Raw genomic sequence first — 113,732 nt, 5'->3', positions numbered from 1 at the left:
TGAATTGCGCAACCTGACAGCCAACCAGGCGATTGGTGATAAATGGTTGGTGACCGAAGGATTGAAAGCAGGCGATCGCGTGATCACCGTCGGTCTGCAACGTGCCAAACCCGGTGCGCAGGTAACACCACAAGAAGTATCAGACGACACGAAAGCCGCTGCCGCATCTCAGGCACAGTCTGAAAAATCGTCTTCATAAACAGGAGCCGTTAATACATGGCTAAGTTTTTTATCGATCGCCCCATTTTTGCGTGGGTAATCGCCATCATCATTATGTTGGCGGGTGCGCTATCGATCATCAGTCTGCCTATCGAGCAATATCCTAATGTTGCGCCGCCGGCAGTTGAGATCCAGGCCTCCTACCCGGGTGCTGATGCGAAAACGCTGCAAGACTCGGTGACCCAGGTCATCGAACAAAATATGAATGGTATCGATGGACTGATGTATATGTCCTCGAGCAGTGACTCGTCCGGTACGCTGACCCTGACCCTGACTTTCCAGTCCGGTACGGATGCGGATATTGCCCAGGTTCAGGTGCAGAACAAACTGCAACTGGCGATGCCGTTGCTGCCCCAGGAAGTTCAGTCGCAGGGGATTCAGGTTAAAAAATCCTCCAGCAGCTTCCTGATGGTGGCCGGTTTTGTCAGTGATGATCCGAACATGACGCAGAACGATATCTCGGACTACGTTGCGTCGAACATCAAAGATCCGATCAGCCGTACTCCTGGGGTGGGTGATACCCAGGTATTTGGTGCGCAGTATGCGATGCGTATCTGGCTTGATCCGCACAAACTCAACAACTTCCAGCTGACACCGGTCGATGTGATCAGCGCACTGACAACCCAGAACACCCAGGTGGCCGCCGGTCAGTTAGGTGGTACACCTCCGGTGCCTGGACAGCAGTTGAACGCCTCGATCATTGCTCAGACCCGTCTGACATCGACCGACGAGTTCGGCAACATTCTGCTGAAGGTCAACACCGATGGTTCGCAGGTGCGTCTGCGTGACGTGGCGAAGATTGAGCTGGGCGGGGAAAACTACGACATCATCGCCCGTTACAACGGTAAACCCGCTTCCGGTATCGGTATCAAGCTGGCGACCGGCGCTAACGCCCTGGATACCGCTGATGCGGTAAAAGCCGAGCTGGCGAAGCTACAACCGTTCTTCCCGACCGGCCTGAAAGTGGTTTATCCGTATGACACCACGCCGTTCGTTAAAATCTCCATCTTCGAAGTGGTGAAAACCCTGATGGAAGCGATCGTGCTGGTGTTCCTGGTGATGTATCTGTTCCTACAGAACTTCCGCGCCACACTGATCCCGACCATTGCAGTACCGGTCGTATTGCTCGGAACCTTTGCGATTATCGCCGCCTGCGGCTACTCGATAAACACGCTCACCATGTTCGGGATGGTGCTCGCCATCGGCCTGTTGGTGGATGACGCCATCGTGGTGGTAGAAAACGTTGAGCGTGTGATGGCCGAGGAGGGGCTGCCGCCCAAGGAAGCCACGAAACGATCGATGGAGCAGATTCAGGGTGCGCTGGTGGGTATTGCGCTGGTGCTCTCTGCGGTATTTATTCCGATGGCCTTCTTTGGTGGCTCTACCGGGGTTATTTATCGTCAGTTCTCCATCACCATCGTGTCAGCAATGGCCCTGTCGGTGCTGGTGGCGTTGATTCTGACACCTGCGCTGTGCGCAACCATGCTGAAACCCGTAGAGAAAGGCAGCCACGGCAAAACCACCGGTTTCTTCGGCTGGTTTAACCGCCTGTTCGATAAGAGCACCCATCACTACGTTGATAGCGTTGGTCATATCGTACGCAGCACCGGTCGTTACCTGGTACTTTATCTGATCATCGTTGTCGGCATGGCGTATCTGTTCCTGCGTCTTCCTACCTCGTTCCTGCCGGAAGAGGATCAGGGGCTGCTGCTGGCTCAGGCGCAATTGCCTGCCGGTGCGACTCAGGAACGTACGCAGAAAGTGCTCGACCAGGTGACGGATTACTTCCTGACTAAAGAGAAAGACAGCGTGAACTCGGTGTTTACCGTTAACGGCTTCGGCTTTGCCGGTCGTGGACAGAACACCGGTATCGCCTTCGTCAGCCTCAAGCCGTGGGACGAGCGTAGCAGTGCCGACATGAAAGTGCCTGCCCTTGCCGCTCGTGCGATGCGTGCGCTGGGTTCCATCAAAGATGCGATGGTCATTCCGTTCAACCTGCCGGCGATTATCGAGCTGGGTAACGCCACCGGTTTCGACTTCCAGCTCATTGATCAGGGTAACCTGGGACATGAGAAGCTGACCGAAGCACGTAATCAGCTGTTCGGTATGATCGCTCAGCACCCGGATACGCTGGTGGGCGTGCGTCCTAACGGCCTGGAAGATACTCCGCAGTACAAACTGATTATCGATCAGGAAAAAGCCTCAGCACTGGGTGTTTCGCTGTCTGACATCAACACCACGCTGGGTGCGGCATGGGGTGGTTCCTACGTTAACGACTTCATCGACCGTGGTCGCGTGAAGAAGGTGTACGTTATGGGGCAGCCAGATTCACGTATGCTGCCGGATGACGTCAGCAAATGGTATGTACGTAACAGCGCCGGTGAGATGGTGCCATTCTCTGCCTTCTCCAGTGCGAAGTGGCAGTATGGTTCACCACGTCTGGAACGTTATAACGGCCTGCCGTCGATGGAAATTCTCGGCCAGGCTGCACCGGGTAAAAGCTCCGGTGATGCCATGAACCTGATGGAAGAACTGGCGGCGAAACTGCCAGCCGGTATCGGCTATGACTGGACGGGCATGTCCTACCAGGAACGTCTGTCCGGTAACCAGGCTCCGGCACTGTACGCCATCTCGTTGATTGTGGTGTTCCTGTGTCTGGCTGCGCTGTATGAAAGCTGGTCGATTCCGTTCTCGGTAATGTTGGTGGTTCCGCTCGGCGTGGTGGGTGCGTTGCTGTTCACTACCCTGCGTGGTCTGAGCAACGACGTCTACTTCGTGGTGGGTCTGCTGACTACCATCGGCCTGTCGGCGAAGAACGCCATCCTGATCGTAGAGTTCGCCAAGGACTTGATGGAGAAAGAAGGCAAAGGCCTGGTGGAATCAACGCTTGAGGCATCCCGTATGCGTCTGCGCCCGATTCTGATGACCTCGCTGGCCTTTATCCTCGGCGTGCTGCCGCTGGCGATCAGTACCGGTGCCGGTTCTGGCGCACAGAACGCGGTAGGTACAGGCGTGATGGGCGGCATGGTCACCGCAACCGCGCTGGCAATCTTCTTCGTGCCGGTGTTCTTCGTGGTGGTACGTCGCCGTTTCAGCAAGAATAAAGCTGAACTGGAACAAGGCCATCCGGTTAACCATAGCCACTAAGATTTTCCTTCCTTAAAAGGCCGCTGATGCGGCCTTTTTTTTGCTCTCAGCACAACCCGCGCGATAAATCGCGCCGCTACGGGGCAGGTGCGGCATCGTGGGTGGCGCGATAAATCGTAACGCTACGAGTTGCATTGTGGGACGCTCAGGTTCATACTATTGTTATATTATAACATTACATAAGGCGAGAAATTATGAAACCTGATATCCATCCCCACTACCGCCCGGTGGTGTTCCACGACACTACGGCGAATGAATATTTCAAAGTCGGCTCCACCATCAAAACTGAACGTACTATCGAATTTGAAGGCGAAGTGCTGCCCTATGTCACACTCGATGTTTCTTCAAAATCGCATGTGTACTACACCGGCAAGCAGAAAGATTTTGCTAAAGAAGGTAGTGCGGCACGCTTCAACCAGCGTTTTGGCCGTTTCCTCGGTCGCGGCAAGGCATAACGGAGTTCCACATGCAGGTATTGAGTTCATTGCGTTCAGCAAAGACCCGTCATAAAGATTGCAAAGTCGTGCGTCGTAAAGGTCGTATCTATGTGATCTGTAAAACCAATCCGCGCTTTAAAGCGGTACAGGGAAGAAAGAAGAAAAAACGTTAGGATGGTGTCGTGATAATTGGCCGGGTTGATACCCGGCCTTTTTTATTACTTCATACTTTTCAGCAGCGCATTCACATTATGCTTGAATGCTGCTTCATAAGTCGGAGCAGGACCATTGGCCTCCGACAATGCTTCCGGATAGAGTTCGCCACCCGGTTTCGCACCGGTTGCGTTAGCAATCTGTTTCACCAGACGCGGATCGGTCTGATTCTCCATAAAGTAAGTATTGATGTGCTCAGCCTTGAGCTGTTTGATGATCGAGGCGACATCGCTGGCACTGGCTTCCGCTTCCGTTGAGAAACCGACCGGGGCGAGGAATTCCACGCCATAGCGCTGGCCAAAATAACCAAACGCATCATGGCTGGTCAGCACTTTGCGTTTATTCTGCGGTACAGCGGCAAAGGATGTTTTTGCCCAGCTATCGAGTTTCTGTAATTGCTGGATATAGTTTTCGCCCTGCTTACGAATGGCAGCGGCATCTTCCGGATCGGCTTTGATTAACGCGTTCATGACGTTGGTGGCATAAATCACGCCATTCGCCATGCTGTTCCACGCGTGCGGATCGGTGATGGTTTTACCATCATCTACCATCTCACGACTGTTGACACCGGTTGATGCCACCACCATCGTGCCTTTGTAACCTGATGCGCTCACCAATCGATCCATCCAGCCTTCCAGCCCCAGACCGCTGACAAACACCACATCCGCCTGCGCCAGTGCCTGGCTATCCTGCGGAGTCGGTTCAAAAGTGTGAGGATCGCCATTTGGCCCCACCAGCGATTTCACTTTAACGTGATCGCCACCAACTTGTTTCACGATATCCGCCAGCACGGTAAAACTCGCTACCGCATCCACCGTTTTTGCCAGCGCCAGCGGGCTGATCAACATGGCACCCAACGCCAGGCTAATCGGTAACTTCTTCATACGTATCCCCTCATTAGTTTCGTTATTGGCGGCGCAGTAAACCGCCACAAGGTCCAGTTAAAATAGAAATTAAAAACAGTCCGGCTGCACTCAGAACCACCGCAGGCCCGGCAGGCAGGGAGTAAAGCCACGACAATATCAATCCAATCAACGCCGCCACCACGGCCAACAACATGGCGATGCCCAACATGCAGGCGAGATGACGACTCCAGAAGCGGGCACTGGCGGCGGGCAACATCATTAACCCTACAGACATCAACGTGCCCAGCACCTGAAAACCAGCCACCAGATTGAGCACGACCAGGGTGAGAAAAATGCCGTGCACCAGAGGGGCACTCCATTTACCCTGCGCACGTAGAAAATCCGGATCAAAAGCATCAATGACTAATGGACGATAGATGGCAGCCAGCATCACTAAGGTGAAGGCGGCAATCCCTCCCACCAGCAAAATCGCACCGTTATCAACTGCCAGCAGAGAGCCAAATAACACATGCAGCAGGTCAACGCTTGAACCACGCAAGGAAACCAGGGTGACGCCAAGCGCAAGGGAACCGAGATAAAAGCCGGCAAAGCTGGCATCTTCTTTTAATGGGGTATAACGACTCACCGCGCCCGAGAGTAGCGCCACCGCCAGGCCAGCAATCAACCCACCCACCCCCATAGCCACTAACGACAAGCCAGAGATGAGATAGCCAATAGCCGCACCAGGTAAAACGGCGTGCGAAAGCGCATCACCAATCAGGCTCATACGGCGTAGTGAGAGGAACACGCCGAGTGGCGTGGCGCTCAATGCCAGTGCGACACAGGCCACCAGCGCACGACGCATAAAACCGAATTCAATAAAAGGTTGCAGTAGGGTCACGATGCCAGCCTCCGCAGCAGCGTGCCGTGTTCAGATACAGGTTCATCCAGCGACAAAACATCCTGAAAGTAACGCTCAACTAAAGGACGGTCGTGTAACACCACTAACAAGGTCGTGCCCGCCTCTTGCTGCTGTTGCAGGATTGACATCAATAGCGTGACAGTCTGGCTATCAATGCCATTAAAGGGTTCATCCAGCAGCCATAATTTACTGCGTTGCAACATCAAACGGGCAAACAAAACACGTTGCAATTGCCCACCTGACAGGGTGGCAGGTTGTGCATCAGCAAAATCTCGCATCTGCACCGCATCCAGCGCAGCATCAATTTCTTTGCGCATGGCGCGATTAATGGCTCGGAACCAGCCACTGCGTGGCCAGCACCCCATTGCAACCAATTCATACGCCGTGATGGGAAATCGAGTTTCCAACTCAGTACGCTGTGGAAGCCAACCCAGTTCCTTACGTGAAACATCAAGTTCACAACGTCCAGAGATGGGAACGAGTAAACCAGCAATGGTTTTCAGTAACGTGGATTTACCGCTGCCATTGGCGCCAATCAGCGCAGTCATACTCCCCGTAAACAGTTCCCCATTAATCGTAGGTGTAACACACTGCCCCTGATAGCCAGCCTGCAGATGACGAAAGCGCATCATTTCTGCATCCCCCAAACTATCGCCAGTGCCAGCAGGGCAACCAACAACAACGCCACGAGCAGACGCCCGCCCAGTGACAGAAGTAAACCACTGTGATTCATAAATTACAGCCAATAATGTTATAACATAACGAAATGATATCAGATCATTTGTTCGACGACTGCGAGGGAAAGTGTTTCAAAAGTTAACCAGCAGCGATGCTCACCTCCCTTTTCCCCTTCAGCACAATGCAATCCATCACAACAATAGCTATTTATACTTAAGGTGAGCTTGCAATGTTTGTCAGAAACCCCAATGATAGAAACAACAGCCTTTATACCGGGTTAACCATGCAGGCCATTATTCATTGTGATATTGCGGTCGGTGAGGATAACTGCACAAAGTTGCAGGCATTAATTCAAGGGAATATTCTCAAAATAGCCTCTGCGCTGGCGGGTGATTTACTATGGTATTCACAAAATGCGCGATTAGTTCCCGAGAGTTTTCGCATTATTTCCATCAAGATTATCGCTAATAATCGATTTAAAATGCTTTACGATTTCCAGTGGAATTTATTTAGTCCTTGTCAGGATTTAAATGAAACCTTTACACGTCAGGAAGATGTTCTGTTTCATATCCAGCCGGGCGCACTGGTGTTCGAAGTGATAGACAATACACGCCCTTCACCTGCCGATGAATTGTAATATTTGGTAATGGAGGTGAGCAAAACTAATGAATCTGGATTATATTTGAGGAGTCGCTGAATTCATTTTATTCGTGATCGCTTCCTGGCCGCTTTTCCAAATCTCGCCGCGCTGCGGTAACCGTGCTAGCTATGGAGGGGAAAAAGATGGACGAATACTCACCGAAACGGCATGATATTGCCCAGCTTAAATTTCTGTGTGAGAACCTGTTTGACGAAAGTATGGCAACATTAACTGACAGTCATCATGGCTGGGTTAATGATCCTACTTCTGAAAGCAATTTACAGCTCAACGATTTGATTGAGCATATCGCGTCTTTCACGATGAATTACAAAATTAAGCATGTTGAAGATGAAGCACTGATAACGCAAATCGATGAATATCTTGACGATACCTTTATGTTGTTTAGCAGTTACGGAATCAATACTCAGGATCTTCAACGTTGGCAACGTTCAGCACGACGCTTATTTAACCTGTTTGCCGAAGAGTGCGCTTTTCTACAGCAACCCAGCCATTCCTTTTAGCATCAGAGTGAGAACGATTTATTTATGAGCAATCAAGCCTTAACCAAAACCGATTATTTGATGCGACTGCGCCGCTGTCGCTCAATCGATACCCTTGAGCGGGTGATTGAAAAAAACAAGTATGAATTGTCCGATGACGAGTTAGCGGTATTTTACTCGGCTGCCGATCACCGCCTTGCAGAGCTGACGATGAATAAGCTCTACGATAAAGTGCCCGGGTCTGTCTGGAAGTTCGTCCGCTAAGTTTTTCCCTTCTCTTGCCCAGCCTGTTGCAGCAACCAATTTTCAGGGATTGACCTTTCACTGGCAAAGGAGTGCCAGCAGCACGCTATTGATTGAATTTAAGGGGATTTTTTCGAGGCAGAAATGGTGGAGGCCCTGCCAGCTACATCCCGGCACACGCGTCGCCTGCTGCGGCTGCTTCCTTCCGGACCTGACCGAGTTCACAAGTTAGCATTGCGGGAGAACCAACAGGGCCCCCATTGACTAGCCCTCATTACGAGAGCGCTGGCATTATCAGGTAAGCCCCCGGCAATTGCAAGCAAACGCCGGATGACCGTTGTTTTCTTGAACAGACAGGCGATTATACGTGCCCTGGTTCATGTTAAAGTCTGCCCTTTGCGGTTATTCAGGACGACCCAATGAGTGAACATGATAGCTTTCCGCAGCGCGTGTGGCAGATTGTTGCCGCCATTCCCCCCGGTAAAGTGATGACCTATGGTGATGTCGCCCGTCTGGCTGGCTCCCCGCGTGCGGCACGTCAGGTGGGTGGCGTGCTGAAACGTCTCCCACCAGGCAGCCAGTTACCCTGGCATCGAGTCCTGAATCGTCACGGGCGTATTTCGCTACAGGGTGATGATTTATTTCGTCAGCGCGATGCGCTGGAAGCTGAAGGGATCGAAGTGAGTGATGCGGGAGAAATTGAACTGCCGCGATATCGTTGGGATCAGGATTGATACCCGGTACACATTCGTCCCGGTGCGATAAATCGCGCCGGGACGATATCCGTTTACATACTGGTCGCCGCAGGCACTGAAGACGATGGTGTCACCTGCGTAGGAGAGGTAGACGGCACGGTCGTTGCCGCACCAGGCTGCGTTGGCATCGCCATATTGGTGGTAGGCACCAGCAACAATTCGACCTTGGTTCCGCCCTGATTAATCACCGGTTTTACCGTATCAGTGATAAACGCCAGTCTGCCATCAATGGCTATTGCTGCACTCAACAGAATGCGTGCGTTCGGCTGGATGTCTGCCGGGTTAAAGGGCAGCACAAACTGGAACGGTGCCTGTTTACCCTCGGTACGCACCACATGCTGCGCCAGCACGCGGGATGGCGCATCGGACTGTGAGGCATCTGACAGAGTCACTGTCAGCACCGCATCCGGCGGTAACGCAATACGCTGGCGAATATAAATGGAGCCACTTACATTCGGCTGCGCAATGGCCGTTTGCTGACCGGCAACCGTTGCACCCAACGTTGGCGTTGCCACCGGTTTGCTGTGATCCGCGCACCCTGCGACCGCCACAGCCAATGTCATACCGCTAATGATTTGCCAGAGTTTCATTGATGTCGTCTCCTTATGAACACTATGATTGTCGGCGGGAAAAAATAATGTGCAGCTATTCCACCACCGAATGCCCTTAATTCTGGCACAAAAATCCGCAATGCGCTTAAGACGGGTCTTAGATTGCTGAAACCACGGCAAAAAGATTGACGACAACTGGTCGGATCTTTCACACTTGCCCGACCGGTATCACTGAGGAATCCGTTATGAGCCAGGCACTGCACAACCTGCTTAATTTGTTGAATCTGGAAAAACTGGAAGAGGGATTATTTCGCGGTCAAAGCGAAGACCTCGGCCTGCGTCAGGTGTTTGGTGGTCAGGTGGTTGGCCAGGCGCTTTATGCAGCGAAACAGACAGTGCCGGAAGCACGTATCATTCACTCATTCCATAGTTACTTCCTGCGTCCGGGCGATAGCCAGAAAGCCATTATCTATGATGTCGAAACTCTACGGGATGGCAAAAGCTTTAGCGCGCGCCGCGTCAGCGCTGTACAAAATGGACAACCGATCTTCTACATGACGGCCTCGTTCCAGGCACCGGAAAGCGGATTTGAGCATCAGAACAGCATGCCACAGGTCCCCGCCCCGGATAATTTGCCATCGGAACAGGATCTGGCGCATAAGCTGGCAGCGCATCTGCCGATTAAATTACGGGAAAAATTCCTCTCTGAACGTCCTCTCGATATTCGTCCGGTGCAGATTCACAACCCGCTGAAAGGCCGTGTTGATGAGCCGGTACGTCAGGTGTGGGTGCGTGCTAACGGTCAACTGCCGCAGGATCGTCGGATTCACCAATATCTGCTTGGCTATGCATCAGACCTCAACTTCCTGCCTGTAGCGCTTCAGCCGCACGGCAAAGGCTTCCTTGAGCCCGACATGCAGGTCGCGACTATCGACCACTCAATGTGGTTCCACCGCCCGTTCGACCTGTCAGAATGGCTGCTGTATAGCGTTGTCAGCACCTCAGCATCAGGTGCACGCGGGTTTGTACGCGGGGAGTTTTTTACTCAGGATGGCACGCTGGTGGCAACCACTGTGCAGGAAGGGGTGATGCGCCAACGCAGCGAATAAAAAAAGGGGCGATGACTCGCCCCTTCTGCTTTTTATTATTTTAGCGCACTGCTCTCTTTTTCAGCCCGGCTCTTACTGGTTGTAAGCGTTTTCGCCGTGGCTGTTAACATCCAGACCTTCACGTTCCTGATCTTCCGGAACACGCAGGCCAACAATCATATCGGCCAGTTTGAAGCCAATGAAGGCAACCACACCAGACCAGACGATAGTGACACCCACGCTGAACAGCTGGATCCATACCTGATGGCCCATGGTTACGCCTTCAGCATAACCTACGCCACCCAGTGAAGAGGAAGCGAACACACCAGTCAGGATACAACCCACGATGCCACACACGCCGTGCACACCGAACACATCACACGGGTCATCAACACGCAGCCATTTCTTCAGGGTAGTGACACCCCACAGACCAGCCAAACCACCGACCAGACCGATAATCAGCGCGCCGCCAACACCGACATAACCACACGCCGGAGTGATAGCAACCAGACCTGCGATGAAGCCTGAAGAGGCACCCAGCAGAGAAGGCTTACCACGCAGTGCCCACTCACCGAAGGTCCAGGACAGTACCGCACCCGCCGTCGCAATGACGGTGTTCAGGAATGCCAGGGCAGCGATTTCGTTGGCAGCAGAAGCAGAACCAGCGTTGAAGCCGAACCAGCCCACATACAGGATTGCAGTACCCGTGAACACCATTGGCAGGTTGTGCGGTTTAAATGCTTCTTTACCGAAGCCAGCACGTTTGCCCACCAGATAAGCACCGACCAGACCAGCAACCGCAGCGTTGATGTGAACAACGGTACCGCCCGCGAAGTCCAGCGCGCCATCAGATGCCAGCAGACCGCCAGCCCAGACCATGTGTGCAATCGGCAGATAAGCCAGAGTCAGCCATACCGCAACGAAAATCAGCACCGCAGAGAAACGAATACGTTCCGCAATGGAACCCACAATCAGGCCCACGGTGATACAGGCGAAGGAAGCCTGGAACGCAACGTGAATATATTGATAGAAGGTGCCCATCAGCGCTTTCAGCTCGATATTTTTCAACATCGCCCACTGGAAGCTACCGAAGAAGGCATTGCCTTCGCTGAAAGCCAGCGAGTAACCGTAAATCATCCACAGCACACAAACCAGAGAGAAGGTTACCGCTACCTGAGTCAGCATGGACAATACGTTTTTACCGCGGATCAGACCGCCGTAAAACAGGGCGATGCCCGGAATCGACATGAACAACACCAACGCGGTGCAGATCATCATAAACGCGTTATCGGCTTTATCCGCAACGGCAGGAGCTGCCGCCATGGCCAGAGACGGTAACAGCGCCAGGCTGGTCAGGCCTAACTTCGTCATCATTTTATTCATTTCTTTCCATCCCATCACAATCAAGGCCTAGTTACAGTGCTGCTTCGTCGGTCTCGCCAGTACGAATACGGATAACGCGTTGCAGTTCCGCAACGAAAATTTTGCCGTCGCCAATCTTGCCGGTGTAAGCGGCTTTGCTGATCACATCCACGACTTCGTCCAGTTGATCATCAGCAATGGCGATATCAATTTTTACTTTTGGCAGGAAGTTCACGCTGTACTCGGCACCGCGATAAAGCTCTGCGTGACCTTTCTGGCGACCGAAACCCTTCACTTCGGTAACTGTCAGTCCCTGAATGCCAATAGAGGATAAGGCTTCACGCACGTCCTCCAGCTTAAATGGTTTGATTACCACGGTAACCAGCTTCATACGATCCCCTCCAGGTATTTAATGAGTGAGTCTTACCGGACACGCAGGGATATAAGCAAAGGGTGTGCCATAAATAAAAAAACCGCAGAGTCAGCAGATTAGCCGCGCTGCAGCGCGCTTCGTTCTGTGATGAACAACACAAATACCAGCAGGAAAGGAAGAAAGGAGTGGATTGTTTGCACCTCTTTGGTGCTTGTAGCCTCAAAGAAGTGCATTTCTACAGAATAATCCGATAAAGGTGCGCAAAAAAGGTGCAAGTCACCCTTCAGTCGTTAAGGGAATGCCCGCCGCGAGTTCATCGCCCGCCTGTTGCAGCTGGTACATTTGCCAGTAACGCCCCTGTTGCGCCAGTAACTGGGTATGCGTACCGCGTTCAGCGACCTGACCGCGATGCAGGACCAGAATCTGGTCTGCCTCAGTAATAGTGGAGAGGCGATGCGCGATCACCACCAGCGTGCTGTGCTGACGCAAGGCACGCAGGGCGTGCTGAATCGCCTGCTCAGTGCCGGAATCGATATTGGCGGTGGCTTCATCAAGGATCAAAATTTGCGGCAGCGATACCAGCACCCGCGCCAGCGCTAACAACTGTTTCTGACCGACCGACAGGTTATTGCCCTGCTCGCCCAACCGGGTGTGAATACCCTCCGGCATAGCGCGCACCAGCGCGGCAAGCTGCACCGTCTCCAGCGCCTTCCACACCGCCTGCTCCGGGATATCGCGCCCAAGACGGACATTGGCGAGCAAGGTATCTGCCAGCACCACCGGGTCCTGTTGCACCATCGCTACCCCCTGACGTAACGCCTGATGCGTCAGTTGTGGCAATGGACGACCGTCCAGTTCGATACTGCCGCGCGTCACCGGGTAGTAGCCCATCAGCAGGTTTGCCAGCGTACTTTTGCCACTGCCGGTATGGCCAACCAACGCAATAAAGCCACGGGGCGGCACGTCCAGATCGATCTGGCTTAACACGTCACGATCGGCGCGATAGGCAAAGCTGACATCACGCAGGGAAATACGCCCGGAGGCCAGTGGCCGGTTATCCAGGCCGTAATCCTGCTGAGTCGCATCCATCAACTCAAAAATGCGCTCACCCGACACCACCGCCTGTTGCAGCATCGATTGCTGGGTAGTGAGTTCAATCAACGGCTCATTCAGACGCCCGAGGTAAGTGATAAAGGCATACAGAACGCCCACCTCAAATACGCCAGGGTTAGCAAAGCTGAACAGCATCAGCAGGCCGCACAAAATCAGTGCAGAGAATAAACTCAGCAATGGACGCAGCAAGAAGCCATCCAGTCGTAGCGTCTCCATTCGCGCCAGATAGTGCGAACGGCTGGCCTCCCCCATGCGCTCACCAAAACGCGCCTGCTGGCGGAACTGCTGGATGACACTCATGCCGTTAATCACTTCATTGAAGCCGTTATTGATGTCGGCCAGATAGCTACGCACCCGGCGCGCTATCGGTGTGCTGTAGCGCTGATAGATCAACATCACCGTCAATACCAGCGGGAACATTACAATCGCCACCAGCGCCATACGCCAGTCGAGCGCAAACATCGCCACCAGCATCGCGCCGATCAACGCCGCACTGCGCAACACCGTTGCCACCACCGTGACATACAGATCGCGGATCACCTCGGTATCGTTGGTCACGCGTGAGATGATTTGCCCGACCGGTTGGGTATCGAAGGCGCTTAACGGCTGTCGTAGCGCGGCATTCATCACATCAGAACGTAATTTTTGCACCACGCCGATCGCCGCGCGGTTGAACAGCAACGACTGAAAATAGTGCAGGCCCGCTGCCAGCAATTGCAGCAGAATAAATCCGACTACCAACCCGGCGACAATGCCCCACGGCATCTGGTGTTGCGCCACCAGATGATCAATAAAATAACTGACTAACACCGGGCCGGTGACTTCGGCCGCCGCCGCCAGCCATAACATGCCCACGGCCAGCCATAACGATTTACGCCACGGTTTGCCGTAGGCCAGTAAACGTTTCAAGGTTGGCCACAGACGCACAGATTTAGCCACGACTCGCTCCTTCGCTGATCTCATCCTCGTCCAGCGCCGCTTCCAGTTGCTGATAACGGTACATATCACGATACCAACCGCTTTCTGCCACCAGATCGTCGTGGTCGCCACGCTGCATCACCTGACCCTGCTGCAATACCAGAATTTCGCTGGCTTCGGTCAGCGCCGACAGACGATGCGCACTGATAATCAGCGTACGGCCCCGACCCCATTGCCGCAGGTTGTGCAGAATATCGTGCTCGGTGCGTCCATCCACCGCAGATAATGCATCATCCAGAATCAGGATCTCGGCATTCAGCAACAGCGCACGCGCAATAGCGATGCGCTGCTTCTGACCGCCTGAGAGCATCACGCCACGTTCACCCACCTCGGTTTCATAGCCCTGCGGCAGCCGCAGGATATCCTCATGAACGCAGGCCATCTTCGCCACCTGCTCAATCTCCTGCTGGCTGGCATTGGGTCGACCTAACGCAAGGTTATTGGCGACGGTATCGGAAAACAGAAACGGCGTCTGGCTCACCACCGCCAGGCGGCTGCGCCAGCTATCAATGCGCAACTGCGACAGCGGGGTGTTGTGATAGCGAATATCGCCTTGTTCAAGGTCGAAATGGCGCTGAAGCAAACTTAACAGCGTGCTTTTGCCACAGCCAGTGGGGCCACATAAGCCCAGCATTTGGCCGGGTTTGAGCTGAAAATTGACATGGCTGAGCGCCACACCGGCACTCGCCGGATAGCGAAACTCGCGGATCGCCACCTGCAAATTCCCTGCTTCCGGCGGCAGCATTTGTTGGCCGTCTTCCACTGCCGGAGCTTCCGCCAGCAACGCACGGATACGGCTCCAGGCCGCGCTGCCACGCTCAACGATATTGAACATCCACGCCAGTGCCAGCATCGGCCAAATCATCAGGCCGAGGTACATTACAAAGCTGGTGAGCTGCCCTAACGTCAGGCTGCCATGCCACACCATCCAGCTCCCGCCACCAATCGCCAGCAAATTGGAGAAACCAATCGCGATATAGATGGTGGGATCAAAACGCGCATCTACCCTTGCCACTCGCAGGTTTTTCTCGCCAGTATCGCGCGCGATGGCCGCAAACTGCTGCGATTGATGATCTTCCAGACCAAAGGCTTTGATCATGCGAATGCTGGTCAGGCTTTCCTGAGTTTGATCATTCAGGCTGGAGAATGCCGCCTGTGCCAGTTTGAAACGGTCATGCAGCTGATTGCCGTAACGATGGATAATCAGAGCCATAATCGGCATCGGTACCAACGCCAGTAACGTCAACTGCCAGCTGATTTGTACGCTCATCACCACCAGCACCACACAACCCATCACCAGTGAATCCACCAGCGTCAGCACCCCTTCCCCGGCGGCAAAAACCACGCGGTCAACATCGTTGGTAGCACGGGCAATCAGATCACCGGTGCGATGACGCAGGTAAAATGCCGGATGCTGGCGGCTCAATTGACGGTAAAAATCTTCACGTAATTTCACCGCCAGTTGGTAAGAGGCTCCGAACAGCAGCACGCGCCAGACATAACGCAGCAGATAAACCACCACCGCAGTGACCAGCATCACGCCGATCCACATCATCAGTCGTCCGGTGCTTAAGGTATGTTGGGTAACGCCATCAACAATTACGCCCACCAAATGCGGTGGCAGCAATTGCAGAAGCGCAATGATGATGAGCAGAGTGACCGCGCCCAGATATCGCCGCCACTCGCGCAGAAAATACCAACTTAACTGGCTGAATAATCGCACAAGACTGTCTCTTTCTTTACCCGTCAGGGTGCTACCGGCAATGCGGTTGTGTATTTAATTTCTTCCATCGCGAAACTGGAGGTCACGTCAATCAGACCCGGTACGCCATTCACCAGCCGCTTATAAAAACCATCGTAACTTTTCATATCTGCCACCTGAATACGCAGCAGATAGTCATATTCGCCGGCCATACGATAGAACGCCATTACCTCCGGCATCTGCTGGACCACGCTGACAAATTGCTGATACCAGTCGCTGCTATGCTGCTGGGTTTTGACAAACATGAACGCGGTCAGCGCCAGACCGATTTTATCGCCGTCTAACAGCGCCACGCGCGCACGAATAATGCCATCATCTTCCAGTTTTTTCAGGCGTTTCCAGCACGGGGTGGTGGTGAGATTGACCGCATCTGCCAGCGTCTGGAGTGACAAGGTGCAATCCTGCTGTAATAGCGCCAGCAGTTTACGGTCAGTTTTATCTAGCATTTACCTCTCCGGGAGAAAATTTTTCTCTCATCGAGCCATTATACACCGATTAAAGCAACCTCTTTTTCCTGCCAGTGCCTTACACTGTGGCGATTAAATTTTGCGGAAACTTAGCATGCAAACGCCCTGGATTCGTCACGCTATTAACGAAATTAACGCTGACTTTCAGCGCTCTGCCGACACCCATCTGATTCGCTTTAACCTGGATGATTTTCCCGGCATTGGTTTTTACCTGAAAGATGAAAGCACCCATCCGAGCGGTAGCCTGAAACACCGTCTGGCGCGTTCGCTGTTTTTGTACGGTCTGGCCAATGGTTGGATCCGCCAGGGAACGCCAATTATTGAAGCCTCTTCCGGCAGCACTGCGGTTTCAGAAGCCTATTTTGCGCGTCTGCTGGGGCTGCCATTTATTGCCGTGATGCCCGCCAGCACGGCTAAACGTAAAATCGAGTTGATCCGCTTTTATGGTGGGGAGTGTCATTTCGTGACCGATCCCTGCCAGTTGTATAGTGAATCGGAACGACTGGCGCGTGAGTTGAACGGCCATTTTATGGATCAGTTTACCTATGCTGAGCGTGCCACTGACTGGCGCGGCAATAACAACATCGCCGAGAGCATCTTTCGCCAGATGGCGCATGAACCTTGCCCGGTGCCACATACCCTGATTATGAGTGCGGGTACAGGCGGAACCTCCGCCACCCTCGGGCGTTATATCCGTTATCAAGGCTATGACACCCGACTGCTGGTGGTCGACCCTGAGCACTCGGTGTTTTTTGATTTCTGGCACAGCCGCGAGCACGGACTGAGTAGCGACCGCGGCAGCATGATTGAAGGCATTGGCCGTCCACGCGTTGAACCGTCGTTTTTACCCGATGTGATTGACGAGATGATCAAGGTGCCGGATGCCGCAACCGTTGCTGCCATGCTGAAGCTGGAACAGATTCTCGGCCGCCGTCCGGGAGCCTCTACCGGCACCAATTTCTGGGGTATGTTGCAGGTGGCGAAACGTATGCGTGAACGGGGTGAACAGGGTTCGCTGGTAACGATACTGTGCGACAGCGGCGAACGCTATCCGGATACCTATTACAACGCGGAATGGGTCGCGCAGCACATTGGCGATATCCAGCCGTGGCAGCGAGAGATGCAATAAAAAACCGGACATCCTGTCCGGTTCACTGCAAGCCTCAGCATTCGGGGGAATAATCGAGGTGTGGTGTGGTCATCCAGTGATTTAAATAGTGAGACACAGCCTGTGTCTCGCAATGTCCAATAACCGGCAAATGCGGCAACTCCGCTTTCAATTGAGGCATGGCATTGCCCATGATGAAACCGTTGCCGACACGGTCCAGCATTTCGCGATCGTTCATGGCATCGCCAAACGCCATACAATCGGCAAGCGACAGGGAAAGATGCTGGCATAGTCGCGCCAGAGCCGCCCCTTTGTGACAATCCAGCGGTAATACTTCCAGGCAATCCCAGGCAGAAAAACAGATATTCGCGCGTTCACCTAATGCCGCATCCAGTTCGGTTTTCAGTAAACACAACGTCTCATGCGGGGCAATAAAACAGATCTTGGTGACTTCATGCGCCGACATACGTTGCAGATCACGCAGTTGATAGTGGAAGCCGCTCATTACATGCGCTTCCCGCACCCAGGGCAGCGGTTTGTCGGTAAACCAGCCTTCATCATTGAAAATATGAATGGTCGCAGGTGTTTGCCAGTGGCGATGAATCACCTCTTCGGCGATAGAAGGCGGCAGATCGCAGCCATATAACTGTTTGCCATCCAGGTCGTGTACGCGGGTACCATTGCCGGTAATCAGCCAGGCGGGTAGCGTGATTTGCTCACGTACCACCGGCTGCATATCCAGCAGATGACGTCCGGTAGCAAACGCCAGCGTGACGTCACGTTGATGCAGGGCGTGCAAACTGGCGAGAGTTTCTGTACCCAGGCGATGAGTCGGCAGCAGAAGCGTACCGTCCATATCAAATGCCGCGAGGCGGGCCATGCGAGTTCTCCTGTCGGTGTGATACTCCCACTATCGCCTGGTAATTGCGGAACTAATAGTGAATACTTTTCGAAAACTGTTCCGGGTTTAGGTGATGCGGCAACTTCATCGGGTCAATCAATTCCAGCGGCTCTGGCACCTTAGCCAGGGTGCCCCCCAGCAACTGAGTGTTTCCGCCATGGCACAGCACTGCTTTTGCAGCGAACGCCATATTCGCACCCTGCTGCGCCAGTGGCAGGACGCGGGCTGGCTGCGTTGGCAGGGTGCTGCGGGTCGCGGAAAACAGGGAATCCTGACCTTTTTCACGTCACCGGAACAGCTACGCCAGCAACTTTTGCAGCAGCAACTCGCCGCAGGCGAAGCGGTGCAGGCATTGCAGGTGCTGGATGTGCAACCCGATCATCTGTTGAACATGTTGCGTCCGTTGATGGGCGGTCAGTGGCTTAACCAGGCTCCGGTATTACGCATTCCCTACTATCGTGCCCTTGAACCCTTGCGCCCGCTGAGAATAACCGGACGTGCCGAACAGCACCTGGCGCGCCAGATTTTCTCTGGTCTGACACGCTTCAACGGCGACGATGTCGTGGGTGATTTGGCTCATCACTGGCAACATGACGCCACGGGCTGTGACTGGTTTTTCTGGTTGCGCCCGCAATTATGCTGGCATAACGATGAACCGCTGTATGCCGCGCAACTGGTCACGCAGTTTAACAAGATCCGCCATAGTACTCCGGGGTTGCGGTTGCTTGCCTCGGTGGAAAGTATCACTGCGCCCCATCCACTGGCGCTACGTATTCGACTGCGTCACAGTGACTACTGGCTGCCACAACGGTTGGCGCACCAATACTGCCTGTTGCCACATCCTGAACGTGATGACATCGGTAGCGGTGCATGGAAACTGACGCATTTCGCCGCTGAACTGGTACGACTGGAAAGCCATGCGCGCTGGCATCTGCAACGCCCATTGATTCAGGCGGTTGAATACTGGATCACCCCCCAACTGTTTGATCGCACCCTGGGCACCAGTTGCCGCCATCCGGTACAAATCGCCATTGGCGATCCTGACGAGCTGGATACACTGCGCCCGGTCGATCGCAGCATCAGTCTCGGATTCTGTTATCTGGCTCCCCGTCTCTCAGCACGCCTGGGTACTGCGCAGGCTAAAACCTTAATTGCCCTGATTCAGCGAAGTGGCATGATCCAACAGTTGCCGCTGGATGAAGGCTTGATCACTCCCAGCCAGGAGTTGCTGCCAGGCTGGCCGGTGCCTGCCTCGGAAGAAACGCTGGTTACGCTGCCTGCTGCACTCACCTTGCATTATCATCTGCCAGTGGAATTACATGTGATGGCGGAAGCCCTGAAGCCGCTATTAGCTGCGCAGGGCTGCCAGCTGACTTGCATATTTCATGACGTCAAAAGTTGGCGCGATGAACGTGAACTGGCCGAAGCCGATCTGGTGATGGGCGATCGCCTGATTGGTGATGCGCCGCTGTTTACCCTCATAAGCTGGCTGGAGAACGATCCGCTATGGCAGCCACTCCGGGGAACGCAAAGTGCGATCCATTTACGTCAGCATCTGCGCGAAATTGCGCAACAACAGGACCCGGGGCAGCGTGCTATTCTTAGCCACCAGCTGTTTGAGCAACTGATGCGCGCCGGTTATCTACTGCCGTTATTTAATTATCGCTATCAAATCTCTGCCCCTCCCGGCGTGGAAGGCATTCAACTTAACAGCCTGGGCTGGTTCGACTTTACCCGCGCGTGGATCCCTCCTCCCGCCGCAGTCGATACTGTTCATCACACAGCTGAGCCATTACCATAAGGGCTGGGTTTTATACGGAAGAAAAGATGAAAAGAGCCGTTGTAGTATTCAGTGGCGGACAAGACTCCACCACCTGTTTAATTCAGGCATTGCAGCAGTATGATGAAGTGCATTGCGTCACCTTTGATTATGGCCAGCGTCATCGCGAAGAAATTGAGGTTGCGGCCGAACTGGCAAAGAAACTTGGCGCACGCGCGCACAAGGTGCTGGATGTAACGCTGCTGAACGAATTGGCGGTCAGCAGCCTGACGCGTGATAACATCCCGGTGCCGACCTATGATCCCAATGCCAGCGGCCTGCCGAGTACTTTCGTGCCAGGACGCAACATTCTGTTTTTAACGCTGGCCTCGATTTATGCATACCAGGTGGAAGCCGAAGCCGTCATCACCGGGGTGTGTGAAACCGATTTTTCCGGTTACCCTGACTGTCGTGATGAATTCGTCAAAGCGTTGAATAACGCCGTCAGCCTGGGCATGGCGCGCAATATTCGTTTCGAAACGCCGCTGATGTGGCTCAACAAAGCGGAAACATGGGCACTGGCGGATTACTGGCAACAGTTGCCACTGGTGCGTGCAGAAACCCTGACCTGCTATAACGGCGTCAAAGGTGACGGTTGTGGCGAATGTGCTGCCTGCCATCTGCGCGCCCGTGGTCTGGCAGATTATCAGGCTAATGCCTCAGCCATCATGGCGCAGATGAAACAAAAAAGCGGGCTGGTCTGATCCCGCTTCACCCCGCTGGCGTCGCTGACGCCAGCCTCTCGTCATACCATTAATGCCGCCAGCCGTTCGCGTAACTCCCCTTCCATTGGCACTGCTTTTTGCGTACGCAGGTCAATGCAGACAAAGGTTAATGCCGCATCGGCAACCGGTGAACCATCGCCGGCTAACAACACCCGCTGCGAAATAACGCCACTCTTGCCATTCAACTGCGCTATCTCACTCTCAATCGTCAGCACGTCGCCCAGCACTGCCGGGCGGCGATAGTTAATGTTGATATTCACCACCACAAAAGCGAGCTTCTGCTGTACCAGCCAGTTGAACGCATCGACATCCTCCAGCCATTGCCAGCGCGCCTCCTCCAGAAACTCCAGGTAACGCGCATTGTTTACGTGCTGATAGACGTCAAGATGGTAACCGCGCACTTTGATCGTGGTCTGCATTATTGCTCCTGATTACGCTGTGAATGACAACTGGTTGGACCTGTTGAGCATAGCACAGCGTAAATGCAGGTTGACCTCATCCTTCCTGAGTCGCGAGCTTTCTCACAGTTTCAGGCGGGCACTGTTACGCTCAACCAACGCGCTACCGATACCTGGCACCTCCTTTAATTGCTCAATTGCTGTAAATGGGCCGTATTGTTCGCGATAACTAACGATAGACTGGGCTTTCTTCAGGCCAATACCATTCATTGCAGCTGCAAGTTCTTCTGCGCTTGCCTGATTGATGCTGACCTGTCCTTCCGCTGGCGGTGATACCTGCGTTGCCTGTGTCTCACTGGGGCTTTCTGCCGCTGCCAGACTGGTGGAACACACCGTACCGCCAAGGGCCAGCGAGAAGAATAAGACCTGAAAAGTTTGTTTGATCATGCTGTGTCTCTCCTTGTGTTTAACAGCAGATGCAGAGTGTCACAGCACAGAATCAGGCTCAAAAGCCGAATCTCAGAAATGGAAAAGGCCGCATAAGCGGCCTTTGTCTGTTTCAACCATTCTGATTTTTTTGCGAGGCTTACTGCATTTGTGCGGCTGCGCCGTACTTGATCTTGGCCTCTTTGCGCAGGTTTTCCAGCAGGGCTTCGAAGGCGATTTGCGCGTTATTCTGCGTCACACCTTTCACCATCTGGTCAATCTGCGGTTGTGGCATGCTGCCAGTGCTGACTTTATCCAGTGCCACCAGCACCACATTACCCTGCATGTCTTCGCTCACGCCCCATGACGGTTTGTTGTCAACCGGCTGCGGCAGGTTGAATGCAGATTGTGCTACCGGGTCCTGCGCATTGCGATCGACGGTTTTGCTGGCGCTCAGCGTCAGACCGGCGGCTTGCAGCACATCCTGCTTACCGGCATTGAGATCGGCCAGCAACTTATTCGCCTGCTCTTTCGCCTGCTGGGTTGCTTTATCATGCTTCAGGGTATCGGCGATTTGTGCTTTTACCTGATCCAGCGGTTTGACTGCTTCAGGTTTGTGCTCGCTGATACGCAGGACAAACGCGCGGTCGCCATCCACTGAGATGATGTCGGAGTTATTACCCGGCGCACCATTTTGTCCGACTAAGCCACCGTTGAAAATGGCTTGTTTAACCGCGTCGAAATCCAGGTCCTGCGGCACGCTGTCCTGGCTGAACCAGTCAGTTTCAACCACTTTCAGGCCAGAGGCCTCAGCTGCGCCTGCCAGTGATTCATTGTCATTGCTGGCGGCTTCGCTGACCTTCTGTTGCATTTTATAGAAGGCATCAACGGCTTTTTCCTGCTTCACTTTTTCAGCAACTGCATCGTGCACTTCTGACAGCGGCTTAACCTGCTCCGGCTGGATATCATCCAGACGGGCAATCAGGAAACCAACCGAGGATTTTATCACACCTGAAAGCTGGCCTTTCTCGGTCAGATTGGCATTTTTCAGTTCATCCGGCGTGGTGTTCGGTTCCAGCCAGCCCATGTCGCCGCCTTTACGGGCAGAGATCGGGTCGATGGATTTGCTTTTCGCCAGGGTAGCGAAATCTTCGCCTTTTTTCAGCGCATCCAACACGGCATTGGCATCCGCTTCAGTTTTGGTCTGAATGACACTGTAGCGGTTACGTTGCGGCTGCGAGTAGTCGGCTTTGTGTTGATCAAACCAGCTCTGAATATCCGCTTCGCTCGCGCTTTCCTGCAAGCTCGCTGCATCCATCTTGATATAGCTGACGCGGAACTGCTCCGGTGCCATAAAGCTGCTTTGATGCTGTTGATAGTACTGGCTGATTTCGTCATCGGTGGTTGTTTGTTTCGCCGCCAATGCATTGACATCAATGATGGCCTGACGAATTTCGCGCTGCTGCGCCACCAGATCAACCAGCTTGCTGGTTTCGCCTTTTAGCATAAAGTCGGTGTTTGCTACGGCGTTGATCAGTTGTTGGTTTGCCAGTTGTTTACGCAGCGCTTCAGCGTATTGATCGGCAGTGAAACCCATGCTGGTAATCAGACCGTTGTATTTGGCGTTGTCGAACTTACCATTGGTCTGGAAAGCCTGCTGATTGAAAATCGCATCCCTGACCTGATCGTCACTGATGCCCATGTGCAGATCTTTGATGTACTGATCGAGCAAAGCCTGGTCAATCAGTTGAGAAAGGGCCTGCTGGCGCATCTGCTGCATGTAGCCTTCATTACTGGCCAGCTGCGAGAATTGGTCGCCCAGCATCTGCTGCTGACGATTACGCTCAGTGTTGAACGCCTGCTCCAGCTCTCCACGACTGATCTCATGTCCGTTAACTTTGGCAGCATAATCACTGTTACCGCCGATCAGGTAGTTACCCACCCCAGTCAGAACAAAGGACAGGATAATCAATCCCAGAATGATTTTGAGCACGACGTGATTACCCGCCGCACGTAAATTGTCCATCATGGTATGACAACACTCCGCTGTAGTGTGAATGTAAAGCTCTGACACGATGTCATCATCGCGCAACTGCAATTCAGGCTGGCAGCTGACAACCCTGCGGAGACAACAGCCAAAGGGGCCATTTGCTGCGCATCAGAATAAAAAAAGGCACATCAAAATTGATGTGCCCGTATGTTACATGAGAACGGCTTTTGCGTCCTCAATCCGCTGAAGAAAATGCTTCAACGGATGTGACAGCGGTCATTAATTGACAGCGTCTTTCAGTGCTTTGCCAGCACGGAAGCCCGGCACTTTACCAGCCGGAATGGTGATTTCTTTACCGGTTTGCGGGTTACGGCCTGTGCGAGCAGCACGCTCACGAACAGAGAATGTACCGAAACCAACCAATGCCACTTCATCACCGCCTTTCAGCGCGTCAGAAACGGAACCCATGAATGCATCTAATACACGTCCAGCTGCTGCCTTAGAAATATCCGCATCTGCAGCAATTTTGTCGATCAACTGTGACTTATTCACTCTATTCATCCCCTCTTTTATTATTCACATCGCATCCGCGCTTCCCGCCGGATACGAACGCGCAGCCAGTTATATCAAGCCTGTTGAGCCGAAACAACGGTATTCGTCTTAATCGTTGATCCAGCAGCCCCCTAACTTAGCGGCACAAAAAAAGGCTGGCAAGCACCATTTCGCCTGCCCGCCTCGCTTTTTAACGGTTTTTGCCGTTAATCACTATTTTGCCGTCGCAACCTGCATACCGTAAGGGGCATTTTCCAATGCCAGGTTCAGCACTTCTTCAATGCGTTTCACCGGATGAATGGTCAAATCGGCGATCACGTTCTGCGGAATTTCTTCCAGATCGCGTTTGTTCTCGTCCGGTATCAACACCGTTTTGATGCCACCACGATGCGCTGCCAGCAGTTTTTCTTTCAAACCACCGATTGGCAGCACCTGACCACGCAAAGTGATCTCACCGGTCATTGCCACATCAGAACGCACCGGATTACCCGTCAGGCAGGACACCAGCGCGGTACACATCGCGATACCCGCACTTGGACCATCTTTCGGTGTGGCACCTTCTGGCACATGCACATGGATATCACGTTTCTCATAGAAATCACCGTTGATACCCAATTTCTCTGCACGCGCACGCACGACAGTCAAGGCTGCCTGGATTGACTCCTGCATCACTTCACCCAGCGAACCGGTGTAAGTCAGTTTACCCTTGCCCGGAACACAGGCGGTTTCGATGGTCAGCAAATCACCGCCCACTTCCGTCCACGCCAGACCGGTTACCTGACCAACACGGTTTTCGCTATCCGCGCGACCATAATCAAAGCGCTGAACCCCAAGGAAATCTTTGAGGTTATCACCGTTGATGGTGATGTGTTTTTTCGCTTTGTCCATCAGCAGCGCTTTCACGGCTTTACGGCACAGTTTGGAGAGTTCACGTTCCAGACTACGCACGCCCGCTTCACGGGTGTAGTAGCGAATGATGCCCATAATGGCGCTGTCATCAACGCTGATTTCTTTCTCTTTCAGCGCGTTACGTTCAATCTGTTTCGGCAGCAGGTGCTGTTTGGCGATGTTCAGTTTTTCATCTTCGGTATAACCAGACAGACGAATCACTTCCATACGATCCAGCAGCGGTGCCGGGATGTTCATCGAGTTTGAGGTCGCCACAAACATCACGTCAGACAGATCGTAATCCACTTCCAGATAGTGATCGTTAAACGCAATGTTCTGCTCCGGATCCAGCACTTCAAGCAGTGCCGAAGCCGGATCACCACGCATGTCGGACGACATTTTGTCGATTTCATCCAGCAGGAACAGCGGGTTTTTCACCCCCACTTTCGCCATTTTCTGGATCAATTTGCCCGGCATTGAACCGATGTAAGTACGGCGATGTCCGCGAATCTCTGCTTCATCACGCACCCCACCCAACGCCATACGGACATATTTACGGCCAGTTGCTTTCGCAATCGACTGACCCAGCGAGGTTTTACCTACCCCCGGCGGTCCGACCAGGCACAGAATCGGTCCTTTGATTTTGCTGACACGACTCTGTACTGCAAGATATTCAAGGATGCGGTCTTTGACACGCTCCAGACCGTAATGGTCGGTATCCAGCGTTTCCTGCGCTTTACGCAGGTCTTTTTTCACCTTGCTGCGCGCGTTCCACGGTACCTGCACCATCCAGTCGATGTAGCCACGTACCACGGTCGCTTCTGCTGACATCGGCGACATCATTTTCAGCTTCTGCAATTCCGCTTCGGCTTTTTCACGCGCTTCGGTCGGCATTTTCGCCGCCTCAATTTTGCGTTTCAGCGCTTCATATTCGTCAGGCGCATCATCCATCTCGCCCAACTCTTTCTGAATCGCCTTCATTTGCTCATTGAGGTAATACTCGCGCTGGCTTTTTTCCATCTGCTTTTTCACGCGGTTGCGAATACGCTTCTCAACCTGTAGCAGATCGATTTCTGACTCCATCATCGCCATCAGATATTCCAGACGCTCATTGACGTCGGACATCTCCAGCACCGATTGTTTGTCGGCCAGTTTCAACGGCATATGTGCCGCAACGGTGTCAGCCAGACGGGCTGCATCGTCAATACTGTTAAGTGAGGTCAAAACCTCAGGAGGAATTTTTTTATTAAGCTTGATGTAGCCTTCAAACTGATTGATGGCCGTACGGACCAGCACTTCCTGCTCGCGCTCCTCGATTTCGGGCGAGATCAGATACTCAGCCTGGGCAACGAAGTGGTCGCCATTATCTGCCAGCGTGGTGATATGTGCGCGCTGCAAACCTTCAACCAGCACTTTAACCGTACCATCCGGCAGCTTCAGCATTTGCAATACCGAAGCGACGGTCCCTACAGAGAAGAGATCGTTAATACCAGGTTCATCCGTTGAAGCCTCTTTCTGTGCAACCAGCATGATCTTCTTATCATGATCCATAGCGGCTTCGAGGCACCGAATCGATTTTTCCCGACCCACAAACAACGGAATTACCATGTGCGGATAAACCACTACGTCGCGCAGAGGCAACACAGGGATTTCAATGCGTTCAGAACGCTCAGGATTCATAGAGCTCTCTCTTAGTTTAATGTCCGCCAGGTGATGGGAACCGCCTGATCACAATCAATATGCAGTTAAACCCACAGGATATTGAGTATATGGGGATGCTTATCCGACATTCAATGTCACAGGCGTGAGAAAAACAAAAGGGGAAAGATTTTCCCCTTTTATAAGATAACAACGTGGTTTAATTGTTTATTTATTCGCCAGAGGCTTGAGCTTCATGCTTTCCGTAGATCAACATTGGCTCGGACTGGCCATCAATCACTGACTCATCAATCACCACTTTTTCGACGTCTTCCATTGAAGGCAGGTCGTACATGGTTTCGAGTAAGGCAGCTTCAACAATTGAACGCAGACCACGCGCACCGGTTTTGCGTGACATTGCTTTTTTGGCAATCGCCGTTAACGCTTCGTCACGGAATTCCAGCTCAACGCCTTCCAGGTTAAACAATGCCTGATACTGTTTGGTCAGGGCGTTTTTCGGCTCACGCAGAATCTGGATCAGGGCTTCTTCACTCAGTTCATTCAGCGTTGCCACGACGGGCAGACGGCCAATAAACTCAGGAATCAGACCGAACTTGATCAAATCTTCCGGCTCTACCTGAGACAGCAGTTCGCCTTCGCTCGCTTTTTGCGATTTGCCTTTCACCGTTGCGCCAAAACCAATGCCTGAACCGGTTTCTGTGCGCTGAGAAATCACTTTGTCGAGACCGGCGAAAGCACCACCACAGATAAACAGGATTTTTGAGGTATCAACCTGCAAAAACTCCTGCTGCGGATGCTTACGACCACCCTGCGGCGGCACAGCTGCAACGGTACCTTCGATCAGTTTAAGTAACGCCTGCTGAACGCCCTCGCCCGATACGTCACGGGTGATAGACGGGTTGTCCGACTTACGTGAAATCTTGTCGATTTCATCAATGTAGACAATACCGCGCTGGGCTTTCTGCACATCGTAATCGCATTTTTGCAGCAGCTTCTGAATGATGTTTTCCACATCCTCGCCCACGTAACCCGCTTCGGTCAGCGTGGTGGCGTCGGCCATGGTGAATGGCACATCCAGTAAGCGTGCCAGCGTTTCCGCCAGCAGGGTTTTACCGCTACCGGTTGGACCGATCAGCAGAATGTTACTTTTACCCAGTTCAATGCCATTGCTGGTGTCACCATTGCGCAAGCGTTTGTAGTGGTTATATACCGCTACAGCCAGCACCTTTTTCGCCTTTTCCTGCCCGATAACATAATCATCGAGATGATGGCGGATTTCATGCGGCGTCGGTAGTGCACTGCGCTCGCGATGCGGGGCGACTTCTTTAATCTCTTCGCGAATGATGTCGTTACATAAATCGACACATTCGTCGCAGATATACACTGACGGCCCGGCAATCAGCTTACGCACTTCATGCTGGCTTTTGCCGCAAAAAGAGCAGTACAGCAACTTACCTGAACCGTCTTTGCGCTTATCTGTCATCAGCTAACCTCTTTTCATTCTCGGGCCATACGGGCGTACGGCAATGGCCGCACGTTACGGCCGATATTCATGCAACTCATCTGCCTGTTGTCCAGTTAACTATAGCCCAGGGACCCGGCAGATGTGTCTTATTGGCGATGCGTCAGAATAGAATCGACCAGGCCATACTCTACCGCTTCACTGGCAGAGAGGAAACGGTCACGCTCGGTGTCACGCTCAATCTGCTCCAGCGATTTACCGGTGTGTTCAGCCATCAATTCATTCATACGCTGCTTCACTTTCAGAATCTCACGCGCATGGATCTCAATGTCCGTTGCCTGCCCTTGATAGCCACCCAGCGGCTGGTGGATCATCACGCGTGAGTTAGGCAAGCAAAAGCGTTTGCCTTTGGTGCCTGCCGTCAGCAGGAACGCGCCCATTGAACAGGCCTGGCCCATACAAATGGTGCTAACGTCCGGCTTAATGAATTTCATTGTGTCATAAATTGACATACCGGCGGTAATCACCCCACCCGGCGAGTTAATGTAGAGGTAGATGTCCTTCTCAGGATTCTCCGCTTCCAGAAACAGCATCTGCGCCACGATCAGGTTAGCCATATGATCTTCAACCTGGCCGGTCAGAAAGATCACACGCTCTTTGAGCAGGCGGGAATAGATGTCGTAAGAACGCTCGCCACGCGAGGTTTGTTCGACCACCATTGGCACCAGCGCCATGTGCGGTGCAGTAAATTCACGATCGCCACTGTATGACATTACCGTCTCCTGGATAAATTTCGTTGGCAACATTCTGTACCGATTTTACGTGAGACGCGCGATGAAAACTATGCGCTGCCTCCTCACTCCGACACCAACAGGACGGTTAATCAGCCAGTTTCACTGTCTTCATGCATTCTCCCTGTATCTGGGGATGCTGCCCAGTTATTTCAAGCATAACAACCTTTTCCCTATTCGCTAACACGGAAAAAGAGCTTATCGGATAATTTGCCGGTTAATTAATCAAATAGAAGACAAATCCAGACTTTTCAGCGTGAGAAAATAAAAAAGCCCGCGACTTTTTGTCGCGGGCTTCGCACTTCGTGTTAACTAACGAATCAGGCCGAAGCGGTCTGGTTCATCAGTTCCTGGAAGTTGGTGGCTTTTTCGGTCACTTTCGCTTTTTCCAGCACCGCTTCAACCGCTTGCTCTTCCAGCGCGACGTTGCGCATGTTGTTCATCAGCTCGTTGTTCTTGCTGTAGAACTCGATCACTTCCTGCGGATCTTCGTAGGCAGAAGCCATCTCTTCGATCAGCGCTTTAACGCGGTTTTCATCAGCCTGCAGTTCGTTGGTGCGAATTACTTCGCCCAGCAGCAGACCAACAACAACGCGGCGTTTCGCCTGCTCTTCGAACAGCTCGCGCGGCAGTTCCAGCGCTTGCTTCTCGTTGCCACCGAAACGCTGAGCCGCCTGGCGACGCAGAACATCGATTTCGCTGTCAATCAGTGCAGCCGGTACGTCGATAGCGTTGGCATTAACCAAGCCGTCGATCGCCTGAGATTTCAGACGATTACGGATTGCACCTTTCAGCTCACGTTCCATGTTCTTACGCACTTCAGTACGCAGGCCCGCAACTGAACCATCTTCCACGCCAAAACGCTTGATGAATTCTTCGGTCAGTTCCGGCAGTTCGCGTACTTCAACTTTCTTCAGTACGATTTCGAACTTCGCGTCTTTACCTTTCAGGTTTTCCGCGTGGTAGTCGTCCGGGAATTTCACGTCGATGGTGAAGGTTTCACCCGCTTTGTGACCCACAACGCCATCTTCAAAACCTGGGATCATGCGGCCCTGGCCCATTGCCAGTACGAAGTCAGAGGCTTTACCGCCTTCAAACTCTTCGCCGTCAACAGAACCGGTGAAGTCGATGGTCGCGCGATCTTCAGCACCAGCCGCTGCATCGCTCTCTTTCCAGGTCGCCTGCTGCTTACGCAGGGTTTCCAGCATGGTATCGACGTCAGCGTCGGTCACTTCAACAACCGGCTTCTCAACTTCGATGGCGTCGAGACCTTTCAGCTCAACTTCCGGGTAGACTTCAAATTCTACTGTGTAGGTGAAGTCTTCACCCAGTTTGTACTCGCCTGGCACGTAGTTCGGTGCGCCAGCCGGGTTGATTTTCTCTTTAATGATGGCGTCAACAAAGTTGCGCTGCATCAGATCGCCCAGCACGTCCTGGCGAACAGAAGCACCGTAGCGCTGCGCTACGATCTGCATCGGCACTTTGCCTTTACGGAAACCATCGATACGGACTTTCTTCGCCACATCCACCAGTTCTTTCTTCACTGCGCTTTCGATGCTGTCAGCTGCAACAGTAATCGTAATGCGACGGCCCAGACCCTGAGTGGTTTCTACTGAAACTGTCATCTTGCTACCTCAAAAAATCGCGTGCTCGGTCAACTTCAGACACCACACATATGAAATGCGCCGTATCCAACTAGCGGGAGGGCATCTGCTGACAGAACCTGTTCCCTGTTGTCAGAAGCTCCCGAAGACATTCCGGAAAAATAGACGCCGCATTATAGCGGCATCATACAGGCTAGTCGAGGCTGCAAAGTCACCACTTTTGAACGACTTTGCTGCTTTTTTGCGCCGCAGATCGCGTTTAAGCGTAAATAAGGAAGTGAAAACGGCCCGCAGGCCGTTTTTTAGGCAGGTGAAGTGAGAAGAATCAGGCGAGCGTACCCGCACCACGGCAATTGGGGGAAGCCAGTACCGTATCCTGTAAACCATCCCACTCTTTTTGTGTGTAAGTATGCAGTGCCAGCGCATGCACTCCTCCGGCAAACTCTGCCGTCAGCTCGCTATAGATGGAGCGATGGCGAGCCAGGAAACGCTGGCCGGTAAAGCGGTCACTGACGATCACCACTTTGAAGTGACTTTCAGAACCAGCAGGCACGTTATGACGGTAGCTCTCATCATGCACTTCGAGGTGTGCAGGTTCGAACGCCTTACGCAGCTTTTCTTCTATTTCTTCGCGAATCATTGGTAACACTCCTCTACGGCGAGCGCTGTGCCTCATCTGTTTAAATATTAGTAGGTTTTTCGCCATTTCCGCAGGGAAGCAGGAAAAAATAATACCGGGTGTGCATCTTAAACATACTGTCACCCAGGTCAACGCCGGTTTATCTCCATCCATCTGAAAAAACCCTTTACAATCAATTTCCACTGGCATAGGGCTTTTTTCACACTCACGCAATGCTATGATGGCCGCAGTTTTGCAAACCAACCCATATACCGCTAATGAGAATGAGTATGTTGAAAAAACTGTTATTTCCTCTGCTGGCTGCCTTAATTTTGGCCGGCTGTGCCAGCAATAATACAACGCTGAATATTCAACCTAAAATTCAGCTGCCGCAGCAGGACCCAAGCCTGATGGGCGTGACTGTCAGTATCAATGGTGCCGATCAGCGTAGCGACCAGGCGCTGGCTAAAGTCAACCGCGATGGTCAGTTGGTCACCCTGACGCCGTCGCGTGATATGCGTTTCCTGTTACAGGAAGTGCTGGAGAAACAGATGACCGCACGAGGCTATATGGTTGGCCCGAACGGTGCGGTTGATCTGCAAATCGTAGTCAATGGCCTGTATGCCGATGTTACCCAGGGTAACGTGCGTTACAGCATCACCACTAAAGCGGATATTTCTATTATTGCTACCGCAAAAAATGGTAACAAGCAGGTCAAAAACTACCGCCAGACCTATAGTGTAGAAGGCGCCTTCACTGCAACGAATGACAAAATTACTAACGCGGTTAACTCTACGTTAAGTGACGTAATCTCTGATATGGCGCAAGATACGAGCGTCCACAATTTCATTAAACAGAACGCCCGCTAATTCCGTCGCTCTTCGCCCGGTCATTGCTGGCCGGGTTTCACTTCAGGTTCGTTATGACTTCTCACTATCTGCGCATTTTTACCCAACGTAATGCTGCCGTTTTGCTGTTACTGGGCTTCGCCTCCGGACTTCCGCTGGCGTTAACCGCTGGCACGTTGCAGGCGTGGATGACCGTTGAGAACATCGACCTGAAAACCATTGGTTTCTTCTCCCTTGTTGGCCAGGCCTACGTCTTTAAGTTCCTGTGGTCACCCATGATGGACCGATATACGCCGCCGTTCCTCGGTCGGCGTCGCGGCTGGTTGCTGGTCACGCAGTTGTTGTTGATCGGCGGCATCGTGGCAATGGGCTTTATGCAGCCCGCCCGGGATTTAACGCTGCTGGCCGCAGTAGCAGTGCTGGTTGCGTTCTGTTCTGCCTCGCAAGATATTGTGTTTGATGCCTGGAAAACCGACATCTTACCGCCCGAAGAACGCGGCAGCGGTGCAGCCATTACCGTTTTAGGCTACCGCCTCGCGATGCTGATCTCCGGCGGTCTTGCGTTGTGGCTGGCCGATCGTTATCTCGGCTGGCAGGCCACTTACTGGTTGATGGCCATACTGATGTTGCCAGGTCTGATCGCGACCTTGCTGGCTAAAGAACCTGAAGTTCCGGCGAATGAGCCTCGTAATTTGCGCCAGGCCGTCTCGTTGCCGCTGAAAGATTTCTTCCAGCGCAATAATGCCTGGCTACTGATTACGCTTATCATCCTTTATAAGCTGGGCGATGCTTTTGCCGCCTCACTCACCACGACCTTTCTGATCCGTGGCGTTGGCTTTAATCCGGGCGATGTTGGCCTGGTCAATAAAACGCTTGGTCTGCTGGCAACCATCATTGGTGCTTTGTATGGCGGTGTGCTGATGCAACGCCTGAGTCTGTTCCGGGCGCTGATGATCTTTGGCCTGTTGCAGGCGGTATCGAATTTTGCGTACTGGCTACTGGCGGTAACACCGCCTCATTTATGGAGCATGGCAGGGGCGGTATTTATTGAGAACCTGTGCGGCGGCATGGGGACAGCCGCCTTTGTCGCGCTGCTGATGACACTGTGCAACAAATCATTCTCTGCGACACAGTTTGCCCTGCTTTCCGCACTTTCCGCTGTGGGTCGAGTGTATGTCGGGCCAGCCGCAGGCTGGTTAGTGGAACTCTGGGGATGGCCAACATTCTATGCCTTTACCGTCGTTGCAGGTTTGCCTGGTCTGCTGCTGCTGTGGGTGTGCCGTAACACGCTGAATGCAATCCAGCAAAGCGGCGAATTTCTCCCCCGTAGCCAGTGGCAACAAGGGTATCGCTGGACGGTGCGTTTGTTTAGTCTTGGCTGCGCCATGCTGGCGGTCTGGCTGCTGGCGCTGGCGCTGAGCGCCGCAGGATTCTGGCAACCCGGTAATTTACTGGCTCACCTGTTTGAAGTGGGAATGGGCCTGGCGTTGATCGCAGTGGCATTCGGGGTGACTCTTGATTGCCTCGCATTGCGAAAACACCCTCAGGTAAAAACCTATCAGGTTTAGCCGCTATATTCTTGTCGTCGAATTAATTGACTAAAAAATATCAGCGACTAAATTTTATCGGATAGCATTTTTTTACAACGTAAAAAAGAAACATTAAATTAACAATTGGCGTGAATATTAAAAACCGGTGAGCAATTATTTTGTAGATTTATTATCGCAAAAATGATGCAAAATTGTTAAATAAATGGGTATTAAAAGTACGGTTTATGCTTTCCCTGATTTTACTGCGGTTTCTATCATTTGATTTTGTTATAATAATGCCAACTGCTTGTCTGCGTTAATAATTTGTCACCCTGCGCAACATCTGTGACACCCTTAGCAAAAGGTGTCAACAGCCTTCTGACACATCCTTAAGCTGGTTTACACTGCATAAACCTTCCCGTAAAATGCGCGCACACTTAAACGACAATAGAGCCCTTTGTCATTGAGGTCGTTAAATGAGACTCAGGAAATACAATAAAAGTTTGGGGATTTTGTCATTAATTGCAGGCGCTGTATTACTCAGTGGCTGCGATAGTGCGTTGTTAAATCCCAAAGGACAGATTGCACTGGAGCAACGTTCGTTGATTCTGACAGCTTTTGGCTTGATGTTGATCGTCGTAATCCCGGCAGTCTTTATGGCGGTGTTTTTTGCCTGGAAATATCGGGCAACCAATACCAATGCGAAGTATAGCCCCAACTGGTCACACTCTAACAAAGTGGAAGCCGTGGTCTGGACCATTCCGATCCTGATCATTCTCTTCCTCGGCGTTCTGACCTGGAAATCAACCCACGCGCTGGAGCCGAGCAAACCGCTGGCCTCTGACGTCAAACCGGTTGAGATCGACGTTGTCGCGCTGGACTGGAAATGGCTGTTTATTTACCCGGAACAGGGTATTGCAACCGTTAACCAGATTGCCTTCCCGGCAAATACTCCGGTCAGCTTCAAGATCACCTCCAACTCCGTCATGAACTCCTTCTTTATTCCTACGCTGGGTAGTCAGATCTACGCGATGGCGGGCATGCAGACCAAACTGCACCTGATCGCCAACGAGCCGGGAATTTTCGACGGTATGTCTGCGAACTTCAGTGGTCGCGGTTTCTCTGGCATGAAGTTCAAAGCCATTGCCACCAAAGACGACGCGGAATTCCAGCAGTGGGTAGCCAAAGTTAAAGCGGCTCCAAACACGCTGACCACCATGGATGATTTCGAGAAACTGGCTGCGCCAAGCGAAAATCACCCGGTGGAATATTTCTCTACGGCCAACCCTGAACTGTTCAAACAAGTTATTGATAAGTTCATGATGAGCCACGGGAAGATGGACATGCCAGAGCACAAAGGCATGGACATGAGTCACGCCGCTTCCGCGGGAGCCGAGGAATAATACGATGTTCGGAAAATTAACACTGGATGCAGTGCCGTACCATGAGCCGATTATCATGGTCACGGTTGCCGGTATCATCATAGGTGGTCTGGCTATCATTGCCGCCATCACCTACTTTGGTAAATGGCAATATCTCTGGTCTGAATGGCTGACGTCAATCGACCACAAAAAACTGGGTATCATGTACATCATCATGGCATTCGTCATGCTGCTGCGTGGCTTTGCTGATGCAGTCATGATGCGTACCCAACAGGTGATGGCTTCCGCCGGGGAAGCAGGCATACTACCACCGCACCACTACGACCAGATCTTCACCGCCCACGGCGTGATTATGATCTTCTTCGTGGCGATGCCTTTCGTGGTAGGTCTGATGAACGTTGCGGTTCCGCTGCAAATTGGTGCACGCGACGTTGCCTTCCCGTTCCTGAACAACCTGAGCTTCTGGTTCACTGCGATCGGTGTGATCCTGGTTAACCTGTCTCTGGGTGTGGGCGAGTTCGCGCAGACTGGCTGGCTGGCCTATCCGCCGCTTTCGGGTGCGGAGTACAGTCCTGGCGTCGGGGTCGATTACTGGATCTGGAGTCTCCAGCTATCCGGTATCGGGACCACGTTAACCGGTATCAACTTCTTCGTGACCATTCTGAAGATGCGTGCACCGGGCATGGACCTGTTCAAAATGCCGGTATTCACCTGGGCTGCTCTGTGTACTAACGTCCTGATCATCGCTGCGTTCCCGGTACTGACCGTAACGCTGGCACTGTTGACCCTCGACCGTTACCTCGACTTCCATTTCTTCACTAACGAAATGGGCGGTAACATGATGATGTACGTCAACCTGATTTGGGTCTGGGGTCACCCGGAAGTATACATCCTTGTCCTGCCGGTGTTTGGTGTCTTCGCTGAAGTCACTGCCACCTTCTCGAAAAAGCGTCTGTTTGGTTACACCTCTCTGGTGTGGGCGACCATCGCCATTACCGTACTGTCGTTCATCGTTTGGCTGCACCACTTCTTCACCATGGGTGCCGGTGCCAACGTTAACGCCTTCTTCGGTATCATGACGATGATCATCGCGATTCCGACCGGCGTGAAAATCTTCAACTGGCTGTTCACCATGTATCAGGGGCGTATCGAGTTCCACTCAGCAATGCTGTGGACCATCGGCTTCCTGGTAACCTTCTCCATTGGTGGTATGACGGGTGTTCTGCTGGCGGTACCGGGTGCGGACTTCGTTCTGCATAACAGCCTGTTCCTGATCGCGCACTTCCACAACGTAATCATCGGTGGTGTGGTGTTCGGTTGTATGGCTGGTGTGACTTACTGGTTCCCGAAAGCCTTCGGCTTTACCCTGAACGAAACCTGGGGCAAACGTGCCTTCTGGTTCTGGATCATCGGCTTCTTCGTAGCGTTTATGCCGCTGTATGCGCTGGGCTTCATGGGTATGACCCGTCGTGTTAGCCAGGACATCGACCCGCAGTTCCACTCACTGCTAGTGGTTGCGGCTTGCGGTGCTGCGCTGATTGCCTGTGGCATCCTGTGTCAGCTGATCATGTTCTACGTTTCTGTGCGTGACCGCGACCAGAACCGTGATCTGACCGGTGACCCGTGGGGTGGTCGTACGCTGGAGTGGGCAACCTCTTCACCGCCGCCGTTCTACAACTTTGCTGTAATCCCGCACGTTCACGAGCGCGATGCTTTCTGGGAAATGAAAGAGAAAGGCGAAGCGTATCAGCAGCCGGCTAAATATGAAGAAATTCATATGCCGAAAAACAGTGGTGCTGCCATTGTTATCGCTGCCTTCGGTACGATTTTCGGCTTCGCGGCTATCTGGCACATCTGGTGGCTGGTGGTTGTTTCCTTCCTGGGCATGATCATCTCCTGGATTGTGAAGAGCTTCGATGAAGACGTGGATTACTACGTACCGGTTGCGGAAATCGAGCAGATCGAGAAGAAGCACTTTGACGAAATCAGCAAAGCAGGTCTGAAATAATGTCAACTCAAACTGTGACGACACACCACCACGACGCCCATGCGGAGCATGGGCATCACGATGCAGGAGCCAATAAGATCTTTGGCTTCTGGATCTACCTGATGAGTGACTGCATTATCTTCGCAACGCTGTTTGCGACCTATGCAGTTATGGTCAACAACACTGCCGGTGGCCCGGCAGGTAAAGACATCTTCGAACTGCCGTTTGTACTGGTAGAAACCGCGCTGCTGCTGCTCAGCTCCATTACCTATGGTATGGCAGTGATCGCGATGAACAACCAGAACAAGGGCGCGGTCATCAGCTGGTTAGCGTTGACCTTCCTGTTCGGTGCCGGATTTATCGGGATGGAAATCTATGAATTCCATCACCTGATCATGGAAGGCTTCGGTCCAAACCGTAGCGGCTTCCTGTCCGGATTCTTTACGCTGGTTGGTACACACGGTCTGCATGTGACCTCTGGTCTGATCTGGATGGCAGTGCTGATGTTCCAGATCTCCAAGCGTGGTCTGAGCGCCACTAACCGCACCCGTATCATGTGCCTGAGCCTGTTCTGGCACTTCCTGGATGTGGTGTGGATCTGCGTATTTACCATTGTTTACCTGATGGGGGCCATGTAATGAGTCATTCAGCAACCGAACATGGTGCATCACACGGTAGCGTGAAGTCCTACATGATCGGCTTCATCCTGTCGATCATCCTGACGGCGATCCCGTTCTGGATGGTGATGGATGGCGGCGCCTCTAAAGGCACCATTCTGGCTGTCGTTCTGGTGTGTGCGGTGGTTCAGGTGCTGGTGCACCTGGTCTACTTCCTTCACCTTGATAGCAAATCTGAGGGTGGCTGGAACATGGTGGCCATTGTCTTTGCGGCCGTCATTATTTTGATTGTCGTAGTAGGCTCACTGTGGATTATGTGGAACCTCAACTACAACATGATGGTCCACTAAGAGTCGCCCATGATGATTAAGCAATACCTGCAAGTAACAAAACCAGGAATTATTTTCGGCAATTTAATTTCTGTGATCGGTGGATTCCTGCTGGCTTCGAAAGGCAGCATTGATTACACCTTGTTCGTCATCTCACTGGTGGGTGTATCGCTGGTTGTCGCATCAGGTTGTGTTTTCAACAACGTGATTGACCGCGATATCGATATCAAGATGGAGAGAACGCGGAATCGAGTGCTGGTTAAAGGCCTTATCTCGGCGAAAGTGAGCCTGGTTTATGCAACCGCATTAGGTATTGCTGGCTTTGCGTTGCTTTATTTCGGTGCTAACCCGCTGGCCATGTGGCTGGCGGTGCTGGGCTTCGTAGTCTACGTCGGCATTTACAGCCTCTATATGAAGCGTAATTCGGTCTACGGTACGCTGATTGGTAGCCTCTCTGGCGCAATGCCGCCAGTGATTGGTTACTGCGCGGTGACTAACGAGTTTGATGCTGGCGCGCTGATTTTGCTGGCGATCTTTAGCCTGTGGCAGATGCCGCACTCCTATGCGATTGCCATCTTCCGCTTTAAAGATTACCAGGCAGCGAACATCCCGGTTCTGCCGGTGGTGAAAGGTATCTCCGTGGCGAAAAACCATATTACGCTGTATATCCTGGCGTTTATGATTGCCACGCTGATGCTGTCGCTGGGCGGCTACGCTGGCTACAAATATCTGGTCGTTGCTGCGGCAGTGAGTGTCTGGTGGCTCGGGATGGCGCTTTCAGGTTACAAAACCTCAAACGATAAAGTTTGGGCGCGTAAACTGTTTGTCTTCTCCATTGTTGCTGTCACTGCTTTGAGCGTAATGATGTCGGTGGATTTTATGACCCCAGCGTCAAAAGATCTGCTGACTTACGTCTGGTAATTTAGCTCCGCAAATCCATGAAAGGGCGCGATTTTCGCGCCCTTTCTTTTTGTTACCATCGCTTAAAAACAATTGTTTTACCCGCCCTGCCCTGCTCCCTAGAATAAGTGCAGCAAATTAACAGAGGTTGCAATGAAAGATAATAAAATGACTCCGGTAGAGCTGCGTGCTACATGGGGTTTGGGTACGGTTTTTTCCCTGCGTATGCTGGGAATGTTTATGGTGCTGCCGGTGCTCACCACCTATGGCATGGCGCTACAGGGTGCCAGTGAAACATTAATTGGCCTGGCGATAGGTATCTATGGCCTGGCACAGGCGATCTTTCAGATTCCCTTTGGTTTACTCTCGGACCGTATCGGTCGTAAACCGCTGATTGTCGGTGGCCTGCTGCTGTTTGTTTTAGGTAGCGTAATTGCGGCTACCACCACCTCTATCTGGGGTGTCATTCTTGGTCGTGCCTTACAAGGCTCCGGCGCTATCGCCGCCGCAGTGATGGCCTTATTGTCCGATTTAACCCGTGAGCAGAACCGTACCAAAGCAATGGCTTTTATCGGCATCAGCTTCGGGGTCACTTTCGCTATTGCGATGGTTCTCGGTCCAATTGTCACCCATGCACTCGGCCTGCATGCATTGTTCTGGATGATTGCGATTCTGGCAAGCTGTGGCATTGTGATTACGCTGCTGGTGGTGCCCAATGCCCCAAACCATGTGCTGAACCGTGAGTCCGGCATGGTGAAAGGCAGCATCCGCGCGGTACTGACCAATTCACGCCTGGTGAAACTGAATATTGGTATCCTGTGTCTGCACATCCTGCTGATGTCGAGCTTCGTGGCGCTCCCCGGCCAGTTTGAACAAGCTGGATTCCCGGCCTCCGAGCACTGGAAAGTGTATCTGGTGACCATGCTGGTTTCCTTTGTCAGCGTCATCCCGTTCATTATTTATGCCGAAGTCAAACGCCGCATGAAACGGGTGTTTGTCAGTTGTGTCGGATTGATTGTGGTGGCGGAAATCGTACTGTGGGGAGCAGGCAGCCACTTCTGGACGCTGGTGATTGGCGTGCAGCTGTTCTTCCTGGCCTTCAACCTGATGGAAGCGATTCTGCCATCCTTGATCAGTAAAGAATCTCCGCCGGGTTATAAAGGCACGGCGATGGGCATCTACTCCACCAGCCAATTCCTCGGCGTCGCCATTGGCGGCAGCATGGGCGGTTGGGTATTTGGTCATTTTGATGCACAAACGGTGTTTTTGGTGGGTGCGGTAGTCGCGGCGATTTGGCTGTTTATCAGCATGTCGATGCAGGAACCCCCTTATGTCAGCAGCCTGCGTATTGTCCTGAGCGATGCGGTGCTGGCAGTTCCCAATCTGGAGAAACGTCTGAAAGCCCAGCCCGGTGTTGCGTCGGTGTTTATCGTGCCGGAAGAGAAAAGCGCCTACATCAAGATAGACAGTAAAGTGACGAGCCGCGTTGAACTGGAAGCGCTGCTCGCCAGCAGTTAAAACCAAGCCCGGCCATTGCGCCGGGCTTTTGTTTACAGCGACATATCAACAACAATACGGCCTTCAATTTTACCGGCATGCATGCGGGCAAAGATATCGTTGATGTTGACCAACGGCTCCACCGCTACATTGGCTTTCACTTTGTGACGACCAGCGAAGTCGAGCGCCTCCTGCAAATCCTTACGGGTGCCGACAATTGAACCGCGCACCGTAATACCGTCCAACACCATGTCAAAAATCGACAGGTCAAATTTGCCCGGCGGCAGGCCATTCAGCACCATCGTACCGCCACGACGCATGGTTCCCAACGCTTGCTCAAAGGCTTTCGGTGAAACCGCTGTCACCAGCACACCGTGCGCGCCGCCGAAGCTTTCGTGGAAGAATTTCGCCGGATCGACATTTTTCGCGTTAGCCACCACGCTGGCACCCAGACGTTTAGCAAACTCCAGCTTCTCGTCATCAATATCGACAGCAGCCACGTTCAGCCCCATCGCAACCGCGTACTGCACCGCCATATGTCCCAAACCACCGATACCAGAGATCACCACCCAATCACCCGGCTTGGTATCGGTCATTTTCAGCCCTTTGTACACCGTCACCCCGGCACACAGGATAGGGGCGATTTCATTGAACTCGATGTTATCCGGTAGCACGCCGACGTAATTAGCATCGGCAAGGCAATATTCCGCAAAGCTGCCATTGACCGAATAACCCGCATTCTGCTGTGACAGACAGAGTGTTTCCCAGCTATCGAGACAATACTCACAGTGACCACAGGCCGAGTAGAGCCAAGGCACACCAACGCGATCGCCCAACTTGAGATGTTTCACTCCCTCACCCAGTGCCACGATCTGCCCCACCCCCTCATGACCAGGAATAAACGGCGGGGTCGGCTTGATTGGCCAGTCACCTTCCGCAGCATGCAGGTCGGTATGACAAACCCCGGTCGCAGCGATTTTCACCAGAATCTGGCCCGGTCCTACCGACGGAACCGGAACGTCCTCAATCACTAATGGCTCACCGAATGATTTCACAACTGCCGCTTTCATTGTGGTTTTGATCTTCATAGTCATCAATTCACTCTCCAAAAGGATTTTTGGGCTTAAAACAGGCCCAGTGGTGCGATGTCGTAACTAACCAGCAGGTTTTTGGTTTGTTGATAGGCGTTCAGCGCCATCTTATGGGTTTCGCGTCCCACGCCAGATTGCTTGTAACCGCCGAAGGCCGCATGCGCCGGATAGATGTGATAACAGTTGGTCCACACGCGACCCGCTTTAATACTACGCCCCATGCGATACGCCAGATTAGTGTTTCGTGTCCAGACACCGGCACCAAGGCCAAACTGCGTCTGGTTGGCGATATCCAGTGCTTCGGCTTCATCTTTAAAGGTGGTAACACCAATCACCGGTCCAAAAATCTCTTCCTGGAAGCAGCGCATCTGGTTGTCACCTTTGATCAGCGTCGGCTGGATGTAGAAGCCGTTGTCGAATGCTGGCGCAATGCTGGCGCGTTCACCTCCGGTCAGGATCTGGCCGCCTTCCTGTCGTGCAATGTCGATATAAGAGAGGATTTTATCGAACTGCTGACGGGAAGCCTGGGCACCGATCATAGTTTCGGTATCCAGTGGATCGCCGCGACGGATAGTGGCGATCTTCGCCATCACCCGCTCCATAAATGGGGCATAGATCGATTCATGGATCAGCGCGCGTGACGGGCAGGTACAGACTTCGCCCTGATTGAAGAAGCCCAGCACCAGCCCTTCCACCGCTTTTTCAATAAACTCCGGCTCACCGTCCATCACATCGGCAAAATAGATGTTGGGGGATTTACCGCCCAGCTCGACGGTACAGGGAATAATATTCTCCGCCGCACAGGCCATAATGTGACGACCTACGGGGGTCGAACCGGTGAAGGCAATTTTGGCGATACGTTTACTGGTCGCCAGCGCTTCCCCCGCCTCACGGCCAAAGCCCTGAACCACATTGAGCACACCAGCCGGGAACAGATCACCGATCAACTCCAGCAGCAGGGTAATGCCCAGCGGCGTCTGCTCAGCGGGTTTCAACACCACACAGTTACCCGCAGCCAGCGCCGGAGCCAATTTCCAGGCCGCCATCAATAACGGGAAGTTCCACGGGATAATCTGCCCCACCACGCCCAACGGCTCGTGGAAGTGGTAGGCGACGGTGTTTTCATCGATCTCTGCCGTACTGCCTTCCTGCGCGCGCAGGCAGCCCGCGAAGTAACGGAAGTGGTCAACCGCCAATGGCAGATCCGCATTCAGCGTTTCACGGATCGGCTTACCGTTGTCCCAGCTCTCGGCTACGGCCAACATTTCCAGATTGGCTTCGATACGATCCGCCACCTGTAACAGCAGATTGGCACGGTGTTGCACACTGGTTTTTCCCCAGGCGTCAGCGGCCTGATGAGCAGCATCCAGTGCTAAGTCGATATCACGCGCGTCCGATCGAGGGAACTGCGCAATGTCGCTGCCATCAACTGGCGAGGTGTTAGTAAAGTACTGGCCGCTGAGCGGCTCTGTGAATTTGCCCGCAATGTAGTTGCCGTAAGTCGCTTTGAAAGAAACCAAAGCGCCGGGCGTGCCGGGATGTGCATAACGCATCGCAAACTCCTTAATGTAGGGTCAGATGTTCTGGAGCTGGCAGCGGCAACCTGAGGGTCGCCAGGTTGAACAGCCCGCTGCCAACATGACTATTGCAGCGCGCGTGCCAGTTTTTTTCAGCTTGCGATGGATTAAAAAATAGTGATACTCAACATAGAGTTACATAAAAAATAACCTTAATAACTTAATGGAATGGTGCGGTAAAAATCACCATCTGTGTTGCATATCGCAACACCACAAAAACCAAATAGCTACAATGTCGCAACACTTTGCCAGGGCATGAGGTTACCAATGCAGGGAAATTCATCCGCCGCGATCAACGCAACTCCGCTTCTTAGCGATTCCTGGTTTCGTAGCCAGCTATATGGACTTGATCGCACCGCTGATGACTTTCCCCGGGTACGTCAGGGTGAACTGGCGGATTTGCTCGCCAGCAACAGCGGATTGCAGCAGTTTGCCCAGCCGGTGATCAACCAGCTGGCGCAAAAGATGGCGGAGAAGCAATCGGTGGTGATCCTCTCGGATGCCAGCGGCATGGTGCTACATACCTTTGGCGATATGCAGTCGATGGAGAAAGCGCAGCGCTACGCATTGGCCCCCGGCAATTTATGGAGCGAGTGTGGCCGTGGCACCAACGCCATTGGCACCGCGCTGGCAATTGACGATGGCTGCGAGATAGACGGACAGCAACATTTTCTCACGCGTAATCAGGGGTTGTACTGCGCAGCCATGCCGCTCCAGATGCCCAACGGTCAGATTGCCGGGGTGCTGGATATCTCGGGTCCGGCGCATTTCCCGCATCCACAAACCTTCAGTTGGGTGAAAGCCGCAGCCAAACAAATTGAGTATCTGTGGGTTAAGCAGAGCCTGCACCCGCAGCAGTGGCTGATGAGCCTGCATGCGCAACCACAGGGTATCGATACCAGCGACGAGTTGCTGCTGGTGTTCTCCGATAATGTGCTGATGGCAGCGAATCGCCTCGCAATGCGCGAACTGGCTCTCAGCGCGGAGCAACTCGGTTCCCTGACGTTCCAGCAACTGTTCCCCCACCAGGAGCAGGCCGCCAACACCATCCCGGTGCCGTTAAATTACTGCGCGCAAACTTTTTATTTCCGCCTGCGCGCACCCCACCGTACCCACTTCGCCACACCCGCCGCCAGCCATACGGAGCTGCCCTTCTCGTTACGACGTGATGGCGAGAAAATGGTACGTCTGCTGAACGCCGGCGTTTCATTGTGTATTCATGGTGAAACCGGCAGCGGAAAAGAGTTTGTCAGCCGTGCGTTGCATCAACAAAGCCGCTGGCGGGAAGGCAAATTTGTCGCCATCAATTGCGCCGCCATCCCGGAATCACTGATTGAATCTGAGTTATTTGGCTATCAGCCTGGTGCCTTTACCGGTGCGGGTAAAAACGGCTATATCGGTAAAATCCGTGAAGCCGACGGTGGCGTGTTGTTCCTGGATGAAATTGGCGATATGCCGCTGGCGTTGCAAACCCGCCTGCTGCGCGTGTTGCAGGAAAAAGAAGTGTCGCCGCTGGGTTCCAGCCGCAGTTGGTCAGTCAACTTTGCGGTAATTTGCGCCACGCATCGCGATCTGGCGCAACGCGTGGCTGATGGCGAGTTCCGCGAGGATTTACTTTATCGCTTACAGGAATTTTCCATGACTATCCCCCCGCTGCGCGAGTGGCCAGATTTAGCGGGCTTTATTCAGCGTTTGTGGCTGGAGTTGGGAGGTGGCGATCGCGATATTCAGTTGTCGCCCTCGTTGCTGACCTCGTTGGCTCAGCTCTCGTGGCCAGGCAATGTGCGTCAGTTGCGCAGCCTGTTGCGCGTATTGCTGGCGCTGGCGGATGAAGGGGAAGAAGTAAGCGAAGTGCATTTGCCCGCCGAATACCGTCGTGCCGCCGCTCCGGTGGTGGTCGAGAATTTGCAAAGTCATGATGAACGGCTGATTGCCGAAACGCTGCAACGCTTTAATGGCAATATCAGTAAAACTGCGCAGGCATTGGGTATCGCGCGCAGCACGCTGTATCGCCGTGCCGCACGCGACAAAGGCGATTAATCGCGGAAGTTTTTGAACTGGAATGGCTGACCGAGATTGCCGCCACGCACCAGCGCCATCGCGCCTTGCAAATCGTCACGCGATTTACCGGTGACGCGCAGTTCATCACCCTGAATCTGCGTCTGAACTTTCAGCTTGCTGTCTTTGATCAGCTTCACCAGTTTCTTCGCCACGTCGCTTTCGATGCCTTTTTTCAGTTTGGCTTCGACGCTCCAGCTTTTACCGCTGTGCTCGATCTCTTCCGGGACTTCAATTGCTGCCCCTTCAATTCCGCGCTTCAGCAGCTTTTCTCTTAAAATATCCACCAGCTGCTTGACCTGAAAATCAGACTCCGTGGTGATTTTGATGGTCTCATTCTTTTCGTTCAGCTCAATGCTGGCGCTCACGTTACGGAAATCAAAACGGGTAGACAGTTCACGGCTCGCATTTTCCACCGCATTACGGACTTCCTGTAGTTCGACTTCGGAAACGATATCGAAAGATGGCATCTTGTCTTCTCCTGACACTAAAGTGACATGCATAATACGCGTCTTGTCGCGCTAATAAAACACGATACACCGAAAGCTATACTGATAGTGTGTAGTGAAAACGATAACCCGTCAGCGGGAGGCACAATGAAAATTACCGTGTTGGGTTGCGGCGCCCTGGGTCAGGTTTGGCTCGCCGCCCTCGCACGCCAGGGACATGATGTTCAGGGCTGGCTGCGCGTACCGCAGCCCTATTGTTCGGTCAATGTGATCGATCCTGAAGGCAACGTCAGCAACCACACTTTTATTGCCAACGATCCGCTGTTTCTGGCGGAGAGCCAATTGTTGTTGGTGACGCTAAAAGCCCCACAGGTTTCTCCCGCCGTGAAGAACCTGCAAAGCGTATTACCGGCACATGCGCCGATTCTGTTGTTACACAATGGGATGGGCACCCTGGAAGAGCTGAAAGATGTCCAGCAGCCTCTGCTGCGCGGGATTACGACGCACGCGGCGATGCGTGATGGCACGGTGATTAAACATGTGGCGCAGGGCATCACCCATATTGGCCCGGCCAGTCGCGAGAGTGAAGCGATGAGTGATATCGCGGATATCCTGCATCAAGCCTTGCCCGATGTTGCCTGGCATAACAATATCGCCTCTGCCTGCTGGCGTAAGCTGGCGGTCAACTGTGTGATCAACCCGATGACCGTCGAGCATGATTGCCAGAACGGTGCGCTGCGTGCCTGGCCTGAGCAAATCGCCAAACTGTGCGAGGAGATTACCTGGGTGATGGAGCGCGAAGGCCAACACATTGCCGTCGATAATCTGCGTGACATCATCTATGACGTCATCGACACCACGGCAGCCAACGTCTCATCGATGTTGCAGGATGTTCGGGCGCAGCGCCAGACCGAAATTGATTACATCACCGGTTACCTGCTGCGCCGCGCACGCGCGCAGGGCATTGCATTGCCGGAGAACACCCGTTTGTATGATTTGATTAAACGCAAGGAGTCCCAATATGAGCACGAACGCATCGGTTCTGGTTTGCCTGGCACATGGCAGTGAAGAGACCGAAGCGGTCACCACCATCGATTTGTTGGTGCGTGGCGGTTTGCAGGTCACTACCGCCAGTGTCGAAAGCGATGGCAGCCGGGAGATCGTCTGCTCGCGTGGCGTGCGCCTGCTGGCTGATGCGCCGCTGGTTGAGGTGGCAGATAACGATTATGCCGCCATTGTGTTGCCCGGCGGTCTGAAAGGCGCACAAACCTTCCGCGACAGTCCTTTGCTGGTGGAAACCGTGCGCCAGTTTCATCTTTCTGGTCGCATTGTCGCGGCGATTTGCGCCGCACCCGGTACGGTCCTGGTGCCGCACGATCTGTTCCCGGTCGGGAACATGACCGGTTTTCCCGGCCTGAAAGAAACCATCCCGGAAGCGAAATGGATGGAACGCCGTGTCGTGTGGGATCCCCGCGTCAATCTGCTGACCAGCCAGGGGCCGGGCACTTCGATGGATTTTGCGCTGAAACTGATTGATCTGCTGGTGAACAAAGAGAAAGCACGCGAAGTGGCATCGCAACTGGTGCTGGCGGCAGGAATCTATAACTACCAGGAATTCGAAGAACGCTGAAAAACGTAGCGGCGCGATAAATCGCGCCGCTACGGAGGTGTATCGACCGTTACGGGCGATACACCTTCACATTGGTAAAACCCTGCTCATGCAGGTACAGCGCCTGCAAACGGCTCATCACGCCACGGTCGCAATACAACAACCAGGTTTTACTCTGGTCGAGATCGCCAAATTGGGTGCTGAGTTTGTAGAACGGCAGCGATTTAACCTCAACCCCTTCCAGCGCCAGTGGCGTGTCATCCTGCTCATCAATCGAGCGAATATCCAGTACCACATCATTGGCAGTGAACGACGCAACCGTCTCAACTTCCACGACTTCTTCTTCAGTTTTCTCGGCGATTTCACGGATATCAACGTTGCTGGCTTCCTGTACCACGCGATCCAGAATAGCAAAATCGAAATTCGTCTCTTCCGCTTCGATCTTCGCCTTCACCGCTTTCACCGTCGGGCTTTTCGAGATCACGCCGCAATATTCCGGCATAGTGCGGGCAAAATCTTCCGTACCAATCTCACGCGCCAGCTTGATGATGTGCTCTTTGTCATGGGAAATCAGCGGACGCAGAATCAGCGTGTCGGAGGCGTTATCGATTAAACGCAGGTTGGTCAGCGTCTGGCTGGAAACCTGGCCCAGCGCTTCACCGGTCACCAACGCCTGTACGCCGTAACGCTCCGCGACCATCGACGCCGCGCGCACCATCATACGCTTCAGCACCACACCCATCTGGCCGTCATCCACTTTTTCGAGGATCTCGCCCACCACCGGTTCAAAATTGATGGCGACGAAACGCACACGATGCGAACGACCAAAACGATTCCACAAATAATGCGCTACCTGGCGTACGCCGATTTCATGCGCGGCACCGCCAAGATTGAAGAAACAGTAATGCACGCGGCAGCCACGGCGCATCAACATATAACTGGAGACACCGGAGTCAAAACCGCCGGAAATCAGTGACAGCACATCTTCCTGGGTACCAATCGGGAAGCCGCCCAGTCCTTCATAACGTCCGGTGATCAGCAGCAGGCGATCGTTTTCAATCTCCAGGTTGACCGTCTCATCCGGATTATTCAGTTGCACGCGAGCGCTTTCGATATGCTGGTTCAGACCGCCGCCTACGTAGCGTTCCACGTCCTGCGAGCTAAACTCATGCTTGCCGCGACGCTTCACGCGCACGCAAAAGCTTTTACCTTCGAGACGTTCACGATACAGCGCCAGCGTCTGTTCGAAGATGTTATGCATATCGGTGTATTCATGATCTTCCACCGCCAGTACGTGATGGATACCCGGAATACGCGTCAGTTCGGCAATCACCGCTGCGCGCAACGTTTCCTTCTTCGCCCGAACCACAATGTGGTCCCAGTGACGCACAACCGCGATCTCATCATCCAGAGTGCGCAGAATGTTACGAATGTTTCCGGTCAGAATCTTGATAAAGCGCAGTCGCACCGACTGACTCTTGATGGTGATTTCGGGGAAGAGCTTGATAATAAACTTCATGGCGACACAGCTTCGTTGGGCAAATAAGTGCTAAAAGCATCGGCACTTAGCTGGTAAAATCATATAATTGCGGGCTAAGCAGGAGCGTCCGCATCCGAGGCGCGAGAGTATATCACCTTTGTCTGGTGACTTCTTCTGCAACCGCAGTCACATTCATTATTTTGCTAATTAATCCTCGTCAGATACCATGACCGACTGCAAGATGATGTCCCAACCTGTGAGTCGACACTGATTATGCCGAAAAAAGCCGAAGCGCCCGCCAGTTTTGAAAGCGCTCTACAGCAACTGGAACAGATCGTCAGCCGCCTGGAAAGTGGTGAGCTGCCGCTGGAAGAGGCGCTAAAAGAATTTGAACGCGGTGTTCAGTTGGCACGTAGCGGCCAGCAAACCCTGCAACAGGCGGAACAGCGCGTGCAGATTTTGCTGAGCGATGATAAAGACGCCGCGCTCACCCCTTTTACGCCGGAAGATAATTGATGGATTTCGCCAAACTGCTAAGCGCCTATCACGAAAGGGTAAACCTCGCGCTGACGCGCTTGTTAGATCCACTTCCTTTTCAGAGTTCTCCTCTGGTGAATGCCATGCAATATGGGGCACTATTAGGCGGTAAGCGTCTGCGCCCTTTTCTGGTTTACGCTACGGGTGAAATGTTAAAGGCCGATCCGGCCAGCCTGGATGCGCCCGCTGCGGCGGTAGAATGTATCCATGCGTACTCTTTGATTCATGACGATCTGCCTGCGATGGACGACGATGCATTGCGTCGTGGGCAGCCAACCTGCCATATCAAATATGGTGAAGACACGGCGATTCTCGCAGGCGATGCCCTGCAAACGCTGGCGTTTTCTATTTTGGCCGACCAGCCGATGCCTGGCGTAAGTGCAGAAGCCCGTATTACCATGATCTCCGAACTGGCGCAGGCCAGTGGTGTCGCGGGTATGTGCGGCGGCCAGGCACTGGACCTCGCCGCCGAGGGTAAAAGCATCGACCTGGCGCAACTGGAACAGATTCACCGTCATAAAACCGGTGCATTGATCCGCGTTGCCGTACGACTCGGCGCGTTGGCGGCGGGTGAGCAAGGCCGTGCCGCCCTGCCCGTTCTGGATGTCTATGCCAATGCCATTGGTTTGGCGTTTCAGGTGCAGGATGACATCCTGGATGTGGTCGGCGACACCGCGATATTGGGCAAAACCCAGGGGGCCGATCAGGCACTGGGCAAAAGCACATATCCGGCGCTGATGGGGCTGGATAATGCCCGTCAAAAAGCCTGGGATCTCTATCAGGAGGCACTGGGCGCGTTGGATATTCTGGCCGCGCAATCCTTTAACACCACAGCATTACAAGCGTTGGCTAGCTTCATAATTGAACGCGATAAATAACTTTCATAATGAGTCTCTGATGAGTTTTGATATTGCAAAATACCCGACACTGGCGCTGGCAAGCACGGTACAGGAATTACGTTTACTGCCAAAAGAGAAGCTTCCGGCACTCTGTGACGAGCTACGTCAGTATCTGCTGGACAGCGTCAGCCGCTCCAGTGGTCACTTCGCTTCGGGTCTGGGCGTCGTCGAGCTAACAGTGGCGCTGCATTATGTTTACAACACCCCGTTTGACCATCTGGTGTGGGACGTTGGCCATCAGGCCTACCCGCATAAAATTCTGACCGGTCGCCGTGATCGCATCGGCACCATCCGTCAGAAAAATGGTCTGCATCCCTTCCCGTGGCGTGAAGAGAGCGAATACGACGTACTGAGCGTCGGTCACTCGTCAACCTCCATCAGCGCCGCCCTCGGTATGGCCGTCGCCGCCGAGCGTGAAGGTAAAGGGCGTCGTACTGCGGCCATCATTGGTGATGGTGCCATCACGGCGGGCATGGCATTTGAAGCCATGAACCACGCGGGCGATATCAAACCGGATATGCTGGTGATCCTCAACGACAACGAGATGTCGATCTCCGAGAACGTGGGTGCGCTGAACAATCGTCTGGCGCAGATCCTCTCCGGTAAAACCTATTCACGCCTGCGCGAAGGTGGCAAACGGGTGCTGGACAACCTGCCACCGATCAAAGAGCTGGTCAAACGCACTGAAGAACATCTGAAAGGCATGGTGGTACCGGGTACGCTGTTTGAAGAACTCGGTTTTAACTACATCGGCCCGGTGGATGGTCACGATGTCCTCGCGTTGGTCAGTACGCTGAAGAACATGCGTAGCCTGAAAGGCCCGCAGTTCCTGCATATCATGACCAAAAAAGGCAAAGGCTATGCGCCGGCGGAAGAAGATCCCATCACCTGGCATGCCGTACCGAAATTCGATCCGGCCAGCGGTTCGCTGCCGAAAAGCGCAGGTGGTTTGCCGAGCTACTCCAAAGTATTTGGTAACTGGTTGAGCGAAATCGCGGCTGATGACGCACGCCTGATGGCCATCACTCCGGCGATGCGCGAAGGATCCGGCATGGTGAGTTTTTCCCGTGACTATCCGCAGCAATATTTCGACGTGGCGATCGCTGAACAGCACGCGGTAACCTTCGCGGCAGGGATGGCGATTGGGGGCTACAAACCGATTGTGGCGATCTACTCCACCTTCCTGCAACGCGCATACGATCAGGTGATCCACGATGTGGCGATCCAGAAGCTGCCAGTGTTGTTTGCTATCGATCGTGGCGGCATTGTCGGTGCCGACGGACAAACCCATCAGGGTGCGTTCGATCTGGCTTATCTGCGCTGTATCCCTGGCATGGTGATCATGACGCCAAGCGACGAGAACGAATGCCGCCTGATGTTGTACACCGGTTACCACTATCAGGATGGCCCAAGTGCAGTGCGTTACCCGCGCGGTACCGGCACCGGGGCAGCGCTGGAACCCCTGACCAGCCTGCCGTTGGGCAAAGGCGTGATAAAACGTCAGGGCGAGAAGCTGGCGATTCTCAACTTCGGCACCTTGCTGCCGGAAGCCACTGCGGCCGCTGAAGCGTTGAATGCCACCCTGGTGGATATGCGTTTTGTCAAACCGCTGGATGAGGCGTTGATTACGGAACTGGCGGGCAGCCACGACGCCCTGATCACCCTGGAAGAAGGGGCTATCATGGGCGGCGCGGGTAGCGGCGTGAACGAATTTGTGATGGCAAAACGCCTGCGTATTCCGGTGCTGAACCTCGGTCTGCCTGATGAGTTCATCCCGCAGGGTACCCAGGAAGAAGTGCGCCATGACTACCAACTGGATGCCGCCGGTATTCAGCAACAAATCACCCGCTGGCTGGCCCAGTAATCCCCTGCTCGCTCGCCGCCCGGCGAGCGAGCCTGCTGCTATGCTTAAGGGATTTCCCTGATGCGAGAGCAGACGTCCCAATGAAAAAAATTCCTTTAGGTAAGACTGAATTACAGGTTTCCCGTCTCTGCCTGGGCTGTATGACCTATGGCGATCCGCTGCGCGGCAATCACGCCTGGACGTTACCGGAAGAGAGCAGCCGCCCGTTAATCAAGCAAGCGCTGGAAGCAGGCATCAACTTTTTTGATACCGCCAACTCCTATTCCGATGGCAGCAGCGAAGAGATTGTCGGGCGCGCCCTGAAAGATTTTGCTCGTCGCGACGAAGTCGTGGTCGCCACCAAGGTCTATTTCCCATTAAGTAATCTGACCCAGGGGCTGTCGCGCAACAATATCCTGCAATCAATTGATGACAGCCTGACACGGCTGGGCATGGATCATGTTGACCTGCTCCAGATTCACCGCTGGGATTACGACACGCCGATTGAGGAGACGCTGGAAGCGCTGCACGATGTGGTGCAGGCCGGTAAAGCGCGTTATATCGGCGCATCCTCAATGCATGCGGCGCAATTTGAGCAGGCGCTTCAGCTCCAGACTCGCGAAGGATGGGCGCGCTTTGTCAGCATGCAGGATCAGTACAACCTGATTCAACGGGAAGAAGAGAACGCCATGCATCCGCTGTGTCTGCGCGAAGGCATCGCCGTCCTGCCCTGGAGTCCATTGGCTCGCGGTAAGCTGACGCGCCCGTGGGGGGAAGCCACCGCCCGCTCCGTGTCAGATGAGGTGATGGCTAAACTTTACCGCGACACCGAAGAGAACGATGCCGCTATCGCGGAACGTATCGCCACCCTGGCAGCGGATAAAGGCGTCACGCGTGCACAGATTGCGCTGGCCTGGTTGCTGCATAAGCCGGTGGTGACGGCACCCATTATCGGGGCATCACGCGCAGAGCAGTTTGCTGAGCTGGTCAAAGCGGTGGACGTGGAGTTGAGTACAACAGATATTGCCGAGCTGGAGACGGTGTATCAACCGCATCCAGTTGTGGGTTTTGAGTAAAATTTTCATCCGTCGCGGCGCGATAAATCGCGCCGCGACGGGATAGACATCAAAGCATCGCATGCCCTAAAGCATACAAAATCACCGCTGAAATCACCCCGGCGATAATATCATCGACCATAATCCCCATGCCGCCATGCACGTTCTGATCGAACCAGCGAATCGGCCAGGGTTTCCACATATCAAAAATGCGGAAAATGACAAAGCCCGCCAGGACCCATTTCCAGCTCATCAGCGGAATCGCCATCAGGGTGATCCACATACCGATAAACTCGTCCCAGACAATGCTGCCGTGATCGTGGACACCCATGTCTTTGGCCGTGCGATGGCACAGATAGACGCCGACGCTGATACCGATCAGCACCACCAGCGAATAGATCTGCAATGGCAAAAAGGTCATCAACCACCAGAACGGGATCGCCGCCAGCGATCCCGCGGTACCCGGTACGATCGGACTTAACCCACTACCAAAGCCGGTCGCCAGCAGATGCCACGGATTGGACATACGCAGGCGGCTCTTTGCCACATCTTTATTTAACGTCAAAGTGATCAAATCCTTTGTGATTGAAGCTCAGCGGCTTGCCATTTTCCAGCAACGTGAGTCCATCGGCTTCCGGTGCTATCTGACCAATGCAGGTATAAGGCACGCCGAGATGACCGAGCGCCACGTCCAGCGCACCACGGTTCACTTCCGGCACCGTGAAGCACAGCTCGTAGTCTTCCCCTCCTGCCAGCGCCCAGCGTTGCACCTGGTCTGCGTCGAAATGGTCGTGCAGTGCTGCCGACAGCGGCAGTGCATCAACATTCAAGCGCGCGCCGACACGGCTGGCCTGCAAAATATGGCCGAGATCGGAGAGCAATCCATCCGACACATCGATCGCTGACGTGGCCAGGCTACGCAGCGCCTGCCCCTGCAAGACGCGCGGCATCGGGCGTAAATGACGTTTGATCAGCGTTTCGTGCACTGCCGGGTCCGACAGACGGTAACGATGCTGCAACAACGCCAGACCGGCAGCACTATCGCCCAGCGTGCCGGTGACGAAAATCCAGTCACCCGGCTTCGCACCGGAGCGTTTTAATGCACGCCCTACCGGAACTAAACCGTGGATGCCCAACGTCATGCTCAGTGGGCCGCGCGTAGTATCGCCGCCAATCAGCTGCATATCGTAGTAATCCAGCAGCTCAAACAGGCTGTCACTGAAGGCCGCCAGCCAGCTCTCGTTCACTTCCGGCAGCGTCAGCGCCAGCGTTAGCCATGCCGGATCGGCGCCCATAGCAGCCAGATCGCTCAGGTTGACCGCAACCGCTTTATAACCGAGATCGGCTGGATGGATATCACGCAGGAAATGCACGCCTTCTACCAGCGTATCGGTGCTGATAGCCAGCGTCTGTTTTTCTGGCACGTTAAGCAATGCGCAGTCGTCACCAATTCCCTTCTCGACATCGCGGCGGGAGCTGGTGACGCGGTTAAAATAACGTGCGATCAGTTCGAATTCACCACAGGGCATAGTCAGGTCTCAATGAAAAAAGGCCGGATGACCGGCCTTTTGCACTATTTTCTGTTGGGGCGAATTTGTGGAGCGGCTTTATCCAGCACGCCGTTGACAAATTTGTGGCTGTCTTCTGCGCCAAATACTTTAGCCAACTCGATACCTTCGTTGATCGCCACTTTATAGGGCACATCATCACGTTTGCTCAGCTCATACAGCGAAATACGCAGGATGGCTTTTTCTACCTGGCCCAGCTCTTCCAGCTGACGCGACAGGTAAGGTTTCATCAGACCATCCAGGTATGCGCTGTTGGTCGCCACACCGGCCAGCAGTTCGCGGAAGTAACTGATATCGACGTCTTTGACGTCTTGTTCCGCCAGAAACTGGTATTCCACATCGGCAATGTCGTTGTTGGACAACTGCCAGGAGTAAAGCGCCTGGACAGCGCACTCACGGGCGCGACGACGAGCAGCAGGTTTCACAAAATTCCCCTTACAAAAATCAGGCTTTGATGGCTTTCAATACGTTAATCATTTCGAGGGCAGTCAGGGCCGCTTCGGCACCCTTGTTACCCGCTTTCGTGCCGGCGCGTTCAATCGCCTGCTCGATGTTTTCAGTGGTCAGCACGCCGAAAGTCACCGGGATATCGCTGGTCATTGCCACGTTGGCAATACCTGAGCTGGCTTCACCGGCCACATATTCGAAGTGCGCCGTGCCGCCACGGATCACGGTACCCAGCGCCACGATGGCATCATGTTTACCGGATTTTGCCAGCGCACGCGCCGCCAGCGGCAGTTCATAGGCACCTGGTACCCAGACGATGGTGATGTTTTCGTCTTTCACCTGACCAATACGCTTCAGCGCATCAACCGCACCATCCAGCAGGCTGTCATTAATGAAGTTGTTAAAACGCGCAATTACGATGGCGATGTTAGCATCAGGCGTGGCAACAGGAGCTTCGATAACTTTCATACATATCCTTTGGGTGTTGTATTGTAGCCCCGCAGAAGGGGGCGGATTCTATCATACTCTTTGACGACGCGCTCAGGCTTTTCAGCGCGGGGTGAGCGTCAGACGCAAGTCTTCGCCCACCAGGCGCACGTCACTAAAATTCAGGGCTGGCGCATCGGCCAGATGTTCCAAACCCGGTAATTCACACAAGCCACGAGCGGCATTACCCAGCAGTTTCGGTGCCATATAGACAATCAGCTCATCCACCAGTCCCGCCTGCAACAACGCACCGGCAAGCGATGCACCCGCTTCGACCCACACGCTGTTAATCTGCCGCTGACCGAGCAACATCATCATCGCCACCAGGTCCAGTTGGCTCTCACGCTGCGGCACCACAATCTGCGACACCGTCTCCGGCCAGGCTTGTTGATCGGCTTCACTGCGCATCAGCCAGGTTTCGCCCGCCTGGTTGACCAAACGATGCTGCGGAGTCACGCGCTGCTGGCTGTCAATCACCACACGCACAGGCTGACGCAGTTGCTGCTCGTCCAGTTGCTGGCGAACCTCATCATTCAGTTCACTCCAGCGCACCGTCAGTGCAGGGTTATCCGCCAGCACCGTGGCACTGGTGGTAAGAATAGCCGAACTCTGGGCACGAAAACGTTGCACATCGCGCCTTGCGGCTGCCGAGGTGATCCACTGGCTTTCGCCACTCGCCATAGCGGTACGGCCATCGAGTGACGCACCCAATTTAAGTTGGATCCACGGGAAACCGGTACGCATCCGTTTCAGGAAACCGCGATTGATCGCCTCAGCCTCGTTCATCATCAAACCGTGGCTCACCGCAATACCCGCCTGTTGCAGACGATACAGGCCACGACCGGCGACCTGCGGATTGGGGTCTTGCATCGCCGCGACCACCCGGCTGACGCCGGCGGCGATCAACGCATCGCAGCAGGGTGGCGTGCGACCATGATGGCTACAGGGTTCAAGCGTGACATAGGCGGTTGCGCCCCTGGCTTTCTCTCCCGCCATGCGCAGCGCATGCACTTCCGCATGCGGTTCGCCCGCGCGATGATGCCAGCCTTCGCCGACGATTTCGCCGTCCCGCACAATCACACAGCCAACATTCGGGTTTGGCGTGGTGGTAAAACATCCGCGACGCGCCAGTTCCAGCGCGCGCGCCATATAACGTTCGTCGATCATGGATTAATCCTGCAAGCGGGCGATCTCTTCGCCAAAATCACGGATATCTTCAAAACTGCGATAAACCGACGCGAAGCGAATGTAGGCCACTTTGTCGAGTTTCTTTAGCTCGTCCATCACCAGATTGCCAATCAGCTTGCTGGGGATTTCGCGCTCGCCGGTGGCACGAAGTTGCGTTTTGATATGGTTGACGGCGCTCTCCACCGCATCGGCACTCACCGGACGCTTCTCCAGTGCCTTCATCATGCCGCTACTGAGTTTATCTTCGTTAAAGGGTTCACGCACATCGTTGCTTTTCACCACGCGCGGCATCACCAGTTCAGCCACTTCAAAGGTGGTAAAACGCTCATGACACACCAGACACTGGCGACGGCGACGCACCGAAGAGCCTTCACTGACCAGGCGCGAATCTATCACTTTGGTGTCCACAGCGGAGCAGAATGGGCAATGCATGACGTTTCCTGTCGCGAGAATTTGGGCCACACAGTGTAGCGCGATCTCGGTTTCAACAAAATGTGTTGAGATGAAAAGGGCGGCAATGGTTAAAACGGCGTGATAAATCACACCGCTACGATACTGTTCACGGGTTGTCGCGGCGCGATTTATCGCGCAACATTAGCCCTCCCCCACAATGGAAAGGACATTGCATGACGATCAGGATGTTATGGGCGCCAGCAGCGCTTTCTTTGCTGGTACTTAGCGGTTGCAGCTCAACACCCGGCACCAAACAGGTTACTCAGTTACATCAGGAAGTGGGGCAGCTGAATCAGCAAATGCGCCAGTTAACGAATCAGGCCGCTGCACTGGAAATTCAGGGCCAGCTAAACAGCCAATCCAATCAGGGTGCCTGGCTGTTACCTCAGTCCAATACGCCGGTGGAACTGCAAACCCAACTGGGTAAATTACGCCTGTCGCTGAGCCAGGTCGAAGGTGAAGCGACTGGCAGTCACGCCAATCTGACGATCCGCTCGACCGATGGCAAACCGGTTCCGGCGCTGAGTGCGACTGTCGTCTGGGGAGAAATGGACCCGGCCAGCGGTAAACCGTTAAATGCCGGCAGTCTCAGTCAGACCATCACTGCGCCCGGCAGTCTGACGCCACGCAGTTCCGTGGTGGTACCACTGCGCCTGAGCGGCCTTTCACCGGATCAACTTGGCTATGTTCGTGTGCATGATGTGACCGGCGCAACCCCGCCGTGATGCGCAGTTTCTGTAGCGGCGCGATTTATCGCGCGGTTTACGGCAAAAAAAAGGGCTGCCATCTGGCAGCCCTTGATCTTTCTGGTCAGCAGTTACGGCATGATTGAAGGCTGATCAGCGCCCTCTTTCTCCACTTTCTGCACCAGCATATGTTCACGCTTCATGCCCAGCTTCAGCGCCAGCGCCGAAGAGACATAGATTGATGAGATGGTACCAATGGTCACACCAATCAGCATGGTCAGCGAGAAGCCTTTCAGCAGCGCACCACCAAAGATGAACAGAATCAGGATCATCGCCAGCGTTGTCAGCGAGGTGATCAGGGTACGGCTCAGCGTCTGGGTCAACGACACGTTAGTGATATCGTATGAAGAACCGCGACGGATCTTGCGGAAGTTCTCACGAATACGGTCGGAAACCACGATCTTATCGTTAAGCGAGTAACCAATCACCGACATCAGGGATGCCACGATGGTCAGATCGATTTCGATGTGGGTCAACGCCAGGATGCCGCAGGTGATGATCACGTCATGGGCCAGCGCCAGTACGGTACCCAGTGCCAGACGCCACTCAAAGCGGAAACCGATGTAGATCAGAATCGCGATCAGCGCCGACAACAGCGCCATCGCCCCCGCCTGCGCCAGATCGCTGCCCACGCTCGGACCCACGAACTCGATACGCTTCACGGTGGCATTCTGCTGCGCGGTTTCGTTAATCACCGACACCACTTTGTTGCCCAGTTCCTGGCCTGCCGGACCTTGCACCGGAGCCATACGCACCATCACGTCACGGCTGCTGCCAAAGTTCTGTACCAACGGCTCATCAAAACCCGCTTTCACCAGCGCAACGCGCAGAGTATCCAGATCGGTCGGTTTTTCCAGGTTGATCTCAATCACCGTTCCGCCGGTAAAGTCGAGGCCCCAGTTGAAGCCACGCACACCAACGATGGCGACAGACGCCACAATCAGCAAGGCGGAGATGATAAAGGCAAGCGTGTCCCAGCGCATAAAGTCAATGACTTTACGCCCGTGGTTCAGCTGCTCAATATTGTATTCCTGTGCCACAACGCACTCCTTAGATAGACAGCTTGTTGATGCGTTTGCCGCCGTACACCAGGTTAACGATGGCACGGGTGCCGACGATAGCGGTAAACATGGAGGTCGCGATACCGATAGCGGTGGTAATCGCAAAACCTTTGATTGAACCGGTACCGACCGCATAAAGAATGATGACTTTAATCAGCGTCGTAACGTTAGCGTCGACGATACTGGAGAAGGCACCTTTGTAGCCTTCATGAATCGCCTGCTGCACGGAACGACCGTTGCGCAACTCTTCTTTAATACGTTCGTTAATCAGTACGTTCGCATCCACCGCCACCGCCAGCGTCAACACGATACCGGCAATACCCGGCATGGTGAGTGTCGCACCTGGCAGCAGTGACATGATGCCGACGATCAACACCAGGTTGCACAGCAGTGCGCTGGTCGCGATCAGACCAAATTTCTTATAGAACACCACCATAAAGATGATGGAAGCGATCAGACCCCACAGACAGGCTTCGAGACCCTGCGTGATGTTCTGCTGACCCATAGTTGGGCCGATGGTACGCTCTTCCACAATCTGAATTGGCGCAATCAACGCACCGGCACGCAGCAGCAGCGACAGCTGACGGGCTTCGTTCGGGTTGCTGATACCGGTGATACGGAAGCTGTTGCCGAGGCGCGACTGAATGTTCGCCACGTTAATCACTTCTTCCTGTTTCACCAGAATCGCACGGCCATTGGCATCTTTCTTGCCGCTGTCCTTGTACTCCACAAACAGGGTCGCCATCGGTTTACCGATATTGTCCTTGGTGAAGTTAGACATGATGTTACCGCCCGCGCCATCCAGTGAAATGTTCACCTGCGGCTGGTTGTACTCATCCATGCTGGACGTGGAATCGGTGATATGGTCACCGGTCAGAATCACGCGCTTGTACAGCACCACCGGCTGGCCTTCACGCGTCATTTTCACTTCAGAATCACCCGGCACACGACCACTGGCCGCCGCACTCGGATCAACCGTGGTGTTCACCAGACGGAATTCGAGGGTTGCCGTAGCACCCAGAATCTCTTTGGCGCGAGCAGTATCCTGAATACCTGGCAGTTCAACCACGATGCGGTCAGAACCCTGACGCTGTACCAGCGGTTCAGCGACGCCAAGCTGGTTAACACGGTTACGCAGGATATTGATGTTCTGCTGCACCGCATATTCGCGTGCTTCACTCAGGCGTGCATCGGTCATCACCGCGCGCAGGGTATCGCTGCCCTGGCTGGAGATCACCAGATCCTGATGACGTGGAGACAGATAGCTGATGGCCGCATCACGGCTGGTGCCGTCACGGAAACGGATTTCCACGCCATAGTTAGCGATTTTATTCACGTTAACGTAGGGAATGCCTTTGTCGCGCAGGTCGCTGCGCAGACCATCTGCATTCTGTTCCTGCAATTTGCTCAGCGCGGTATCCATGTCGACTTCCATCAGGAAGTGAACACCGCCACGCAGGTCAAGGCCGAGCTTCATCGGTTCTGCGGCCAGCATACTCAACCAGCGCGGCGTAGCCGGTGCCAGGTTAAGTGCTACAACGTAGTTCTCGCCAAGGACATTCGTAATCGCTTCACGGGCGCGCAGCTGCACATCCGTGTTCGCAAAGCGCGCAAGAATCGCGCCATTTTCCAGAACGAGGGATTTGCTCTGGATATTATCTTTTTGTAAAACAGACTGGATCTGATCCAACGTTTGCTCACTGGCGGCGCCACCGCGCGCACCAGTGATTTGAACGGCCGGATCCTCACCATAAAGGTTGGGAAGCGCATAGAGCAGGCCGACGAGAATCACGACGACCAGCATGATGTACTTCCACAAAGGATAACGGTTTAACACGGCAGTTTCCTTCGGGAAGAAAAAATTACAGCGCCTTCATGGTGCCTTTCGGCAGAACGGCAGCCACGAAATCACGTTTAATCACTACTTCAGTGGTGTCGTTCAGGGCGATAGCGATGTAGCCGGTTTCAGCAACTTTAGTCACGCGACCTACCAGACCACCATTGGTCAGCACTTCATCTCCTTTGGAGATGGAATCCATCAACTTCTTGTGCTCTTTGGAACGCTTCTGCTGCGGACGCAGAATCATGAAGTAAAAGATCAGACCAAAGACCACCAGCATGATCACCAGAGAATAAGGACTTCCCTGCGACGGTGCGCCTGCTGCAGCCACAGCGTCAGAAATGAAAAAGCTCATTAAATTTCCCTCATTGATGAATTATCAGACGTTTAACGGCGGAACCGCTTTGCCCGTCCGTTGGTAGAACTCGCTAACAAAGTGCTCTAATTTACCCTCTTCGATGGCCTGGCGTAAACCCGCCATCAGACGCTGGTAATAGCGCAGATTGTGGATGGTATTGAGACGCGCGCCCAGTATTTCGTTACAGCGGTCGAGATGATGCAAGTAGGCACGGCTGTAATTGCGACAGGTGTAACAATCACACTCTGCATCCAGTGGCGAGGTGTCATCTTTATGCTTCGCATTACGGATTTTCACCACACCATCGGTGACAAACAGGTGACCGTTACGCGCGTTGCGCGTCGGCATAACGCAGTCAAACATATCGATACCGCGACGGACGCCTTCCACCAGATCTTCCGGCTTGCCAACGCCCATCAAATAACGCGGTTTGTCGTGCGGAATTTGCGGACAGACGTGCTCCAGGATGCGGTGCATGTCCTCTTTCGGTTCACCCACCGCCAGGCCGCCCACAGCGTACCCATCAAAGCCAATCTCTACCAGACCTTTCACGGAGACATCACGTAAATCTTCGTAAACACTGCCCTGAATGATGCCAAACAGCGCATTTTTGTTACCGAGTGAATCAAAACGGTCACGGCTACGTTTCGCCCAGCGCAACGACATTTCCATTGAACGCTTCGCGTAGTCCCAGTCCGCCGGATAAGGCGTACATTCGTCGAAAATCATCACGATGTCGGAGCCAAGATCGAACTGAATTTCCATCGATTTTTCCGGATCGAGGAAAATCGGATCGCCATTGATCGGGTTACGGAAATGCACACCCGATTCGGTGATCTTACGGATATCACCGAGGCTAAACACCTGGAAACCTCCCGAATCGGTCAGGATTGGTCCTTTCCACTGCATGAAATCATGCAGATCGCCATGCAACTTCATGATCTCCTGGCCCGGACGCAGCCACAGATGGAAAGTGTTGCCGAGGATGATTTGTGCACCGGTATCCTGCACTTCTTCCGGCGTCATGCCTTTGACGGTGCCGTAGGTGCCCACAGGCATAAATGCCGGGGTTTCCACCACGCCGCGATCAAAAATCAGACGGCCACGGCGTGCGCGCCCGTCAGTTGTGTCTAACTCAAATTTCACATTGACCTCATCAGAGAAACAGTCTGACGTTTAAGACCCAACGCTCTCGTCAGGTGCATTCACATTACGGGTAATGAACATGGCATCCCCGTAGCTAAAGAAACGGTACTGCTCAGCCACCGCCGCCTGATAGGCCGCCATAGTGTGCTGATAACCGGCAAACGCCGACACCAACATAATCAGGGTCGATTCCGGCAGGTGGAAATTGGTGATCAAGGCATCGATCACCTGATACTGATAGCCGGGATAGATAAAAATCTGGGTATCATCGAAGAACGGTGCAATCAGCGCGTCTTTACTTGCCTGCGCGGCGCTCTCCAGCGAGCGTACCGAGGTCGTCCCTACCGCCACCACTTTATTGCCGCGTGCTTTACAGGCCAGCACCGCATCCACCACCTCTTGCGGCACTTCGGCGTATTCGGAGTGCATGGTGTGATCTTCAATACTCTCCACACGCACCGGCTGGAAGGTCCCGGCCCCTACGTGCAGCGTGACAAAGGCCATCTCGACGCCTTTCACCTTTAACGCCTGCAACAGCGGAGCGTCGAAGTGCAAACCGGCCGTCGGCGCAGCAACCGCGCCGGGGCGAGCGCTGTACACCGTCTGGTACAACTCGCGGTCAGCTTCTTCGTCCGGGCGATCGATGTACGGCGGCAATGGCATATGGCCGACGCTGTTAAGAATATCCAGCACCGCACGGTCATCTTCGAACGCAATTTCAAACAACGTATCGTGACGCGCCACCATCGTCGCTTTGACACTTTCGTCATCGCCCAGCAGCAATTCTGCACCCGGCTTCGGTGCTTTTGACGCCCGAACATGCGCCAGCACACGTTTGTCGTCCAGCATGCGCTCCACCAGCATCTCGATTTTACCGCCACTGGCTTTACGGCCATAAACGCGCGCCGGGATAACGCGGGTATTATTGAATACCAGCAGGTCGCCCGGATTGAGCTTCTCCAGCACATCGGTAAACACGCCGTGACTCAGCGCACCGCTTGGGCCATCCAGCGACAACAGACGGCAACCACTTCGCTGCGCCTGGGGGTAATGGGCGATCAAAGATTCCGGCAATTCAAAAGAAAAATCCGCTACACGCATGCTCAACTTCTTCAGGACTAAAAACAGGCGGCATAGTTTAGCGGAAAAGCGACCAATTCTGAACAACTGGCTGCGCCTCGTTGATTCTGCCTATAATGCGGCATGAACTTTCTCGCTCACCTCCATCTGGCCCAGTTGGCTGACAGCTCGCTGCTTGGCAACTTAATGGCCGACTTTGTACGCGGCAACCCCCATCAGCAATGGTCAACTCCGATTGCCGACGGCATTTTGCTGCATCGACGTCTCGATAGCCTGACTGATAGCCTGCCGGAAGTACGCGAAGCACGGCAATGGTTCCGCGCCGAAACCCGCCGCGTGGCACCAATCACCCTCGATGTCATCTGGGACCATTTCCTTGCACGGCACTGGGATCAGTTCCATCCTGCCCAGTCACTGGCCGCTTTTTCCGCGGCGGCAGAGCGGGAAATTACGCCGCAGTTGTCGGGTACACCGGAAGGCTTTGTCGAGTTGAACGCGATAATGTGGCGCGAGCGCTGGCTGGAACATTACGCTGAACCCACCCGTCTGGCGCGCGTGCTGAATGGCATGGCGATGCGTCGTCCACGTCTCGCCGCGTTACGCGATTCGTATCAGGATTTCGTCGAAAATTATGCCGCACTCGAGCAACAATTCTTCCAGCTTTATCCGCGACTGATGGAACTGGCACGTACGCAGCAGCTGTAACATATTCTGAATCCTCTCCCCTCTTGCCAGCCGCAAACATCTGCGGCTTAATGAAGCCTTTCTTATATTTCGTTACCTGGATCACACAGTCATTTCGCCTGTCACCCTTCCCTATCCCCTGAATGGGGCTTGAAACAAGAAGGGTATAAATCATAAGAGGGAAAGATGTCATCAGCATCACTTACTGAACTTGACGCGCGTTACCACTTTGCTCGTGATGTCGCCACCGCCGCTGCCAGCCGCGCCTTCTCCTGGTATCAGCAACGTCAGCAACTGGTGGTCGAACACAAGAAGGACCCACAGGATGTGGTCAGCGAAGCTGATCGTAATGTCGAACAACTGATTAAGTACATGATCACCGAGCGTTTTCCGGATGATGCGGTGTTGGGTGAGGAGAGTGGCGGCGATACCCAGGGTGCCCGTTTTGTCTGGGTGGTTGATCCGATTGACGGCACCAGCAGCTTCATTAACGGTCTGCATAACTGGTGCGTATCGCTGGCTATCGTGTGTGAAGATGAGGCGGTAATTGGCGTGGTGTGCGATCCCAATCATCACGAGCTGTTCCACGCCTGCCGTGGCAAAGGTGCCTGGGTTAACGACAAACGGATTCAGGCCCACAGCGCCCAACAGCTTAATCAGGGCGTACTGGGCATCAGCAGCTCTAACAGCCAGCCCGCTGAACCGCTCACCAGCTTTATCTCCGCACTGCTGCACCAGGGTGGCATGTTCATACGCACCGGTTCGGGCGCATTGATGAGCGCCTGGGCAGCCGCCGGGCGTTTGATTGGCTATTACGAAGCGCATATGAATCCGTGGGATGGCCTGCCCGGCATCGTGCTAATGCGTGAAGCGGGTGGCGTCACCAATGATTATCTGCACAATGACGGGCTGAAGAACGGTAATCCGGTACTGCTCGCCAATGCGACGCTTTATCCACAATTAAAAGCGATGCTGCCTGCCTCTTTCCCCTTGTAATAAAAGGATGCGCGGATGTCCGTTCGATGCTCTCTGTCAGTACGCCTGCTGCTGGCAAGTTTTCTGTGGTTGTTGTTCGGCAATAGCCAGGCGGCGGAACACTATCAACTGGAAAAGGTGGTCGAAATCAGCCGACACGGCGTGCGGCCACCGACCCCAGGTAACCGCAAAGAGATCGAAGCCGCCACACAACGCCCCTGGACCCAATGGACCACCCACGATGGTGAGCTGACCGGTCACGGCTACGCCGCGGTGGTTAACAAAGGTCGTTGGGAAGGTGAGCATTACCGTCAACTGGGCCTGCTCACCCCTGGATGCCCGACTGGTGCGGATATTTACGTACGCGCCAGTCCATTGCAACGCACGCGCGCCACCGCTGAAGCGTTGGTGGATGGTGCCTTTCCTGGCTGTGGCGTGGCAATTCATCATGTGGATGGCGATATCGATCCGCTGTTCCAGAGCGAAAAGGAGCCATTTGCCCAGCTTGACCCGACCAAAGAACGCACCGCACTGGTCGCCAAAGCCGGTGATTTAGCCGCGCTGCAACAGCAACTCCAGCCCGCCATCCAACAACTCAGGCAGGCAGTATGCGCCCCCGGTAGCGACTGCACGGCATTCACCCGTCCGTGGCAATTAAAAGAAACCAAATCAGGCCATACCTGGGTACAAGGGCTGAGCGTGCTGGCCAGCATGGTCGAAACGCTGCGCCTTGGCTGGAGCGAAAACCTGCCGTTAAACCAACTGGCCTGGGGCAATATCACCTCTTCCGCTCAGATCAGCGCCTTGTTGCCGATTCTGACCGCCAGCTATGACCTCAGCAACGATGTCCCCTACATGGCGCAACGCCGTGGTTCGATCTTGCTGGATGCGGTGATAAAAGGGCTGGAACAAGGCATCAACCGCGACGGCAATAGCTCACCGGATACCCGCTGGTTACTGCTGGTGGCGCACGATACCAATATCGCGCGGGTGCGCACCCTGATGAACTTCAGTTGGCAGCTCCCGGGATATTCGCGCGGCAATGTCCCGCCCGGCAGCAGCCTGGTGTTTGAACGCTGGCGCGATACACAAAGCGGACAACGTTTCGTGCGTATCTATTTCCAGGCACAAAGCCTCGATGACCTGCGACATTTAACGCCGGTGGATGATCGTCATCCGTTACTGCGTCAGGAGTGGCATGAGAAAAACTGTAGAGTGACGGAAGTCGGCACCTTATGTCCTTATCAATCCACCCTGGATTCCTTCCGCCAGGCGCTGGATAAGCAGGCCATTATTCCCGTCAATTATCCGTAGCGGTCCGATTTATCGCGCGGTTTTTCACGGATTAGTGGTGACCTAACGGGCGCGCGATAAATCGCGCCGCTGTGCCTGTGGCTTATCTGAACAAAATACAACCATTAAGATTTCGTTAGCTATTTGTCAGCCTCTTCTGAGGATTTTCTATATTTCCCGTCAGGCGTTCGTATTCCCTTAACCTCGGGTTAACCTGTCAACGTCAATCATCCCTTGATTCATTATTTTTTACCCTTGTTTTTCGGCGACAAGGAGTCGCCGATTTATTTTTTTTGCGCCATCTGCGTCAGGTAATTAAAAAATCAACGGGCGGTATTATGACCAAATCGGACAGCTTCCGTTATCGCGCGGATATTGACGGCCTGCGCGCTGTCGCCATTCTGTCAGTGGTGGTGTTCCATTCCGGTGTCAGCTTTCTGCCGGGTGGCTTTATCGGTGTTGATATTTTCTTTGTTATTTCCGGTTTTTTAATCGGTGGCATTATCAGTCGGGAAATCTCCGCTGGGCGCTTCTCCTTTTATCAATTCTATTTACGGCGTATTCGTCGTATCGCGCCTGCATTGTTTTTTATGATGGCCATATTGCTGCTGCTCGGCTATATCCTGCTGTCACCACTTGAATTCAGCCAACTGGCAAAATACAGCGTGGCGGTGTTTATCTCCGTGCCTAATATGCTGCTGATGAAAAGCGGTGACTACTTCAGCAGCGATTCTGATTTAAACCCGCTGCTGATGACCTGGTCGCTCGGTATCGAAGAACAGTTCTACGTGGTGCTCCCCTTTATCCTGCTGCTGGCGGCACGTTTCAAGCGCTCGATGGCTGGGGTGATTTTAGTCATCAGCATCGCTTCACTGGCCGCCTGCCTGTGGCTGACACCCACTGACAGCACCCATGCCTTCTACCTGCTCCCCACCCGCGCCTGGGAATTGGGGGCCGGCGTGCTGCTGGCGCTGTGGCAACCACAACCCATCAACGGACGCGCCGCCAACCTGTGCAATCTGCTGGGCTGGCTGTTGATCGTTGTCAGCGCCACGGTCCTGACGCGCGATGACGACTTCCCCGGCTGGCTGGCGATATTGCCGGTCGCGGCAGGTTGCCTGATGATAGGCGCGCGTGGCCGCCTGAACCAGTTGCTGCTGGAAAACCGCGTGATGCGTTTTATCGGCACCGTCTCCTACTCCTGGTACCTGTGGCACTGGCCATTGCTCAGTCTGGCGCGGATCTTTAGCGATCATCCCCTGACCGCGTGGCAGGGTCTGATGATCAGCGCCCTTGCCTTACTGATTGCCTGGCTGTCATGGCGCTTTGTCGAACAACCTTTCCGTCATCCCCAGCGTGGCACTCGCCTGGTGATCCCGGTTTACTGCGCCTCGTCGCTGGTGGCTGCCGGTGCCATGCTGGTGGTGTGGCAAACCGGTGGGATGAAATACCGTGTCAGCGAGTTGGTGGTCAACGGCGAATCCTGGAAGATTTCAGCGCAGCGCAATCCCTGCCTGCTGGATTATGGTGCCAATTTCCCGTCGTCCGATGCGCAGTGCCACCCGGTTACTGACCAACCCGGTATCGCGTTAATCGGCGACAGCCACGCTGCGGCGCTGCGCGCCACAGTGGCCGCGTATGCCCTGCGTCAGCACAAGCCCTTATTCCAGCTCACCAAAGCCTCCTGCCCGTTTCTGGTAGGCGTAACGCGTGTGGTGAGCCAGGTGCCGACACACGCACAACAATGCGTCGATTTTAATCGCGAGGTACTGAAGATGGTGCTGAGTGACAAGATTGATGAAGTGGTGATCAGCGCCTTCTGGGCATCCGGCATGAGTATCCTGCCCGGAGCAGGCTTCCGTGAACTGGCAAACCCTGAGAAGGACAATCTGGAAGCGCTGAAATTCGGCATGGATAACGTGATTGCTGCACTGCGCAAGGCGGGGAAAAAAATCACCATCATCGAAGACGCTCCATCGCTGGATATCGATCCGTTGCGTTACAGCAACAATCGCAATATCCCGATCCGTCGCGAGTTAAGTGACTGGCTGGGCCGCTGGGATACGCCGCCCTTACCCACCGCGCGCACCAAACTGTTCCAGTACCCGAAAGCCGCTGTGGATGAACTCTTGCAAAGTTATCAGGCATCAGGGGTACGGGTGCTGTCTTTGCGTGACAAGCTTTGTAATGACCACGGTTGCATGTTCGCCAACGGTGGTCTGCCACTGTATTACGACAACAACCACCTTAGCCCTTATGGTGGTGAGATAGCGTTAGGCAAGAGCTGGTAATTATTCGCAAGTTATTGTAGCGGCGCAATTTATCGCGCAATGCCTTCAGGGGACAAAAAAACAACAGCGCGATAAATCGCGCCGCTACAAATGTTTGCGATTTTTACTTGTTACGTTTCACCAATGGCCAGGCCAGCAGCAACAGCACAATCCACGCAAATCCGACATACAACGACACGCGCGTATCCGGGAAGTAACCGATCAACGCGATAATGAAGGCCAGGAATAGCACCCCAACCCATGCCGTGGTGCTGCCACCCGGCAGAGCAAATTGCAGCTTCCCGGCTTCCTGCTTACCAATTTTGCGGCGGAAGGCAATCTGCGACAGTAAAATCATGATCCACACCCACACGGTGGCAAAGGTGGCGAGGGAGGCAATCACCAGGAACACTTTTTCCGGCATCAGGTAGTTAAGGTAAACCGCGACCAGCATCGCCACCATCATCACCAGTACCGTAACCCACGGAATACCACGCTCGGACACCTTCATAAACATCTTCGGTGCATGTCCCTGCTGCGCCATACCGTGCAGCATACGTCCCACACCGAACACGTCGCTGTTGATAGCCGACAAGGACGCCGTCAGCACCACAAAGTTGAGGATCGAGGCCGCTGCGGCAATACCGAGATGCTGGAAGGTCAGGACAAAGGGGCTGCCCGCTGTACCCACCTGGTTCCACGGATAGATCGACATAATCACAAACAGCGTACCGACATAGAACACCAGGATACGCCACGGCACGGAATTAATCGCACGCGGGATAGATTTGCTCGGGTCTTTGGCTTCACCGGCGGTGATGCCGATAATCTCGATGCCGCCGTAAGCAAACATCACCATCTGCAAGGAGAGCAGCATACCGACCACGCCGTGGGCAAAGAACCCGCCGTTGGTCCACAGGTTATGGATACCGGTTGGCTGCCCGCCATTGCCGATGCCCCAGAAAATCATACCGAAACCGGCAATGATCATGATGATGATGGTGGCGACTTTAAAGAAGGAGAACCAGAACTCCACCTCACCAAACACCTTCACGCTCATCAGGTTGATGGCACCAATAATCAACACCACGCTCAGCACCCAAATCCAGTGCGGTACCTCGGGGAACCATACCCCCATGTAGATACCAAACGCGGTGACATCGGCAATGGCGACGATCAGAATTTCAAAGCAGTAAGTCCAGCCGGTGATATACCCCGCCAGTGGGCCAAGATAATCCTGCGCATAACGCGAGAAGGAGCTGGCCTGGGGGTTGTTGACCGACATCTCCCCCAACGCACGCATGATGATATAGGCGACCGCCCCGCCAATGATATACGCCAGCAGCACACTGGGACCGGCCATTTTGATGGCATCTGCCGAGCCATAAAACAACCCGGTGCCAATCGCCGAACCCAGTGCCATAAAACGAATGTGGCGCGTGCTCAGTCCGCGTTTGAGCTTATTGGTTTCTTGCATAACTACAGTACCTTGCAAATGAAAAAACCACGGGCAGGCCCGTGGTCGAAATTAACAGCAATGTCGCTTATTGGTGAACGGCGACTTGTTCGCGTCCTTTTACGCGATCCACCACCGCTGCAATCAGCAGCATCACCAGCGACGGCGGCAACCAGGAGAGTCCCTGATCGGCCAGAGGCAGGTGCTGACTGAACAACGGCAGCGCGTCTTTAAAGCTGGTGGATTTGATGGCATCGACAATGCCGAACAACAGACTCACCAGCATCGCCGGGGCGATAATACGGCTGCTCTTGTTCCACCAGTTCAGGGTGAAGCTTAGCACCACCAGCACGATGCAGGGCGGATAAATCGCCGTCAGCACCGGAATGGAAATCTGAATCAGATGGCTCAGACCCAGGTTTGACACCACCATTGAGAACAGGCCGAGGATAAAGACCAGCGCTTTATACGACAACGGCAGGTATTGCGCAAAAAATTCTGCACAGGCGCAGGTCAGGCCGACCGCCGTCACCATACAGGCCACGAAGATCAGTGCCGCAAGGAAGAAGCTGCCCATGCCGCCGAAGGTCTGCTGCACGTAAGCGTGCAGAATCGCCGCGCCGTTGGCGTTCTGATCAACAATCGCGCCACTGTCTGAACCCAGCTTGAACAGGCACAGATACACCAGCGTCAGCCCCACACCGGCAATAATACCGGCCAGCATGGTGTAGCGGGTCAACAGGCCGGAATCTTCCACGCCGCGTGAACGCGCCGCGTTAACGATAACGATACCGAACACCAGCGCACCCAAGGTATCCATAGTCAGATAGCCGTTAACAAAGCCGCTGGAGAACGCCGCACGTTGATAATCTGCCGTCGCCGGGGAAAGGCCACCCGCAGGCCACAGCAGCGCGGCAACACCCAGCACCGTCAGGGCAACAATTTTCAGCGGTGCGAGGAAGTGACCCACGGTATCCAGCAGTTTGCCCGGATAGAGGGAGATCACGATCACCAGCGAAAAGTAAATCAGGCTGTAGATAAACAGCGGCAGCGCGCCATCACCGGTCAGCGGGGCGATACCCACTTCAAATGACACGGTCGCGGTACGCGGTGTAGCAAACAGCGGGCCAACAGCCAGATAACAGACGGTAGCCAGCAGCAAACCGGCGGCTTTACCAATCGGCGAGCTGAGGGCATCGATACCGCCGCCAACGCGCGCCAGCGCGATAACGGTCATCACCGGTAGACCCACGGCAGTGATCAGGAAACCAATGGCAGCAATCCAAACGTGTTCGCCAGACTGAATACCCACCATCGGTGGGAAAATGATGTTTCCTGCGCCAACAAACAGGGCAAACGTCATAAAGCCCAGCGCGAGGATATCCTTCGGGGTTAAACGATAAGTCATAAACTTCTGTACGGCCTGTAGCTGATGTTGCGGTGAAAGTTGAGTTTGTGTTGCCCCCTGACCGCGCCAAAACAACGACTTATCCATCAACGCCAGTGCGTTATGCTCGTCACATAGTTAAAGCGCAGGTGATTTAGACTGCTTTTCTTCTGTTCACAGAGGGAAGAATCGACAACGGCGCGTAGTAAAACGTTTATAGCGGAGAAAGGCAATACGGGATCGGAAAACCAGAAGGATATAGCACTAAACAGATAAAAAGCAGTGAATCAATATAGATAAGCTCGAAATCACATCAGATGATTTGCTTAAACTTTCCACAACGCGGGAGATATCCGCGCATAACCGAGGTTTAAGATGCACAAAAGGCGCGATTTACGCGCCTGTTTGCACAAGTTTACAGCATCACCACACCTGATTTGCGATGTCGACCACCAGGCGGATTTTCTGCCACTGCTGATCTTCGCTCAGGCTATTGCCCTCTTCTGTTGAGGCAAAGCCGCACTGCGGGCTGAGGCAAATCTGATCCAGGCTGACGAATTGTGCCGCTTCCTGCAAACGTGCCTTCACCTGGGCCGGGTCTTCCAGCTCACCGGTTTTGGTGGTGATAAGGCCCAGTACCACCTGCTGATGGCCAGGCTTGATAAAGCGCAGTGGCTCGAAACCACCAGAGCGCTCGTTGTCATATTCGAGGAAGAAGGCATCGATATTTACCCCGCCAAACAACACCTCAGCCACCGGCTCGTAACCGCCTTCGGAGATCCAGGTGGAACGGAAATTACCACGACACACATGCAGGCCGACGGTCAGATCTGCCGGTTTACCTTCCAGCGCAGTATTCAGCACCTGAGCGTAGATACGCGCCAGTTCTTGCGGATCTTCACCACGTTCGCGGATCTGCTGCTGCTGATCGGTGGAACACAGATAGGCCCAGACGGTATCGTCCAGTTGCAGATAACGGCAGCCAGCCGCGTAAAACGCCTGAATGGCATCTTTGTAGGTTTGAGCCAGATCGGCGAAGTACTCTTTCAGATCCGGGTAAACGTTGGCGTCGATCACTTTGCGACCACCACGGAAATGCAGCACGCTCGGGCTGGGAATGGTCATCTTCGGCACTGCGTCACCGGCAATGCTTTGCAGGAAGCGGAAGTGCTCCAGCATCGGGTGGTTCGGGTTAAACGCCACTTTGCCGGTCACTTTCACGCCACGCGCTTTCGTCTGCACGCCATTAAATTGAATGCCCTGCTCCGCTTCGTAACGCTCGACGCCAATCAGATCATCAAAGAAGTCGAAGTGCCACCAGGCACGGCGAAATTCACCATCGGTAACCACTTTAAGACCGTTGGCACGCTGCTGCTCCACCACATGACGGATAGCGTCATCTTCGACCTGACGCAGCGCGGCGGCATCAATTTCACCCTTAGCAAACTGCTCGCGTGCCTGTTTGATAGCGGCGGGACGCAGAAAACTGCCGACGGTATCGGCGCGGAACGGGGCGGTTACTCGTTGCATGATCACTCCTGGCTAAAGCCGTAAACGCATGGTTGCGTCAGGTAATAATTTCACCTGGTTATTTTTAGCCATCTGGATGGCTATATGGCTAAGGAGAGTGACATGTTGGACGGATTTGGGCAAACGAAGAAAATTCAGGTGACATGAAGAAAATTCATGTTGCGATGCTCGTTCTTCAATTTTCCTCAATGGCGGCACGCGCCTGCGCCATCTGACTCTCAGACAACGGCAGATATCCCGCCTCACTGACCCGACGCTGCCCCTGGGGTGACAGCACCTGATGCAGAAATGCCGAAACCAACGGCGGCAACGGTTTCCCGGGCGCTTTATTGACGTAGATATAGAGCGGGCGCGACCACGGATAGCGGCCGCTACGGATAGAATCGGCATCCGGCATCACGCTTTCACCGCTATTGGTGACCACCGGCAGCGTCTTCACCCCACTGAGATGAAAGCCAAAGCTGGCGTAACCAATGCTGTTGGGCGTCGCTGCCACCGCCTGCACCACCGCCGCCGATCCGGGAAACTCCGCCACATCAGCACGGAAGTCGCCTTTGCACAGCACCTGCTGCTTGAAGAAGCCCCAGGTGCCGGACGCGGAGTTACGTCCGTAACGTTGGATACTACGCGTGGCCCAATGTGGATCGGTCAGACCGACATCCCCCCAGCGCTGCGGCACCTGCTGCGCACCGCACAGACGCGTTACTGAAAACAGCGCATCAAGCTGCTGTGGCGCAATTTGCTTCAGCGGATTGTCCTGATTGACCACCACCACCAGCGCATCCATTGCCACCGGCACCGCCAGCGGAGGATAGCCATAGCGCGCGATAAACAGTTGGCGCTCATCCACCTGCATCGGGCGGCTCATCGCGCCAAGCTGAGCAGCACCCGCCGCCAGCGCAGTGGGTGCCGTTGATGAACCCGCCGCCTGTACCTGCACATTCACCCCCGGTGACTGACGGCTGAAATCTTCGCCCCACAACGTCATCAGATAACCGAGGGTATCAGAACCAACACTGCTCAGATTGCCCGCCAGCATGGTTTGTTGCCCCTGCGCCAGCACAGAGAACGACAGCAAAATGAACAGCAGCAGCGATTTCATGCAGAAATTCCACGTAGCGGCGCGATTTATCGCACAGTTTTTTGGTGTTCCAATTGAACGGCGCGCGATAAATCGCGCCGCTACGGGGAAATCAGAACGTTTATTGCGCCACATTCTCCCGTATCTGGCTGGCGACGATCAACCGTGACGGCAGGATAAAGCTGAAACACGTTTCCTGATGCGGCACGCTGGTGATTTCCAGCCGGGCGTTGTGGTGACCGAGGGCATGCTTAACAATCGCCAGCCCGAGGCCGCTGCCACCGGTAGCGCGCGAACGCGCTTTATCCACCCGGTAGAAACGTTCGGTCAAACGTGGCAGATGTTCCGGGCTGATCCCTGGCCCGTTATCGCACACCTTAAACTCGGCACCTTGTTTATTACGTAGCCAGCTGATATCAATGCGCGTCCCTTCCGGCGTATGGTTGACCGCGTTATACACCAGGTTGGAGATGGCGCTGCGCAACTGTTCATCATTACCCAGCACTTTGAGATGCGGATCGGTGTGAAAATGGATCTCATGACGCCCCTGGCTCAAAGTTTCCGCTTCGCGCTGGAGCAGCAACAGCATGGTCGGCACATCTACCGTCTCTTTCATATCGAGGGCGGGAGCAGCTTCAATGCGCGACAGCGTCAGCAGTTGCTTCACCAGGCTATCCATACGTCGTGTTTGCTCCGTCATGGTTTGCAACGCTTTGCTGCGTGAACGTTCGTTCATCACCGAATCGTTCATCATCTCCAGATAGCCTTGCAACACCGTCAGCGGGGTACGCAACTCATGGCTGACGTTGGCGAAGAAGTTACGTCGCGCGCCCTCCAGTTGATGCATTTGCGTCACATCACGCGCCACCATCAGCCACTGCCCTTCGCTATAGGGCATCACGCGAAACTCCATATGACGTTGATTATTCTGCACCAACGTCAGCGGCTTATTAAAGTCACGCTGGCGGATATAGCGGGAGAATTCAGGATAGCGCAGCAAGTTGAGGATGTTCTGACCATTGTCTTCCGGCCAACGCAGGCCGAGATGCTGTTGCGCCAGGCCATTACACCAGAAAATGATACCCTCTTCGGTGGTCAGCACCACCGCATCCGGCAGCGATTCCGCACCGCTGCGAAAGCGTTTGATCAGGTTGCCCAGCTCGCGACGACGACGACGGTTACGCAACTGCATTTGATACAGCCCGTAAAACAGCGGTTCCCAGCTGGCGCGTCCACCGGGCGGCGTCATGGATCGATCAACCCATAACCAATGGGAGAGTCGCATCAGGTTCCAGAAATGCCACAACAGCAAACCCAAGACCGCGATCAGCAGCAGCCAGGGGAGATAGCCAAATACCAGACCTAAAATCAGTGCCGGCAGACAGACCAGCACCAGTTCGGTCAATAATCTCTTCCAGGAGAGTCGTTCCAGCACGGTAAAGACTCCGTTTAGTAGCGAGCAGAGAAACGATACCCTGTTCCGCGTACGGTTTGTACCATGCGATCGTGGCCGGAGACCTCCAGCGCTTTACGTAAACGACGGATATGCACATCGACAGTACGATCTTCGACATACACATTGGTGCCCCAGACATGGTTCAGCAGTTGTTCGCGGCTGTAAACGCGTTCCGGGTGCGTCATAAAGAAGTGCAGCAATTTGTACTCAGTCGGTCCCATCTCCAGCGGCGTGGCTTCGGACATCACGCGATGTGATGACGGGTCGAGGCTCAGTCCCTGCATCTCAATCACCTCTTCCACCGCCATCGGCGAAATACGCCGCATCACCGCTTTGATACGCGCCATCAACTCTTTCGGGGAGAACGGTTTGGTGATGTAATCGTCAGCGCCCACTTCCAGACCGCGTACACGATCTTCTTCTTCGCCACGCGCCGTCAGCATCATCACCGGAATATCGCGCGTCATGGCTTCACGTTTCAGGTGCTTGATAAACTGGATACCGCTACCGCCGGGTAACATCCAGTCCAGCAAAATCAAATCCGGCCAGGGTTCGATGAGCTTCCCTACTGCGCTGTCATAATCTTCCGCCTCAATCGGCTGGTAATCGTTCTGTTCCAGCACGAAACATAACATTTCACGGATGGGAGCTTCGTCTTCCACAACCAAAATGCGCTTAGCCATTATTACTCCTGCTGATATGACGGCTGTCACTGGGATTTGCGGCGTCATTATGCGTCAGTTTTATGACACTTTTATGAAAAACCCAACCCTGGAAATTTAGTGGAAAAACAGAAATGTGACAGCCGTGAGGCGTTTTTTTTGCTTTCGTGGTGAAGTCGTTATAATTCCCCATCGCTTTTTCTGGCAGGGAGCATCCATGCGCATCATCCATACGGCAGACTGGCATCTGGGCCAGTTCTTTTATAGCAAAAGTCGCGCTGCTGAACATCAGGCATTTCTCGACTGGCTGCGCCAGCAGATTGACCAGCATCAGGTGGATGCGCTGATTATCGCCGGTGACCTGTTTGATACCGGCTCACCGCCAAGCTATGCGCGTGAAATGTTTAACCGCTTCGTGGTGGCGTTGCAGGCCAGCCGCTGCCAGTTGATCGTTCTGGCAGGGAACCACGATTCGGTGGCAACGCTCAATGAATCACGCGAACTGCTTGCCTGCCTCAACACGCAGGTGATCACCAGCGCTACGCCGCAGGGCGAGCAGCAGGTGCTGACCCTGAAGCAGCGCGACGGTACGCCAGGCGCGCTGCTGTGCGCCATCCCTTATCTGCGCCCGCGCGATATTTTGCGCAGCCAGGCCGGGCAGTCCGGGCGGGAAAAACAGCTGTCGCTGCTGGAAGCCATCGAACAACATTATCAGCACTGCTTTGCCGCCGCAGAGGCGCAGCGCGCAGCACTCGGGGGCAAACTGCCGATTATCGCCACCGGCCATCTCACCACCGTCGGCGTAACCAAAAGCGACTCGGTGCGTGATATCTACATCGGCACCCTCGATGCCTTTCCGGCGCAGGCATTCCCTGCGGCGGATTACATCGCACTCGGCCATATTCACCGAGCACAACGCATTGCTGACAGCGATCATATTCGCTACAGCGGTTCGCCCATTCCACTCAGCTTTGATGAGTTGGGCCGCGACAAGAGCGTGTTTCTGCTGGAGTTCAGCACCGGCCTTGATGCCGTGACGCCGCTGACCATCCCGCTGTTCCAGCCAATGCAGATGCTGAAAGGATCGCTGGCGGATATCGAACGGCAACTGGCGCTGCTCAAAGAAAAAGAGGGCGACCTGGCGGTGTGGCTGGATATTGAAATCACCACTCAGGAGCACCTGAGCGACCTGCAACGCCGCGTGGAGCAACTGACGGAAAACTTACCGGTGGAGGTGCTACTGGTACGCCGCAGTCGCGAACAGCGCAGCCGCAGCCTGGCGCGACTGGATAACGAAACCCTGAGCGAATTGCAGGTTGAAGAGGTGTTTGCGCGTCGTCTGGCGCTGGAAGAGGATCTGGATGCCGACCAGGCAGCACACCTTACACAACTGTTTCGCACCACCCTTGCCGCGCTGGAGAACCCCTCTGCATGAAAATCCTGACGCTGCGTTTTAAAAACCTCAACGCCCTGCGCGGAGAATGGTTTATCGATTTTCGCCGTGAGCCGTTTGCCAGTAACGGTTTGTTTGCCATTACCGGGGCCACCGGCGCCGGTAAAACCACCCTGCTCGACGCCATCTGTCTGGCGCTGTATCACCAGACGCCACGTCTCGGCGTGCTGTCGCAAACCCAGAACGAACTGATCACCCGGGATACCGCCGAATGCCTCGCCGAGGTGGAGTTTGAGATCAAGGGTGAAGCCTGGCGTGCCTTCTGGAGCCAGAACCGCGCCCGTGGTCAGGCCGACGGCAAATTGCAGGCTCCGCGCGTTGAACTGGCACGCTGTGCCGACAACCAAATCGTTGCCGACAAAGTGGGCGACAAATTAAAACTGATCGAAACCCTATCCGGTCTTGATTTCGCCCGCTTTACCCGCTCAATGATGCTGTCGCAGGGGCAATTTGCTGCCTTTTTGAATGCCAAACCGGGCGAGCGCGCCGAGCTGCTGGAGGAGCTGACCGGCACCGAGATCTACGGTCAAATCTCAATCCAGATTTTCGAGCGCTACAAAAGCGCGCGTGCCGATCTCGACACGCTGCGCGCCCGCGCCGGAGGAATGTCGTTGCTGGATGAGACGCGGCGGGCTGAGCTGGCAAGTCAGTTGGAACAACTCAATGCAGCCGAGGTCACGCTGAACCAGCAGCTCACCACTGCGCAGCAGCAACAACAGTGGCTGAGTCAGTCACAACAATTGGCTGGCGAACAGCAGCAGGCGCAACAGGCGTTGCAGGCGGCAGAAAACGCGTGGCACCAGGCCGAACCTGAACGTCAGAGGCTGGCGCGCGCCGAACCGGCGGAAAAATTACGCGATAAACTGCAACAGCGCACACAGCTGGAACAGGAAAATATCGCCCTCGCCCGGCAAATGCAGCAGGTGCAAGCGCAGCATCAACAGGCGATCCATGCTCAGCAGCAAGGCGAAGCACGCTTCCACACGGCCCAACAGGTGCGCGAGCAGGCACAGCACGCACAACAACAACTGGAAACGCTGCTGACCGAGCAGGTCATCCCACTTGATCAACACATCGCGACCCTGCAACAGCAGGTCAGCGACCAGCAGCGCCAGATAACAGCGCAACAACAGTTGGTGCAGCAAAACAGCACCGCACTCAACCAGCAACAACAGGAGAGTGAACGCTTACAACAACTGTGGGATGAGCAGCAACAATGGCGCACCCGCGAAGCCAGCGTCGCGGCCTGGGGCGAGCATCTGGCGCGCTGGCAATCCGACATTACCCGGCTGGATGAACGCGAGCTAGCCGTCACCCAGTTGAGCAATCAGCAACAGCAGCAACAACAGCAGCTTGACCAGCTCCAGCAAGCTTTCGCTGCCCGTCAGCAGGCGCTGCCAGCCGCGCCTCCTGCTATCGATCAGGTCCGTGATACGTTAGCGCAACATCAGGTGCAACGTGCATCACGTCAGCAACTAACCCTGTTGACGACGCAGTGGCGTTCACTCCAGCCACAGCAACAACAACGTCAGGCAAAACTGGATACGCTCTCCAGGCAATATCAGGCGGAAGAACAGGTTTTACAGGCGCTGCGCGAGGAGTGGAAGCGTGAGAATCAGGCGATGCTTGATGTGCAGACCATATGTGACCAGGAACGCACAATCGCTCAACTGGCCGATGAACGTGCCCGCTTGCAGCCTAATCATCCTTGCCCGCTGTGTGGTTCCTGTCAGCATCCAGCCATTGAGCAATATCGCCAACTGGAACCTGGCGAGAATCAACAGCGTCTTGCGGCATTGCAAACTCGTGTTGCTCAGCTCAAAGAATCCGGCACCGCCAAAGGTGAGCAGCAACGCCTGTCATTGCTGCAACAGCAGGCGTTGCAGCAGGAACTCAGGGAAATCGGGCAGCAGCTCAGCACGCTGAGTGAGCAGTGGCAAAGCTTGACCGGTGAGCTGGCGCTCACCTTCACGCTGGAGCAGCAGGACGATGTGACCCGCTGGCAACGCGAGCAGGATCAGCAGGAAAATCAGCTACGGGAATGGCTGGAGCATCTGCAACAGCAGCAACTGGCACAGCAGCAAATTACCAGCGTGCAGCAGACGCTGAACGATCTCAACCAGCGTAGCGAAGCCGAGCGGGCTGCGTGGCAGCAACTCAGCCAACAACTGGCACAGCAACTGACCCAACATCAGCTCACCCTACCCGCGCGCGAGGCGCGTGAAGACTGGTTGAGCGCGTTGCAGCTACGCTGGCAGAAATGGCAGGAGAGTGAGCGGTTACTCACCACCCTGCAACCGCAGCTGGCGAAAGCCAACAGCGAGCACCACAACCTGCAACAGAATCTTGCGCGTGAACAGCAGCGTCTCGCGGCGTTGCAACAAACGTTCAGCACCTTGCAACAGCAATGCAGCGAACAGCAACAGCGTCGGCAGCAACTGTTTGGCGACCGCCAGGTGCAGGCCGAACGTCAGGCGCACCAGGCGGCGCTACACAAATGCGAACAGGAAGTCGCGCAGCAATTACAGGCCTGGCAGCAGGCGCAAAGCGCCGCGCACAGCCTGGACGGCCAACGCGCGCAAATCGAACAGCAGCGACAGGCACAAACCGCTCGTCTGGAGGCAGCAACCCGAGATTTCCTCAGCGCTTTGCAGCGCAGTGATTTTGCCGACGAAGCCGCACTACGCGCAGCGCTGCTTGATGCTACCGACGTTGAGCAACTGCGTCAGCGTTTACTGGCGCTGGAACAACAGCATCAACAGCACATCACCCTGAGCCAACAACTGACGCAGCGCGTCACTGCCCACCAGCAACAACGTCCGGCCGAACTGAGCGACGAACTGGCGGCAGAGATCGGCCCCCGGCTGGAAAATTTGCGCGTGGCGCTGCGCGACAACGCACGTCAACAGGGAGAGGCACAGCAGCAGTTGTCCAGCGACACGCAACTACGTGAGCAGCAGCAGGCGCTGTTGACGCAAATCAGCAGCCACGAAGCGGAACTGGTGCAATGGAGCCAACTTAACGAGTTAATCGGCTCCGCCAAAGGTGACAAATTCCGCCGTTTCGCCCAGGGGTTAACCCTTGATCACCTGGTATGGCTGGCGAACCGTCAGCTCGATCGCCTGCATGGTCGTTATCTGCTGCAGCGTCGTGCCACGGATGAGCTGGAACTGGATGTGGTGGATACCTGGCAGGCCGATGCCACCCGCGACACCCGCACGCTGTCCGGTGGCGAGAGTTTTCTGGTCAGCCTGGCGCTGGCACTGGCGTTATCCGACCTCGTCAGCCACAAAACCCGCATCGAATCGCTGTTCCTTGATGAAGGCTTTGGCACGCTGGATGCCGAGACGCTCGACACCGCGCTGGACGCGCTCGATGCGTTGAATGCCAGCGGCAAAACCATTGGCGTTATCAGCCATGTGGAAGCGATGAAGGAGCGTATTCCGGTGCAGATCAGGGTACGTAAGATGAATGGTCTGGGATACAGCAAACTGGAATTGCCGTAACCGCACGGTGCGGCAAATTCTGGTTTTATCGACACCAGGATGAATGCCATAGCATTTGCAGAGTCGGTCTGTAGACTGAAAAACGGGTGCAATCCGAACTTTCGCGAAAACTATGGCACATGAATGAATTTAATTAACAAAATGGCGAGTCTGGCAGGCGGGATAGCGATGATGGTGTCGTTGAGCGCCTGTCAAAATTTTCAATCCGATCAGAAAGATGCACAAGCAAATTTGTGTCAGCCTGAAATTGCGCCGGGTAGTGTATCGTGCAAATGGGCTGATGAGATGCAGCAAAAACTGGTACGGGCCTTCCACGATGCCAGCCACTATGCGGGCCAGCGTTGTCTGGTGCAACTGGAGTGGGAAAAAAGTGGACGCTATGCCGTCACCCAGACACAGGGCGATGAGCCACTGTGTCTGCGGGCCTGGCAATTGATTGGTCAATCGCAGGGATTACCGCCGCCGCCCGATCGCGGGCAGCCAGCGTGGTTTGGTTTTGCGCCGCAACAGGTCAGCTTGCCAGTCCATCTTGCCGCCACTGGCGCGGACTGATGCCGAACCAACGGCGGAAGGCGCGGGAAAAGGCGCTCACCTCGGAATAACCCAGCAGCAGCGCCATTTCGGAAATCGGCAGTTGTTTCTGTTGCAGGTAATGGGTTGCCATCTCGCAACGCACCTTGTCCACCAGCGCGCTGAAGCTGATGCCCTCCTCGCGCAGACGACGCTGCAACGACCAGCTCGACAGGCCCATTTTATCGGCAATCTCTTCCAGTACCGGCTCGCCCTGGATCAGCGACAGATTGACCTGCGAGCGCGCCTGCTCCACCACGCTCTGCTGGCTGGCGCTGCTGTTAAGGCGACGGATCGCATCCTGCATCACCATCAGTAACATCGGGTCCTGCTCCGGCATTGCACGCAGCAGATCGCGTTTCGGGATCACCAGCGAGTTGAAAGGTTGATCGAACCAGACCGGGGCATCAAAGACTTTGCAGTGCTCATGCCACTGCTCCGGGCGCGGATGTTCAAAATGCACCTCACGCGGTGCCCAGTTTTTCCCCGCCACATGACGAATCAGGTTGAGAAACATGCCGAGCGTCAACTCCGCATCCTGACGCCGCGACAAAATCGCCCCGTGACGCACCTGATAATCAAGCCGCCAGCAGTCGCCTTTATCCACCAACCGCGTCAGGGTATCGTGCTGATGCCACGGAAAAGCATTAACCACGTTATGCAGCGCCTGCTCCAGCGTCGGCGAGCACAGTCCGATGTAGCCAATCAGGCCTAATGACTGCGGTTTGAACTGCCTGCCGTAGTGCAAACCGAAGTTATCAAAACCGGAATGTCGCGCGGCCTCTTCCATCACGCGGCAATAGTTAACCAGACCAAGACTCAGGGTCGGACTGGCGAGCAGCTCGGAATCGATGCCGCTGATGCCAAAGATGCGATCCACATCGCCGCCTTTGCCGGTAATAAAGTCGCTCAGACCGGTGGCCGCTGCCGCCAACACACCACGGTTGCTGGCGCTGGCCTGAGCCGATATGGCGCTGAACGCCTCGGACTGTCTCATCAGTGAATTCATGCTGACCTCACAGGATACGCAGGAGTGAATCGAATTACCGTATCCAGCAATTTTCGTACCAGGCGGGCAACGCAGAAAAAACGATGATCAGACGAGATAGTGAACGTGGCGAGCACCGTGACGGCGCAGCCACGCTCACTGATGGTGCATCAGGCCCCGACCGGCAGCTGACTGTTTTCCAGATAGCGACGACACAGGCGTACCGAATGATCCGCCCAGCGTGGCCCAAGACTCAACGCCATCTCGGTTTCGGCATGGGATCCCATCCACGCGGTAAGCTGGATACGGCGCTGGATCAGCAGCGTCGGCACCAGCGCCATCTCTGCATCGCTGATATGCCCCACCCGCTCATAACCCCGGATCCAGTTATCCACCCACTCTTCGGCACGCGGATGGTGTTCCACGAAACTGATCGCTGCCGCCAGATCGTGCAAATACCAACCCAGACCGCAATCGTCAAAGTCGATCACCCGGGTTTCCCCTTTGTGCAGCAGCAGATTCGTTAAACGCAGATCGGCATGGATCAACCCGTAACGATCCGCGCCTTTGCCAAACCCCTGCAACTCCTGACCAACACGGGCGATCGCTTGTTCCACCACCTGATGATCAGCCGGATTGAGGTTGGGGGCGTCCTGCCAGCGTCCCCAGTGGCTCTGCTCGCTCACCATGGTGTGATGATCCCAAATGATGCGCTGGAAGCCCTGCGGTTTCTGCCAGTTTTTGCTGTGCTGATGCAGGCGGGCAGTGATATGACCGAGCTGCTGGAAGGCTTTGGGATCGACATCGGTGGTCGGCATGTCGCCCTCGATCCAGTGGAACAGCACCGCATGGCGTATTTCGCCATCGGGCAGGCGCAGGGACAACACGGTTTCGCCATCGTTGGCCGGGATCGCCTCCGGCACCATGATGCCGGTTTCGCGCAGTGCATCCAGCCACAGCAGTTCGCTGAGAATATCAGCTTTGCTGTGGTAGTCAGGACGATGCAGGCGCAGGGCGTAACGTTTCCCTCCCGCCAGCAACAGGAAAGTGGCGTTTTCGGAACGGCACAGCAATTTCAGCTCGCCCTGAAGTGCGGCGGGATAGCAGGCCAGCGCCTGTTGCGCCAGCACGGTGATTTCAGCATTTGTCAGGGTGTCGGATTGTTTGGCACTCATTCATCAGGCTCCAGGGATGACAACAGTGTTATCAGCATGGGATGACGTCGTCCTGACTGCTTGACCGCAGATGACCCAAAGTTGACCGCAGCGAGCATCTGGCACTTTTCTTGCGTCAGAGTTGACCGTGGAGGACAAAACTCACTGCGCCTGCGTCAAGTTTTCCCGTGAGAGGCAGCGGCATTATCCCCTTCACTGTAGCGCAAACGATAAACCGGCGCGGTGAATCAACCGCACTCAACAATAACGACGGGGATAAGATTATGACGAGCAAGCTCAAACCCACCCTGGGAACCCTGCATCTTTGGGGTATCGCGGTTGGCCTGGTCATTTCCGGGGAGTATTTCGGCTGGAGTTACGGCTGGGGCGTAGCAGGGACGCTGGGATTTCTCATTACCACAGCGCTGATCGCCACCATGTACACCTGTTTTATTTTTAGCTTCACCGAACTGACCACCGCGATTCCACATGCCGGTGGTCCGTTTGCATACAGCCGCCGCGCCTTTGGCGAAACCGGTGGCCTGATCGCCGGTCTGGCAACGCTGATCGAGTTTGTGTTTGCCCCTCCGGCCATTGCTATGGCGATTGGTGCTTATCTCAACGTACAGTATCCAGAACTCAATCCAAAAACCGCAGCGGTCGGTGCCTATCTGGTGTTTATGACGCTGAATATCCTTGGCGTGAAGCTGGCGGCAATGTTTGAGCTGGTAGTGACGGTGCTGGCGGTGCTGGAACTGCTGGTATTTATGGGCGTGGTGTCTCCGGGCTTCAGCATTGCCAACTTCGCCGCCAACGGCTGGGCCGGTAGCGAGCATTTTGGTATGCCTGCGGTGTCGGGTATTTTTGCCGCGATTCCTTTTGCCATCTGGTTCTTCCTCGCCATTGAAGGCGCGGCGATGGCGGCAGAAGAAGCCAAAGATCCCAAGCGCACCATTCCGAAAGCCTATATCACCGGTATTCTGACGCTGGTGGTGCTGGCGATTGGCGTGATGCTGCTGGCGGGCGGTGCCGGTGACTGGCGCAAACTGTCCGACATTAACGACCCGCTGCCGCAGGCGATGAAGATGATCGTCGGTGAAAACTCCAACTGGATGCATATGTTGGTGTGGATTGGCCTGTTCGGTCTGGTCGCCAGCTTCCACGGCATCATCCTCGGTTATTCACGTCAGTTCTTTGCCCTGGCGCGTGCCGGTTATCTGCCACAGGGTCTGGCGAAACTGTCCCGCTTCCAGACGCCGCATCGCGCCATTATCGCCGGTGGCGTGATCGGTATCGCCGCGATTTACAGCGACGGCTGGATTAACCTGCAAGGCATGAGCCTGACCGCAGCCATGATCACCATGGCGGTATTTGGCGCGATTGTGATGTATCTGATGAGTATGCTGAGCCTGTTCAAACTACGTCGTACTGCGCCGGATCTGGAGCGCAGCTTCCGCGCCCCGGGTTACCCGATTGTGCCGGGCATCGCCCTGGTGCTGTCGCTGGTGTGTTTAGTGGCGATGCTGTGGTTTAACCCGGTCATTGGCGGCCTGTTTGTCGCGATTATGGTGGTGGGTTATATCTACTTCCTCGCGACCAAAGCGCAGCGCGATAACGCACCACAGGATTCGATGCTGGTCGGGGAATAAGGAAACGTAACGTAGCGGCGCGATTTATCGCGCGAGACACGAAAAAACCGCGCAATAAATTGCGCCGCTACGTCACAGCACTACATTTAGTCTTTTAAAGGCCACAGCCACGCCGCACCGCGCACGCCACTGGAATCACCATGCACCGCCTTCAACACTGGCGTTTCGCACTCACGACCAAACACCCACTGCTTCATCAGCGTCGGCACGGTCTGATACAAACGATCGTTATTGCTCATCCCGCCGCCCAGCACGATCACATCGGGGTCCAATAGATTCACCACCTGCGCCAGCGATTTTGCCAGACGCATTTCATAACGGCGCATCGCCAGCTCCGCCACCGGATCCTGCTGCTCAATCAGCTTGATGATCTCCGCCCCTTTCAGCGCATTGCCGCTCAAGCGCTGATAATCAATGGCAAATCCGGTGCCGGACACAAACGTCTCGATACAGCCCTGCAAGCCGCAATAGCACGGTACTTCCGCACGATAACGCAGCTCATCTTCGTCCATCCACGGCAGTGGATTGTGGCCCCATTCACCGGCATTGCCGTTACCGCCAATGCGTGACTCACTATTAATTGCCACCCCGGCGCCAGAACCGGTGCCAATAATCACCGCAAATACCAGCGGTTTTCCCGCACCGGCACCATCAACCGCTTCAGATACCGCCAGACAATTCGCGTCGTTGGCGATACGCACGTCACGATTCAGCGCCCGCGCCAAATCCTTATCCAACGGCTGACCATTGAGCCAGGTGGAGTTGGCATTTTTTACCCGCTGGGTATAGGGCGAAATGGTGCCCGGAATACCCAATCCCACCGTCCCCTGCTGCCCGGTCTTCTCTTCTGCCAGATGCACCAGATCAACAATCGCCTGTACCGTCGCACCATAGTCGTCACGCGGGGTATTCACGCGGTGACGAAACAATTCCTGCCCCTGATCTGAGAGTGCAATCACTTCAATTTTGGTGCCGCCTAAATCGATACCAATACGCACGTTTTATTCCTCATTATTCGTTAGGTTGAGAGACACAGTAGAGAGCCGTTGCGGTAAAGGCAATGAAACCCAGCCGATGTTTCGCTATGATGCGCGCTGACTGATAGATTTCCCCCGGTAAGGAATCCCGATGTTGTGGTTTAAAAATATGATGGTTTATCGTCTGAATCGTGACATTCCGCTGTCCGCAGACGATCTGGAAAAACAGCTCGATGCCTTCACCTTCTCGCCCTGCGGTAGCCAGGATATGGCAAAAACCGGTTGGGTTTCCCCTATGGGTAACCGTAGCGAGGCGCTGACGCACGTAGTTAATGGTCAGATTGTGATCTGTGCCCGTACCGAGCAAAAAATTCTGCCTTCGCCAGTGGTAAAGCAGGCGCTGGAAGCCAAAATCGACAAGCTGGAAGCGGAACAAAGTCGCAAGCTGAAGAAGACCGAAAAGGATTCGTTGAAAGATGAAGTGCTCCACAGCTTGCTGCCACGCGCCTTTAGCCGTTTCAGCCAGACCTTTATGTGGATCGACACCGTCAACAATCTGATTATCGTTGACTGCGCCAGCGCAAAAAAAGCCGAAGATACCCTGGCACTGCTGCGCAAAAGCCTCGGTTCGCTTCCGGTGGTGCCATTAACCCTGGAAAGCCCGATTGAACTGACCCTGACCGAGTGGGTGCGTTCAGGCGAGCTGCCTGCCGGTTTCGCGCTGATGGATGAAGCCGAGCTTAAAGCACTGCTGGAAGAAGGCGGCGTGATTCGCTGTAAAAAACAGGATCTGGTGTCGGACGAAATCGCTACCCATATCGAAGCCGGTAAAGTGGTCACCAAACTGGCGCTCGACTGGCAGGAGCGGATTCAGTTTGTTATCGCTGATGATGCGTCAGTGAAACGCCTGAAATTCAGCGATACCCTGCGTGAGCAAAATGACGATATCGATCGTGATGATTTTGCTCAGCGTTTCGATGCTGATTTTATTCTGATGACCAGTGAACTGGCGGCATTGATCAGTAATCTGGTGGAAGCTCTGGGCGGAGAAGCGCAGCGCTAACTTATTCGTAGCGGCGCGATTTATCGCGCTTGTTGTTCGCAACATTAACGTCAATGGCGCGCGATAAATCGCGCCGCTACAGAATGTGCATTAGAGATGAGATTTAAAGTCGTGTCGTTTCCTCCTGATATAGATCATCTCTTTTTATTGCAAAGATATTCTGCACATTCTTCATTTTTAATTTTTCGCCGACAACCAACACCTTCTCATGCCGGATAACGGTTTCTTCAACAGGTGTCTGAGAAAACGGTTCTTCTTTTATCGTTTTGAACTGCGGATGATAATTCTCAAACTTCTCACTAAATTGCCACGCCCTTTTATTCGAGAACTTTCCGGCATTTTCCGCAACGATAATACGGAATGGGTTATACTCACCCGGTTCACTTTCTTCCGGTAAATTATTGGTCTGCTCCGGATTTTTTTGTACCAAAAAACTCTCCTTACCAAGATTATCCCAGTTAGTAATAAAAACGTTATCCGGCGATTCCGACTCAGAGAGACTTTCCACCCCGGAATCCGCCTGTTCGGACTCAGACAACGTAGCACCGGGCTTACTTTTCAACTCCACCGGGCATGACGTTGTTTTTTCAGGATAACAGGCCCACAAGTTATTCAGGCTGAGTTTCTCCTTGCCAGATTCTTTTTCATTCTTCAATGTTCCTGCACTGAAAGGTGTTACCGCATTACCGGTTAATTTCACTGATCCCGGCACGCCAAACAGCCGCGGAAGCATAGGGGAATCCTTCATAAACCAGTGTTTATTGGTCGGTTGTAACTCTTTCAGCCCCTGGCTCACGCTGTGCTTTTTGCATTGATTGGTAGACAGGCAGGCACAGTTATGACCAATAAACTTAACCGCTTTCTTTATTTCCGTGGTTGCTCGTGCTGTAACAGGATTAAATGAGTGCCGGGTTATCCCGGGCGGCAATCGATAGACATTAGCAAAAGACATACTGCCTCCAGATAAATACATCATGCGATGTGAATATACTTTTTAATCTACATGACCGTTTATCGCAATCTTGCCAATAAAGAAAAGGTTATATTTTTCATGGCATTATTACAACATCAAGTAACTAAGAACATTTTTAATTTCTTGAAAGGAATGAAGAAAAATAAAACAAATAACCGTTTTAAATACAGATAAAATATTTTCTGAATTTTCGATTTAACGGTGTTAGCACCAGCCCTGTGCAACCGATAATAAAAAAGGCCGCAGCGAAACGCTGCGGCCTGGATAGGATACTTACAGATAGCGGCACAGATAAGACGTTGGCTCAGCCACCTGCAAATGGAATTCGCTGTGGCCCGGCACGTTGAACACGCTGCCTGCTTCATACCACTTCCACTCGCTTTCACCCGGCAGCAGCACTTTCAGCGCGCCGCTGACCACAGTCATCTCTTCCGGCTGGCCGGTGCCGAAGGTGTATTCGCCTTCCGCCATTACGCCCACGCTTGCGCGACCAATGGTGACGCTATCGAAACCAATGGACTTCACTTTTCCGTCAAAATACTCACTCACGTTGAGCATATCACTTCCTCACAGCACATTAAGATAACAGGCAGATTACAAGGGAACTCGCTGATCTGTCACGCGAAATGACAAAAGGGATCACAACTTGTGATCCCCATGCATTAAACGATCAATTCCGCAGCCAGCTTGGCAACCAGCACGTTGGACAACAGCACCGGAATGCCCAACATCTTTTGCAGAAAATCACGATGCTTCTGGTGATAACCGATGCAATCGAGCACCACCACATCAGCCCCCTGCTCCTGAAGCGACAGCCCCGCCTCCACCAGATCCGCCTGTTGCGCCAGATAGGGGCTGGCTACCGCAAAACACGGCGGCGTACCCAGATTGCGCCACTTATTAGCCTGTTCCGCGATCTGCTCCTCAACCGGCACCACAATCCCGACTTTGTGCCCATGCACAATCGCGCCGACCAACGGCGGGATAATACGATCCGGCTCCAGCAGCAACGCTTTATGGGTTTTCAGCGAGCCAAATTCGCCAGTGCACAGCAGCAGGATCGTGTTGTAACCCTGATCCTCGAGTGCATAGATCTTCTGCTGCAATCCCTGCTCAACCTGATGCGCCGACAGACGCACCTGCTGCCCATCCAGCATACGCGACACCAGCACTTTCTCACCGGCAACTGGCGTATAGTGCTGCTCCACTTCCGCAAGGGTGAGGCCGTCAAGCAAACCGGCGTGCTCCACCTGCTCTGCTGGCAGATGGGCCTGCAACAGCGGCAGAATGTCGCTGCGCGGAGACTGACCGATGGTCAGGGTAATCAGGGATGTTTTCATACTTATTATTTCCGGGAACGCAGATGGCTGAGGCTACCATACAAAGATAGCAGCAGTGCGTACTCCTGCGCGTCATAGAACTGGCAGGTTTCGCGGCCAAACTCTTTCGCCACTTCCACGGCAAACTTCACCGTGCTGGCGATGTCCACTTCGTGGCTGGCTCCGGTGCCACAACCTGGCACCACCGATTCCGCGCAAATTGCCACACCCACCACCGGCACATCGGTCGCGGTTGAAGGTTGCAGGATACTGTTGAGGTGATAAACCCCGTTACCGTACGGCGTGATGTCCTGGGTGGTAATCGGGAAAGTTACCGCCGGGCGGCCGCTGGTCATCTCCATAATACGCAACAGATCTTCCGACACGCGCAGGATGTAACCCTCTTTCACCGTCGGCGACAGCGCATAACCTTTGTGATTGAGGATACGGTTGCCTTTGGTGGTATCGATGGAGAGGATGGCATCCACACCCGCCACCACTTCGTTATCGTTCATGGTGACATCGTCGATCGGTGAATCCATAAAATCCACCGGCTCATGTGGACGGGTCGGCGCATCCGGGCAGATATGGGTGGTGATGATCACATCCCCGGCCAACACATCGCCTTTGGTCTGCATCTGCGCCAGCTTCAGCGCGCTGCTGACCGCTGCCACAGCACCGTCGGCGTCCGACACCATGCCGATGCGCGTCGGGCGTGCACCGATACCGCCCAGACGGCCAATGATGCCGAGCGTTGGGGCGCTGCCGCCCTTGCTTTTACCCTGTGCCCCGGGAATATCGATGCGCACAAAGTCGGTACGTCCTTTCGGGCCGCTGACGCGTTTGGTGCTGGCGCTGACGCCCGGATAGGCGGCGAACAGATCAACCACCTGCTGACCATCGACGAAAGCGCTATCGAGTAACTCAAAGACTTGCAGTGTCTGCTGTAAACTCATGTTGGATTCCCTGATTATTTCTTACTGCTACTGGCAAAAAGTGAATGGAAGAAACTGTAGAGCGCATCTCCGGCGATAAAACCTGCCGCCATCACCTCCATCGGTGACCGGCCACGCTCGCCCCAGACGCGCAGGATCAGAACGCGTAGCGCAATCCCTACCAGCACCGCCCATCCGGCAGCCGCGTTGTTAATCAGCAAGCCGGTCGCCAGCAGAACGCCAAGCTGACGCTTCGGTCCGCCAATCAACTGAATGATCGCGCCAGGAATGGCCCACATCAGCAGGCTGCCTGCGATACCCGGTTCTGCACCGGCCTGAATGGTTTTGGCATATACGCGCGCCACTGGCGGCAGCAGGTTTTCTGCGAAGAACAGGTTATGGGCGTACCACACCACCGGAATGGCGATCACAAAAGCGATCATCGCGGCAATCAGCTGGATGCGACGCCCCCATAGCTCCTGCTGCACATCCGCGCCGTTACCACGCAGGATAAAACCGGCTTTCAGGTCGTAACCCATATCCGCAAACGCCGGGCCGGTAGCGGCGGTAAAGCCACACAGCAGACACAGCGCCAACGGCGGGAAGCCGAGTAAAATACCCAGGATTAAGGTAATCAGCGCCACAGCAAACGCCGGGAACCAGCCGGAGTGCATCGCGGCAATACCGACAATCAACTCATGCACAAAGGCAGCAAAGGCGGCATAGACGATAAACAACACCAGCATCGGCAGGCCCATCTGACTCCACAAACCGCCCGCCAGCGCCAGTAATGCCGAGATAACGATGTAACCAACGGTGCCGAAACCGAGCGAGCGCTTCACTTCGCTGTCGCTACGGCTGACATTGATCGCCTCGTTACGACCACTGCGGATCACCTGCACCACCTGAATCAACGCCACCAGACCGGCACCCACCATTACGCCGTGGGGGATATACAGCGCGTTGATATCAATGCCCGCCACTGGCTGGGAATAAGCACGCAACAGGAAGCCAACACCGAGCATCGTCAGCGCCCAGATATTACCGATAAACGCGGTGCCAAATGCCGACATCGGGATCTTCAGCATCGAGCCGACAATCCCGCCGACAATCCCCACCACCAGCAGCCACGCCTGACGGCCACCTTTGTCCCCGGCTTTGATCGCTTCGGCGGCCGCAACGCCCGGCGGCCAGGCGTTGCTGGCCGGGAATACGCGGGTATCAAACAGGCGATAGAGCAGATAAGCATCCAGCAGCATCGCCGCGCTGACGCCGACAAACAGCGGCAGCACCAACTGCGGTTCACCCAACGCCCAGGGCACAGCAATCGGCATCAGCAAACTGTTGGCAGCACCGAAAGTAGCGGAAGAGATGGCCGTTTGCGCCAGGTTCTGCACTTCGACCGAACGGTAGCGTCGAAACCATTGCAACGGAATACGCGCCAGTAGCATGGCAAAGAGCGCGCCGATAATTGAGGTATTGGGGGTGACCCCGATGGTCGTAATTAATTGTACGCCGATAATTGCGCCCGCAACGGACAGCAATACCAGCATTAAACCCACTCCGAGACTTTTTATTGGATTGGTGTGACGCATGTTATTCCCCGTAAATTCACCCTGGCGAAAACGTGATTACGCACCGCCCGACACGCGGGACGGCGGTATTGAGTTAAATAATCATTCCCTGACGGTTGAAATAAGCAGGCCCGAAGGCCTGTTATTTCCCTGGTGTGGCGCGAAATATTACGCCGTAAAATCAGGCACCATATTTTTCGGCCATGATGGCCGCAGTGGCGCGTAATTCATTGAGCAGCGCTTCCGGATAACCCGGGGCTGCTTCCTGTGAAAGAAATGAGAGACAGAGTGCAACACTTTCGCCGCGATGTTTATTGGTGACGGCAACCGCCATCGAACTGATGCCCGGTAACGTTTCATTGCGTGCCAGCGCCCACCCCTGGCGACGAATAGTGGTCAGCTCGGTACAAAGCGCATCAACATCCAGCGGAGAGTTAAGTGAGGCGGCATGCCACTCGTCGGCAAAGCGCGCCCGAACTTCTTCATCGCTGCTTTGTGCCAGCAACACGCGACCGGTGGACGTCCCCGCCGCCGGCATCCGCGTGCCCGGAGGGGTAATCAACTGGGTAAACAGGCGTCCGTGATACATACGCATCACAAGGATATCGTGCCCATCCAACACCGAGATATACCCCATGCATCCGGTGCTGGAGGCCAGGCGCGCCATCGCGCCCGAAGCACTATCCACCAACGGTGTGGAGAGATAATGCCCCGCAACCGACAGCAGTACGCGACCAATATGGAAGCAGCGGTTGTCTGGATCGCGTTCCAGTAACCCCTGACTTTCCATCGTCGCCAGTAGACGGGAAACGGTACTTTTTGGCAGTTCTAATGCCTCAACCACCTCGGTGAAGGTGAGGCCGGGATGCCCCTGCGTCACGCCAAAGCGCTGGAATAACTTAAGCACTGCGGCGGCATTTTCGAGTGTGGTCATAAAAGTAGTTTCACTATTTGGAACTGAGTTCCTGAGTCAATACCCCGAAATTAAAACGTCAGGTTTTTGTGGTCAAGCGCAAATTTTGTACCAGCAAAAATGGCAGGAAATTAAGGCAGCATAAAATGAGGAATAAAGTAAAAACTGAGTGATTTTATCAGGCAGAGAGAATTAAGCGCAGAAAAGACGATAACTTTCTGGCCGCTTTGCAGCGAATTCACGGGAAGAGAAAAATATGGTTAATAACGGCAAGTCATTACTGGCATCCTTGCCAGCCGATATTACTCTTTTTCCACATCTTCATAGCGATTTTTGGCATCCTGCGCTTCCGCTTCAGTTTTATGTTCGCTAATTAGCGAGTCCGGGCGTGGATGATCGGCGCGTAATTCATACCAGGTGACGGTATTGCCCGCCGTGCCTTTTTCAACGGTGACGATGCGGGCCTGGCGCGGGTAAGGTGGTCTTGATGGCATATTGCCCTCCTGGGTAACTCAGTTATCCAAACGGACAGCAGTAATCCCCTGTCCGTTTTTAAGTATAGACAACGAGGATCACGATAATTTACGGAGCGGCGCGATTAATCGCGCGGGGTTTAAAAGCGCGCGATTTAACGCGCCGATACGGGGAATTTGCAGACGTTAGCTGGCACGCGCCAGAGAAAGGGATTGCAGGATCGCCTCCACCACCAAATCCGGCGACTGCATGGCATTCACCTCATGGTGCGCGGCCTGATGGTAAAGATGCGCACGCTGACGCAGGATATCGCCCATCTCTTCGGCAATCGGGCGGCCGGTCAAGGTCGGGCGTTGCGCCGCTTCTGGCTGACGTACCAGTCGGTCGGCCAGCACCGTTGAAGGCGCATTCAACCAGATAACCTGGCCATGCTCACGCATAAAGCGACGATTCACCTCGGCCAGCACCATACCGCCACCGGTGGCAATGATTGTACCGGGCGCAGTGACCGCCTGAAGCGACTCGCTTTCGCGCGCGCGAAAGCTATCCCAGCCTTCAGCCGCCACGATTTCCGCCACGGTACGCTGAGTGGTGATTTGCAGGTGATGGTCGGTATCACGAAAGGCGTAACCGAGCGCCTGCGACAGCGCCTGGCCAATGGTGGTTTTACCGCAACCGCGTGCGCCGATCAGATAGATGGGTAATGACATCCTGGCTCATCCTCCGCCGTGTTTTGCCGCACGGGCATTGTCATCAGGTCAATATTGCGTCGCATGATACCTGGATTTCATTTCATCAGCCACCGGCGAAGCACGATTTACGCGTATCTTGCCCATACAATCTCATATCTATATAATTAATAAAGGAAAAATCATGCGAGTTTTGTGCATCCGCAAAAGTGTAAGTTCGGGCAACATTTGCTTACCAGCGCGTTGATTTACTTTCTGTCATCCCGCCCGCATATAGTGGGATAACTCGCAAACGGAGGTTTACCATGCAGAGCGAAGAACAACAGTTAATTGAAAGCCTGTTCAGCCGTCTGAAACAGGCTGAGAGTCAAAGTGGCCCGCGTGATGCGGGCGCAGAGCAGTTAATCAAACAACACTTGCTGTCACAGCCCGGTGCACCTTATTACATGGCGCAGGCGATCCTGATTCAGGAAGCCGCGATGAAAAAGCTCAATGCGCAAATCGGTGAGCTGGAGAATCGTCTGGCGCAGGCGCAGCAACAGCAGCAGGCACCGCAGCAGAGCAGCGGCGGTTTCCTCTCCAGCCTGTTTGGCGGCGGTTCACGTCCGGCGGCACAACCGCAGCAACAGCAACCGGTGTGGAACAGCGCACCATCCCAGCAGCCGCAATATCAGCAGCCGCAGTATGCCAGTGCTCCAGCGGCGCGTGGCACCGGTTTTCTCGGCGGCGCATTGCAGACCGCAGTGGGTGTGGCCGGTGGTGTGGTGATGGCGGATATGTTGACCAGCCTGTTCCATCATTCGCAGCCGGAAGAGATTGTGAACATCATCAACGAGCCTGCGCTGCCACAAGTTGATGACAATCTTGATACCTTTAATGGTGTCAACGACAGCAACAACGCGTTCCTGAACGATAATACCAGCGGCTGGGATAACAGCTTCGCCGACAACAATGACTTCAGCGATTTCGGCGGCAGTGACGATTTTAACGACGACGACAGCTTTGTCTAACGCCGTTGACGTAACCATTTATCCAGTTCATTAGCAAACTGCTGGCGGTCGCGTGGGCTGAGAGCCGACGGGCCGCCGCTTTGAATCCCGCTGGCGCGCATGGTTTCCATAAAGTCGCGCATGGTTAAGCGCTGACGAATGGTATCCGGCGAATAACGTTCACCACGCGGATTCAGCGCCGCCGCCCCCTTATCCAGCACCTCCGCTGCCAGCGGAATATCACCGGTGATCACCAACTCACCCGGCTCAACGCGTTTGACAATCTCGTTATCAGCCACATCAAAACCTGCCGCAACCTGCAAGGTTTTCAGCCACGGTGAAGGTGGCACGCGCAGCGGTTGGTTAGCCACAAAGGTCACCAGGGTTTGTGTGCGTTCTGCGGCGCGGTACAACACTTCTTTGATGACATTGGGGCAGGCATCAGCATCAACCCAAATCGACATAATGGATCCTTTCTTACAGTGAATGAGTGTGATCTTGCCGTTCTGCGCCAGAATGGCAAATTTAATTTGATCGCGCCGTCCAGCCACGTAAGCTAGCCGATACAGAAAATTGAACCATCTTAAGGATCACGCAATGCTGGAGAAGAAAATCGGGTTTATCGGTGCCGGTAATATGGCAAAAGCGATTATCAGCGGTCTGGTAAACAGCGGGCAGATCGCCCCGGCCAATATCCTGGTTTACGATCGCAAACCAGCAACCAATCAGGCTCTGGCGCAGCAGTATGGCGTGACGGCGGCAGAGAGTGCCGAAAGTCTGGCAGCGGAAGTCGATATCCTGTTTGGCGCGGTGAAACCCAATGTCATTCTCAAAGTGCTGAAGGATCTGGCGAGTCAGCTAAAAAAAGAGGCGCTGGTGGTGTCGATTGCCGCCGGAGTGACGCTGGATTCGCTAGCTGCCGTGCTGGGCCACGATCGTAAAATCATCCGCGTGATGCCGAACACACCCTCGCTGGTAAATGAAGGGATGACATCGGTGACACCGAATGTGCTGGTTGAGCAGCATGAAACGGATGAAGTGGTGGCGATTTTCGAAAGCTTCGGTAAGGCCGCAGTGGTCAGCGAATATCTGATTCACGCGGTGGTCGGCGTCAGCGGTTCAGCCCCGGCCTACGTGTTTATGTTTATTGAGGCGATGGCCGATGCTGCGGTACTGGGCGGTATGCCCCGCGCCCAGGCCTATCAATTTGCCGCGCAGGCAGTTAAGGGGTCGGCGCAGATGGTGCTGGAGACCGGCAAACATCCCGGTGAACTGAAAGATATGGTGTGCTCTCCCGGCGGCACTACCATTGAAGCGGTGAAAGTGTTGGAGGAGAAAGGCTTCCGTGCTGCGGTGATCGAGGCGATGCAGCAATGTATGAAGAAATCCGATGCGCTAAGTAAGCAGTAATTTAGCCCCTTCTGTCGTAGCGGCACGATTTATCGCGCCGCTACGACATTCGTACTTAACCTTGATGTTCTTCAAACAGCGCTATTCCCTGCGCCATTGTCATCGGCTGCTGCATCAGTTCTACCAGCGCTGCCGTCAGGGTATACATGCCCGCTGAACAAGCTGCCGCCAGCTTTCCCTGCTGTCCATAAAAGGCGATAAAACGCTTGTCCTGTAATGATCCCAGTAAACGGTATTCATCCCATTCTGTGGCATGTCCCAGATATTCGTAGCGCGTGCCGTAGTGTGCGGTCCAGAAAAAGGGCACACGGTCAAACAGCTGGCGTTGCCCCAACATGTTCAGAGCAGCAATTCGACCCTGTTGCTGCGCCACCCGATAGTGCTCGATACGCAGTGGCCCATTTGGCGTGGGATAACAGGCAATATCACCCGCTGCCCAGATATTTTTCGCCACCTGTAGCTGACTATCCGTGGTCAGGCTGCCATCTGCCTGCATTGCCAGATCATGGATAAATCCGGTAACTGGCTGAATACCGGTTGCAAACAGCACCAGACTTGCCGTGAGTTGCTTACCATTTTTCAGCGTGATGGCTTCAACGTGTTCAGTACCGATCAGCGCCTGAGGTTCCCCCTGCACCATCTTCACCCCATTTCCGGTGTGCAGTTCGCGAAAATATCGGCCAATTTCATCACCAAATTGTTTAGCAAACGGCAGTGGGTGACGCGCCAATACGGTGACATCAACATCCCGGTTTCGCAGCGCGCCCGCCAACTCCATACCAATGAAGCTATTGCCAACAATCACGATCTGATGGGTTTCATCAACATCCTCCAGCAGCGACGCTGCCTGGCTGAGCGAGTGCAACAGGTGAACACCAGGCAAATCCCGTCCAGGAATATCCAGTGACTGCGCGCTACCACCGCTGGCAATCAGGAGCTGATCAAAGGGTAAGGTCTGACCATTGGAGAACGTCAACTGTTGCGCCGCACTGTCCAGCTCCACCACGTTGGCCTGAATACGCTCAACATGCCCCAGCACATCGTCTTTCAGTAAACGCGGCACCTCTTCGATAGCCATTTTTCCCGCCGGGACAAACTTACTTAACGCGGTGCGATCGTAGGGTGCCTCAGCTTCGCGCTCAATCAGAACCAGATGCCCGGTGAAGCCTTCGTGTCGCAGCGTCCACAACGCTGCGCTGCCTGCCGCCCCCGATCCCAGTACTACGCAAACCGGTTTTTCTCGTTCAGTCGCAGGCAGCGTGGCTGAGGACATGGCTTTGGTGTTGACCCATACCTGCCCCTGTTCGATACGTACCGGATAGTTTTTCAAATCCGCCAGAGCCAGCGGCTCACGCATCCTGCCATCTTCAATGCCAAACACCGCCTTATGCCAGGGACACACCAATTCATCTCCGCATACCGCCCCTTGTTCGAGTGGTGCGCCTGCATGGGGGCATTTGGCTTGCAAAGCATGGACACGATCACCTTCACGGATCAGCAAAATATCTTTATCACCGACGGTAAATTTGGTCGGTTTATGTTGCTTAAGCTTTTTCAATTCAACGACAGATTGATAGCTCACGTTTGGCCTCCCTCAACTGTAGTCAGGTGCGACGCCCTAAATCCCTACAAATAGTAAGTTTGGCAAAACCTGATAATTTGGTGGGCTGATATTAAAGAGAGACGGGTAACAGTCTGTTAAGCAGAGGTTTTTAGCAGGCAATAAAAAATAGCGGCCCTCAGACCGCTATCAGGAGATTAACTTTTTTTCAGGCACGAACTCATAAAGGTTTTACGTGCATCGCCGCTGAGTTTTTTATCACCCGCTTCGGTGTTACAGGTTTTCATCTTCATTTGCTGCGGCGTCATGCTGCCCATTTTGCTGTCTTTTTTCAGACAGTCGCTCATAAAGCTTTTACGCGCATCACCTTTCAGGTTTTGCGATGACGCATGTTGATTACACATGGTCATTTTTTCCTGCTGCGCCGTTTTCTCTGCGGCACCCGCAGTACCCGCTAACAATAAGCCCGCAGCCATCATTGCCATAAAAAACGATTTCATTGCATCTTCTCCATAGAGTTATCGCCTGATAAGCCTGGCATGAGATAAGCAAAGCAGAAATAAATATAATGAAAAACGCCTGTGGCGATCACAGGCGTTGAGAAAATCATATGCGGGGATGGTTAAGCAGTTTTTCAACGTAATTACGTAGCAACAGGGCATCGGAAGACGTTTCTGGCTCGGTTGCCGGTGCCATCGCGTTTTCAATACCCAAAGTAATCCCTTTTAATTGTTCCGGCTCAAGTTTGCGTAACAAGGCCGTAACCACAATTTCCAGCGCCTCAACCTGGACCACTAATTCTTTAGACTCTTCTTCTTTTTCAGCCAGCTTAAGCAGGAGTTCCGCAATCAGATTTTTCATGCGACCAACTCAATTAGTTGAGGGAAATGCTGACGTTAGCATTGAGCAGAATAAAACAACAGGGATTTTTATGCGATCCTGTTAACTCAGTTAAAAAAGGCGGGAAAGAAAACTTGATGCAGGATTTTATTATTAAGCGGCGAAACGTTTCTCTGATAAATAATGCTTTTGTGAAACGTTTCGCGCGCTATAGCAGCCATTAACCCGGGAGGTTAATGGCTTATGGCCCCATAAATCCGCGACCCGGACCGCCACCGTGGCCACCCCAACCGCCGCCACCGCCGCCCCAACCACCACCGCCACCCGGAGGCGGGAAAATACAACCGCTCAGCGCGGTCACCAATGCCACAACGGCTGCGATTTTAACAATACGGACCATAATTACCTCAGGATGGATAAATCGCGCTGAGTGTATGAGTCGCCAGCGCGCCCGACAATACAGAATTCTCCGCAACCCGGCGCTATTCATCTCTGCTCACCATGCTTAACAATTTACTGGCACTACGCCAGGAGAAAACCGACAAAGACGTAATAAAAGCGATAAAAATTCCTGCCCGATAGCAGGTAGCAGCGCTTTACAGTTGGCGCAATTTAACGCAATGTGAGCGCATTACAATTAATGAGATCCTAATATGACATCTGTCTCTGTTTCCCTGAATGAAATCCTGGCGCGGCGCGACTGGGAAAACCCGGTGATCACCAGCCTGAACCGACTGGATGCGCATCCCCCTTTTGCCAGTTGGCGTGACGAGCAGGCCGCCCGCGACAATCGGCCTTCGCCTTCCCGTCGCTGTCTGAACGGTCAATGGACATTCAGTTATTTCAGCCAGCCAGAAGCGGTGCCACAAAGCTGGCTGTTGCAGGATCTCCCGGATGCCGGCACCCTTCCCGTCCCCGCAAACTGGCAATTACACGGTTATGACGCCCCCATTTACACCAACGTGCAATATCCTATTCCGGTCAATCCGCCGTTGGTTCCGGCGAATAACCCCACCGGATGTTACTCGCTCACATTTAATGTTGACGATACCTGGCTACAGCAGGGCCAGACGCGCATTATCTTTGATGGCGTAAACTCCGCCTTCTTTGTGTGGTGCAATGGCCACTGGATAGGATATTCGCAGGACAGTCGCTTACCGGCCGAATTCGATCTCAGCGCCGCGTTGCAAGCAGGCAGTAACCGGCTGGCCGTGATGGTGCTGCGCTGGTGCGATGGCAGCTACCTGGAAGATCAGGATATGTGGCGTATGAGCGGCATTTTTCGTGACGTCACCCTGCTGCATAAACCCGAGACACAGTTGGCTGACGTGCAGATCGAAACGCAACTCAGCCCGGAATATATCCGTGCGGATTTGCGTGTCAGCGTAAAGATCCAGCATCTCAAGCCCTGCCAACTGCGTCTGAGCCTGTGGCAGGGGGAAACGCTGATCGGCGAACACCAACAAACGCCCGGCAGCGCCATAATTGACGAACGCGGCCACTACCCGGAACGCGCTTTGCTGGTTTTGCCCGTTAATCACCCCAGGTTATGGAGCGCCGAAACGCCGCATTTATACCGTGCGGTGGTTTCGCTGCTGGATGATCAAGGCAATCTGCTGGAAGCGGAAGCATACGATGTCGGTTTCCGTCGCGTGGCGATTGAAAATGGCCTGTTATGCCTGAATGGTCAGCCGTTGCTGATTCGCGGTGTTAACCGTCACGAACATCACCCGGAAAAGGGTCAGGTGGTGGATGAAGCCAGCATGCGTCGTGATATCGAGCTGATGAAGCGTCATAACTTCAATGCGGTGCGCTGCGCCCATTACCCTAATCACCCGCTGTGGTATCGCCTGTGCGATGAATATGGTTTGTACGTGGTCGATGAGGCCAATATCGAAACCCACGGCATGCAGCCGATGAATCGACTCTCTGACGATCCGCGCTGGTTTGCCGCTTACAGCGAACGCGTCACCCGCATGGTGCAGCGTGACCGTAATCACCCCTGCATCATTATCTGGTCGCTGGGCAATGAGTCCGGTCACGGCAGCACCCATGATGCGCTGTATCGCTGGGTAAAAAGCAGCGATCCAACACGCCCGGTGCAATATGAAGGCGGCGGAGCCAATACCGCCGCTACCGATATTGTTTGCCCGATGTATGCACGCGTCGATCAGGACCAGCCCTTCCCGGCTGTCCCCAAATGGTCACTGAAAAAGTGGATTGGCCTGCCCGGCGAAACCCGCCCGCTGATCCTGTGTGAATATGCCCACGCGATGGGTAACAGCTTTGGCGGCTTTGCCAAATACTGGCAGGCCTTCCGCCAGTTTCCGCGTTTGCAGGGCGGCTTCGTCTGGGATTGGGTTGATCAAAGCCTGACGCGCTATGACGCGCAAGGCCAGCCGTGGCAGGCCTACGGCGGAGACTTTGGCGATACGCCGAATGATCGCCAGTTCTGTATGAATGGCCTGGTGTTTGCCGATCGCACCCCGCATCCGGCATTGTTCGAGGCCCAGCGTGCACAGCAGTTTTTCCAGTTCACGCCTGATGCGCAGAACCCGTACCGTTTTACCGTCAGCAGCGATTATCTGTTCCGCCACAGCGATAACGAAGTGCTGCGCTGGTCGATTGAGCAGGAGGGACAAGTCATTGCCCGTGGCGAACTGCCGCTCGATATCGCAGCACGCGCCAGCCAGACCTTTGATCTACCACCGGCAGAAGGATTGCAGGGGAATTGCAGGCTCAATCTGGCGGTGCACCAGCCACGCGCTACTTCCTGGTCAGAAGCGGATGCACGCGTCGCCTGGCATCAATGGTCCTTGCCTGCCGCCCTGCCGCTGGAGACACAGACGAATCCTGAACCGGCCCCGCAGATCGAGTCCAATCATGATCTCATCGCCGTGTACCTGCCGCAGCAGCGCTGGCATTTTTCCCGCCGCAGTGGGGAGATGGTGCAGTGGTTGGTAAATGATGAGGAAACCCTACTGACGCCGCTCGAAGATTGTTTTATCCGTGCGCCAATCGATAACGATATCGGCACCAGCGAAGCGGCTAATGTGGATCCCAATGCCTGGGTCGAACGCTGGAAACGCGCCGGTTATGATCAACTGGAGCCACAGCTGGTGGCGATGGAGATCGATAGTCTGAAGCACAGTGTATTGATCGAAACGCGGCATCAGTGGCTTTTTGCCGGTCAGCTGATTTTTACCAGCCGCAAGCGTTATCAGATTCGCGGCAATGGCGAACTCACCATCGACGTGGACGTCGAACAGACGGCAGGCTTGCCGCCACCAGCACGTATCGGCTTACGCACACAACTGGCCCACGCCCCGCAGCAGGTCAGTTGGCTGGGACTCGGCCCGCATGAAAACTATCCGGATCGTCAACTGGCAGCGCAGTTTTCCCGCTGGCAGCAGCCGTTGAGTGCGATGCGCACCGAATACATTTTTCCCGGAGAGAATGGTCTGCGCGGCGGAACACGCCAGCTCGATACCGGTAGTTGGCAGGTAAGCGGTGACTTTGCCTTCTCGCTCAGTCAGCACAGCCTGGAGCAGTTGCGCGACACCTCACATCGCCACCTGTTGCAGCCAGAAGCGGGTTGCTGGCTGCATCTCGATGGTTTCCATATGGGGGTCGGCGGTGATGACTCCTGGAGTCCAAGCGTCAGCCCGGAGTTTTTGCTTTCTCAGCAGCGCTGGCACTTCTCCCTGACGCTGCGTCAGTAGCCTTCTCCACCTCGTCACGCTGGTTCACCGGGTGCGCCAGCGTGGTTTTCGGGCGGCGATAGAAACGACGCAGCAACAAGACATTAATCAGCACCACCATCGCAGTGGCAAAGAACACCCAGCGATAGCCCGTTGCGGCGGAAACTGCGGCCCCCAGTAGCGGGCCAGCCACATTGCCCAAATACATAAACGACTGGTTATAACCAAAAATACGCCCGGTGATATTATCACTCGAATGGCGAACCAACAGCGTTTGCACCGCAGGCATCATCGCGCCATCGGCAAAGCCCAGCAGAAAACGCAGCACGCCAAGTTGCGTGGCGCTGGTGACAAATGACATGGCGGTGAGCAGCACCAGCGAGGTAATCATGGTGGCGATCAGAATGCGCTGAGTACCAATGCGGTCGCCGAGCTTGCCAAGGCGCGGTGCCGAGATGAGCGCCGAAATACCCGGCAGTGCGGCAATCACACCACTGAGAAACGCAATGTTCTCAGCAGAAGGGGCCAGTTCACGCACAAACAGAGTCAGAATCGGGTTCACCGACCCGTTGCACATCTGGATGACCATCGTGGTGATAAACAGGCACACCATCAAACGCGGATTTTCCAGGCTACGAAACACCTCGCGTCCACTCAGCTTGTCTTTTTTACCAATCGGGGTATAGCCGGTTTCTTTAATCAGAAAAAGTGTGACCAGAAAGCTGATCATCAGTAATACCGAGGTGACGATAAACACCATGCGCAGACCGAGCCAGTCAGCCAGCAGACCGCCAATCATCGGCCCAAGGATCACCCCGCCTATCTGACCGGTTGCGACACTGCTCAGCGCCCAACCGCTGCGCTCACGCGGCACCTGCGCTGCCACCAGCGCCATCGCATTGGGAATATAACCCGAGGTCAACCCCATCAGGGCGCGCAGCAGCAGCAGTTGCCAGGCATGGGTGACAAATGCCTGCAACAAAATCACCGCGCCCATGCCGAACGAAGCGCGCAGCAGCATCAGCTTACGCCCTTTACGATCGGCGAGGCTGCCCCATAGCGGTGCCACCGCCGCAGAAATCACGAAAGTGATACTGAAGGTCAACCCTGACCACAAGCTCAGCGCATTATCCCCGCGCACCCCAAGATGTTCGATATACAACGGCAGAAACGGGATGATCTGGCTAATCGCCAACCCGGTAAAAAAACAGCCGAACCAGACCGAGATCAGATTGATTTTCCAGGGTTCTACGGAGCGTAACATGAGAGAGCACATCAAAATTGAAATGAGGGTTCAGTTTAACAATCCATTGACAGGGCCGGACGGCAAAACATGGCATAGGGATAAAAACGCAGTATTCCGCTAGTCAGCTTACCTCTGCGCACAGCAAATATTACGCAGAGGGCGATTTACAGCGGGTTAATGTGCAAAAACAAACCCGAAAAAAAAATTGTTAAATCGTCCATAGCTCAAATCGTGAAAAAATATTTCTGGCGGTTACTGACAATTTTTGACGCCGCAACTATGTTTAAAAAACCACCAGCCGCCGCTGGTGGGGCGCTGCCCGTTCTGGGCAGTATGCAGACTTAACCCGAAATCTCCCCGCGGTTGCCTGTCCCAGGCAGCGGGCATCGTTGTCTCTGCGGAGGTCAGCCATGAGAGTGCATCCCAACAGCGCCAGTCGGGCGATTACCGATTATTTTAACAGTCCAGCCTGGCATGCGCCGCATGAGGGCGATCTGCTGGCGGCCATTATGCGCGAACTGATGGATGCGGGTCAGCCCGCGACCAGCAAGGCGGTGATCGCGCGGGTGATCGCGAAACTGGAGTTTGAGGGAGATGAGCAGCGCCTGCAAAGTTATCGCAACTTACTGGCCCAACTGCTGGAAGCGCGACCGCATGAATAAAACCCCATCGCGCCGCTACGGTTTCGTGCATTCAGACATAAAAAAATCCCGCCAGAGGCGGGAAAACAAGACGAGCATTGCATATTCGAGAGTGACGAGGAAATCTCCGTAATGCGCAGCTATCCTCGCCCGACGCTGTGACAGCGCGATGACAATGCGATGTCGGTTTGATGTTACCCGCAGTAGACCTTGTCAATCTTGCCGCTTTGGTCAGCGGTAAAATTCAGGCGGCGCAGATTGAAGTCCATCGTCACCGCAGAATTCCACGGAATGGCGCGCACTGGCACGCCAAAACGTTGCTTCTGCAAGGCCGATAAAGGCTGGCCGATGTAATTCTGATACTGCGATGCGCCACACATATCGTTTTCCGCGTCCTGGGCCGTGCTCGCAGCGGTGTCAGGTTTACTCGCCGACTGGCAGGCAGTCAGGGTCAGGAACCCCATCACCAGCAGCGCTTTTCCATAATGTTTCACGTTTTTCTCCTCCTGGATAATCAGACAACCGGTTGCCCGAGAGTTGCCAAGCGTGCCTGTGAAACATAAAAATTACCATCAGACGTATCGCAGAAAAACCGCATCCCGAGGCGATCGCGATCGCACTTTTTCGGATTAATCACACAATCTGCCCAATATTTCAGCAACCATTGAGTAAAATTACCTAAGATTTATCTGAGGTGATGATTATGGAACTCGCAATTTTTATTGGTTTTGCAATTTTGATGACCTGTGTGGCCGTTAAAGTGCGTTAAACATCTTGTTGATTCAGTAGCGCTCTGAACGCCGCCAGCGGCATCGGCCGCCCAAGAAAGTAGCCCTGCCCTTCTTCGCAAGACAACACTTTCAATTCGTTCAGTTGCGCTTCGGTTTCAATCCCTTCGGCTGTGATGGTCAGCGCAAACGCGCGCGCCAACCCGACAATCCCCGCGACCACCGATTGCGCCTGCGGCGACTCAGGAAACTCCTTCATCCACGAGCGATCAATCTTCAGGCCGTTAAACGGGAACGTTTTCAAATAACCCAGCGCCGCATAACCGGTACCAAAATCATCCACCGTTAACCGTACCCCCAGAGCGCGCAGTCCCTGCATGATTTCCAGGGCGCGATCCGGGTGCTCAAAAGTGATGTTTTCGGTGATTTCCAGCTCCAGCCGGGTCGCCGGTAAACCGCTGGCCTCCAGCGCCCGAGCGACGCGCTGCACCAGATCGCTGCCACGAAACTCCACCGGCGAGATATTAACGGAAACGTACCGTTGATCCCCCCAGTCGCGTGCATCAGTACAGGCGCGCATCAGCACCCAATCACTGATGGCATTGATCAAACCATTCTCTTCGGCGAGCGGAATAAAACGGTCAGGGGTGATCCATTTGTCCTCAGCCACCTGCCAGCGAATCAAGGCTTCAGCACCGGCCAACTGACCATTTTGCAACTGATAACGTGGTTGATAATGCAGGCTGAAGGCCTCACTGGCGAGCGCGACTTCAATCGCCTGTACCATTTCACGCTTCGATTGCAAATGACTCGCCATCTCATTGGAGTACCACACCCATTGATTACGCCCGGCAGCGCGTGCCTGCCCCAGCGCAATATCCGCCAGGCGTAGCAACGCCTCTGGATGGCTGGCATCCTGCGGCGCACAGACGATCCCCATGCTGGCCGTCAGGCTGAGCTGGTGTGAACCACTCAGCACCGGCTGGTGGATCGCACGTTGCAGCGCACGGCAACGATACTCAACCCCGGCGCGAGATGCCTCACGCATCACCAAAATAAACTCGTCGCCTCCCAGGCGCGCAGCCAGTTCATGCGCGCCCATCAGACTTTGCAACCGTTGGGAAATCTGGTTCAGGACCGCATCCCCTACCGTGTGTCCCCAGGTGTCGTTGATGGGCTTGAACTGATCAAGATCGAGACTGATAACAATCAACGGATCATCATCCGTCGCCTGGTTGAGATGTGAGGTAAGAAACTCCTGCAACTGCATGCGATTTGCCAGACCAGTCAGCATGTCGTGACGTGACAGAAACTGAATACGCGCCTGTGCGTCCACTTCATAGGTGATATCCGACACGGTGCCACGGAAGCCGGACCGCAAGCCATTGCGCCGAATGGTTTTTGCCATCAGTTGCCCAATGCGCCGTTCACCGGTTGCCGACATAAACTGACAACGCAACGGCACGCGGGGGACATCTTCCCCCTGGCGCATCAACCAGGTCACCAGTGAATGGCTGGGATGACTGAGCAGATGATCAAGATGACGGCCAAGCCAGCGTTTCACCTCATGCCCGGTGACCTCGGTAAACCGCGCGGAAAGGTAGCATAAACGCCCCTGGTCATCCGTTTCCCAGATCCAGTCGGATGCCGCTTCAGCCAGATCGCGAAAACGCTCCTCACTGTCGGCCAGTTCGCGCTGGCTGATGGTGAGCATTTCAAAACGGCGATCGGACAGGACCGCGTTATATAACGCATGACGCACCACCCGACGGGTCACCAGCGCAATGGTCAGCGCCATCAACACCAGCAGCGGCAGCAGTAACCAAATCAACCCCATACCTGGGGACTTGGCCTGCCAGCGAATCACCACCGGTTCCCCCCCCACAGTCGTCTCCACCAACCGGGGCTCATCCTGCGCATCATCACTGCTGGTGGGGGCATGTGGATTGATGACATCCATCGCTTTGCCCATCGCCTGAAGTTTCGCCGGGGTAAAAATATTCACAAATACCAGCACCGATGGCGGGCCGGGGAGAGTGGGTAAATTGGGGACTTTACCTGGAGTAATCGGAGCAGAGACGACCAAAGCGGGCTGGCCAAATATCTGCACGTTACGGGCAATTGCTTCGTGCCCTAATTTGCGCGTTACTGTCAACAGCGTGGCGGTTTGTGCGCCCAGCCAGCTTTCCAGCGGAGTGTCTACCATCTCACCATTGATGATCGCGTAACGCGTCTGACCCGCGCCATCAACCACAAACACCCCTTCGTAGTGGTACTCCTTGTACAGGTTCGCGCCAAGGTTCTCTTCATCAAACGCCCAGACCTTGTTGAGCTGAAGATGCAGGTTTTTATAGCCCTCCCCCCAGAAGGCGTAATCGCGCACATCGATCAACATCTCCTGCTGACGGGCATGCCACGCCTGGCGTAGCAGCATCTCGTCATGTTCGATGGAAACATTATTTTGATGATGGGCAATCGCCATCACCATCACCATTGAGAGCACCAGCACACCAAACAGCAATGCGGTGAGCGTACGCAGGCTACGCCGTGTCACGCGTACCGTAAGTGCTTCCCTGTTGGCCCTGGCAAACCAGTGAGACTCAGAATTCATGCGCAATGCTCGCGAAAAAAACAGACTGCAAAAAAGAGGATGCAGGTCGCATTCATCACGCAACTGTACCCTGTAATGATTTTTTCGATTATCGGCGCGGCGCGCGCCAGATTTAGCCCAATGGCAGAATATTTGAGCAGCAGAAATCTCCCCACCGCGCCCTCGACAGCGATCATCGCCATTGCTACTATGCGATTTCCTCTGCTCGCTGAGTCGCCTATGGACACCCAATCCGACAAAGTCACGTTGACGCTGTTTTACGTTGGCAGCTTTGTGGTTTATTACCTCGTTACCATGCTGATTACGCTGTTTCCTAACTACGGCGTGCTGCGTAATGACGGTTTGCTGGTGCCGGTACTTTGTCTGTTCGAATTTGCGGTGATCTATCCACTGTACCGCTTCTATTGCCAGCGTCGTAATGACATCCCGCTCGGCTATCTCCGTCCCGGTCAGACCCTGTTGTTTATTGGCGCGTTATTCATTTTGATGGCGGCACAAACGCAGTTTATGCAACCGGAAGGATGGTTGGTGGCGCAAACGCAGCAGGGGCGCAGCTCGATGCTGATCCTGTTGCTGACGGCGGTGTTGCTGGCTCCGGTATTTGAAGAGGTGTTGTTTCGCGGTTTTCTGTTGCAGGGGTTCCTGCTGTGGGCACCGAAAAGCCGCTTTGCCTGCATGTTGCTGACCTCGCTGCTGTTCGCCGCCATGCATACCCAATACGTGCATTGGGAAACCATTGTGGCACTGACACTGTTCTCACTGCTGCTGTGCTATGCACGCCTGCGCAGCAACAGCCTGGCACTGCCGGTGTTCCTGCACACGCTAAATAACCTGATCGCGATTCTGCCGGTCTGGTATTACGCCGGGTAGACGCGCGATAAATCGTGCCGCTACAGGGCGACTCCCATTCCGTAGCGGCGCGATTTATCGCGCGGACTTTTCGGGTATCGCGCCGTTACTCTTTTTCCGCTTCGAAGTGGTTTTTAAACTGTTCGTAGATGGAAATCATATTCGAGGCGTCGCCGTGCAGCGGGCTAAGTTTTCCGGCGCGCACCAGTTCAATCACCAGTTGCAGAGCGGCTTGTTTCGGGCTGCTGGCCGGATGGGCAATTTCAATCGACATGTGTTACTCACTTCTCATTTTTCCAGGGCCGCACAGTTTAGCTCAGAATGCGCTGATGTTGTGCACCGGCCCAGGTATAATCCGGTCGTTAGGGCAAAAAAAAAGCCGCTCAGGGTGATAACCCGCTCCCGTTTCGTTTGGCTATACTGGATCGTTAAAAGGGAACAAACAGCCACACTTTCCGTGCCAGAGAAAATGTGTATCAGGAGCCAAACCATGCTGATTGGTTTTGTATTGTTAGTGAGCGCGTGTGGACATGATGCCTGTGACGCGTTGCCAGTGTCGGAATACATTTATCCGACCAAAGTGGCCTGTGAGCAGATGGCGGCACGCATTCATAAAGTGCGCCCTAACGTGGTCCTGATTTGCGGCGAGGTACACCGTTAATTTGCTACCAGCAAGGCAATCAGGTGCAGATAAATTACGCCACTGGCGTTGCAAGCGCCGGGTTTAGCGTTCAAAATATAAGCAGATTTACACTATTACTGTTGTGACTCCCATGAAAACAACTCGCCCCCGCCGTCCTAACGGACGCTGGGTTTATTACATTTTGTATGATGGCATTCTCTGGCCGTGCCCGGTGCGCTGGGAGTGGGAGAGCGGCTATGGTGGCTGGCTGCCGTTTTATTACTCGCCGACCTTTGAATTTGTGGTGGGGGACCCGCGCAAAGCCTATCGTATCGCCCGCAGTAACATCCGTACGGCGCGCCCTGACAACGAATACGCCTGAGAATCTTAGCCCAGTTGCCAGGGTAGCCAACTGGCGGTCAGCAGGTAATGCACCAGCTCCAGGGCCAGAATCACCATCACCAGCACACCCAGCTTATGTCGGCTGATCCAATCCTTTAAGCCCATATCATCGCCGCCCAGCGAATCAATAGCAGCGCACCGCAAATACACAGCAACACCAAAACCATTTTCCAGTGTTTTTTCGCAGCCAGATATTTTGCCAAGTCTCCTCCCGATCAGCAGAAAGCAACGATGCGCCCGTAAGCGCATCATCGATTCTAGCTCTGGTCTGCCATTGAGGCGATCAATTATTCAGCGTGTAGTCGAGAGTGATCTCGGCATTCAATACCTGGGAAACCGGGCAACCGGCTTTCGCCTGCTGAATAATCTCATCAAATCTCGCGTTATCAATGCCTGGCAACGTCACGCTGCTGGTCAGCGCGATTTTCGTGATGGCAAATCCCTCGCCTTTTTTGTCCAGCGACACATCCGCAGTGGTATCAATGCTTTCCGGCGGATGTCCCGCCTGACCCAGCATCAGCGACAGCGCCATGGAAAAACAGGCGGCGTGCGCAGCACCAATCAACTCTTCCGGATTGGTCCCTTTTGCGCCTTCAAAGCGCGTATTGAAGCCATAAGGCTGATTGCTCAGTACGCCGCTCTCGGTGCTTACGGTGCCTTTCCCTTTGATGTCACCTTCCCAATGGGCAGATCCTTTCTTGTGAATGGTCATGTCATTCCTCCGGTTAATCAGACAGGGAGTAAGTATAGCTAACCCCCCTTCACTCTGACGGATCAACTCACCGCACGCGGACGCGCCGGGGCCAACCCCGCCTCGGACAACAACGCATTGGCCTGCACCAGCGAATCTCGCGTGATATCGGCGATAGTTTTCGCTCCGGTCAGCGTCATCGCCACCTTCATCTCTTTCTCGATAAGATTCAGCAGGTTTTCCACCCCACGTTGACCGTGGGTGGCGAGGGCATAAAGGAATGCACGTCCAAGCAGCACGCTGTCGGCACCCAGGGCGATCATGCGCACCACATCCAGACCGTTACGAATGCCGCTGTCAGCCAGAATGGTGATATCGCCCTTCACCGCGTCGGCAATAGCCGGTAACGCACGCGCCGATGACAGCACACCATCCAACTGACGCCCACCGTGATTCGATACCACGATCCCGTCGGCCCCAAAGCGCACCGCATCGCGGGCATCTTCCGGATCGAGGATGCCCTTGATCACCATCGGACCATCCCAGAATTCGCGGATCCACTCCAGATCCTGCCATGAGATCGACGGATCAAAGTTGTTCGCCAGCCAGCCAATATAATCTTCCAGCCCGGTGGGTTTACCGAGATAAGTGGAGATATTACCGAGATCGTGCGGGCGACCATGCAGACCCACATCCCACGCCCATTGCGGATGGGTCGCCGCCTGCCAGTAACGACGCAGCGCAGCATGCGGGCCGCTCATACCGGAATGCGCATCGCGGTAGCGCGCGCCCGGTGTCGGCATATCCACGGTGAATACCAGCGTTGAGCACCCCGCCGCTTTGGCGCGCTCCAGGGCGTTACGCATAAACCCGCGATCGCGCAGCACATACAACTGGAACCACATCGGGCGGTTAATCGTCGGAGCCACCTCTTCAATTGGGCACACCGACACCGTCGACAGGGTAAAGGGGATACCTTTCAGCGCCGCAGCACGCGCCGCCTGTACCTCGCCGCGCCGCGCGTACATGCCGCACAGACCAACCGGTGCCAGCGCCACCGGCATCGATAAGGTTTCATTAAACAATTTGGTCTCAAGGCTGAGATCGGACATGTTTTTCAGCACGCGCTGACGCAACGCCACATCAGCAAGATCCGCCACGTTGCGCTGCAACGTATGCTCCGCATAAGCTCCCCCGTCAATGTAATGAAACAGGAATGGCGGCAGAATACGTTGCGCCGCGGCGCGGTAGTCACTTGCAGCAGAAATGATCATCAGGGTTTTTCCTTGCGTTTATCCAGGTCATGGCCCGGCAGGCGGGTAATGCGCGCCTGTCGCGCTTCATCTTCATGCAGGGTTTTTAGCGTGGTGTGCACAAACCCGAGGTGGTCCATTGCCGCCAGGCGTGCGGCTTCGGCATCGCCCGCCAGAATGGCGTTCAGCAGCGCCTGATGCTGTTCAGTCAGGCGGTCAAAAATCACCGGTTGGGTGTACATGCGCTGACGGCTTTGCATCACCGAGGATTGCAGCAGATCGAAGAAACCTCGCATGGTCTGCAACAACACCACGTTGTGCGAGGCTTCGGCGATGGCGAGATGGAAGCGCACATCCGCCTGAGCCGCCAGGTCGGGGTCGTCGCTCTCTTTCAGTTTCAGCGTGGCGTCAAAGGCGTATTGCAGCTTCTCTTTATCTGCCTCGGTGGCGCGTAACGCCGCGTGCCAGGCGGTGCTGGCTTCGATGGCGTGGCGCGCTTCGAGGATGTCATAGCGATAATCCGGGTCGGCGGCCAGTAACTGACGAATCGGTTCGACGATACGTTGCTCTGACCACGGCTCCTGCGGCTGGCGCAGCCAGGTGCCGCCGCCCCGTCGGCTGATTAACACGCCGCTGCTGATAAGTTGCTGAATCGCCTCGCGCAACGACGATCGTGAGACGCCGAATTCCGCCGCCAGCTGCCGCTCCGCCGGTAAACGCATACCGGGTTGCAACTGATGCTCATCAATCCAGGCGCGCAGCCGCGCCCGCAACGTATCCGCTAAGCGCGGCGTGTTTTCAGTCATGGAATCATCCAGGTTAGGACATACGCCTGAAGCGTGGTGATCACGCCGACCATACAGGTAAAAATCAGGCTATGTTTGACGGTAAAACGGAACAGATCCGACTCTTTGCCCACCAGGCCCACGGCCGCACAGGCAATGGCGATCGACTGCGGTGAAATCATCTTACCCGTTACGCCACCGGTGGTGTTGGCCGCCACCAGCAGCACATCCGATACGCCAATCTGCTGCGCGGTGGTGGCCTGGAGTGCCGCAAACAACGCATTGGAGGAGGTATCCGAGCCGGTGAGGAACACGCCCAGCCAGCCGAGGAACGGTGAGAAAAAGGTGAATGCATCACCGGTATGGGCCAGCGCCAGGGCTAAAGTGGCGGAAAGACCGGAATAGTTGGAGATGAAGGCAAAGGCCAGCACCATACCAATCGAGTAAATCGGCAGCGCCAGTTCTTTCAAGGTTTCGCCGAAGGTCTCAATCGCCGCTTTTGGCTTCATACGTAACCACAGCACCGACAGCACCGCCGCCACCAGAATCGCGGTGCCGGTTGCTGACACCACATCAAACTTGAACAGCGCCGGGTACGGCGTGGCATTTGCCACCACCGGCGGCATACGTGCCACCAGCTCGTGCAGCAGCGGCACCGGCACGGTAAACACCCAGTCATACAGCGCCCCGCCTTTGGCGAACAACGCTTTGAACGGCGGAATGCTCCACAGCGTCACGGTTGCCGTGAGGAACAGGAACGGCATCCATGCACGGATCACCTGAGCGGCGCTATAGCGCTGGCGCGACAGATCCTGATCCACTATGGAAGCGCCCATGTCGTTAAAACGGAAAATACGGACCGGCTTCCAGCGGCGCAGGAACAAGGTCAGGCAAATCAGGGAAGCCAGTGACGAAATGATGTCCGGCAATTCCGGGCCAAGGAAGTTAGAACTGAGGAACTGCGCAATGGCAAACGATCCCCCCGCCACCATCACCGCAGGCCAGGTTTCTTTCACTCCACGCCAGCCATCCATGATCGCCATGATCCAGAACAGCACGATGATGGTCAGGAATGGC

Annotated in this window: 110 protein-coding genes and 1 other RNA gene (2 of these 111 cut by a window edge); 44 read left to right on the top strand and 67 right to left on the bottom strand. The window is 54.4% G+C overall.

Going from position 1 to position 113,732, the window contains the following annotated elements:
• The 4 genes from AC6I8N_RS05240 to ykgO all read left to right on the top strand — a co-directional run.
• Positions 1 to 199: the 3' end of an efflux RND transporter periplasmic adaptor subunit gene (locus AC6I8N_RS05240; protein ID WP_021182282.1), read on the top strand. It extends 998 nt beyond the left edge of the window; the window shows 199 of its 1,197 coding nt (coding positions 999-1,197); its start codon lies off the left edge, out of view; the stop codon is at positions 197 to 199.
• A 17-nt stretch (positions 200 to 216) separates the two neighbouring features.
• Positions 217 to 3,366 (top strand): efflux RND transporter permease subunit, encoded by a 3,150-nt coding sequence (locus AC6I8N_RS05235; protein WP_497830185.1) that lies wholly within the window; start codon positions 217 to 219, stop codon positions 3,364 to 3,366.
• A gap of 194 nt (positions 3,367 to 3,560) precedes the next feature.
• Positions 3,561 to 3,821 (top strand): type B 50S ribosomal protein L31, encoded by a 261-nt coding sequence (locus tag AC6I8N_RS05230; RefSeq protein WP_021185821.1) that lies wholly within the window; start codon positions 3,561 to 3,563, stop codon positions 3,819 to 3,821.
• A gap of 11 nt (positions 3,822 to 3,832) precedes the next feature.
• Positions 3,833 to 3,976: a type B 50S ribosomal protein L36 gene (ykgO, locus tag AC6I8N_RS05225; protein ID WP_013508157.1), complete on the top strand. Its 144-nt coding sequence runs from the start codon at positions 3,833 to 3,835 to the stop codon at positions 3,974 to 3,976.
• Between the two features lie 45 nt (positions 3,977 to 4,021).
• Here the strand turns inward: ykgO and AC6I8N_RS05220 are convergent, their stop codons facing one another.
• From AC6I8N_RS05220 to AC6I8N_RS05210, 3 genes are read right to left on the bottom strand one after another with little or no spacing between them, the layout of a single operon-like run.
• Entirely contained in the window at positions 4,022 to 4,900 is an 879-nt protein-coding gene (locus tag AC6I8N_RS05220; RefSeq protein ID WP_497830184.1) for a metal ABC transporter substrate-binding protein, read from the bottom strand.
• A gap of 22 nt (positions 4,901 to 4,922) precedes the next feature.
• The gene (locus AC6I8N_RS05215; protein WP_497830183.1) at positions 4,923 to 5,762 is read right to left on the bottom strand and encodes a metal ABC transporter permease; all 840 of its coding nucleotides are present in this window, start codon (positions 5,760 to 5,762) and stop codon (positions 4,923 to 4,925) included.
• Entirely contained in the window at positions 5,759 to 6,415 is a 657-nt protein-coding gene (locus AC6I8N_RS05210; protein ID WP_497830182.1) for a metal ABC transporter ATP-binding protein, read from the bottom strand. Before AC6I8N_RS05210 ends, AC6I8N_RS05215 begins: the two co-directional genes overlap by 4 nt.
• Before the next feature lie 329 nt (positions 6,416 to 6,744).
• On the opposite strand from AC6I8N_RS05210, the gene AC6I8N_RS05205 reads away from it, so the two are divergent.
• The 3 genes from AC6I8N_RS05205 (at position 6,745) to hha (ending at position 7,865) form a co-directional block, all read left to right on the top strand.
• A complete protein-coding gene (locus AC6I8N_RS05205) occupies positions 6,745 to 7,098 on the top strand; it encodes a hypothetical protein (RefSeq protein WP_497830664.1) in 354 nt (117 codons plus the stop codon).
• Positions 7,099 to 7,244: 146 nt separating this feature from the next.
• Positions 7,245 to 7,622, top strand: a complete 378-nt coding sequence (gene tomB / locus AC6I8N_RS05200) for an Hha toxicity modulator TomB (RefSeq protein ID WP_021185827.1) — start codon at positions 7,245 to 7,247, stop codon at positions 7,620 to 7,622.
• Between the two features lie 24 nt (positions 7,623 to 7,646).
• Positions 7,647 to 7,865: a hemolysin expression-modulating protein Hha gene (hha, locus tag AC6I8N_RS05195; RefSeq protein WP_013508151.1), complete on the top strand. Its 219-nt coding sequence runs from the start codon at positions 7,647 to 7,649 to the stop codon at positions 7,863 to 7,865.
• Between the two features lie 133 nt (positions 7,866 to 7,998).
• On the opposite strand, the gene ffs is transcribed toward hha, so the two are convergent.
• Positions 7,999 to 8,095, bottom strand: an RNA gene (gene ffs, locus AC6I8N_RS05190) — signal recognition particle sRNA small type.
• 168 nt (positions 8,096 to 8,263) lie between these two features.
• Between ffs and AC6I8N_RS05185 the strand changes: the two genes are divergently transcribed.
• On the top strand, positions 8,264 to 8,578 hold the full coding sequence (locus AC6I8N_RS05185; protein ID WP_497830181.1) for an MGMT family protein: 315 nt from the start codon (positions 8,264 to 8,266) through the stop codon (positions 8,576 to 8,578).
• A 53-nt stretch (positions 8,579 to 8,631) separates the two neighbouring features.
• Here the strand turns inward: AC6I8N_RS05185 and AC6I8N_RS05180 are convergent, their stop codons facing one another.
• Positions 8,632 to 9,189 carry a YbaY family lipoprotein gene (locus AC6I8N_RS05180; RefSeq protein WP_208724965.1) on the bottom strand — a complete coding sequence of 186 codons (558 nt, stop codon included), beginning with the start codon at positions 9,187 to 9,189 and terminating at the stop codon, positions 8,632 to 8,634.
• Between the two features lie 206 nt (positions 9,190 to 9,395).
• On the opposite strand from AC6I8N_RS05180, the gene tesB reads away from it, so the two are divergent.
• Positions 9,396 to 10,259, top strand: coding sequence for an acyl-CoA thioesterase II (tesB, locus tag AC6I8N_RS05175; RefSeq protein ID WP_021185829.1), 864 nt, complete (start codon positions 9,396 to 9,398; stop codon positions 10,257 to 10,259).
• A 72-nt stretch (positions 10,260 to 10,331) separates the two neighbouring features.
• Here tesB and amtB read toward each other — a convergent pair whose 3' ends face one another.
• The 5 genes from amtB to AC6I8N_RS05150 all read right to left on the bottom strand — a co-directional run bounded on the left by amtB (position 10,332) and on the right by AC6I8N_RS05150 (position 16,272).
• Positions 10,332 to 11,621 carry an ammonium transporter AmtB gene (gene amtB, locus AC6I8N_RS05170; RefSeq protein ID WP_013508147.1) on the bottom strand — a complete coding sequence of 430 codons (1,290 nt, stop codon included), beginning with the start codon at positions 11,619 to 11,621 and terminating at the stop codon, positions 10,332 to 10,334.
• A 31-nt stretch (positions 11,622 to 11,652) separates the two neighbouring features.
• Complete coding sequence (gene glnK / locus AC6I8N_RS05165) at positions 11,653 to 11,991, bottom strand: P-II family nitrogen regulator (protein ID WP_007886947.1); 339 nt, start codon at positions 11,989 to 11,991, stop codon at positions 11,653 to 11,655.
• 258 nt (positions 11,992 to 12,249) lie between these two features.
• The gene (locus AC6I8N_RS05160) at positions 12,250 to 14,025 is read right to left on the bottom strand and encodes a SmdB family multidrug efflux ABC transporter permease/ATP-binding protein (RefSeq protein WP_497830180.1); all 1,776 of its coding nucleotides are present in this window, start codon (positions 14,023 to 14,025) and stop codon (positions 12,250 to 12,252) included.
• The gene (locus AC6I8N_RS05155) at positions 14,018 to 15,787 is read right to left on the bottom strand and encodes a SmdA family multidrug ABC transporter permease/ATP-binding protein (protein ID WP_021185831.1); all 1,770 of its coding nucleotides are present in this window, start codon (positions 15,785 to 15,787) and stop codon (positions 14,018 to 14,020) included. Before AC6I8N_RS05155 ends, AC6I8N_RS05160 begins: the two co-directional genes overlap by 8 nt.
• Before the next feature lie 23 nt (positions 15,788 to 15,810).
• On the bottom strand, positions 15,811 to 16,272 hold the full coding sequence (locus AC6I8N_RS05150; protein ID WP_021185832.1) for an Lrp/AsnC family transcriptional regulator: 462 nt from the start codon (positions 16,270 to 16,272) through the stop codon (positions 15,811 to 15,813).
• 115 nt (positions 16,273 to 16,387) lie between these two features.
• On the opposite strand from AC6I8N_RS05150, the gene AC6I8N_RS05145 reads away from it, so the two are divergent.
• Positions 16,388 to 17,422 (top strand): PLP-dependent cysteine synthase family protein, encoded by a 1,035-nt coding sequence (locus AC6I8N_RS05145; RefSeq protein ID WP_208724963.1) that lies wholly within the window; start codon positions 16,388 to 16,390, stop codon positions 17,420 to 17,422.
• A gap of 34 nt (positions 17,423 to 17,456) precedes the next feature.
• On the opposite strand, the gene cof is transcribed toward AC6I8N_RS05145, so the two are convergent.
• Complete coding sequence (gene cof / locus AC6I8N_RS05140) at positions 17,457 to 18,281, bottom strand: HMP-PP phosphatase (RefSeq protein ID WP_497830179.1); 825 nt, start codon at positions 18,279 to 18,281, stop codon at positions 17,457 to 17,459.
• A gap of 94 nt (positions 18,282 to 18,375) precedes the next feature.
• On the opposite strand from cof, the gene AC6I8N_RS05135 reads away from it, so the two are divergent.
• Positions 18,376 to 20,103, top strand: a complete 1,728-nt coding sequence (locus AC6I8N_RS05135; protein WP_497830178.1) for an SgrR family transcriptional regulator — start codon at positions 18,376 to 18,378, stop codon at positions 20,101 to 20,103.
• Between the two features lie 26 nt (positions 20,104 to 20,129).
• Entirely contained in the window at positions 20,130 to 20,825 is a 696-nt protein-coding gene (queC, locus tag AC6I8N_RS05130) for a 7-cyano-7-deazaguanine synthase QueC (protein ID WP_497830177.1), read from the top strand.
• Positions 20,826 to 20,866: 41 nt separating this feature from the next.
• Here queC and AC6I8N_RS05125 read toward each other — a convergent pair whose 3' ends face one another.
• From AC6I8N_RS05125 to bolA, 9 genes are all read right to left on the bottom strand, one after another.
• Positions 20,867 to 21,265, bottom strand: a complete 399-nt coding sequence (locus AC6I8N_RS05125) for an acyl-CoA thioesterase (protein WP_021185837.1) — start codon at positions 21,263 to 21,265, stop codon at positions 20,867 to 20,869.
• A gap of 102 nt (positions 21,266 to 21,367) precedes the next feature.
• Entirely contained in the window at positions 21,368 to 21,691 is a 324-nt protein-coding gene (locus tag AC6I8N_RS05120) for a ComEA family DNA-binding protein (RefSeq protein WP_021185838.1), read from the bottom strand.
• A 139-nt stretch (positions 21,692 to 21,830) separates the two neighbouring features.
• On the bottom strand, positions 21,831 to 23,699 hold the full coding sequence (gene ppiD / locus AC6I8N_RS05115) for a peptidylprolyl isomerase (protein WP_208724959.1): 1,869 nt from the start codon (positions 23,697 to 23,699) through the stop codon (positions 21,831 to 21,833).
• A 240-nt stretch (positions 23,700 to 23,939) separates the two neighbouring features.
• Complete coding sequence (gene hupB / locus AC6I8N_RS05110) at positions 23,940 to 24,212, bottom strand: nucleoid-associated protein HU-beta (RefSeq protein ID WP_014606441.1); 273 nt, start codon at positions 24,210 to 24,212, stop codon at positions 23,940 to 23,942.
• Positions 24,213 to 24,425: 213 nt separating this feature from the next.
• Positions 24,426 to 26,780, bottom strand: coding sequence for an endopeptidase La (gene lon, locus AC6I8N_RS05105; protein ID WP_013508136.1), 2,355 nt, complete (start codon positions 26,778 to 26,780; stop codon positions 24,426 to 24,428).
• A gap of 190 nt (positions 26,781 to 26,970) precedes the next feature.
• A complete protein-coding gene (gene clpX / locus AC6I8N_RS05100; RefSeq protein ID WP_021185840.1) occupies positions 26,971 to 28,242 on the bottom strand; it encodes an ATP-dependent protease ATP-binding subunit ClpX in 1,272 nt (423 codons plus the stop codon).
• 128 nt (positions 28,243 to 28,370) lie between these two features.
• Positions 28,371 to 28,994 carry an ATP-dependent Clp endopeptidase proteolytic subunit ClpP gene (gene clpP / locus AC6I8N_RS05095; protein WP_013508134.1) on the bottom strand — a complete coding sequence of 208 codons (624 nt, stop codon included), beginning with the start codon at positions 28,992 to 28,994 and terminating at the stop codon, positions 28,371 to 28,373.
• A gap of 338 nt (positions 28,995 to 29,332) precedes the next feature.
• Complete coding sequence (gene tig / locus AC6I8N_RS05090) at positions 29,333 to 30,637, bottom strand: trigger factor (protein ID WP_021185841.1); 1,305 nt, start codon at positions 30,635 to 30,637, stop codon at positions 29,333 to 29,335.
• Between the two features lie 304 nt (positions 30,638 to 30,941).
• Positions 30,942 to 31,256, bottom strand: a complete 315-nt coding sequence (gene bolA / locus AC6I8N_RS05085; protein WP_013508132.1) for a transcriptional regulator BolA — start codon at positions 31,254 to 31,256, stop codon at positions 30,942 to 30,944.
• A 269-nt stretch (positions 31,257 to 31,525) separates the two neighbouring features.
• On the opposite strand from bolA, the gene AC6I8N_RS05080 reads away from it, so the two are divergent.
• The 8 genes from AC6I8N_RS05080 to AC6I8N_RS05045 all read left to right on the top strand — a co-directional run bounded on the left by AC6I8N_RS05080 (position 31,526) and on the right by AC6I8N_RS05045 (position 40,345).
• Entirely contained in the window at positions 31,526 to 32,104 is a 579-nt protein-coding gene (locus AC6I8N_RS05080) for a lipoprotein (protein ID WP_021185842.1), read from the top strand.
• Positions 32,105 to 32,157: 53 nt separating this feature from the next.
• Entirely contained in the window at positions 32,158 to 33,651 is a 1,494-nt protein-coding gene (ampG, locus tag AC6I8N_RS05075; protein ID WP_497830176.1) for a muropeptide MFS transporter AmpG, read from the top strand.
• A gap of 437 nt (positions 33,652 to 34,088) precedes the next feature.
• Positions 34,089 to 35,015, top strand: coding sequence for a cytochrome o ubiquinol oxidase subunit II (gene cyoA / locus AC6I8N_RS05070; RefSeq protein ID WP_497830175.1), 927 nt, complete (start codon positions 34,089 to 34,091; stop codon positions 35,013 to 35,015).
• 4 nt (positions 35,016 to 35,019) lie between these two features.
• A complete protein-coding gene (cyoB, locus tag AC6I8N_RS05065; RefSeq protein ID WP_021185845.1) occupies positions 35,020 to 37,002 on the top strand; it encodes a cytochrome o ubiquinol oxidase subunit I in 1,983 nt (660 codons plus the stop codon).
• Entirely contained in the window at positions 37,002 to 37,619 is a 618-nt protein-coding gene (locus AC6I8N_RS05060) for a cytochrome o ubiquinol oxidase subunit III (RefSeq protein ID WP_013508127.1), read from the top strand. Before cyoB ends, AC6I8N_RS05060 begins: the two co-directional genes overlap by 1 nt.
• A complete protein-coding gene (locus AC6I8N_RS05055) occupies positions 37,619 to 37,948 on the top strand; it encodes a cytochrome o ubiquinol oxidase subunit IV (RefSeq protein WP_036627544.1) in 330 nt (109 codons plus the stop codon). The genes AC6I8N_RS05060 and AC6I8N_RS05055 overlap by 1 nt, the downstream gene beginning before the upstream one ends.
• A 12-nt stretch (positions 37,949 to 37,960) precedes the next feature.
• Positions 37,961 to 38,848, top strand: coding sequence for a heme o synthase (gene cyoE, locus AC6I8N_RS05050; RefSeq protein WP_036627589.1), 888 nt, complete (start codon positions 37,961 to 37,963; stop codon positions 38,846 to 38,848).
• A 132-nt stretch (positions 38,849 to 38,980) separates the two neighbouring features.
• Positions 38,981 to 40,345, top strand: coding sequence for an MFS transporter (locus AC6I8N_RS05045; protein WP_021185848.1), 1,365 nt, complete (start codon positions 38,981 to 38,983; stop codon positions 40,343 to 40,345).
• Positions 40,346 to 40,377: 32 nt separating this feature from the next.
• On the opposite strand, the gene adhP is transcribed toward AC6I8N_RS05045, so the two are convergent.
• Entirely contained in the window at positions 40,378 to 41,418 is a 1,041-nt protein-coding gene (gene adhP, locus AC6I8N_RS05040; RefSeq protein ID WP_480369078.1) for an alcohol dehydrogenase AdhP, read from the bottom strand.
• A 29-nt stretch (positions 41,419 to 41,447) separates the two neighbouring features.
• Positions 41,448 to 42,968, bottom strand: a complete 1,521-nt coding sequence (exaC, locus tag AC6I8N_RS05035; protein ID WP_497830174.1) for an acetaldehyde dehydrogenase ExaC — start codon at positions 42,966 to 42,968, stop codon at positions 41,448 to 41,450.
• A 291-nt stretch (positions 42,969 to 43,259) separates the two neighbouring features.
• Between exaC and AC6I8N_RS05030 the strand changes: the two genes are divergently transcribed.
• Entirely contained in the window at positions 43,260 to 45,032 is a 1,773-nt protein-coding gene (locus AC6I8N_RS05030; RefSeq protein WP_497830173.1) for a sigma-54-dependent Fis family transcriptional regulator, read from the top strand.
• Here the strand turns inward: AC6I8N_RS05030 and AC6I8N_RS05025 are convergent.
• Complete coding sequence (locus AC6I8N_RS05025; protein WP_021185853.1) at positions 45,029 to 45,520, bottom strand: YajQ family cyclic di-GMP-binding protein; 492 nt, start codon at positions 45,518 to 45,520, stop codon at positions 45,029 to 45,031. The two genes, AC6I8N_RS05030 and AC6I8N_RS05025, sit on opposite strands and share 4 nt — an antisense overlap.
• 126 nt (positions 45,521 to 45,646) lie before the next feature.
• Here AC6I8N_RS05025 and panE point away from each other — a divergent pair, with 126 nt between their 5' ends.
• Positions 45,647 to 46,567, top strand: a complete 921-nt coding sequence (gene panE, locus AC6I8N_RS05020; protein WP_497830172.1) for a 2-dehydropantoate 2-reductase — start codon at positions 45,647 to 45,649, stop codon at positions 46,565 to 46,567.
• On the top strand, positions 46,521 to 47,129 hold the full coding sequence (gene yajL, locus AC6I8N_RS05015; protein ID WP_208724955.1) for a protein deglycase YajL: 609 nt from the start codon (positions 46,521 to 46,523) through the stop codon (positions 47,127 to 47,129). The genes panE and yajL overlap by 47 nt, the downstream gene beginning before the upstream one ends.
• Before the next feature lie 49 nt (positions 47,130 to 47,178).
• Here the strand turns inward: yajL and thiI are convergent, their stop codons facing one another.
• Entirely contained in the window at positions 47,179 to 48,627 is a 1,449-nt protein-coding gene (gene thiI, locus AC6I8N_RS05010; protein ID WP_208724954.1) for a tRNA uracil 4-sulfurtransferase ThiI, read from the bottom strand.
• A 234-nt stretch (positions 48,628 to 48,861) separates the two neighbouring features.
• On the opposite strand from thiI, the gene xseB reads away from it, so the two are divergent.
• From xseB to AC6I8N_RS04990, 4 genes are all read left to right on the top strand, one after another.
• The gene (xseB, locus tag AC6I8N_RS05005; protein WP_013508116.1) at positions 48,862 to 49,104 is read left to right on the top strand and encodes an exodeoxyribonuclease VII small subunit; all 243 of its coding nucleotides are present in this window, start codon (positions 48,862 to 48,864) and stop codon (positions 49,102 to 49,104) included.
• Positions 49,104 to 50,003, top strand: a complete 900-nt coding sequence (gene ispA / locus AC6I8N_RS05000; RefSeq protein ID WP_021185857.1) for a (2E,6E)-farnesyl diphosphate synthase — start codon at positions 49,104 to 49,106, stop codon at positions 50,001 to 50,003. Before xseB ends, ispA begins: the two co-directional genes overlap by 1 nt.
• A gap of 19 nt (positions 50,004 to 50,022) precedes the next feature.
• On the top strand, positions 50,023 to 51,888 hold the full coding sequence (gene dxs / locus AC6I8N_RS04995) for a 1-deoxy-D-xylulose-5-phosphate synthase (RefSeq protein WP_497830171.1): 1,866 nt from the start codon (positions 50,023 to 50,025) through the stop codon (positions 51,886 to 51,888).
• 80 nt (positions 51,889 to 51,968) lie between these two features.
• Positions 51,969 to 52,943, top strand: a complete 975-nt coding sequence (locus AC6I8N_RS04990; protein ID WP_208724952.1) for an aldo/keto reductase — start codon at positions 51,969 to 51,971, stop codon at positions 52,941 to 52,943.
• Between the two features lie 49 nt (positions 52,944 to 52,992).
• Here the strand turns inward: AC6I8N_RS04990 and pgpA are convergent, their stop codons facing one another.
• The 6 genes from pgpA to nrdR form a co-directional block, all read right to left on the bottom strand.
• Positions 52,993 to 53,487 (bottom strand): phosphatidylglycerophosphatase A, encoded by a 495-nt coding sequence (gene pgpA / locus AC6I8N_RS04985; RefSeq protein WP_497830170.1) that lies wholly within the window; start codon positions 53,485 to 53,487, stop codon positions 52,993 to 52,995.
• Entirely contained in the window at positions 53,474 to 54,451 is a 978-nt protein-coding gene (thiL, locus tag AC6I8N_RS04980; protein ID WP_497830169.1) for a thiamine-phosphate kinase, read from the bottom strand. Before thiL ends, pgpA begins: the two co-directional genes overlap by 14 nt.
• A 44-nt stretch (positions 54,452 to 54,495) precedes the next feature.
• Positions 54,496 to 54,915: a transcription antitermination factor NusB gene (nusB, locus tag AC6I8N_RS04975; protein ID WP_021185862.1), complete on the bottom strand. Its 420-nt coding sequence runs from the start codon at positions 54,913 to 54,915 to the stop codon at positions 54,496 to 54,498.
• A gap of 19 nt (positions 54,916 to 54,934) precedes the next feature.
• Positions 54,935 to 55,405 carry a 6,7-dimethyl-8-ribityllumazine synthase gene (gene ribH, locus AC6I8N_RS04970; RefSeq protein ID WP_013508109.1) on the bottom strand — a complete coding sequence of 157 codons (471 nt, stop codon included), beginning with the start codon at positions 55,403 to 55,405 and terminating at the stop codon, positions 54,935 to 54,937.
• An 81-nt stretch (positions 55,406 to 55,486) separates the two neighbouring features.
• Positions 55,487 to 56,590 carry a bifunctional diaminohydroxyphosphoribosylaminopyrimidine deaminase/5-amino-6-(5-phosphoribosylamino)uracil reductase RibD gene (ribD, locus tag AC6I8N_RS04965; protein ID WP_497830168.1) on the bottom strand — a complete coding sequence of 368 codons (1,104 nt, stop codon included), beginning with the start codon at positions 56,588 to 56,590 and terminating at the stop codon, positions 55,487 to 55,489.
• 3 nt (positions 56,591 to 56,593) lie between these two features.
• Positions 56,594 to 57,043 carry a transcriptional regulator NrdR gene (gene nrdR / locus AC6I8N_RS04960; RefSeq protein WP_021185864.1) on the bottom strand — a complete coding sequence of 150 codons (450 nt, stop codon included), beginning with the start codon at positions 57,041 to 57,043 and terminating at the stop codon, positions 56,594 to 56,596.
• Positions 57,044 to 57,237: 194 nt separating this feature from the next.
• Here nrdR and AC6I8N_RS04955 point away from each other — a divergent pair, with 194 nt between their 5' ends.
• Positions 57,238 to 57,789: a SadB/YajI family lipoprotein gene (locus AC6I8N_RS04955; protein WP_497830167.1), complete on the top strand. Its 552-nt coding sequence runs from the start codon at positions 57,238 to 57,240 to the stop codon at positions 57,787 to 57,789.
• 92 nt (positions 57,790 to 57,881) lie between these two features.
• Here AC6I8N_RS04955 and secF read toward each other — a convergent pair whose 3' ends face one another.
• Genes secF through queA form a run of 5 tightly spaced genes read right to left on the bottom strand, consistent with a single transcriptional unit; the run spans position 57,882 to position 63,316 of the window.
• Positions 57,882 to 58,850 carry a protein translocase subunit SecF gene (gene secF / locus AC6I8N_RS04950; RefSeq protein WP_497830166.1) on the bottom strand — a complete coding sequence of 323 codons (969 nt, stop codon included), beginning with the start codon at positions 58,848 to 58,850 and terminating at the stop codon, positions 57,882 to 57,884.
• Between the two features lie 10 nt (positions 58,851 to 58,860).
• Entirely contained in the window at positions 58,861 to 60,708 is a 1,848-nt protein-coding gene (gene secD / locus AC6I8N_RS04945) for a protein translocase subunit SecD (RefSeq protein WP_021185867.1), read from the bottom strand.
• Between the two features lie 25 nt (positions 60,709 to 60,733).
• On the bottom strand, positions 60,734 to 61,066 hold the full coding sequence (gene yajC, locus AC6I8N_RS04940) for a preprotein translocase subunit YajC (protein ID WP_013508103.1): 333 nt from the start codon (positions 61,064 to 61,066) through the stop codon (positions 60,734 to 60,736).
• A 24-nt stretch (positions 61,067 to 61,090) separates the two neighbouring features.
• On the bottom strand, positions 61,091 to 62,215 hold the full coding sequence (gene tgt / locus AC6I8N_RS04935; RefSeq protein WP_013508102.1) for a tRNA guanosine(34) transglycosylase Tgt: 1,125 nt from the start codon (positions 62,213 to 62,215) through the stop codon (positions 61,091 to 61,093).
• 30 nt (positions 62,216 to 62,245) lie between these two features.
• Complete coding sequence (queA, locus tag AC6I8N_RS04930; protein WP_497830165.1) at positions 62,246 to 63,316, bottom strand: tRNA preQ1(34) S-adenosylmethionine ribosyltransferase-isomerase QueA; 1,071 nt, start codon at positions 63,314 to 63,316, stop codon at positions 62,246 to 62,248.
• Positions 63,317 to 63,418: 102 nt separating this feature from the next.
• Here queA and AC6I8N_RS04925 point away from each other — a divergent pair, with 102 nt between their 5' ends.
• The 4 genes from AC6I8N_RS04925 to AC6I8N_RS04910 all read left to right on the top strand — a co-directional run bounded on the left by AC6I8N_RS04925 (position 63,419) and on the right by AC6I8N_RS04910 (position 68,538).
• The gene (locus tag AC6I8N_RS04925; protein WP_208724949.1) at positions 63,419 to 64,000 is read left to right on the top strand and encodes an ACP phosphodiesterase; all 582 of its coding nucleotides are present in this window, start codon (positions 63,419 to 63,421) and stop codon (positions 63,998 to 64,000) included.
• 165 nt (positions 64,001 to 64,165) lie between these two features.
• Positions 64,166 to 64,975, top strand: coding sequence for an inositol monophosphatase family protein (locus AC6I8N_RS04920; protein ID WP_021185870.1), 810 nt, complete (start codon positions 64,166 to 64,168; stop codon positions 64,973 to 64,975).
• Positions 64,976 to 64,990: 15 nt separating this feature from the next.
• Positions 64,991 to 66,268, top strand: a complete 1,278-nt coding sequence (locus AC6I8N_RS04915) for a histidine-type phosphatase (RefSeq protein ID WP_497830164.1) — start codon at positions 64,991 to 64,993, stop codon at positions 66,266 to 66,268.
• A 317-nt stretch (positions 66,269 to 66,585) separates the two neighbouring features.
• The gene (locus AC6I8N_RS04910; RefSeq protein ID WP_497830163.1) at positions 66,586 to 68,538 is read left to right on the top strand and encodes an acyltransferase family protein; all 1,953 of its coding nucleotides are present in this window, start codon (positions 66,586 to 66,588) and stop codon (positions 68,536 to 68,538) included.
• Positions 68,539 to 68,641: 103 nt separating this feature from the next.
• On the opposite strand, the gene proY is transcribed toward AC6I8N_RS04910, so the two are convergent.
• The 6 genes from proY to phoB all read right to left on the bottom strand — a co-directional run bounded on the left by proY (position 68,642) and on the right by phoB (position 76,110).
• Complete coding sequence (proY, locus tag AC6I8N_RS04905) at positions 68,642 to 69,994, bottom strand: proline-specific permease ProY (protein WP_497830162.1); 1,353 nt, start codon at positions 69,992 to 69,994, stop codon at positions 68,642 to 68,644.
• A 67-nt stretch (positions 69,995 to 70,061) separates the two neighbouring features.
• Positions 70,062 to 71,381, bottom strand: coding sequence for a branched-chain amino acid transport system II carrier protein (gene brnQ, locus AC6I8N_RS04900; protein WP_497830161.1), 1,320 nt, complete (start codon positions 71,379 to 71,381; stop codon positions 70,062 to 70,064).
• Positions 71,382 to 71,783: 402 nt separating this feature from the next.
• The gene (locus AC6I8N_RS04895; RefSeq protein WP_208724945.1) at positions 71,784 to 72,890 is read right to left on the bottom strand and encodes a cobalamin-independent methionine synthase II family protein; all 1,107 of its coding nucleotides are present in this window, start codon (positions 72,888 to 72,890) and stop codon (positions 71,784 to 71,786) included.
• A 175-nt stretch (positions 72,891 to 73,065) separates the two neighbouring features.
• On the bottom strand, positions 73,066 to 73,992 hold the full coding sequence (locus AC6I8N_RS04890; protein WP_021185876.1) for a PstS family phosphate ABC transporter substrate-binding protein: 927 nt from the start codon (positions 73,990 to 73,992) through the stop codon (positions 73,066 to 73,068).
• Positions 73,993 to 74,092: 100 nt separating this feature from the next.
• The gene (phoR, locus tag AC6I8N_RS04885; protein WP_497830160.1) at positions 74,093 to 75,406 is read right to left on the bottom strand and encodes a phosphate regulon sensor histidine kinase PhoR; all 1,314 of its coding nucleotides are present in this window, start codon (positions 75,404 to 75,406) and stop codon (positions 74,093 to 74,095) included.
• Between the two features lie 14 nt (positions 75,407 to 75,420).
• Positions 75,421 to 76,110 carry a phosphate response regulator transcription factor PhoB gene (gene phoB, locus AC6I8N_RS04880; protein ID WP_021185878.1) on the bottom strand — a complete coding sequence of 230 codons (690 nt, stop codon included), beginning with the start codon at positions 76,108 to 76,110 and terminating at the stop codon, positions 75,421 to 75,423.
• A 196-nt stretch (positions 76,111 to 76,306) separates the two neighbouring features.
• Between phoB and sbcD the strand changes: the two genes are divergently transcribed.
• The 3 genes from sbcD to AC6I8N_RS04865 all read left to right on the top strand — a co-directional run bounded on the left by sbcD (position 76,307) and on the right by AC6I8N_RS04865 (position 81,600).
• Positions 76,307 to 77,524, top strand: a complete 1,218-nt coding sequence (sbcD, locus tag AC6I8N_RS04875; protein ID WP_497830159.1) for an exonuclease subunit SbcD — start codon at positions 76,307 to 76,309, stop codon at positions 77,522 to 77,524.
• Positions 77,521 to 81,048, top strand: coding sequence for an AAA family ATPase (locus AC6I8N_RS04870; RefSeq protein ID WP_497830158.1), 3,528 nt, complete (start codon positions 77,521 to 77,523; stop codon positions 81,046 to 81,048). The genes sbcD and AC6I8N_RS04870 overlap by 4 nt, the downstream gene beginning before the upstream one ends.
• Before the next feature lie 123 nt (positions 81,049 to 81,171).
• Positions 81,172 to 81,600: a cell envelope integrity TolA C-terminal domain-containing protein gene (locus tag AC6I8N_RS04865; RefSeq protein WP_021185882.1), complete on the top strand. Its 429-nt coding sequence runs from the start codon at positions 81,172 to 81,174 to the stop codon at positions 81,598 to 81,600.
• On the opposite strand, the gene qhpR is transcribed toward AC6I8N_RS04865, so the two are convergent.
• Both qhpR and AC6I8N_RS04855 read right to left on the bottom strand, forming a co-directional pair.
• On the bottom strand, positions 81,560 to 82,615 hold the full coding sequence (qhpR, locus tag AC6I8N_RS04860) for an AraC-like transcriptional regulator QhpR (protein WP_021185883.1): 1,056 nt from the start codon (positions 82,613 to 82,615) through the stop codon (positions 81,560 to 81,562). The two genes, AC6I8N_RS04865 and qhpR, sit on opposite strands and share 41 nt — an antisense overlap.
• 161 nt (positions 82,616 to 82,776) lie before the next feature.
• Positions 82,777 to 83,781: a phosphotransferase enzyme family protein gene (locus AC6I8N_RS04855; protein WP_497830157.1), complete on the bottom strand. Its 1,005-nt coding sequence runs from the start codon at positions 83,779 to 83,781 to the stop codon at positions 82,777 to 82,779.
• 263 nt (positions 83,782 to 84,044) lie between these two features.
• On the opposite strand from AC6I8N_RS04855, the gene eat reads away from it, so the two are divergent.
• A complete protein-coding gene (gene eat, locus AC6I8N_RS04850) occupies positions 84,045 to 85,409 on the top strand; it encodes an ethanolamine permease (protein WP_021185885.1) in 1,365 nt (454 codons plus the stop codon).
• 86 nt (positions 85,410 to 85,495) lie between these two features.
• On the opposite strand, the gene mak is transcribed toward eat, so the two are convergent.
• Entirely contained in the window at positions 85,496 to 86,407 is a 912-nt protein-coding gene (gene mak, locus AC6I8N_RS04845; protein WP_497830156.1) for a fructokinase, read from the bottom strand.
• 130 nt (positions 86,408 to 86,537) lie between these two features.
• On the opposite strand from mak, the gene rdgC reads away from it, so the two are divergent.
• Entirely contained in the window at positions 86,538 to 87,449 is a 912-nt protein-coding gene (gene rdgC / locus AC6I8N_RS04840) for a recombination-associated protein RdgC (protein ID WP_208724938.1), read from the top strand.
• Between the two features lie 103 nt (positions 87,450 to 87,552).
• On the opposite strand, the gene AC6I8N_RS04835 is transcribed toward rdgC, so the two are convergent.
• The 8 genes from AC6I8N_RS04835 to aroL all read right to left on the bottom strand — a co-directional run bounded on the left by AC6I8N_RS04835 (position 87,553) and on the right by aroL (position 94,347).
• Entirely contained in the window at positions 87,553 to 88,401 is an 849-nt protein-coding gene (locus AC6I8N_RS04835) for a hypothetical protein (protein ID WP_497830155.1), read from the bottom strand.
• A 294-nt stretch (positions 88,402 to 88,695) separates the two neighbouring features.
• Complete coding sequence (gene ppnP, locus AC6I8N_RS04830; RefSeq protein WP_021185889.1) at positions 88,696 to 88,980, bottom strand: pyrimidine/purine nucleoside phosphorylase; 285 nt, start codon at positions 88,978 to 88,980, stop codon at positions 88,696 to 88,698.
• 104 nt (positions 88,981 to 89,084) lie between these two features.
• Entirely contained in the window at positions 89,085 to 89,762 is a 678-nt protein-coding gene (locus AC6I8N_RS04825) for an AroM family protein (RefSeq protein WP_497830154.1), read from the bottom strand.
• 5 nt (positions 89,763 to 89,767) lie between these two features.
• Positions 89,768 to 90,697 (bottom strand): DUF1177 domain-containing protein, encoded by a 930-nt coding sequence (locus tag AC6I8N_RS04820; protein ID WP_497830153.1) that lies wholly within the window; start codon positions 90,695 to 90,697, stop codon positions 89,768 to 89,770.
• 14 nt (positions 90,698 to 90,711) lie between these two features.
• Positions 90,712 to 92,271, bottom strand: a complete 1,560-nt coding sequence (locus tag AC6I8N_RS04815) for an OPT/YSL family transporter (RefSeq protein WP_036627561.1) — start codon at positions 92,269 to 92,271, stop codon at positions 90,712 to 90,714.
• Between the two features lie 160 nt (positions 92,272 to 92,431).
• Complete coding sequence (locus AC6I8N_RS04810) at positions 92,432 to 93,184, bottom strand: IclR family transcriptional regulator (protein WP_497830152.1); 753 nt, start codon at positions 93,182 to 93,184, stop codon at positions 92,432 to 92,434.
• A 281-nt stretch (positions 93,185 to 93,465) separates the two neighbouring features.
• A complete protein-coding gene (locus tag AC6I8N_RS04805) occupies positions 93,466 to 93,657 on the bottom strand; it encodes a YaiA family protein (RefSeq protein WP_021185894.1) in 192 nt (63 codons plus the stop codon).
• A 165-nt stretch (positions 93,658 to 93,822) separates the two neighbouring features.
• Entirely contained in the window at positions 93,823 to 94,347 is a 525-nt protein-coding gene (gene aroL, locus AC6I8N_RS04800) for a shikimate kinase AroL (RefSeq protein ID WP_021185895.1), read from the bottom strand.
• Positions 94,348 to 94,631: 284 nt separating this feature from the next.
• On the opposite strand from aroL, the gene AC6I8N_RS04795 reads away from it, so the two are divergent.
• The gene (locus AC6I8N_RS04795; RefSeq protein WP_497830151.1) at positions 94,632 to 95,336 is read left to right on the top strand and encodes a DUF2076 domain-containing protein; all 705 of its coding nucleotides are present in this window, start codon (positions 94,632 to 94,634) and stop codon (positions 95,334 to 95,336) included.
• On the opposite strand, the gene AC6I8N_RS04790 is transcribed toward AC6I8N_RS04795, so the two are convergent.
• On the bottom strand, positions 95,333 to 95,779 hold the full coding sequence (locus AC6I8N_RS04790) for a YaiI/YqxD family protein (RefSeq protein ID WP_497830150.1): 447 nt from the start codon (positions 95,777 to 95,779) through the stop codon (positions 95,333 to 95,335). The genes AC6I8N_RS04795 and AC6I8N_RS04790 overlap by 4 nt on opposite strands.
• Before the next feature lie 133 nt (positions 95,780 to 95,912).
• Between AC6I8N_RS04790 and proC the strand changes: the two genes are divergently transcribed.
• Positions 95,913 to 96,725, top strand: coding sequence for a pyrroline-5-carboxylate reductase (gene proC / locus AC6I8N_RS04785; RefSeq protein ID WP_208724933.1), 813 nt, complete (start codon positions 95,913 to 95,915; stop codon positions 96,723 to 96,725).
• Positions 96,726 to 96,780: 55 nt separating this feature from the next.
• Here proC and AC6I8N_RS04780 read toward each other — a convergent pair whose 3' ends face one another.
• The 4 genes from AC6I8N_RS04780 to AC6I8N_RS04765 all read right to left on the bottom strand — a co-directional run bounded on the left by AC6I8N_RS04780 (position 96,781) and on the right by AC6I8N_RS04765 (position 99,526).
• Positions 96,781 to 98,307 carry an FAD-dependent oxidoreductase gene (locus AC6I8N_RS04780; RefSeq protein WP_497830149.1) on the bottom strand — a complete coding sequence of 509 codons (1,527 nt, stop codon included), beginning with the start codon at positions 98,305 to 98,307 and terminating at the stop codon, positions 96,781 to 96,783.
• A gap of 176 nt (positions 98,308 to 98,483) precedes the next feature.
• Positions 98,484 to 98,786, bottom strand: coding sequence for a PsiF family protein (locus AC6I8N_RS04775; RefSeq protein ID WP_208724931.1), 303 nt, complete (start codon positions 98,784 to 98,786; stop codon positions 98,484 to 98,486).
• 106 nt (positions 98,787 to 98,892) lie between these two features.
• Entirely contained in the window at positions 98,893 to 99,147 is a 255-nt protein-coding gene (gene iraP / locus AC6I8N_RS04770; protein ID WP_497830148.1) for an anti-adapter protein IraP, read from the bottom strand.
• A gap of 220 nt (positions 99,148 to 99,367) precedes the next feature.
• Positions 99,368 to 99,526, bottom strand: a complete 159-nt coding sequence (locus AC6I8N_RS04765; RefSeq protein WP_021185903.1) for a hypothetical protein — start codon at positions 99,524 to 99,526, stop codon at positions 99,368 to 99,370.
• 253 nt (positions 99,527 to 99,779) lie between these two features.
• Between AC6I8N_RS04765 and AC6I8N_RS04760 the strand changes: the two genes are divergently transcribed.
• Positions 99,780 to 102,848: a beta-galactosidase gene (locus AC6I8N_RS04760; protein ID WP_497830147.1), complete on the top strand. Its 3,069-nt coding sequence runs from the start codon at positions 99,780 to 99,782 to the stop codon at positions 102,846 to 102,848.
• Here the strand turns inward: AC6I8N_RS04760 and AC6I8N_RS04755 are convergent.
• Complete coding sequence (locus tag AC6I8N_RS04755) at positions 102,787 to 104,091, bottom strand: multidrug efflux MFS transporter (protein WP_208724928.1); 1,305 nt, start codon at positions 104,089 to 104,091, stop codon at positions 102,787 to 102,789. The genes AC6I8N_RS04760 and AC6I8N_RS04755 overlap by 62 nt on opposite strands.
• Positions 104,092 to 104,483: 392 nt before the next feature.
• On the opposite strand from AC6I8N_RS04755, the gene AC6I8N_RS04750 reads away from it, so the two are divergent.
• Positions 104,484 to 104,735, top strand: a complete 252-nt coding sequence (locus AC6I8N_RS04750; RefSeq protein WP_021185904.1) for a biofilm development regulator YmgB/AriR family protein — start codon at positions 104,484 to 104,486, stop codon at positions 104,733 to 104,735.
• Between the two features lie 173 nt (positions 104,736 to 104,908).
• On the opposite strand, the gene AC6I8N_RS04745 is transcribed toward AC6I8N_RS04750, so the two are convergent.
• From AC6I8N_RS04745 to AC6I8N_RS04735, 3 genes are all read right to left on the bottom strand, one after another.
• Positions 104,909 to 105,208, bottom strand: a complete 300-nt coding sequence (locus tag AC6I8N_RS04745) for an I78 family peptidase inhibitor (RefSeq protein ID WP_497830146.1) — start codon at positions 105,206 to 105,208, stop codon at positions 104,909 to 104,911.
• Between the two features lie 271 nt (positions 105,209 to 105,479).
• Positions 105,480 to 108,053 carry a bifunctional diguanylate cyclase/phosphodiesterase gene (locus tag AC6I8N_RS04740; RefSeq protein WP_497830145.1) on the bottom strand — a complete coding sequence of 858 codons (2,574 nt, stop codon included), beginning with the start codon at positions 108,051 to 108,053 and terminating at the stop codon, positions 105,480 to 105,482.
• The gene (locus AC6I8N_RS04735) at positions 108,050 to 108,235 is read right to left on the bottom strand and encodes a hypothetical protein (protein ID WP_497830144.1); all 186 of its coding nucleotides are present in this window, start codon (positions 108,233 to 108,235) and stop codon (positions 108,050 to 108,052) included. The genes AC6I8N_RS04740 and AC6I8N_RS04735 overlap by 4 nt, the downstream gene beginning before the upstream one ends.
• A 37-nt stretch (positions 108,236 to 108,272) precedes the next feature.
• Between AC6I8N_RS04735 and AC6I8N_RS04730 the strand changes: the two genes are divergently transcribed.
• The gene (locus AC6I8N_RS04730) at positions 108,273 to 108,923 is read left to right on the top strand and encodes a CPBP family intramembrane glutamic endopeptidase (protein ID WP_021185908.1); all 651 of its coding nucleotides are present in this window, start codon (positions 108,273 to 108,275) and stop codon (positions 108,921 to 108,923) included.
• 85 nt (positions 108,924 to 109,008) lie between these two features.
• Here AC6I8N_RS04730 and AC6I8N_RS04725 read toward each other — a convergent pair whose 3' ends face one another.
• Positions 109,009 to 109,176, bottom strand: coding sequence for a hypothetical protein (locus AC6I8N_RS04725; protein ID WP_013508057.1), 168 nt, complete (start codon positions 109,174 to 109,176; stop codon positions 109,009 to 109,011).
• A 216-nt stretch (positions 109,177 to 109,392) separates the two neighbouring features.
• Here AC6I8N_RS04725 and AC6I8N_RS04720 point away from each other — a divergent pair, with 216 nt between their 5' ends.
• Complete coding sequence (locus tag AC6I8N_RS04720; RefSeq protein WP_021185909.1) at positions 109,393 to 109,563, top strand: hypothetical protein; 171 nt, start codon at positions 109,393 to 109,395, stop codon at positions 109,561 to 109,563.
• A gap of 112 nt (positions 109,564 to 109,675) precedes the next feature.
• Entirely contained in the window at positions 109,676 to 109,906 is a 231-nt protein-coding gene (locus AC6I8N_RS04715) for a hypothetical protein (RefSeq protein WP_036627577.1), read from the top strand.
• 115 nt (positions 109,907 to 110,021) lie between these two features.
• Here AC6I8N_RS04715 and yniD read toward each other — a convergent pair whose 3' ends face one another.
• The 5 genes from yniD to lldP all read right to left on the bottom strand — a co-directional run.
• The gene (yniD, locus tag AC6I8N_RS04710; RefSeq protein WP_223300457.1) at positions 110,022 to 110,129 is read right to left on the bottom strand and encodes a small membrane protein YniD; all 108 of its coding nucleotides are present in this window, start codon (positions 110,127 to 110,129) and stop codon (positions 110,022 to 110,024) included.
• A gap of 80 nt (positions 110,130 to 110,209) precedes the next feature.
• On the bottom strand, positions 110,210 to 110,638 hold the full coding sequence (locus AC6I8N_RS04705; RefSeq protein ID WP_021185912.1) for an OsmC family protein: 429 nt from the start codon (positions 110,636 to 110,638) through the stop codon (positions 110,210 to 110,212).
• 62 nt (positions 110,639 to 110,700) lie between these two features.
• A complete protein-coding gene (gene lldD / locus AC6I8N_RS04700) occupies positions 110,701 to 111,891 on the bottom strand; it encodes an FMN-dependent L-lactate dehydrogenase LldD (protein WP_021185913.1) in 1,191 nt (396 codons plus the stop codon).
• A complete protein-coding gene (gene lldR, locus AC6I8N_RS04695; RefSeq protein WP_013508051.1) occupies positions 111,891 to 112,676 on the bottom strand; it encodes a transcriptional regulator LldR in 786 nt (261 codons plus the stop codon). Before lldR ends, lldD begins: the two co-directional genes overlap by 1 nt.
• Positions 112,673 to 113,732: the 3' portion of an L-lactate permease gene (gene lldP / locus AC6I8N_RS04690; protein ID WP_021185914.1), read on the bottom strand. 596 nt of this gene lie beyond the right edge of the window; 1,060 of the gene's 1,656 nt are visible here — the last part of the coding sequence; its start codon lies beyond the right edge, outside the window — the gene reads right to left on this strand; it ends in the stop codon at positions 112,673 to 112,675. The genes lldR and lldP overlap by 4 nt, the downstream gene beginning before the upstream one ends.

It is taken from the genome of Pantoea sp. X-Soil-TKNS-1279, from assembly GCF_059730565.1.
Note: the sequence above shows the minus strand (reverse complement) of the source record. Positions and strands in the feature narration are given on the sequence as shown.

What these genes read in the sequence shown, in the direction of transcription:
- cyoB (WP_021185845.1), top strand. Translation starts at nt 35,020, where the DNA reads ATGTTCGGAAAATTAACACTGGATGCAGTGCCGTACCATGAGCCGATT.
- AC6I8N_RS05220 (WP_497830184.1), bottom strand. Translation starts at nt 4,900, where the DNA reads ATGAAGAAGTTACCGATTAGCCTGGCGTTGGGTGCCATGTTGATCAGC.
- AC6I8N_RS04915 (WP_497830164.1), top strand. Translation starts at nt 64,991, where the DNA reads ATGTCCGTTCGATGCTCTCTGTCAGTACGCCTGCTGCTGGCAAGTTTT.
- AC6I8N_RS04810 (WP_497830152.1), bottom strand. Translation starts at nt 93,184, where the DNA reads ATGACCACACTCGAAAATGCCGCCGCAGTGCTTAAGTTATTCCAGCGC.
- thiI (WP_208724954.1), bottom strand. Translation starts at nt 48,627, where the DNA reads ATGAAGTTTATTATCAAGCTCTTCCCCGAAATCACCATCAAGAGTCAG.
- clpP (WP_013508134.1), bottom strand. Translation starts at nt 28,994, where the DNA reads ATGTCATACAGTGGCGATCGTGAATTTACTGCACCGCACATGGCGCTG.
- brnQ (WP_497830161.1), bottom strand. Translation starts at nt 71,381, where the DNA reads ATGACTTATCGTTTAACCCCGAAGGATATCCTCGCGCTGGGCTTTATG.
- clpX (WP_021185840.1), bottom strand. Translation starts at nt 28,242, where the DNA reads ATGACAGATAAGCGCAAAGACGGTTCAGGTAAGTTGCTGTACTGCTCT.
- phoB (WP_021185878.1), bottom strand. Translation starts at nt 76,110, where the DNA reads ATGGCTAAGCGCATTTTGGTTGTGGAAGACGAAGCTCCCATCCGTGAA.
- AC6I8N_RS04835 (WP_497830155.1), bottom strand. Translation starts at nt 88,401, where the DNA reads ATGTCTTTTGCTAATGTCTATCGATTGCCGCCCGGGATAACCCGGCAC.
- iraP (WP_497830148.1), bottom strand. Translation starts at nt 99,147, where the DNA reads ATGAAAAATCTGATTGCGGAACTCCTGCTTAAGCTGGCTGAAAAAGAA.
- rdgC (WP_208724938.1), top strand. Translation starts at nt 86,538, where the DNA reads ATGTTGTGGTTTAAAAATATGATGGTTTATCGTCTGAATCGTGACATT.
- amtB (WP_013508147.1), bottom strand. Translation starts at nt 11,621, where the DNA reads ATGAATAAAATGATGACGAAGTTAGGCCTGACCAGCCTGGCGCTGTTA.
- xseB (WP_013508116.1), top strand. Translation starts at nt 48,862, where the DNA reads ATGCCGAAAAAAGCCGAAGCGCCCGCCAGTTTTGAAAGCGCTCTACAG.
- ribH (WP_013508109.1), bottom strand. Translation starts at nt 55,405, where the DNA reads ATGAAAGTTATCGAAGCTCCTGTTGCCACGCCTGATGCTAACATCGCC.
- tomB (WP_021185827.1), top strand. Translation starts at nt 7,245, where the DNA reads ATGGACGAATACTCACCGAAACGGCATGATATTGCCCAGCTTAAATTT.
- yajL (WP_208724955.1), top strand. Translation starts at nt 46,521, where the DNA reads ATGAGCACGAACGCATCGGTTCTGGTTTGCCTGGCACATGGCAGTGAA.
- cof (WP_497830179.1), bottom strand. Translation starts at nt 18,281, where the DNA reads ATGGCCCGCCTCGCGGCATTTGATATGGACGGTACGCTTCTGCTGCCG.
- AC6I8N_RS04720 (WP_021185909.1), top strand. Translation starts at nt 109,393, where the DNA reads ATGCTGATTGGTTTTGTATTGTTAGTGAGCGCGTGTGGACATGATGCC.
- ispA (WP_021185857.1), top strand. Translation starts at nt 49,104, where the DNA reads ATGGATTTCGCCAAACTGCTAAGCGCCTATCACGAAAGGGTAAACCTC.
- AC6I8N_RS05205 (WP_497830664.1), top strand. Translation starts at nt 6,745, where the DNA reads ATGCAGGCCATTATTCATTGTGATATTGCGGTCGGTGAGGATAACTGC.
- AC6I8N_RS04895 (WP_208724945.1), bottom strand. Translation starts at nt 72,890, where the DNA reads ATGCAACGAGTAACCGCCCCGTTCCGCGCCGATACCGTCGGCAGTTTT.
- hha (WP_013508151.1), top strand. Translation starts at nt 7,647, where the DNA reads ATGAGCAATCAAGCCTTAACCAAAACCGATTATTTGATGCGACTGCGC.
- yajC (WP_013508103.1), bottom strand. Translation starts at nt 61,066, where the DNA reads ATGAGCTTTTTCATTTCTGACGCTGTGGCTGCAGCAGGCGCACCGTCG.
- proY (WP_497830162.1), bottom strand. Translation starts at nt 69,994, where the DNA reads ATGCAAGAAACCAATAAGCTCAAACGCGGACTGAGCACGCGCCACATT.
- AC6I8N_RS05180 (WP_208724965.1), bottom strand. Translation starts at nt 9,189, where the DNA reads ATGAAACTCTGGCAAATCATTAGCGGTATGACATTGGCTGTGGCGGTC.
- AC6I8N_RS04790 (WP_497830150.1), bottom strand. Translation starts at nt 95,779, where the DNA reads ATGTCGATTTGGGTTGATGCTGATGCCTGCCCCAATGTCATCAAAGAA.
- AC6I8N_RS05125 (WP_021185837.1), bottom strand. Translation starts at nt 21,265, where the DNA reads ATGCAGACCACGATCAAAGTGCGCGGTTACCATCTTGACGTCTATCAG.
- AC6I8N_RS04865 (WP_021185882.1), top strand. Translation starts at nt 81,172, where the DNA reads ATGAATTTAATTAACAAAATGGCGAGTCTGGCAGGCGGGATAGCGATG.
- AC6I8N_RS05145 (WP_208724963.1), top strand. Translation starts at nt 16,388, where the DNA reads ATGCAAACGCCCTGGATTCGTCACGCTATTAACGAAATTAACGCTGAC.
- qhpR (WP_021185883.1), bottom strand. Translation starts at nt 82,615, where the DNA reads ATGAGACAGTCCGAGGCGTTCAGCGCCATATCGGCTCAGGCCAGCGCC.
- glnK (WP_007886947.1), bottom strand. Translation starts at nt 11,991, where the DNA reads ATGAAGCTGGTTACCGTGGTAATCAAACCATTTAAGCTGGAGGACGTG.
- ppiD (WP_208724959.1), bottom strand. Translation starts at nt 23,699, where the DNA reads ATGATGGACAATTTACGTGCGGCGGGTAATCACGTCGTGCTCAAAATC.
- lon (WP_013508136.1), bottom strand. Translation starts at nt 26,780, where the DNA reads ATGAATCCTGAGCGTTCTGAACGCATTGAAATCCCTGTGTTGCCTCTG.
- ribD (WP_497830168.1), bottom strand. Translation starts at nt 56,590, where the DNA reads ATGATCGACGAACGTTATATGGCGCGCGCGCTGGAACTGGCGCGTCGC.
- AC6I8N_RS05235 (WP_497830185.1), top strand. Translation starts at nt 217, where the DNA reads ATGGCTAAGTTTTTTATCGATCGCCCCATTTTTGCGTGGGTAATCGCC.
- AC6I8N_RS05120 (WP_021185838.1), bottom strand. Translation starts at nt 21,691, where the DNA reads ATGATCAAACAAACTTTTCAGGTCTTATTCTTCTCGCTGGCCCTTGGC.
- nrdR (WP_021185864.1), bottom strand. Translation starts at nt 57,043, where the DNA reads ATGCATTGCCCATTCTGCTCCGCTGTGGACACCAAAGTGATAGATTCG.
- queA (WP_497830165.1), bottom strand. Translation starts at nt 63,316, where the DNA reads ATGCGTGTAGCGGATTTTTCTTTTGAATTGCCGGAATCTTTGATCGCC.
- AC6I8N_RS04855 (WP_497830157.1), bottom strand. Translation starts at nt 83,781, where the DNA reads ATGAGTGCCAAACAATCCGACACCCTGACAAATGCTGAAATCACCGTG.
- dxs (WP_497830171.1), top strand. Translation starts at nt 50,023, where the DNA reads ATGAGTTTTGATATTGCAAAATACCCGACACTGGCGCTGGCAAGCACG.
- bolA (WP_013508132.1), bottom strand. Translation starts at nt 31,256, where the DNA reads ATGATTCGCGAAGAAATAGAAGAAAAGCTGCGTAAGGCGTTCGAACCT.
- ppnP (WP_021185889.1), bottom strand. Translation starts at nt 88,980, where the DNA reads ATGCTCAACGTGAGTGAGTATTTTGACGGAAAAGTGAAGTCCATTGGT.
- aroL (WP_021185895.1), bottom strand. Translation starts at nt 94,347, where the DNA reads ATGTCATTACCCATCTATCTGATCGGCGCACGCGGTTGCGGTAAAACC.
- AC6I8N_RS04825 (WP_497830154.1), bottom strand. Translation starts at nt 89,762, where the DNA reads ATGAAAACATCCCTGATTACCCTGACCATCGGTCAGTCTCCGCGCAGC.
- exaC (WP_497830174.1), bottom strand. Translation starts at nt 42,968, where the DNA reads ATGCGTTATGCACATCCCGGCACGCCCGGCGCTTTGGTTTCTTTCAAA.
- cyoE (WP_036627589.1), top strand. Translation starts at nt 37,961, where the DNA reads ATGATTAAGCAATACCTGCAAGTAACAAAACCAGGAATTATTTTCGGC.
- AC6I8N_RS04805 (WP_021185894.1), bottom strand. Translation starts at nt 93,657, where the DNA reads ATGCCATCAAGACCACCTTACCCGCGCCAGGCCCGCATCGTCACCGTT.
- AC6I8N_RS04920 (WP_021185870.1), top strand. Translation starts at nt 64,166, where the DNA reads ATGTCATCAGCATCACTTACTGAACTTGACGCGCGTTACCACTTTGCT.
- AC6I8N_RS04955 (WP_497830167.1), top strand. Translation starts at nt 57,238, where the DNA reads ATGACGATCAGGATGTTATGGGCGCCAGCAGCGCTTTCTTTGCTGGTA.
- tig (WP_021185841.1), bottom strand. Translation starts at nt 30,637, where the DNA reads ATGACAGTTTCAGTAGAAACCACTCAGGGTCTGGGCCGTCGCATTACG.
- sbcD (WP_497830159.1), top strand. Translation starts at nt 76,307, where the DNA reads ATGCGCATCATCCATACGGCAGACTGGCATCTGGGCCAGTTCTTTTAT.
- AC6I8N_RS04730 (WP_021185908.1), top strand. Translation starts at nt 108,273, where the DNA reads ATGGACACCCAATCCGACAAAGTCACGTTGACGCTGTTTTACGTTGGC.
- AC6I8N_RS05045 (WP_021185848.1), top strand. Translation starts at nt 38,981, where the DNA reads ATGAAAGATAATAAAATGACTCCGGTAGAGCTGCGTGCTACATGGGGT.
- ampG (WP_497830176.1), top strand. Translation starts at nt 32,158, where the DNA reads ATGACTTCTCACTATCTGCGCATTTTTACCCAACGTAATGCTGCCGTT.
- AC6I8N_RS05135 (WP_497830178.1), top strand. Translation starts at nt 18,376, where the DNA reads ATGCGGCAACTTCATCGGGTCAATCAATTCCAGCGGCTCTGGCACCTT.
- AC6I8N_RS05060 (WP_013508127.1), top strand. Translation starts at nt 37,002, where the DNA reads ATGTCAACTCAAACTGTGACGACACACCACCACGACGCCCATGCGGAG.
- AC6I8N_RS05025 (WP_021185853.1), bottom strand. Translation starts at nt 45,520, where the DNA reads ATGCCATCTTTCGATATCGTTTCCGAAGTCGAACTACAGGAAGTCCGT.
- AC6I8N_RS05185 (WP_497830181.1), top strand. Translation starts at nt 8,264, where the DNA reads ATGAGTGAACATGATAGCTTTCCGCAGCGCGTGTGGCAGATTGTTGCC.
- AC6I8N_RS04705 (WP_021185912.1), bottom strand. Translation starts at nt 110,638, where the DNA reads ATGACCATTCACAAGAAAGGATCTGCCCATTGGGAAGGTGACATCAAA.
- AC6I8N_RS04815 (WP_036627561.1), bottom strand. Translation starts at nt 92,271, where the DNA reads ATGCGTCACACCAATCCAATAAAAAGTCTCGGAGTGGGTTTAATGCTG.
- AC6I8N_RS04925 (WP_208724949.1), top strand. Translation starts at nt 63,419, where the DNA reads ATGAACTTTCTCGCTCACCTCCATCTGGCCCAGTTGGCTGACAGCTCG.
- AC6I8N_RS05030 (WP_497830173.1), top strand. Translation starts at nt 43,260, where the DNA reads ATGCAGGGAAATTCATCCGCCGCGATCAACGCAACTCCGCTTCTTAGC.
- AC6I8N_RS04990 (WP_208724952.1), top strand. Translation starts at nt 51,969, where the DNA reads ATGAAAAAAATTCCTTTAGGTAAGACTGAATTACAGGTTTCCCGTCTC.
- thiL (WP_497830169.1), bottom strand. Translation starts at nt 54,451, where the DNA reads ATGCCCTGTGGTGAATTCGAACTGATCGCACGTTATTTTAACCGCGTC.
- ykgO (WP_013508157.1), top strand. Translation starts at nt 3,833, where the DNA reads ATGCAGGTATTGAGTTCATTGCGTTCAGCAAAGACCCGTCATAAAGAT.
- eat (WP_021185885.1), top strand. Translation starts at nt 84,045, where the DNA reads ATGACGAGCAAGCTCAAACCCACCCTGGGAACCCTGCATCTTTGGGGT.
- AC6I8N_RS04760 (WP_497830147.1), top strand. Translation starts at nt 99,780, where the DNA reads ATGACATCTGTCTCTGTTTCCCTGAATGAAATCCTGGCGCGGCGCGAC.
- AC6I8N_RS04735 (WP_497830144.1), bottom strand. Translation starts at nt 108,235, where the DNA reads ATGGCGATGATCGCTGTCGAGGGCGCGGTGGGGAGATTTCTGCTGCTC.
- AC6I8N_RS04750 (WP_021185904.1), top strand. Translation starts at nt 104,484, where the DNA reads ATGAGAGTGCATCCCAACAGCGCCAGTCGGGCGATTACCGATTATTTT.
- AC6I8N_RS04795 (WP_497830151.1), top strand. Translation starts at nt 94,632, where the DNA reads ATGCAGAGCGAAGAACAACAGTTAATTGAAAGCCTGTTCAGCCGTCTG.
- lldR (WP_013508051.1), bottom strand. Translation starts at nt 112,676, where the DNA reads ATGACTGAAAACACGCCGCGCTTAGCGGATACGTTGCGGGCGCGGCTG.
- AC6I8N_RS04910 (WP_497830163.1), top strand. Translation starts at nt 66,586, where the DNA reads ATGACCAAATCGGACAGCTTCCGTTATCGCGCGGATATTGACGGCCTG.
- proC (WP_208724933.1), top strand. Translation starts at nt 95,913, where the DNA reads ATGCTGGAGAAGAAAATCGGGTTTATCGGTGCCGGTAATATGGCAAAA.
- AC6I8N_RS04715 (WP_036627577.1), top strand. Translation starts at nt 109,676, where the DNA reads ATGAAAACAACTCGCCCCCGCCGTCCTAACGGACGCTGGGTTTATTAC.
- adhP (WP_480369078.1), bottom strand. Translation starts at nt 41,418, where the DNA reads ATGACTATGAAGATCAAAACCACAATGAAAGCGGCAGTTGTGAAATCA.
- AC6I8N_RS04890 (WP_021185876.1), bottom strand. Translation starts at nt 73,992, where the DNA reads ATGAAATCGCTGCTGCTGTTCATTTTGCTGTCGTTCTCTGTGCTGGCG.
- AC6I8N_RS05055 (WP_036627544.1), top strand. Translation starts at nt 37,619, where the DNA reads ATGAGTCATTCAGCAACCGAACATGGTGCATCACACGGTAGCGTGAAG.
- lldD (WP_021185913.1), bottom strand. Translation starts at nt 111,891, where the DNA reads ATGATCATTTCTGCTGCAAGTGACTACCGCGCCGCGGCGCAACGTATT.
- AC6I8N_RS04755 (WP_208724928.1), bottom strand. Translation starts at nt 104,091, where the DNA reads ATGTTACGCTCCGTAGAACCCTGGAAAATCAATCTGATCTCGGTCTGG.
- AC6I8N_RS04740 (WP_497830145.1), bottom strand. Translation starts at nt 108,053, where the DNA reads ATGAATTCTGAGTCTCACTGGTTTGCCAGGGCCAACAGGGAAGCACTT.
- AC6I8N_RS04765 (WP_021185903.1), bottom strand. Translation starts at nt 99,526, where the DNA reads ATGGTCCGTATTGTTAAAATCGCAGCCGTTGTGGCATTGGTGACCGCG.
- AC6I8N_RS04725 (WP_013508057.1), bottom strand. Translation starts at nt 109,176, where the DNA reads ATGTCGATTGAAATTGCCCATCCGGCCAGCAGCCCGAAACAAGCCGCT.
- cyoA (WP_497830175.1), top strand. Translation starts at nt 34,089, where the DNA reads ATGAGACTCAGGAAATACAATAAAAGTTTGGGGATTTTGTCATTAATT.
- tesB (WP_021185829.1), top strand. Translation starts at nt 9,396, where the DNA reads ATGAGCCAGGCACTGCACAACCTGCTTAATTTGTTGAATCTGGAAAAA.
- AC6I8N_RS04820 (WP_497830153.1), bottom strand. Translation starts at nt 90,697, where the DNA reads ATGAGTTTACAGCAGACACTGCAAGTCTTTGAGTTACTCGATAGCGCT.
- queC (WP_497830177.1), top strand. Translation starts at nt 20,130, where the DNA reads ATGAAAAGAGCCGTTGTAGTATTCAGTGGCGGACAAGACTCCACCACC.
- AC6I8N_RS04870 (WP_497830158.1), top strand. Translation starts at nt 77,521, where the DNA reads ATGAAAATCCTGACGCTGCGTTTTAAAAACCTCAACGCCCTGCGCGGA.
- AC6I8N_RS05230 (WP_021185821.1), top strand. Translation starts at nt 3,561, where the DNA reads ATGAAACCTGATATCCATCCCCACTACCGCCCGGTGGTGTTCCACGAC.
- AC6I8N_RS05080 (WP_021185842.1), top strand. Translation starts at nt 31,526, where the DNA reads ATGTTGAAAAAACTGTTATTTCCTCTGCTGGCTGCCTTAATTTTGGCC.
- AC6I8N_RS04775 (WP_208724931.1), bottom strand. Translation starts at nt 98,786, where the DNA reads ATGAAATCGTTTTTTATGGCAATGATGGCTGCGGGCTTATTGTTAGCG.
- panE (WP_497830172.1), top strand. Translation starts at nt 45,647, where the DNA reads ATGAAAATTACCGTGTTGGGTTGCGGCGCCCTGGGTCAGGTTTGGCTC.
- AC6I8N_RS05210 (WP_497830182.1), bottom strand. Translation starts at nt 6,415, where the DNA reads ATGATGCGCTTTCGTCATCTGCAGGCTGGCTATCAGGGGCAGTGTGTT.
- AC6I8N_RS05150 (WP_021185832.1), bottom strand. Translation starts at nt 16,272, where the DNA reads ATGCTAGATAAAACTGACCGTAAACTGCTGGCGCTATTACAGCAGGAT.